87 protein-coding genes, 1 tRNA gene and 2 pseudogenes (1 of these 90 only partly in view) are annotated in these 115,343 nt (G+C 68.6%); 59 read left to right on the plus strand and 31 right to left on the minus strand.

Going from position 1 to position 115,343, the window contains the following annotated elements; all coding sequences use genetic code 11:
- Positions 1–271: 271 nt before the first annotated feature.
- The 12 genes from hpnC to ACWGI2_RS04425 all read left to right on the plus strand — a co-directional run bounded on the left by hpnC (position 272) and on the right by ACWGI2_RS04425 (position 13,948).
- Positions 272–1,168 (plus strand): squalene synthase HpnC, encoded by an 897-nt coding sequence (hpnC, locus tag ACWGI2_RS04370; RefSeq protein ID WP_453693763.1) that lies wholly within the window; start codon positions 272–274, stop codon positions 1,166–1,168.
- Entirely contained in the window at positions 1,165–2,115 is a 951-nt protein-coding gene (gene hpnD / locus ACWGI2_RS04375; protein WP_453394614.1) for a presqualene diphosphate synthase HpnD, read from the plus strand. The genes hpnC and hpnD overlap by 4 nt, the downstream gene beginning before the upstream one ends.
- Before the next feature lie 109 nt (positions 2,116–2,224).
- The gene (gene hpnE / locus ACWGI2_RS04380; protein ID WP_453693765.1) at positions 2,225–3,637 is read left to right on the plus strand and encodes a hydroxysqualene dehydroxylase HpnE; all 1,413 of its coding nucleotides are present in this window, start codon (positions 2,225–2,227) and stop codon (positions 3,635–3,637) included.
- Positions 3,634–4,779, plus strand: coding sequence for a polyprenyl synthetase family protein (locus tag ACWGI2_RS04385; protein WP_453394616.1), 1,146 nt, complete (start codon positions 3,634–3,636; stop codon positions 4,777–4,779). Before hpnE ends, ACWGI2_RS04385 begins: the two co-directional genes overlap by 4 nt.
- Before the next feature lie 103 nt (positions 4,780–4,882).
- Positions 4,883–6,880 carry a squalene--hopene cyclase gene (gene shc / locus ACWGI2_RS04390; protein WP_453693767.1) on the plus strand — a complete coding sequence of 666 codons (1,998 nt, stop codon included), beginning with the start codon at positions 4,883–4,885 and terminating at the stop codon, positions 6,878–6,880.
- On the plus strand, positions 6,880–7,530 hold the full coding sequence (locus tag ACWGI2_RS04395) for a phosphorylase family protein (protein WP_453693769.1): 651 nt from the start codon (positions 6,880–6,882) through the stop codon (positions 7,528–7,530). Before shc ends, ACWGI2_RS04395 begins: the two co-directional genes overlap by 1 nt.
- 5 nt (positions 7,531–7,535) lie before the next feature.
- Positions 7,536–8,561 carry an adenosyl-hopene transferase HpnH gene (gene hpnH / locus ACWGI2_RS04400; protein ID WP_453693771.1) on the plus strand — a complete coding sequence of 342 codons (1,026 nt, stop codon included), beginning with the start codon at positions 7,536–7,538 and terminating at the stop codon, positions 8,559–8,561.
- Positions 8,562–8,565: 4 nt separating this feature from the next.
- Positions 8,566–9,732 (plus strand): flavodoxin-dependent (E)-4-hydroxy-3-methylbut-2-enyl-diphosphate synthase, encoded by a 1,167-nt coding sequence (ispG, locus tag ACWGI2_RS04405; protein WP_453693773.1) that lies wholly within the window; start codon positions 8,566–8,568, stop codon positions 9,730–9,732.
- Between the two features lie 25 nt (positions 9,733–9,757).
- Positions 9,758–11,656, plus strand: coding sequence for a 1-deoxy-D-xylulose-5-phosphate synthase (dxs, locus tag ACWGI2_RS04410; protein ID WP_453693775.1), 1,899 nt, complete (start codon positions 9,758–9,760; stop codon positions 11,654–11,656).
- A complete protein-coding gene (locus tag ACWGI2_RS04415) occupies positions 11,653–13,038 on the plus strand; it encodes an aspartate aminotransferase family protein (protein WP_453693777.1) in 1,386 nt (461 codons plus the stop codon). The genes dxs and ACWGI2_RS04415 overlap by 4 nt, the downstream gene beginning before the upstream one ends.
- Before the next feature lie 86 nt (positions 13,039–13,124).
- Entirely contained in the window at positions 13,125–13,766 is a 642-nt protein-coding gene (locus ACWGI2_RS04420) for a helix-turn-helix domain-containing protein (RefSeq protein ID WP_453693779.1), read from the plus strand.
- A gap of 59 nt (positions 13,767–13,825) precedes the next feature.
- Entirely contained in the window at positions 13,826–13,948 is a 123-nt protein-coding gene (locus tag ACWGI2_RS04425; RefSeq protein WP_453394929.1) for a DUF6126 family protein, read from the plus strand.
- 37 nt (positions 13,949–13,985) lie between these two features.
- Here the strand turns inward: ACWGI2_RS04425 and ACWGI2_RS04430 are convergent, their stop codons facing one another.
- Positions 13,986–14,792, minus strand: a complete 807-nt coding sequence (locus ACWGI2_RS04430; RefSeq protein ID WP_453394624.1) for a tyrosine-protein phosphatase — start codon at positions 14,790–14,792, stop codon at positions 13,986–13,988.
- Positions 14,793–14,960: 168 nt separating this feature from the next.
- Between ACWGI2_RS04430 and ACWGI2_RS04435 the strand changes: the two genes are divergently transcribed.
- Both ACWGI2_RS04435 and ACWGI2_RS04440 read left to right on the plus strand, forming a co-directional pair.
- The gene (locus tag ACWGI2_RS04435) at positions 14,961–17,051 is read left to right on the plus strand and encodes an alpha-galactosidase (RefSeq protein WP_453693781.1); all 2,091 of its coding nucleotides are present in this window, start codon (positions 14,961–14,963) and stop codon (positions 17,049–17,051) included.
- A gap of 124 nt (positions 17,052–17,175) precedes the next feature.
- A complete protein-coding gene (locus ACWGI2_RS04440; protein WP_453394626.1) occupies positions 17,176–17,994 on the plus strand; it encodes an SGNH/GDSL hydrolase family protein in 819 nt (272 codons plus the stop codon).
- A 113-nt stretch (positions 17,995–18,107) separates the two neighbouring features.
- Here the strand turns inward: ACWGI2_RS04440 and ACWGI2_RS04445 are convergent, their stop codons facing one another.
- Positions 18,108–18,722: a TetR family transcriptional regulator C-terminal domain-containing protein gene (locus ACWGI2_RS04445; RefSeq protein WP_453693783.1), complete on the minus strand. Its 615-nt coding sequence runs from the start codon at positions 18,720–18,722 to the stop codon at positions 18,108–18,110.
- A gap of 24 nt (positions 18,723–18,746) precedes the next feature.
- A complete protein-coding gene (locus ACWGI2_RS04450; protein WP_453693785.1) occupies positions 18,747–19,925 on the minus strand; it encodes a Glu/Leu/Phe/Val dehydrogenase dimerization domain-containing protein in 1,179 nt (392 codons plus the stop codon).
- 143 nt (positions 19,926–20,068) lie between these two features.
- On the opposite strand from ACWGI2_RS04450, the gene ACWGI2_RS04455 reads away from it, so the two are divergent.
- Positions 20,069–21,280 carry an MBL fold metallo-hydrolase gene (locus ACWGI2_RS04455; protein ID WP_453693787.1) on the plus strand — a complete coding sequence of 404 codons (1,212 nt, stop codon included), beginning with the start codon at positions 20,069–20,071 and terminating at the stop codon, positions 21,278–21,280.
- Positions 21,281–21,359: 79 nt separating this feature from the next.
- On the opposite strand, the gene ACWGI2_RS04460 is transcribed toward ACWGI2_RS04455, so the two are convergent.
- Entirely contained in the window at positions 21,360–21,908 is a 549-nt protein-coding gene (locus ACWGI2_RS04460; protein WP_453693789.1) for a YciI family protein, read from the minus strand.
- 276 nt (positions 21,909–22,184) lie between these two features.
- On the opposite strand from ACWGI2_RS04460, the gene ACWGI2_RS04465 reads away from it, so the two are divergent.
- From ACWGI2_RS04465 to ACWGI2_RS04485, 5 genes are all read left to right on the plus strand, one after another.
- Positions 22,185–23,975, plus strand: coding sequence for an ATP-binding protein (locus ACWGI2_RS04465; protein WP_453693791.1), 1,791 nt, complete (start codon positions 22,185–22,187; stop codon positions 23,973–23,975).
- 67 nt (positions 23,976–24,042) lie between these two features.
- Positions 24,043–24,477, plus strand: a complete 435-nt coding sequence (locus ACWGI2_RS04470; protein ID WP_160508763.1) for a roadblock/LC7 domain-containing protein — start codon at positions 24,043–24,045, stop codon at positions 24,475–24,477.
- Positions 24,478–24,479: 2 nt separating this feature from the next.
- Positions 24,480–24,851, plus strand: coding sequence for a DUF742 domain-containing protein (locus ACWGI2_RS04475; protein WP_453394632.1), 372 nt, complete (start codon positions 24,480–24,482; stop codon positions 24,849–24,851).
- Positions 24,829–25,425 carry a GTP-binding protein gene (locus ACWGI2_RS04480; protein WP_160508767.1) on the plus strand — a complete coding sequence of 199 codons (597 nt, stop codon included), beginning with the start codon at positions 24,829–24,831 and terminating at the stop codon, positions 25,423–25,425. Before ACWGI2_RS04475 ends, ACWGI2_RS04480 begins: the two co-directional genes overlap by 23 nt.
- Positions 25,422–25,994 (plus strand): GAF domain-containing protein, encoded by a 573-nt coding sequence (locus ACWGI2_RS04485; protein WP_453694656.1) that lies wholly within the window; start codon positions 25,422–25,424, stop codon positions 25,992–25,994. Before ACWGI2_RS04480 ends, ACWGI2_RS04485 begins: the two co-directional genes overlap by 4 nt.
- A gap of 15 nt (positions 25,995–26,009) precedes the next feature.
- Here the strand turns inward: ACWGI2_RS04485 and ACWGI2_RS04490 are convergent, their stop codons facing one another.
- Together ACWGI2_RS04490 and ACWGI2_RS04495 are read right to left on the minus strand one after the other, a co-directional pair.
- Positions 26,010–27,902: a DUF2264 domain-containing protein gene (locus tag ACWGI2_RS04490; RefSeq protein ID WP_453693793.1), complete on the minus strand. Its 1,893-nt coding sequence runs from the start codon at positions 27,900–27,902 to the stop codon at positions 26,010–26,012.
- A 52-nt stretch (positions 27,903–27,954) separates the two neighbouring features.
- Positions 27,955–30,396 carry a polysaccharide lyase 8 family protein gene (locus ACWGI2_RS04495; protein WP_453693795.1) on the minus strand — a complete coding sequence of 814 codons (2,442 nt, stop codon included), beginning with the start codon at positions 30,394–30,396 and terminating at the stop codon, positions 27,955–27,957.
- A gap of 289 nt (positions 30,397–30,685) precedes the next feature.
- Between ACWGI2_RS04495 and ACWGI2_RS04500 the strand changes: the two genes are divergently transcribed.
- The 7 genes from ACWGI2_RS04500 (at position 30,686) to ACWGI2_RS04530 (ending at position 40,478) form a co-directional block, all read left to right on the plus strand.
- Positions 30,686–31,930 carry a serine hydrolase domain-containing protein gene (locus ACWGI2_RS04500; protein WP_453693797.1) on the plus strand — a complete coding sequence of 415 codons (1,245 nt, stop codon included), beginning with the start codon at positions 30,686–30,688 and terminating at the stop codon, positions 31,928–31,930.
- A gap of 193 nt (positions 31,931–32,123) precedes the next feature.
- Positions 32,124–33,608: a M1 family metallopeptidase gene (locus ACWGI2_RS04505; protein ID WP_453693799.1), complete on the plus strand. Its 1,485-nt coding sequence runs from the start codon at positions 32,124–32,126 to the stop codon at positions 33,606–33,608.
- A gap of 11 nt (positions 33,609–33,619) precedes the next feature.
- Complete coding sequence (locus ACWGI2_RS04510) at positions 33,620–35,848, plus strand: right-handed parallel beta-helix repeat-containing protein (RefSeq protein ID WP_453693801.1); 2,229 nt, start codon at positions 33,620–33,622, stop codon at positions 35,846–35,848.
- A gap of 65 nt (positions 35,849–35,913) precedes the next feature.
- Entirely contained in the window at positions 35,914–37,101 is a 1,188-nt protein-coding gene (locus ACWGI2_RS04515) for a Gfo/Idh/MocA family protein (RefSeq protein WP_453693803.1), read from the plus strand.
- Between the two features lie 135 nt (positions 37,102–37,236).
- Positions 37,237–38,265 carry an L-threonine 3-dehydrogenase gene (tdh, locus tag ACWGI2_RS04520; protein ID WP_453394638.1) on the plus strand — a complete coding sequence of 343 codons (1,029 nt, stop codon included), beginning with the start codon at positions 37,237–37,239 and terminating at the stop codon, positions 38,263–38,265.
- A 42-nt stretch (positions 38,266–38,307) separates the two neighbouring features.
- Positions 38,308–39,507 (plus strand): glycine C-acetyltransferase, encoded by a 1,200-nt coding sequence (locus ACWGI2_RS04525; protein ID WP_453394639.1) that lies wholly within the window; start codon positions 38,308–38,310, stop codon positions 39,505–39,507.
- A 71-nt stretch (positions 39,508–39,578) separates the two neighbouring features.
- Entirely contained in the window at positions 39,579–40,478 is a 900-nt protein-coding gene (locus tag ACWGI2_RS04530) for a LysR family transcriptional regulator (protein WP_453394640.1), read from the plus strand.
- A gap of 49 nt (positions 40,479–40,527) precedes the next feature.
- Here ACWGI2_RS04530 and ACWGI2_RS04535 read toward each other — a convergent pair whose 3' ends face one another.
- The 3 genes from ACWGI2_RS04535 to ACWGI2_RS04545 all read right to left on the minus strand — a co-directional run bounded on the left by ACWGI2_RS04535 (position 40,528) and on the right by ACWGI2_RS04545 (position 43,422).
- On the minus strand, positions 40,528–41,781 hold the full coding sequence (locus tag ACWGI2_RS04535; protein ID WP_453693805.1) for an RICIN domain-containing protein: 1,254 nt from the start codon (positions 41,779–41,781) through the stop codon (positions 40,528–40,530).
- 280 nt (positions 41,782–42,061) lie between these two features.
- Entirely contained in the window at positions 42,062–42,595 is a 534-nt protein-coding gene (locus ACWGI2_RS04540) for a hypothetical protein (RefSeq protein ID WP_453693807.1), read from the minus strand.
- A gap of 56 nt (positions 42,596–42,651) precedes the next feature.
- Positions 42,652–43,422 carry a sulfite exporter TauE/SafE family protein gene (locus ACWGI2_RS04545; RefSeq protein ID WP_453693809.1) on the minus strand — a complete coding sequence of 257 codons (771 nt, stop codon included), beginning with the start codon at positions 43,420–43,422 and terminating at the stop codon, positions 42,652–42,654.
- Positions 43,423–43,505: 83 nt separating this feature from the next.
- On the opposite strand from ACWGI2_RS04545, the gene ACWGI2_RS04550 reads away from it, so the two are divergent.
- Positions 43,506–44,456: a LysR family transcriptional regulator gene (locus ACWGI2_RS04550; RefSeq protein ID WP_453693811.1), complete on the plus strand. Its 951-nt coding sequence runs from the start codon at positions 43,506–43,508 to the stop codon at positions 44,454–44,456.
- Between the two features lie 490 nt (positions 44,457–44,946).
- Here ACWGI2_RS04550 and ACWGI2_RS04555 read toward each other — a convergent pair whose 3' ends face one another.
- The gene (locus ACWGI2_RS04555) at positions 44,947–45,942 is read right to left on the minus strand and encodes a LacI family DNA-binding transcriptional regulator (protein WP_453693813.1); all 996 of its coding nucleotides are present in this window, start codon (positions 45,940–45,942) and stop codon (positions 44,947–44,949) included.
- Between the two features lie 627 nt (positions 45,943–46,569).
- On the opposite strand from ACWGI2_RS04555, the gene ACWGI2_RS04560 reads away from it, so the two are divergent.
- From ACWGI2_RS04560 to ACWGI2_RS04580, 5 genes are all read left to right on the plus strand, one after another.
- A complete protein-coding gene (locus tag ACWGI2_RS04560) occupies positions 46,570–47,433 on the plus strand; it encodes an ABC transporter permease (RefSeq protein WP_453394646.1) in 864 nt (287 codons plus the stop codon).
- Positions 47,434–47,493: 60 nt separating this feature from the next.
- A complete protein-coding gene (locus ACWGI2_RS04565; protein ID WP_453694657.1) occupies positions 47,494–48,522 on the plus strand; it encodes an ABC transporter substrate-binding protein in 1,029 nt (342 codons plus the stop codon).
- Positions 48,523–48,578: 56 nt separating this feature from the next.
- The gene (locus ACWGI2_RS04570; protein WP_453693815.1) at positions 48,579–49,424 is read left to right on the plus strand and encodes an ABC transporter ATP-binding protein; all 846 of its coding nucleotides are present in this window, start codon (positions 48,579–48,581) and stop codon (positions 49,422–49,424) included.
- A 99-nt stretch (positions 49,425–49,523) separates the two neighbouring features.
- Complete coding sequence (locus ACWGI2_RS04575; protein ID WP_453693817.1) at positions 49,524–50,087, plus strand: helix-turn-helix domain-containing protein; 564 nt, start codon at positions 49,524–49,526, stop codon at positions 50,085–50,087.
- On the plus strand, positions 50,084–50,626 hold the full coding sequence (locus tag ACWGI2_RS04580) for an N-acetyltransferase family protein (RefSeq protein WP_453693819.1): 543 nt from the start codon (positions 50,084–50,086) through the stop codon (positions 50,624–50,626). The genes ACWGI2_RS04575 and ACWGI2_RS04580 overlap by 4 nt, the downstream gene beginning before the upstream one ends.
- Positions 50,627–50,668: 42 nt before the next feature.
- Here ACWGI2_RS04580 and ACWGI2_RS04585 read toward each other — a convergent pair whose 3' ends face one another.
- Both ACWGI2_RS04585 and ACWGI2_RS04590 read right to left on the minus strand, forming a co-directional pair.
- Positions 50,669–51,487 carry a sugar phosphate isomerase/epimerase family protein gene (locus ACWGI2_RS04585; RefSeq protein ID WP_453694658.1) on the minus strand — a complete coding sequence of 273 codons (819 nt, stop codon included), beginning with the start codon at positions 51,485–51,487 and terminating at the stop codon, positions 50,669–50,671.
- Positions 51,488–51,590: 103 nt separating this feature from the next.
- Entirely contained in the window at positions 51,591–55,109 is a 3,519-nt protein-coding gene (locus ACWGI2_RS04590) for a ThuA domain-containing protein (protein WP_453693821.1), read from the minus strand.
- Between the two features lie 371 nt (positions 55,110–55,480).
- Here ACWGI2_RS04590 and ACWGI2_RS04595 point away from each other — a divergent pair, with 371 nt between their 5' ends.
- From ACWGI2_RS04595 to ACWGI2_RS04605, 3 genes are all read left to right on the plus strand, one after another.
- A complete protein-coding gene (locus tag ACWGI2_RS04595; protein ID WP_453693823.1) occupies positions 55,481–56,512 on the plus strand; it encodes an alpha/beta fold hydrolase in 1,032 nt (343 codons plus the stop codon).
- 441 nt (positions 56,513–56,953) lie between these two features.
- Complete coding sequence (locus ACWGI2_RS04600; protein ID WP_453394653.1) at positions 56,954–57,334, plus strand: MmcQ/YjbR family DNA-binding protein; 381 nt, start codon at positions 56,954–56,956, stop codon at positions 57,332–57,334.
- 232 nt (positions 57,335–57,566) lie between these two features.
- Positions 57,567–58,886, plus strand: coding sequence for an MFS transporter (locus tag ACWGI2_RS04605; RefSeq protein WP_453693825.1), 1,320 nt, complete (start codon positions 57,567–57,569; stop codon positions 58,884–58,886).
- Here the strand turns inward: ACWGI2_RS04605 and ACWGI2_RS04610 are convergent.
- Together ACWGI2_RS04610 and ACWGI2_RS04615 are read right to left on the minus strand one after the other, a co-directional pair.
- Complete coding sequence (locus ACWGI2_RS04610) at positions 58,852–59,766, minus strand: transketolase family protein (protein WP_453693827.1); 915 nt, start codon at positions 59,764–59,766, stop codon at positions 58,852–58,854. The two genes, ACWGI2_RS04605 and ACWGI2_RS04610, sit on opposite strands and share 35 nt — an antisense overlap.
- Before the next feature lie 111 nt (positions 59,767–59,877).
- The gene (locus ACWGI2_RS04615; protein WP_453693829.1) at positions 59,878–60,606 is read right to left on the minus strand and encodes a transketolase; all 729 of its coding nucleotides are present in this window, start codon (positions 60,604–60,606) and stop codon (positions 59,878–59,880) included.
- Positions 60,607–60,736: 130 nt separating this feature from the next.
- On the opposite strand from ACWGI2_RS04615, the gene ACWGI2_RS04620 reads away from it, so the two are divergent.
- Positions 60,737–60,810: transfer RNA gene (locus ACWGI2_RS04620), tRNA-Pro, on the plus strand.
- A gap of 1,076 nt (positions 60,811–61,886) precedes the next feature.
- Here the strand turns inward: ACWGI2_RS04620 and ACWGI2_RS04625 are convergent.
- Positions 61,887–62,716 (minus strand): annotated as a pseudogene (locus tag ACWGI2_RS04625) (IS5 family transposase).
- Positions 62,717–62,946: 230 nt separating this feature from the next.
- Between ACWGI2_RS04625 and ACWGI2_RS04630 the strand changes: the two are divergent.
- Positions 62,947–63,090 carry a hypothetical protein gene (locus tag ACWGI2_RS04630; RefSeq protein WP_453693831.1) on the plus strand — a complete coding sequence of 48 codons (144 nt, stop codon included), beginning with the start codon at positions 62,947–62,949 and terminating at the stop codon, positions 63,088–63,090.
- A gap of 75 nt (positions 63,091–63,165) precedes the next feature.
- On the opposite strand, the gene ACWGI2_RS04635 is transcribed toward ACWGI2_RS04630, so the two are convergent.
- From ACWGI2_RS04635 to ACWGI2_RS04650, 4 genes and pseudogenes are all read right to left on the minus strand, one after another.
- Positions 63,166–64,401, minus strand: a complete 1,236-nt coding sequence (locus ACWGI2_RS04635; RefSeq protein ID WP_453694659.1) for a recombinase family protein — start codon at positions 64,399–64,401, stop codon at positions 63,166–63,168.
- A 1,489-nt stretch (positions 64,402–65,890) separates the two neighbouring features.
- A pseudogene (locus ACWGI2_RS04640) lies at positions 65,891–66,411 on the minus strand (IS5 family transposase); the annotation flags it as partial.
- 279 nt (positions 66,412–66,690) lie between these two features.
- The gene (locus ACWGI2_RS04645; protein ID WP_453693833.1) at positions 66,691–67,686 is read right to left on the minus strand and encodes a restriction endonuclease; all 996 of its coding nucleotides are present in this window, start codon (positions 67,684–67,686) and stop codon (positions 66,691–66,693) included.
- On the minus strand, positions 67,683–68,699 hold the full coding sequence (locus tag ACWGI2_RS04650; protein WP_453693835.1) for a hypothetical protein: 1,017 nt from the start codon (positions 68,697–68,699) through the stop codon (positions 67,683–67,685). The genes ACWGI2_RS04645 and ACWGI2_RS04650 overlap by 4 nt, the downstream gene beginning before the upstream one ends.
- Before the next feature lie 300 nt (positions 68,700–68,999).
- Here ACWGI2_RS04650 and ACWGI2_RS04655 point away from each other — a divergent pair, with 300 nt between their 5' ends.
- Positions 69,000–69,836 carry a hypothetical protein gene (locus ACWGI2_RS04655; RefSeq protein ID WP_453693837.1) on the plus strand — a complete coding sequence of 279 codons (837 nt, stop codon included), beginning with the start codon at positions 69,000–69,002 and terminating at the stop codon, positions 69,834–69,836.
- Positions 69,837–69,921: 85 nt separating this feature from the next.
- Here the strand turns inward: ACWGI2_RS04655 and ACWGI2_RS04660 are convergent, their stop codons facing one another.
- Positions 69,922–70,287, minus strand: coding sequence for a site-specific integrase (locus ACWGI2_RS04660; protein WP_453693839.1), 366 nt, complete (start codon positions 70,285–70,287; stop codon positions 69,922–69,924).
- Positions 70,288–70,713: 426 nt separating this feature from the next.
- Here ACWGI2_RS04660 and ACWGI2_RS04665 point away from each other — a divergent pair, with 426 nt between their 5' ends.
- The 3 genes from ACWGI2_RS04665 (at position 70,714) to ACWGI2_RS04675 (ending at position 75,429) form a co-directional block, all read left to right on the plus strand.
- Positions 70,714–72,684: an ATP-dependent nuclease gene (locus ACWGI2_RS04665; RefSeq protein ID WP_453693841.1), complete on the plus strand. Its 1,971-nt coding sequence runs from the start codon at positions 70,714–70,716 to the stop codon at positions 72,682–72,684.
- The gene (locus ACWGI2_RS04670; RefSeq protein ID WP_453693843.1) at positions 72,681–74,606 is read left to right on the plus strand and encodes a UvrD-helicase domain-containing protein; all 1,926 of its coding nucleotides are present in this window, start codon (positions 72,681–72,683) and stop codon (positions 74,604–74,606) included. The genes ACWGI2_RS04665 and ACWGI2_RS04670 overlap by 4 nt, the downstream gene beginning before the upstream one ends.
- 592 nt (positions 74,607–75,198) lie before the next feature.
- Positions 75,199–75,429 carry a hypothetical protein gene (locus tag ACWGI2_RS04675; RefSeq protein WP_453693845.1) on the plus strand — a complete coding sequence of 77 codons (231 nt, stop codon included), beginning with the start codon at positions 75,199–75,201 and terminating at the stop codon, positions 75,427–75,429.
- 40 nt (positions 75,430–75,469) lie between these two features.
- Here ACWGI2_RS04675 and ACWGI2_RS04680 read toward each other — a convergent pair whose 3' ends face one another.
- From ACWGI2_RS04680 to ACWGI2_RS04710, 7 genes are all read right to left on the minus strand, one after another.
- Complete coding sequence (locus ACWGI2_RS04680) at positions 75,470–80,401, minus strand: DEAD/DEAH box helicase (RefSeq protein WP_453693847.1); 4,932 nt, start codon at positions 80,399–80,401, stop codon at positions 75,470–75,472.
- 138 nt (positions 80,402–80,539) lie between these two features.
- Positions 80,540–84,391 (minus strand): Eco57I restriction-modification methylase domain-containing protein, encoded by a 3,852-nt coding sequence (locus tag ACWGI2_RS04685; protein ID WP_453693849.1) that lies wholly within the window; start codon positions 84,389–84,391, stop codon positions 80,540–80,542.
- Positions 84,385–87,342 (minus strand): helicase-related protein, encoded by a 2,958-nt coding sequence (locus ACWGI2_RS04690; RefSeq protein WP_453693851.1) that lies wholly within the window; start codon positions 87,340–87,342, stop codon positions 84,385–84,387. Before ACWGI2_RS04690 ends, ACWGI2_RS04685 begins: the two co-directional genes overlap by 7 nt.
- Before the next feature lie 150 nt (positions 87,343–87,492).
- On the minus strand, positions 87,493–88,590 hold the full coding sequence (locus tag ACWGI2_RS04695) for a tyrosine-type recombinase/integrase (RefSeq protein ID WP_453693853.1): 1,098 nt from the start codon (positions 88,588–88,590) through the stop codon (positions 87,493–87,495).
- Positions 88,591–88,870: 280 nt separating this feature from the next.
- Complete coding sequence (locus tag ACWGI2_RS04700; protein ID WP_453693855.1) at positions 88,871–90,709, minus strand: GmrSD restriction endonuclease domain-containing protein; 1,839 nt, start codon at positions 90,707–90,709, stop codon at positions 88,871–88,873.
- A gap of 1,132 nt (positions 90,710–91,841) precedes the next feature.
- On the minus strand, positions 91,842–92,354 hold the full coding sequence (locus tag ACWGI2_RS04705) for an NUDIX domain-containing protein (RefSeq protein ID WP_453693857.1): 513 nt from the start codon (positions 92,352–92,354) through the stop codon (positions 91,842–91,844).
- Positions 92,351–93,616 (minus strand): XRE family transcriptional regulator, encoded by a 1,266-nt coding sequence (locus ACWGI2_RS04710; RefSeq protein WP_453693858.1) that lies wholly within the window; start codon positions 93,614–93,616, stop codon positions 92,351–92,353. The genes ACWGI2_RS04705 and ACWGI2_RS04710 overlap by 4 nt, the downstream gene beginning before the upstream one ends.
- Before the next feature lie 232 nt (positions 93,617–93,848).
- On the opposite strand from ACWGI2_RS04710, the gene ACWGI2_RS04715 reads away from it, so the two are divergent.
- The gene (locus tag ACWGI2_RS04715) at positions 93,849–94,379 is read left to right on the plus strand and encodes an ATP-binding protein (protein WP_453693860.1); all 531 of its coding nucleotides are present in this window, start codon (positions 93,849–93,851) and stop codon (positions 94,377–94,379) included.
- A gap of 11 nt (positions 94,380–94,390) precedes the next feature.
- Here the strand turns inward: ACWGI2_RS04715 and haaN are convergent, their stop codons facing one another.
- The 4 genes from haaN to haaT form a co-directional block, all read right to left on the minus strand.
- A complete protein-coding gene (gene haaN, locus ACWGI2_RS04720) occupies positions 94,391–94,870 on the minus strand; it encodes a cyclophane-containing RiPP N-acetyltransferase HaaN (RefSeq protein WP_453693862.1) in 480 nt (159 codons plus the stop codon).
- Positions 94,871–94,936: 66 nt separating this feature from the next.
- Positions 94,937–96,100, minus strand: a complete 1,164-nt coding sequence (locus tag ACWGI2_RS04725; protein WP_453693864.1) for an FxsB family cyclophane-forming radical SAM/SPASM peptide maturase — start codon at positions 96,098–96,100, stop codon at positions 94,937–94,939.
- 13 nt (positions 96,101–96,113) lie between these two features.
- On the minus strand, positions 96,114–96,305 hold the full coding sequence (gene haaA / locus ACWGI2_RS04730; protein WP_453693866.1) for a HaaA family cyclophane-containing RiPP peptide: 192 nt from the start codon (positions 96,303–96,305) through the stop codon (positions 96,114–96,116).
- A 206-nt stretch (positions 96,306–96,511) separates the two neighbouring features.
- Positions 96,512–99,292: a cyclophane-containing RiPP biosynthesis TPR protein HaaT gene (gene haaT, locus ACWGI2_RS04735; RefSeq protein ID WP_453693868.1), complete on the minus strand. Its 2,781-nt coding sequence runs from the start codon at positions 99,290–99,292 to the stop codon at positions 96,512–96,514.
- 656 nt (positions 99,293–99,948) lie between these two features.
- Between haaT and ACWGI2_RS04740 the strand changes: the two genes are divergently transcribed.
- The 16 genes from ACWGI2_RS04740 to ACWGI2_RS04815 all read left to right on the plus strand — a co-directional run.
- Positions 99,949–100,428: an ATP-binding protein gene (locus ACWGI2_RS04740; protein ID WP_453693870.1), complete on the plus strand. Its 480-nt coding sequence runs from the start codon at positions 99,949–99,951 to the stop codon at positions 100,426–100,428.
- Between the two features lie 495 nt (positions 100,429–100,923).
- Positions 100,924–101,283: a hypothetical protein gene (locus ACWGI2_RS04745; protein ID WP_453693872.1), complete on the plus strand. Its 360-nt coding sequence runs from the start codon at positions 100,924–100,926 to the stop codon at positions 101,281–101,283.
- Between the two features lie 401 nt (positions 101,284–101,684).
- A complete protein-coding gene (locus ACWGI2_RS04750) occupies positions 101,685–102,152 on the plus strand; it encodes a hypothetical protein (RefSeq protein ID WP_453693874.1) in 468 nt (155 codons plus the stop codon).
- 297 nt (positions 102,153–102,449) lie between these two features.
- On the plus strand, positions 102,450–102,956 hold the full coding sequence (locus ACWGI2_RS04755) for an SAF domain-containing protein (RefSeq protein ID WP_453693876.1): 507 nt from the start codon (positions 102,450–102,452) through the stop codon (positions 102,954–102,956).
- Positions 102,956–103,804, plus strand: coding sequence for a hypothetical protein (locus ACWGI2_RS04760; RefSeq protein WP_453693878.1), 849 nt, complete (start codon positions 102,956–102,958; stop codon positions 103,802–103,804). Before ACWGI2_RS04755 ends, ACWGI2_RS04760 begins: the two co-directional genes overlap by 1 nt.
- Positions 103,804–105,132, plus strand: a complete 1,329-nt coding sequence (locus ACWGI2_RS04765; RefSeq protein ID WP_453694660.1) for a CpaF family protein — start codon at positions 103,804–103,806, stop codon at positions 105,130–105,132. The genes ACWGI2_RS04760 and ACWGI2_RS04765 overlap by 1 nt, the downstream gene beginning before the upstream one ends.
- Positions 105,129–105,998 carry a type II secretion system F family protein gene (locus ACWGI2_RS04770; RefSeq protein ID WP_453693880.1) on the plus strand — a complete coding sequence of 290 codons (870 nt, stop codon included), beginning with the start codon at positions 105,129–105,131 and terminating at the stop codon, positions 105,996–105,998. The genes ACWGI2_RS04765 and ACWGI2_RS04770 overlap by 4 nt, the downstream gene beginning before the upstream one ends.
- A complete protein-coding gene (locus ACWGI2_RS04775) occupies positions 105,995–106,894 on the plus strand; it encodes a type II secretion system F family protein (protein ID WP_453693882.1) in 900 nt (299 codons plus the stop codon). The genes ACWGI2_RS04770 and ACWGI2_RS04775 overlap by 4 nt, the downstream gene beginning before the upstream one ends.
- 46 nt (positions 106,895–106,940) lie before the next feature.
- Entirely contained in the window at positions 106,941–107,141 is a 201-nt protein-coding gene (locus ACWGI2_RS04780) for a hypothetical protein (protein ID WP_453693884.1), read from the plus strand.
- Positions 107,134–107,538, plus strand: coding sequence for a TadE/TadG family type IV pilus assembly protein (locus ACWGI2_RS04785; protein ID WP_453693886.1), 405 nt, complete (start codon positions 107,134–107,136; stop codon positions 107,536–107,538). Before ACWGI2_RS04780 ends, ACWGI2_RS04785 begins: the two co-directional genes overlap by 8 nt.
- A gap of 4 nt (positions 107,539–107,542) precedes the next feature.
- Entirely contained in the window at positions 107,543–107,989 is a 447-nt protein-coding gene (locus ACWGI2_RS04790) for a TadE/TadG family type IV pilus assembly protein (RefSeq protein ID WP_453693888.1), read from the plus strand.
- A complete protein-coding gene (locus ACWGI2_RS04795) occupies positions 107,986–108,456 on the plus strand; it encodes a pilus assembly protein TadG-related protein (RefSeq protein ID WP_453693890.1) in 471 nt (156 codons plus the stop codon). Before ACWGI2_RS04790 ends, ACWGI2_RS04795 begins: the two co-directional genes overlap by 4 nt.
- Positions 108,456–111,134 carry a BTAD domain-containing putative transcriptional regulator gene (locus ACWGI2_RS04800; protein WP_453693892.1) on the plus strand — a complete coding sequence of 893 codons (2,679 nt, stop codon included), beginning with the start codon at positions 108,456–108,458 and terminating at the stop codon, positions 111,132–111,134. The genes ACWGI2_RS04795 and ACWGI2_RS04800 overlap by 1 nt, the downstream gene beginning before the upstream one ends.
- Positions 111,135–112,132: 998 nt before the next feature.
- The gene (locus ACWGI2_RS04805; protein ID WP_453694661.1) at positions 112,133–113,212 is read left to right on the plus strand and encodes an AAA family ATPase; all 1,080 of its coding nucleotides are present in this window, start codon (positions 112,133–112,135) and stop codon (positions 113,210–113,212) included.
- A gap of 43 nt (positions 113,213–113,255) precedes the next feature.
- Positions 113,256–115,049 (plus strand): hypothetical protein, encoded by a 1,794-nt coding sequence (locus ACWGI2_RS04810; RefSeq protein ID WP_453693894.1) that lies wholly within the window; start codon positions 113,256–113,258, stop codon positions 115,047–115,049.
- Between the two features lie 33 nt (positions 115,050–115,082).
- Positions 115,083–115,343, plus strand: the 5' portion of a protein-coding gene (locus ACWGI2_RS04815) for a hypothetical protein (RefSeq protein WP_453693896.1). It continues 117 nt past the right edge of the window; 261 of the gene's 378 nt are visible here — the first part of the coding sequence; it begins with the start codon at positions 115,083–115,085; its stop codon lies off the right edge, out of view.

Consider the following 115,343-nt stretch of genomic DNA (forward strand, 5'->3'; position numbering starts at 1 on the left):
CCTGAATCCTCGCCTGCCCCTTTGGTTGCCTCAAGTCCCTTGGGCCCAGGGAAGTTTGACGCCAATCGGTGTGTTGTTGTGATGCGCGGAACACCCCGACGATGCATGCCGCGTTGTACAACGTAAGCTGTACCGGTGCTGATTCGCGGCAAGTGGGGCGATATCGCGCGGCGCCCCGGCTCATGGCACGGTCCGCCTCGCGGAGGGCCGGGCGGCGTGTCCGAAATAGGATGTATTGGGTCGGCAGTGTAGAACGGGAGATGTGACGGCAATGGCTACGGATGATCTCCAGCTGCGCGACGCATCCGCCGTCCTCGCGAAGGCCGCGGACGAGAACTTCCCCGTGGCGCCCTTCTTCCTGCCCCGCGCCTGGCGCGACGACCTCATGGCCGTGTACGGCTACGCCCGCCTCGTCGACGACATCGGCGACGGCGACCTGGCCCCCGGCGGCGCCGACGCCCGCTACCTCGGTGTGGACCCCGAGGCCGCGGATGACAGGCTCGCCCTCCTCGACGCCTTCGAGGCCGACCTGTACCGGGTCTTCGACTCCACTCCGCGGCACCCGCTGATGCGGGCCCTCCAGCCCACCGTGCGCCGCTGTCACCTCACCCCCGAACCCTTTCTCGGCCTGATCGAGGCCAACCGCCAGGACCAGCTCGTCGCGCGCTACGAGACCTACGACGACCTCCTCGCCTACTGCGAGCTGTCCGCGAACCCCGTGGGCCGCCTCGTCCTCGGCATCACCGGCACCGCGACGCCGGAGCGGATCCGCCGCTCGGACGCGGTGTGCACCGCCCTCCAGATCGTCGAGCACCTCCAGGACGTCGCCGAGGACCTTGGCCAGGGCCGCGTCTACCTGCCCGCCGAGGACATGAAGCGATTCCATGTCCAGGAGCGTGATCTGGCCGCACCCACAGCAGGCGCGTCGGTGCGCGCACTGGTTGCATATGAAGCAGAACGCGCCCGCTGCCTCCTGAATGAAGGCACCCCCCTGGTGGGTAGCGTCCACGGCAGGCTGAAGGTGCTGCTTGCAGGTTTCGTGGCTGGGGGGAGGGCGGCGGTCTCCGCGATCGCCGCCGCCGGATACGACGTACTTCCTGGACCGCCGAAGCCCACCAAACCGCGTTTGCTGCGCGAGGTGGGGGCGGTCCTGCGAGGAGAGGGGTGAGCCGGACCGTGGAGTCAGGCCCGAACGTGTCCGCGCCGGTACTCGCCGCATACAGCTACTGCGAGGCCGTCACAGGGCAGCAGGCACGCAATTTCGCGTACGGCATCAGGCTGCTTCCGCTGCCCAAGCGCCGCGCGATGTCGGCGCTCTACGCCCTCTCGCGGCGCGTGGACGACATCGGCGACGGCGCGCTCGCGCCGGACGTCAAGGCCGACCGCCTCGACGAGACCCGGGCCCTCCTTGCCCGGATCCGCGCGGGCAAGGTGGACGAGGACGACACCGACCCGGTGGCCGTGGCGCTCGCGCACGCCGCGACGCGCTTCCCCATCCCGCTCGGCGGGCTCGACGAGCTGATCGACGGGGTCCTGATGGACGTCCGCGGTGAGACGTACGAGACGTGGGAGGACCTGAAGGTCTACTGCCGGTGCGTGGCGGGAGCCATCGGGCGGCTCTCGCTCGGCGTGTTCGGTACGGAACAGGGGGCGCTCAATGCCGAGCGCGCGCCGGAGTATGCCGACACGCTCGGCCTCGCGCTCCAACTCACCAACATCCTCCGTGACGTCCGCGAGGACGCGGAGGGCGGTCGTACGTACCTGCCCGCCGACGATCTCGCCAAGTTCGGCTGCTCCGCCGGGTTCTCGGGCTCGCAGCCGCCCGCCGGTTCCGACTTCGCCGGGCTCGTGCACTTCGAGGTGCGCAGGGCGCGGGCGCTGTTCGCCGAGGGGTACCGACTGCTTCCCATGCTCGACCGGCGCAGCGGGGCCTGTGTCGCCGCCATGGCGGGCATCTACCGGCGGCTTCTCGACCGCATCGAGCGGGAGCCCGAGGCGGTCCTGCGCGGCCGTGTCTCGCTGCCGGGCCGCGAAAAGGCGTACGTCGCCGTGCGCGGTCTCTCCGGGCTCGATGCGCGCACCATCTCCCGACAGACCGTCAGGAGGCGTACTTGATGGGCATCCGCGGCGAATGCGGTGAACGCAGGGCAACCCCTCGCAACCGGCGGGCAACCCTCCGGTCCGCCCCGGCGTCCCAGACTGCAACCGCCGAGGGGGAAAGAGCATGAGCGACGACGGCAGGCGATCGGCCGCGGGCACCGACGACGACGCGGGCCGGGGGGCGGCCGTGGTGGTCGGCGGCGGCCTCGCCGGAATCACCGCGGCGCTGGCCCTCGCCGACGCGGGGCTGCGCGTGACGCTGCTCGAAGGGCGGCCGCGCCTCGGTGGGCTCGCGTTCTCCTTCAAGCGCGGCGACCTGACCGTCGACAACGGCCAGCACGTCTATCTGCGCTGCTGCACCGCCTACCGATGGTTCCTCGACCGCGTCGAGGGAACGGTCCTCGCGCCCTTGCAGGAACGTCTCGACGTGCCCGTCCTCGACGCCGACCGGAACCGGCTCGGCCGTCTTCGCCGCACCGCGCTGCCCGTCCCGCTGCACCTGGCGGCGAGCCTCGCCACGTACCCGCATCTGTCGCTCGCGGAGCGTGCCAACGTGGGGCGCGCCGCGCTCGCCCTCAAGGGGCTCGACCCGGCCGACCCCAAGCTGGACGGCCAGGACTTCGGCAGCTGGCTCGCCGCGCACGGTCAGTCGGCGCGCGCCGTCGAGGCTCTGTGGGACCTCGTCGGTGTGGCCACGCTCAACGCCGTCGCGGGGGACTCCTCGCTGGGGCTCGCCGCGATGGTCTTCAAGACCGGGCTGCTCTCCGAACCGGGCGCCGCCGACATCGGCTGGGCGCACGTGCCCCTCGGTGATCTGCATGACACCCTCGCCCGCAAGGCGCTCGACTCCGCGGGCGTGCGAACCGAACTGAGGACACGCGTCACCTCCATCTCCCGTACGGGGAACGGCGGTTGGAAGGTCGAAGTTCCCGGTGAGGAGATCGAGGCGGAGACCGTCGTGCTCGCCGTGCCGCAGCATGAGACGCACGATCTGCTCCCGGACGGTGCCCTGGACGAGCCCGACCGGCTGCTCGACATCGACACCGCGCCGATCCTCAACATCCACGTCGTCTACGACCGCAAGGTGCTCAAGCGGCCCTTCTTCGCGGCCATCGGCTCACCGGTGCAGTGGGTCTTCGACCGGACCGACGCCTCCGGGCTCAGCGAGGGCCAGTACATCGCGCTGTCCCAGTCCGCCGCCCAGGACGAGATCGACGCGCCCGTCGCCGCGCTGCGCGAGCGCTATCTGCCGGAGCTCGAGCGGCTGCTGCCGGCCGCGCACGGCGCCGAAGTACGGGACTTCTTCGTGACCCGGGAGCGCACCGCGACGTTCGCGCCGACTCCCGGTGTGGGCCGGCTGCGGCCCGGTGCTCGCACCAAGGCTCCCGGCCTGTACCTGGCCGGGGCGTGGACCGCCACCGGGTGGCCCGCGACCATGGAGAGCGCCGTCCGCAGTGGCATCAGCGCCGCCGGGGCCGCTCTCTCCGCACTCGACCGCCCACGTGATCACCTCTTCAGCGTCGAGGAGGCCGCGTGAAGCCAGCCCTTCTGGGGTCAGGTCCCCAGAGAACCAGCACCGGAACAACCAGTACCGGAACAAGAGGAGAGACTGTGCCGACTGTGCCCTCGGCCGAATCGGCTGCCGACACGGTGGACGTGACCTCACTGCTCGAGCGCGGAAGGACGCTGGCCACCCCGGTGCTGCGGTCCGCCGTGGACCGCCTCGCTCCGCCCATGAACACCGTCGCCGCCTACCACTTCGGCTGGATCGACGCCGAGGGCAACCCGTCGGACGGCGACGGCGGCAAGGCCGTGCGCCCTGCCCTCGCCCTGCTCTCCGCTGAGGCGGCCGGCGCCGCGCCGGAGGTCGGCGTACCCGGAGCTGTCGCCGTCGAACTGGTACACAACTTCTCGTTGCTGCACGACGATCTGATGGACGGTGACGAGCAGCGCCGCCACCGCGACACGGTGTGGAAGGTGCACGGCCCGGCCCAGGCCATCCTCGTCGGCGACGCCCTCTTCGCGCTCGCCAACGAGATCCTCCTGGAGATCGGCACCGTCGAGGCGGGCCGCGCCACGCGGCGCCTGACCACCGCGACCCGCGCCCTGATCGACGGCCAGGCGCAGGACATCTCCTACGAGCACCGCGAGCGGGTCACCGTCGAGGAGTGCCTGGAGATGGAGGGCAACAAGACCGGCGCCCTGCTCGCCTGCGCGGTCTCCATCGGCGCGGTCCTCGGCGGCGCCGACGACCGCACCGCCGACGTCCTGGAGAAGTACGGCTACCACCTCGGCCTCGCCTTCCAGGCCGTCGACGATCTGCTCGGCATCTGGGGAGACCCGGACTCCACCGGCAAGCGGCCCTGGAGCGATCTTCGCCAGCGCAAGAAGTCGCTGCCCGTCGTGGCCGCGCTCGCCGCCGGCGGGCCCGCGTCCGAGCAGCTCGGCGAGCTGCTCGCGGCCGACGCCAAGAGCAACGACTTCGACAGCTTCTCCGAGGAGGAGTTCGCCGCGCGCGCCGCCCTGATCGAGCAGGCCGGCGGCCGCGAGTGGACCGCCGAGGAGGCCCGGCGCCAGCACACCATCGCCATCGAAGCCCTCGACACCGTCGAGATGCCCGACCGGGTGCGGGCGCAGCTCGTCGCGCTCGCCGACTTCGTCGTCGTACGGAAGAGATGATCACTATCGAGCAGATATAGGACTCGCAGTCGCCGGCCGGCGCCCAGCGCGTCGGCCGACGGCGGACCCACAGCAGAGAAGACGACTGCACGAAGGGGAAGCCATGACAGCGACGACCGACGGAAGCACCGGAGCGGTGACGCCCCGCGCAACCTCGGCCAGCCAGCCACTCGTCCAGACCGTCGCGACGGCAGCAGGGCCACGCGACGCCGCCGCGCGCGCCATACAACGCTCCACCGATTTCCTGCTCGCACAGCAGGACGCCCAGGGCTGGTGGAAGGGCGACCTCGAAACGAACGTGACGATGGACGCCGAGGACCTGCTGCTCCGTCAGTTCCTGGGGATCCGGGACGAGAAGACCACCCGCGCCGCCGCGCTCTTCATCCGCGGCGAGCAGCGCGAGGACGGGACCTGGGCCACCTTCTTCGGCGGCCCCGGCGAACTCTCCACCACCGTCGAGGCGTACGTCGCGCTCCGGCTGGCGGGCGACGCCCCCGACGACCCGCACATGGCGAAGGCCTCCGCCTGGATCCGCGACCAGGGCGGCATCGCCGCGAGCCGCGTCTTCACCCGCATCTGGCTCGCCCTCTTCGGCTGGTGGAAGTGGGAGGACCTCCCCGAACTCCCGCCGGAACTCATCTACTTCCCCAAGTGGCTGCCCCTCAACATCTACGACTTCGGGTGCTGGGCACGGCAGACGATCGTGCCGCTCACGGTCGTCTCCGCCAAGCGCCCCGTCCGGCCCGCGCCCTTCCCGCTGGACGAGCTGCACAGCGACGCGCGCGTACCGAACCCCGCCAAACCCCTTGCTTCCATGGGGAGTTGGGACGGCGTCTTCCAGCGCCTCGACAAGGCGCTGCACCTCTATCACAAGGTCGCCCCGCGCAAGGTGCGCAAGGCCGCGATGAACAGTGCCGCTCGCTGGATCATCGAACGCCAGGAGAACGACGGCTGCTGGGGCGGCATCCAGCCGCCCGCCGTCTACTCCGTGATCGCGCTGCACCTGCTCGGCTACGACCTGGAGCATCCGGTCCTCAAGGCGGGCCTCGCGTCGCTCGACCGGTTCGCGGTCTGGCGCGAGGACGGCTCCCGGATGATCGAGGCGTGCCAGTCACCGGTCTGGGACACCTGCCTCGCGACCATCGCGCTCGCCGACGCGGGTGTGCCCGCCGACCATCCGCAGCTCGTCAAGGCGGCCGACTGGATGCTCGCCGAGGAGATCACGCGGCCCGGCGACTGGTCCGTACGCAGGCCCCAACTGGCCCCCGGCGGCTGGGCGTTCGAGTTCCACAACGACAACTACCCCGACATCGACGACACCGCCGAGGTCATCCTGGCCCTGCGCCGCGTGGAGCACCCCGACCGCCCGCGCATGGAGAACGCGATCGAGCGGGGCATGCGCTGGACGCTTGGCATGCAGTCCAGGAGCGGCGCCTGGGCCGCCTTCGACGCCGACAACACGAGCCCGTTCCCCAACCGGCTGCCGTTCTGCGACTTCGGCGAGGTCATCGACCCGCCGTCCGCCGACGTCACCGGACACGTCGTCGAGATGCTCGCCGTCGAGGGCAAGGCACACCACCCGCGCACCCGGCGCGGCATCGAGTGGCTGCTCGCCGAACAGGAGCCGGACGGCTCGTGGTTCGGCCGCTGGGGCGTCAACTACGTATACGGGACAGGGTCCGTGGTGCCCGCGCTCACCGCGGCGGGCCTGCCCGGCTCGCACCCCGCGCTGCGCCGCGCCGTCACCTGGCTGGAGTCGGTGCAGAACGACGACGGAGGCTGGGGCGAGGACCTGCGCTCCTACCGCTACGAGGAGTGGCGGGGCCACGGCGCCTCCACCGCCTCGCAGACCGCCTGGGCCCTGCTCGCGCTGCTCGCCGCCGGCGAGCGGGAGTCCAAGGCCGTGGAGCGAGGCGTCGCCTGGCTCGCCGAGACGCAGCGGGACGACGGCTCCTGGGACGAGCCGCACTTCACCGGCACCGGCTTCCCCTGGGACTTCTCCATCAACTACCACCTCTACCGACAGGTGTTCCCGCTCACCGCCCTTGGCCGGTACGTCAACGGGGAGCCGTTCGCGGGCCTCTCCACCAAGGGGGGCTGATGGACCGGACCCCGGCCGTGCCGGACCCCGCACCGCTGCTGATCGCCTGCGCGCTCGGCATCGAGCACCTCGCCCTGCGCACGGGCGACCGCGGGGGCGCGCACGGACGGGTCACCGTGCTCCGTACGGGCATGGGCCCCAAGAACGCCGAGCGCGCCGTCACCGGCGCGCTCGGCAAGGAACCGCTGCGCCACGCCGCCGTCGTGGCCACCGGCTTCTGCGCCGGGCTCGCCCCCGGCATGCACCCCGGCGACCTGGTCGTCGCCGACGAGACGCGCGACGCACACGGCCTCACGTCCTGCGTCGGCACCGATCTGCTGGTCAAGGAGCTGGGGCGGGCCGTGCCCGGCCGCACCGTGCACACCGGCCCGCTCATCGGATCCGACCATGTCGTCCGCGGACACGAACGCGCCGACCTGCTCGCCACGGGCGCGATCGCGGTGGACATGGAGTCCGCCACGACGCTGCGCAGCGCGATGCGGGCGGGAGACCGGCCGGTTGCCGCCGTCCGGGTGGTCGTGGACGCCCCACAGCACGAACTCGTCCGCATCGGCACGGTGCGCGGTGGAATATCAGCTTTCCGTGTTCTTCGTGCCGTGCTCCCTGCTTTTTTCGAATGGCACCGTTCTTCTTTGCTCCCTCGGAGGTGAGCCAGATGGCCATGCCGCTGCGCCAGACCATCAAGGTCGCGACGTATCTCTTTGAACAGAGGCTCCGCAAGCGTGAAAAGTTTCCGCTGATCGTCGAGTTGGAGCCGCTCTTCGCGTGCAATCTCGCCTGCGAGGGATGCGGAAAGATCCAGCACCCGGCCGGAGTGCTCAAGCAGCGCATGCCGGTGGCCCAGGCCGTGGGCGCCGTGCTCGAATCCGGTGCGCCGATGGTGTCCATCGCCGGTGGTGAGCCGCTGATGCACCCTCACATCGACGAGATCGTGCGGCAGTTGGTGGCGAAGAAGAAGTACGTCTTCCTCTGCACCAATGCCATGCTGCTGCGCAAGAAACTGGAGAAGTTCACGCCTTCCCCGTACTTCGCGTTCGCCGTGCACATCGACGGCATGCGGGAGCGGCACGACGAATCCGTCGCGAAGGAGGGCGTGTTCGACGAGGCGGTGGCGGCCATCAAGGAAGCCAAGAAGCGCGGTTTCCGGGTGACCACCAACTCGACCTTCTTCAGCAACGACACCCCGCAGAACATCATCGAGGTCCTCAACTACCTCAATGACGAGCTTCAGGTCGACGAGATGATGCTGTCGCCCGCCTACGCCTACGAGAAGGCGCCGGACCAGGAGCACTTCCTGGGCGTCGAGCAGACCCGCGAACTCTTCAAGAAGGCGTTCGCGGGCGGCAACAGGCGGCGCTGGCGCCTGAACCACTCGCCGCTGTTCCTCGACTTCCTGGAGGGCAAGGCGGACTTCCCGTGCACCGCCTGGGCGATCCCGAACTACTCGCTCTTCGGCTGGCAGCGCCCCTGCTACCTGATGAGCGACGGGTACGTCCCGACGTACAAGGAGCTCATCGAGGAGACCGACTGGAGCAAGTACGGCCGCGGCAAGGACCCGCGGTGCGCCAACTGCATGGCGCACTGCGGCTACGAGCCGACCGCCGTCCTCGCCACCATGGGCTCCCTGAAGGAGTCCATCCGCGCCGCCCGTGAAACGGTCTCCGCGAACCGCGCGGGGTGACGTCATGACCCCTGGAACGCCTGTCGCACTGGGCCTTCCTGAGCTGCCGGTCCGGCCGATCGCGGAGCGCCGCCTCTCGCGGCGCATCGAGGTCGGGCCGGTGGCCGTGGGGGGTGGGGCGCCGGTGTCGGTGCAGTCGATGACGACGACGCGTACGTCCGACATCGGGGCGACGCTTCAGCAGATCGCCGAACTCACCGCGTCCGGCTGCCAGATCGTGCGGGTGGCCTGCCCGACCCAGGACGACGCGGACGCGCTGGCCACGATCGCGCGCAAGTCGCAGATCCCGGTGATCGCCGACATCCACTTCCAGCCGAAGTACGTCTTCGCGGCGATCGACGCCGGGTGTGCCGCGGTGCGCGTGAATCCCGGCAACATCAAGCAGTTCGACGACAAGGTGAAGGAGATCGCGCGGGCCGCGAACGACGCCGGTACGCCGATCCGGATCGGTGTGAACGCGGGCTCGCTCGACAAGAGGCTGCTCGTCAAGTACGGGAAGGCCACCCCTGAGGCGCTGGTCGAGTCGGCGCTGTGGGAGGCGTCGCTGTTCGAGGAGCACGGCTTCCGGGACATCAAGATCTCGGTGAAGCACAACGACCCGGTGGTCATGGTCAACGCCTACCGGCAACTGGCCGCGGCCTGCGACTATCCGCTGCACCTCGGCGTGACCGAGGCCGGTCCTGCCTTCCAGGGCACGATCAAGTCGGCGGTGGCCTTCGGTGCGTTGCTGAGCGAAGGCATCGGCGACACCATCCGGGTCTCGCTGTCCGCGCCGCCCGCCGAGGAGGTCAAGGTCGGCATCCAGATCCTGGAGTCGCTGGGCCTCCGCCAGCGCCGCCTGGAGATCGTCTCCTGCCCGTCGTGCGGGCGGGCCCAGGTGGACGTCTACAAACTGGCCGACGAGGTGACCGCGGGCCTGGACGGCATGGAAGTGCCGCTGCGTGTCGCGGTCATGGGGTGTGTCGTGAACGGGCCGGGGGAGGCCCGTGAGGCGGACCTGGGCGTCGCGTCCGGCAACGGCAAGGGGCAGATCTTCGTCAAGGGCGAGGTCATCAAGACCGTCCCCGAGCAGAAGATCGTGGAGACCCTCATCGAAGAGGCGATGAAGATCGCCGCACAGATGCAGGACGACGGCGTCGCCTCAGGGGTGCCGGACGTCACCGTGAGCTGAGTCCAACCAGAGAGGGGGCCCGAGCATGACCATTCTGGAAACCATTCGGGGGCCGCGGGACCTGAAGGCGCTGACCGAGACCGAGCTCGACGAACTGGCCGAGGAGGTACGGGAGTTCCTGGTGCACGCGGTCGCCAGGACCGGAGGTCACCTCGGGCCCAACCTGGGGGTGGTGGAACTCTCCATCGCCCTCCACCGGGTCTTCGAGTCGCCGCTCGACCGCATCGTGTGGGACACCGGCCACCAGAGCTACGTACACAAACTCCTGACCGGCCGGCAGGACTTCTCCAAGCTGCGCGGCAAGGGCGGCCTCTCCGGCTATCCCTCGCGCGCCGAGTCCGAGCACGACATCGTCGAGAACAGCCACGCGTCGACCGCGCTCGGCTGGGCCGACGGCCTGGCCAAGGCGCGTACGGTCCTGGGGGAGCGGGGCCATGTCGTCGCCGTCATCGGGGACGGCGCGCTCACCGGCGGCATGGCGTGGGAGGCGCTCAACAACATCGCGGCCGCGAAGGACCGGCCGCTGATCATCGTCGTCAACGACAACGAGCGTTCGTACGCCCCCACCATCGGCGGCCTCGCCAACCACCTCGCCACGCTGCGCACCACCGACAGCTACGAACGGGTCCTGGCCTGGGGGAAGGACATACTCCAGCGCACACCCGTCGTCGGGCACACGCTGTACGAGTCGCTGCACGGCGCCAAGAAGGGGTTCAAGGACGCCTTCGCACCGCAGGGCATGTTCGAGGACCTGGGACTCAAGTACGTCGGGCCGATCGACGGGCACGACACCGGGGCCGTGGAGTCGGCGCTGCGACGTGCGAAACGCTTCCACGGTCCCGTCCTCATCCACTGCCTCACCGAGAAGGGGCGCGGCTACGAGCCCGCGCTCGCGGACGAAGCCGACCGGTTTCATACGGTCGGCGTGATGGACCCGCTGACCTGCGAGCCGCTCGCACCCTCCAACGGGCCTTCCTGGACCTCGGTGTTCGGCGACGAGATCGTACGCATCGGGGCCGAGCGCGAGGACGTGGTCGCGATCACCGCGGCCATGCTGGGCCCGGTCGGCCTGACGAAGTTCGCCCAGGCCTACCCCGACCGGGTGTGGGACGTCGGGATCGCGGAACAGCACGCCGCGGTGTCGGCCGCCGGGCTCGCGACCGGGGGCCTGCACCCCGTCGTCGCCGTCTACGCCACCTTCCTCAACCGGGCCTTCGACCAGCTCCTGATGGATGTCGCGCTGCACGAGTGCGGTGTCACCTTCGTCCTGGACCGGGCCGGGGTCACGGGCGTCGACGGGGCCTCGCACAACGGCATGTGGGACATGTCGATCCTCCAGGTCGTGCCGGGTCTGCGGATCGCGGCGCCGCGCGACGCCGACCAACTGCGCGCGCAGCTGCGGGAGGCGGTCGCCGTGGACGACGCGCCGACACTCCTGCGCTTCCCCAAGGAGTCGGTGGGGCCCGCGATTCCCGCGGTGGACCGGATCGGCGGCATGGACGTGCTGAGTCAAGACGGTCGAGACGGTCAAGGCACGGACCCCGACGTCCTGTTGGTGGCGGTCGGCGTGATGGCGCCCGTCTGTCTGCAGGCCGCCGAGCTGCTGCGGGAGCGGGGCCTCACCTGCACCGTGGTCGACCCGCGTTGGGTCAAGCCGGTCGACGCCGAGCTGCCCGCGCTGGCGGCGAGGCACCGGGTCGTGGGGGTCGTCGAGGACAACAGCCGGGCGGCAGGGGTCGGCGCCGCGATCGCGCTCGCGCTGGGCGATGCCGAAGTGGACGTCCCCGTAAGGCGTTTCGGCATCCCCGAGCAGTTCCTCGCGCACGCCAAGCGGGCCGAGGTGCTCGCGGACCTCGGGCTCACCCCGGTCGAGATCGCGGGGCGGATCAGCGCCACACTGGCAGCCAAGGAGCACGGAGCATGACCAAGGAGTTCGACCTCGGCAGACTCCTCGCCGAGCGGGGCGCCGAGCGCTACGAACTGCACGCGCGGCACCTGAACCACCAGCTGCCGCGCATGCTGCACACCATCGGCTTCGACAAGGTCTACGAACGGGCCGAGGGCGCGTACTTCTGGGACGCGGAAGGCAACGACTACCTCGACATGCTCGCGGGCTTCGGGGTGATGGGCCTAGGCCGCCACCACCCCGTCGTACGCAAGGCGCTGCACGACGTCCTGGACGCCTCGCTCGCCGATCTGACGCGCTTCGACTGCCAGCCGCTGCCCGGCCTCCTCGCCGAGAAGCTGCTGGCCCAAAGCCCGCACCTGGACCGGGTGTTCTTCGGCAACAGCGGCACGGAGGCCGTCGAGACCGCGCTGAAGTTCGCGCGGTACGCGACGGGCAGGCCGAGGGTGCTGTACTGCACGCACGCCTTCCACGGCCTGACGACCGGGTCCCTCTCGGTGAACGGCGAGTCGGGCTTCCGTGACGGGTTCGCACCGCTGCTCCCCGACACTGCCGTGCCGCTCGGTGATCTGGGAGCCCTGCGCCGGGAGTTGGCGAAGGGCGACGTGGCCGGGCTCATCCTGGAGCCCATCCAGGGCAAGGGCGTGCACGAGACGCCGCCCGGCTATCTGCTCGCTGCCCAGGAGCTGCTGCACCGGCACAAGGCGCTGCTCATCGCCGACGAGGTGCAGACGGGCCTCGGCAGGACCGGCGAGTTCTACGCCTACCAGCACGAGGCAGGCGTCGAGCCGGACCTGGTGTGTGTCGCGAAGGCGCTCTCCGGCGGCTATGTGCCGGTGGGCGCGACGCTCGGCAAGGACTGGATCTTCAAGAAGGTCTACTCGTCCATGGACCGGGTGCTCGTGCACTCGGCGAGCTTCGGGTCCAACGCGCAGGCCATGGCGGCCGGGCTCGCCGTCCTTTCCGTCATGGAGGACGAGAAGACCGTCGAGAACGCGCGCGTGACCGGGGAGCTCCTGAAGTCGCGGCTCGGCGCCCTCGTCGACCGCTATGAGCTGCTGAGCGAGGTGCGCGGCCGGGGACTGATGGTCGGTATCGAGTTCGGGAGGCCCAAGTCGCTGAAGCTGCGCGGACGTTGGACGATGCTGCAAGCGGCGCGCAAGGGGCTCTTCGCGCAGATGGTCGTCGTGCCGCTGCTGCAGAAGCACCGCATCCTCACCCAGGTCTCCGGTGACCACCTGGAGGTCATCAAGCTGATCCCGCCGCTGACCATCGGGGAACGGGAGGTTGACCGCTTCGTGGAGGCCTTCACCGCGGTGATGGACGAGGCACACAGCGGGGGCGGGCTGATGTGGGACTTCGGGAAGACGCTGGTCAAGCAGGCGGTCGCGAACCGCTGAGGGGTCATCGGCCGGAGGGTTTCGCCTGGTTTTGCCTCTGAGGCAAAAAGATTGCCTCAGGGGCAAAGCTCTGACTCAATCGAGGCATGAGCAACGCCGAGCCCGAACCGCTCGACCCGGAGGCCGCCGAGGACCTGCCTGCCGTGGCCCCGCAACTGCGTGACCTGCGGCGACGTGCCGCGCTGACGCTGGAGGCGGCGGCCCGCACCGCCGGGCTCTCGCCCGCCCATCTCTCCCGTCTGGAGACCGGGCAGCGCCAGCCCTCCCTGCCGATGCTGCTCGCGCTGGCCCGCACCTACGGTACGACGGTCTCCGAGCTGCTCGGCGAGACGCCCGCGGACCGGGACGCGGTCGTCCGCGCCGCGGACATGGAACCGACACGGGCGGGCGGCTGGACCTACTGGCAGGCGGGCGCGCAGGCCCGCGGCATGCAGGCGCTGCGGGTGCACGTGCCGCACGGGGCGCAGGGCGACATCGTGCGCGTCCATCCCGGTGAGGAGTGGCTGTACGTCCTCCAGGGGCGCCTGCGGCTGCGGCTCGGCGACACCACGCACACGCTCGAACCCGGGGACAGCGCCCACTTCGACTCGCTGACCCCGCACCGGATCGCAGCCGCCGACCACCTCGGCGCCGATCTTCTCTTCGTCCACACCCTGCTGCAGAGCCCCGCCACCGCGCTGTGCCTCGGCGGGACCTCGCACAGCCCCACCACGGGAGACCAGCGATGACGGAACCTGAAGCGCGGCAGCCCGACCCCGACCCCGCGCCCGCGCCCGCGAAGAAGAGCATGTCCATGGAGGAGAAGTTCCCCCGCGGACTCTGGATCCGGCTGATCGTCTACGTCGCCGTGGGCCATCTCTTCGCGGCCTTCATCTACCTGCTGTTCTCCCTGGGCGCGCAGAACCAGTGACGGGCTGGGCCAGCCACGGGGCGATCAGCGCAGGGGGTCAGTCCAGGAGGTGCTCGCGCAGCCGCTCGCGGGTCTCCGGGGCGAGTCCGAGGCCCTCGGCGAGGTAGGTGTCGGTGTCGCCCCAGGTCTGCTCGATCGTCTCGAAGGCGGCGGCCAGATACTCGGCGCGGGCCTCGAAGAGCGGGCTTAGCAGCTGCATGACCTCGGGGGACATGGCGCCGGGGGAGTTGTCGCCGCGGCGGACCTTGTAGCGGCGGTGGAGGGCGTTCGACTCCAGGTAGTCCGCCTCGATGGCGTCGCGCTCGACACCGACGGCAAGGAGCGTGACGGCGACCGAGAGGCCCGCGCGGTCCTTGCCCGCGGCGCAGTGCATCAGCGCGGGGACGCTGTCCGCGGCCATCTCGTGGAGTATCCGGCTGTGCTCGGCGGTGCGGTCCTTGATGATCTCGCGGTACGTGTCGGACATGCGCCCGGCGGCCTGCCCATCGGAGAGGGCCGCGCGCAACTGGTCCAGATCGCCGTCGCGGACCATCTTCCAGAACTCGGCGCCGTGGGCCGGGTCGGTCAGCGGCAGGTTCACGTTGCGTACGCCGGGCAGCTCGACGTCCGGGCCCTCGAGCCGCTGGTCGGCCGCGTTGCGGAAGTCGTAGATCGTGTGCAGGCCCAGGGTGGAGAGGAACGCGGCGTCGGCCGCCGTGGCGTGCGCGAGGTGACCGCTGCGGAAGAGGCGGCCCTGCCGGACCCTGCGGCCGTCCACGGTCGGAAGTCCGCCCACGTCACGGAAGTTGCGGACTCCGGCAAGATCGGGCTCCGACAGCTCTGTCGACGGGACTTGCTGCGTCACGGGGGCTCCTCCCCTCCGGCCGCCGGCGCGACTCGCCGGTGGGGGTGCGACTTCGACCATACGACATGGGTTCCTGAGGCAATCACTGCCGGTGCATGAGCGTTGCCTCACAGGTGAACCCCCTTGATGATGTGCGTACGCGCACCGAGTCGGAGCTGTGGGGGATCGATGATCGAGGTCGGCGAAGACGGCCGTACGTGGCTGCTCTCGGGTCCCACCAGCAGTTACGCGCTGCGGCTCACGGACGGCGACGAGCTGCTGCACCTGCACTGGGGCCCGCGCATCGCGCTCGCCGACGCCGAGGCGCTCGCGGCGGAGCCGCTGCCCGCGGAGTGGGCCTTCGAGTCACGGCTCGACGGGCGCGAGGAGTATCCCGTCGAGGGCGGGCGTCGCTTCGTGCGTCCCGCGCTGTCCGTACGGGGCGCCGGGGTGCGCGGCAGCGAGTGGCGGTTCTCCGAGGCCGTGACCGAGCGCGACGAACTGCGCCTCCAATTCGTCGACTCCGTCCACCAGTTGGGGATTACGCTCGTCTACCGGACACGTGGGGACGTCATCGAGCGGTACGCCGTTCTGCGCCACGACGGGCCCGCTGACGCGCCGGAACTGGAGCTGCTCCGCGCCGACTCCGCCACCTGGACGCTGCCCGTGCGCGAGGGATGGCGGCTCTCGCAGCTGCACGGGCGCTGGGCGGCCGAGTCGCGGCTCGTGCGCTCGGAGATCACGTACGGCGAGAAGGTCATCGGCAGCCGCCGCGGGCACACCGGGCACCAGCATCTGCCCTGGGTCGCGCTCGACGCGGAGGGGGCGACCGAGGAGCGCGGCGAGGTCTACAGCTGCGCCCTCGCCTGGTCGGGGTCCTGGCGGATCGGCGTGAGCCAACTCCCGGACGGCGCCGTGCAGATCACCGGCGGCCAGGGGCACGACGACTCCGGGCAGGAGCTGCTCGCCCCGGGCGCGCGGATCGTGACGCCGGTCTTCGCCGGGCTGTGGAGCGACGGCGGTTTCGGCGGGGCGAGCCGGGCCTGGCACGCCTATCAACGCGCGCACGTGATCCCGGACGCCGCCGCGCCGCGGCCCGTGCTCTACAACTCCTGGGAGGCCACCGGGTTCGACATCTCCGAGGACCAGCAGCGGGCGCTCGCCGAGCGTGCCGCGGCGATGGGGGTCGAACTGTTCGTGGTGGACGACGCGTGGTTCGGGCAGCGCGTCAGCGACCGGGCCGGGCTCGGCGACTGGACGCCCAATCCGGACCGCTTTCCCGGCGGCCTCAAGCCGCTCGCCGACGACGTGCACGCGCTGGGCATGCGGTTCGGGATCTGGGTCGAACCGGAGATGGTCAACCCGGACAGCGATCTCTACCGTGCGCACCCCGACTGGGTGCAGCACCAACCCGGCCGTTCGCGCACGGAGTTCCGCAACCAGCTCGTGCTCAACCTCGCCCGCGACGACGTCCAGGAGTATCTGTGGGAGCAGTTGGACGCGCTGCTCTCCAGTGCGCCCGTCGACTATGTGAAGTGGGACTTCAACCGCTGCTTCAGCGACGCGGGCTGGCCGGGCGAACGCTATCCGCAGGGGATCTGGAACGCCCATGTGCACGCGCTCTACGGGCTGTTGGACCGCTTGCGTGCCGCGCACCCCTCCGTCGCCTTCGAGTCCTGCTCGGGCGGCGGCGGCCGTATCGACCTCGGGATCCTCTCCCGCACCGATCAGGTGTGGACCTCCGACAACACCGACCCCCTCGACCGGCTCGCCATCCAGGACGGATTCAGCCAGCTGCACCCGGCACGGGTCATGGCCGCCTGGGTCACGGACAGTCCGAACACTCAGCTCAACGGCAGGGTCAGTACGTTGCGCTTCCGCTTCGTGAGCGCCATGGCGGGCGTGCTCGGCATCGGCGGCGACCTCATGGAGTGGAGCGCGGCGGAACTGGCCGAAGCGGGCGACTGGGTGAGTCTCTACAAGGAGATCAGGCCCGTGGTGCAGCTCGGCGACCTCTACCGGCTGCGGCCACCCTCGGAGTCGCTGAGCGCGGTGCAGTACGTCCACGGCGACGAGACCGTGGTCCTCGCCTGGCTGCGGGCGCAGGCCCATGGGGAGGAGCCGCCCCGGTTGCGGCTGCGAGGGATCGACCCCACGGCGTCGTACGTGTGCCAGGAGACGGGGAAGGCCCACCGGGGCGCGGTGCTGCTGCACCACGGACTGCGCACGGGACTTCGCGGCGACCTGGACGCCGCGGTGTTCCGCTTCCGCCGGATGTAAGCGGCGCCGGGACCCGCCACGTATTCCTGGCTTGGACGAAACTTGACCGGTGGCTTATCTCACCCCCCGTCAACCCCTCCCTACGGTGGCGTAGGTCACTTAGCGAGGTGAAAGATATGACGACGTGAGAGCAGAGTCGACATCCTTCATCCCTGACACATTCACCTCCTACGCAGCGGTCGGCGACAGCTTCACCGAAGGCGTGGGGGACCCCGGTCCTGACGGAACGTTCGTCGGCTGGGCCGATCGCCTTGCCGTGCTGCTCGACGACCGGATGCCCGAGCACACTTTCAAGTACGCCAATCTCGCCGTGCGCGGCAAGCTGCTCGACCAGATCGTCGCGGACCAGGTGCCGCTGGCCAAGGAGCTGGGCCCCGACTTCCTGACGTTCTGCGCGGGCGGCAACGACATCATCCGTCCCGGCACCGACCCGGACGAGGTCGCCGAGCGGTTCGAGCGAGCCGTCCGCGACCTCACGTCGTCGATCGGCACCGTCATGGTGACCACCGGGTTCGACACGCGCGGGGTGCCGGTTCTCAAGCATCTGCGCGGCAAGATCGCCACGTACAACGGCCATGTCCGCGCGATCGCCGACCGTTACGGCTGCCCGGTCCTCGACCTGTGGTCCCTCAAGACCATCCAGGACCGCCGCGCGTGGGACGGCGACCGCCTGCACCTCTCCGCCGAGGGCCACACGCGCGTGGCGCTCCGCGCGGCCCAGGTCCTCGGCCTGGAGGTCCCCGCGGACCCGGACCAGCCGTGGCCCCCGGAGCCGCCCCGCGGCACGCTGGAGGTGCGGCGCGACGACATCAACTGGGCGCGCGAGTACCTGGTGCCGTGGTTCGGGCGGCGGCTCAGGGGAGAGTCGTCGGGGGATCACGTGGAGGCGAAGGGGAGCGTGGACCCGTACACCGTCAGGATGCACATCGAGTCCGCTTCCTGAGCGGTGGCCCGCAGAGCACCTTGTCGCCTGCACCGGTTTCGATCTCTGGACACCTGACGCGAGCCGTCTGCCCTCGGGGGAGAACCGGGCAGGCGGCTTCGTCGCGTGCGGGGTCAGCCCGTCGGCGATCCGGCCGGGGCCAGGCCCAGTTCACGGCTCAGGGCCTCGTCCACCCACGTCTGCGTGCGGACGCCGGGCAGCGCGTCCTCGTAGGCCGTCATCTGCACCGCAAGGCCGTCAAGCAGGGCCGTGAGGCGCAGGGCCGTGGCCCGGGGGTCAGCGCAGGTGAACTCGCCTGCCGCGACGCCCTCCCCGATGACCTCCGCAAGGGCGGCCTTCCACTGCCGGTCCAGGTCGCGCGTCACCGTGCGCAGGGCTGGCTCGCGCAGTGCGGCGGACCAGCCCTCGATCCACAGGCGCCAGCCCTTGGACCGGCCGGTGGGGGCGTACCAGCGGACGGCGGCACGCAGGCGGCGCAGGGCCGTGGTGCGGCGGCTCAGGATGGCGCGCAGATGGGCGAGGTCGCCCTCCGCGGCGTGCGTGAAGGCCGCCGCGACCAGCTTCTCCTTGGTGGAGAAGTGGTACAGGACCAGCGCGTTGCTCACCCCGAGGGCCGCGGCCACGTCCGCGACGCGCACGGCCGCCACGCCGCGCACCTCGATCTGTTCGACGGTGGCGGCAAGCAGCTCCGCCCGCCGTTCCGCCACGCTCAACCGCACTCTCGCCACGCCGGGCAGCCTATCCACCTCCCGTTACGCGTTCGCGTACCAGCCGAAGCGCTCACCGATCACCGGCAGCCGGTCGGCCACCAGCGCGTGGGCGGCCGCACGCGGCGTCGTGCCGTCGGCCTCCGCGCGCCGCAGCATCACGTCGACCAGGGCCCGCATCGAGCGGCGCGTGTGCGCGAAGGCCTCGTCCGCGTCGGGCCCGATGTCGCCGAAGAGCGTCCACCACCACCAGGCGTTGGTACCGGAGTTGACGACGACGTCCGGCAGCACGGTGATGCCGCGCTCCGCGAGGAGGCGCTCCGCCTCCGGCAGCACCGGCATGTTGGCCGCCTCCGCTATCCAACGGGCCGTGATACGTGCCTGGTTGTCCTGGTCGATCGCGTACGACACCGCCGCGGGGACCAGGATCTCCGCCTCCGTGGACAGCCAGGCCTCACCCGGCAGCTCGCGGTCGCCGGGGCGCAGGGCCGAGCGGTCCACCGTGCCGTGGGCGTCGCGGGCGGCGAGCAGTGCCTCGACGTCGAGTCCCGCCGGGTTGGCGATCGTGCCCTTGATGTCGGCGACGGCAACCGTCGTCAGACCCGCGCGCGAGAGGAACCGGGCGGTCGCGCCGCCCATCGTGCCAAGGCCCTGCACGGCCACGCGCGCACCCGCGTGCGCGTGGCCCGCGCTGTCGAGGGCCGCGAGAATCGCTTCGGCGACTCCGTGGCCGCCGACCAGCTCGTCCAGGCCGATCCCGTCGACCTCCACGGCGAACGCGTCCGCCAGGCGCCCGCGGGCCGTCTTCTCGTCGTCCAGGAGCGGGTAGACGGCCTGGACGGAAGAGATCAGGCCTGCTTCCGCCGCCGCCTCGTCGACCAGGTCCTGGGTCAGTCCCAGGTCCTCGCCCGTCGTCCAGGAGCTCTCGATGTACGGGCGCATCGCCCTCAGGTAGCGGACCAGGACGTCGTACGCCTCCGGGGCGCGCGGATCGCAGTCGATGCCGCCCTTGGCGCCGCCGAGCGGGATGTAGCGGGCGCTGGGGTCGTAGTGCAGGGCCTCCTTCATCGTCATCCCCCGGGCAAGGCCCGCGACCTCGTCGAGGGTGCAGCCGGGGCGCATCCGGAGACCGCCGCTGCACACACCGCGTACGAGACGGTCGATGACCAGGAAACCCCGGTGGCCGGTGATGTGGTCGGTCCAGGTGACGGAGAGAAGGGGCATGGAGCGTACTCCTACTGAATGGGGGGTCAGTAGGAGTACATCACGCGCCGACGCGTGCGTGGCCGGTGCGGGCCCCTCCGGACGGCCGCTGTCGGAGGCGGCGCCCATAATGGAGATCTGACCTACCCCTTCCAGGAGGTGCTGTGTCCCGTTCGCTGAGCTCTGGGCTCCGCTCGCTCAGGACCGCGCCCTTCGGCGCGGATCCGGCCGGTGAGCGGCTCGCGAGGATCCACAGATCGCCGAACTTCGCCGACGGGTCCTTCCAGAACCCCGAGGGTGCGCGGACCCGGCCCACCGGTTCGACGCTCGAATTCGCGAAGATCTACTTCCGTAAGGAGGAGCGGATCCGGCGCGGCCCCACGGGCACCGTCCCGGTGCACGCCACGACCCTCGCCGACCTCGCGAGGCCCCCGGTCGGCGGATTGCGGATCACCTGGATGGGGCACTCCAGCGTGCTCGCCGAGATCGACGGGCAGCGGGTGCTCTTCGACCCGGTCTGGGGTGAGCGGTGCTCGCCCTTCTCCTGGGTCGGACCCAAGCGGCTGCACCCCGTGCCGGTGCCGCTCGCGGCGCTCGGCCCGGTGGACGTCGTGGTGATCTCGCACGATCACTACGACCACCTGGACATGCCCACCATCCGGGCCCTGGCAGGCACGGACACGGTCTTCGCCGTGCCGCTGGGCGTCGGCGCCCACCTGGAGCGCTGGGGCGTCCCCGCCGACCGGCTGCGCGAGCTCGACTGGAACGAGTCCGCGAAGGTGGGCGGCCTGACCCTGACGGCGACGCCCGCGCGCCACTTCTGCGGCCGCGGCCTGCGCAACCAGCAGCACACGCTCTGGGCGTCCTGGGCCGTCGAGGGGCCCGAGCACCGGATCTACCACAGCGGGGACACCGGCTATTTCACCGGCTTCCGGGAGATCGGCGCCGAGCACGGACCGTTCGACGTCACGATGATCCAGATCGGGGCGTACAGCGAGTTCTGGCCCGACATCCACATGACGCCCGAGGAAGGGATGCGCGCGCACCTGGACCTCCAGGGCGGGCGGCCCGACGGTGTGATGCTGCCGATCCACTGGGGCACGTTCAACCTCGCGCCGCACCCGTGGTCCGCGCCGGGCGAGGGCACCGTCGCCGCGGCGGGCCGCCTGGGGGCGAAGATCGCGCTGCCCGTCCCGGGTGAGCCGTTCGAGCCCGCTTCGGACTCCGTTCCGGCGGAGCCGTGGTGGCGCGGCGTCGCGATCGAGCCGGACGGCGGGTGGTCGCTTCCGGATGTCACCGCCGCGGCCGCCGAGCTCTCCGCCCCCACCGGGCACACGGAGGGCACCGGGGAGCCGGAGGCGGCGCGGGTGGGCTGACGGCCGTTCGGTCACCCAGGAGGCGTCGGCCGCGCAGGAGTCGTCGGCCACACAGAGGCGTATGGCCCCTGTCGGCTCGCTACCGCCGGCCGCCGAACTCCCAGTCGTGCACCTCGATGCCGGCGTACCGGTCCGGGGCCAGGACGGCGCGTGCCGTCGCCGGGTCCGGGGCCCGGACCAGCGCCGCCGTGCCCAGCCAGTCGGAGCCGTCGTCCGACAGCAGCGGCCCGTACGCGATCAGTTCATCGTCGCCGGGCGGCACGTCGAGGTCGGCGGCCCAGCCCGAGCCCAGGCCGATGACCAGGTAGCGGTTGCCCCCGGTAGCGCCACCGGGGAAGTCCCACATGGTGCGCCGCAGCGTGTTGCGCCACCGGCGCAGCAGCACGTCCCGGTACGCGCCCGCCTGGTAGTTGGGCTCTTCGAAGGCGAACGCGCGAGCGGCGGCGGGATCCGGCAGGTCGACGATGTGCACGCTGCCGGTCGGCGTCTCGCCGTCGGCGGCGAAGGTCGGCCCCCGCGCGATCAACTCCTCCGCGTACCGGTCCATGTAGGACCAGTGGTCCTCCAGCAGCTTCTCGCGCAACGTCGTCGAGCCGGGCCGGTCGCGGTGGTAGCAGAAGAACTCCATGGCACAGACTCTCGCCGACGCACGGCGGAGGCTCAACAGGATTCCGTCCCCGAAATCGGACGGCCGTGCGACGCGTCATACCAGAGCGGGACGCTGGGTGCCGGACTTTGTCAACTGCCTCCCGCACATGAAGCGTTGGTGACTACCGTGAGTGTCCGCCGGTCGACGCAGGGATCATGGCAGCGGTCCTGCCTGTGCCCTCCCGACCGGTACGGCGATGCCGCGAAGCCACGCGTCGCGCGCCCGTCGGAGCCCGCTCCCTGACCGAGGACGCTGATGTCTCACCTCCGTGCACCGGCAGCCCGCGCAGACCGCCGTGAGGGCGGGCGGCACGGCAGGCCCGGGAGCCGACCCGTCACGGCGCTGCCCGAGGCCCGGATACGACCCCAGCTCCTGCGCATCGCCGTCCTGCCCGCCGTCGCGGTGGTGCTCTGCGCCGGTGCCGCCGTGCTGTTCATCGTCCGGTCGGCCCCCCGCCCGCTCGAACCCGCGCTGCTCCTCATCCTCGCCGCCGCCGGGACCATCAGCCTGGCCAGCGTCGTCATCGCGGCCGTCGCCGCCGACCGCACCGCGGCCTCCGTACGCGAACGGGTCGGCACCCTGCGCCGCACCACCGCGCGCGGACAGGCCGAGCTGCGCGAAGTCGTCGAGAGGCTGCGCCGCGGCGACGGCCCGCCCGCACACAGGACGCCCGCCAGATCCGCCGCGGAAGGCGACGACTTCGGGCTGCTCGCCGTGGAGCTGTCCCGGGCCCAGGATGTCGCCGTCACCGCCGTCGTGCAGGCCTCGCAGCTCTCCAGCCACGCGGGCAGCGAACAGAAGGTCGAGGTCTTCGTCAATCTGGCCCGGCGGCTGCAGTCCCTCGTACACCGCGAGATCTCGATCCTCGACGAGCTGGAGAACGAGGTCGAGGACCCGGAGCTGCTCAAGGGCCTCTTCCACGTCGACCACCTGGCCACCCGCATCCGCAGGCACGCCGAGAACCTCGCCGTGCTCGGCGGCGCCATCTCGCGCCGCCAGTGGAGCAACCCCGTCTCGATGACGGAGGTGCTCCGCTCCGCCATCGCCGAGGTCGAGCAGTACTCACGGGTCAAGCTCGTGCCGCCGATCGCCGGCACCCTGCGTGGCCACGCCGTCGCCGACGTCATCCACCTCCTCGCCGAACTCGTCGAGAACGCCACGGTGTTCTCCGCCCCGCACACCCAAGTCCTGCTGCGCGCCAACCTGGTGACGGCAGGGCTCGCCGTCGAGGTCGAGGACCGCGGCCTCGGCATGCCGCTGACCGAGCAGAACAAGATGAACCACCTGCTCGCCGACCCGGACCAGGTCAACGTCGCGAGCCTCCTCCAGGACGGGCGGATCGGCCTCTACGTCGTCTCCGCGCTCGCCCGCAGGCACGGCATCGCGGTCCGCCTCCAGACCAACATCTACGGAGGCGTACAGGCCGTACTGATCCTGCCGCAGGGCCTGTTGGGCGCCGAACCCCAGAACGAGCCCGTCGCCGCGGGTCGCCCGCAGCAGGCCCCGGAAGCCGCACCGCCGCCCACTCACGGGGGTGCGCGCGAACCGGCCCGGGCGCCCACACCTGCTCCCCACCCGGAACCGGTGGCCGTGCCCCGGCAGCCGCAGCGGGACGTGCCGCCGAGCTCGCCACCCCCGGCGCCGCACGCGCCCGTGGCGCACGGCTCCCCGCCAGCCCCGCTGCCCGTACGGGGCAGGGAGGGCAGGCCGACGCCGGCCGAAGCCGTGCCGGGGATCCGGCCGGAGGACCGGCAGGCCGCCGCCGAGAACGCCGGCGCGCCGCCGACCCCGCTCAACGGCGGCGCCGTACGCGGCCGGGTGGGCAAGCCCCAACTGCCCAAGCGGCGCGCCCAGGAACACATCGCGCCCCAGCTGCGGGACGCGCCGCCGCCCCGCCCGGAGAGCGAACACCACGTCGGTCACGACCCGGGCCTGATGGCCGCCTTCCAGCGCGGCATCGGACTCGCCGCCGCGCAGGAGCCGCGCGACCCGGCACCCGGACCTGACCTCAACGCCCCCCGCGACGGGGGCGACCAGGGTGGCTGAACCGCACCACCCCGCCAGCACCACGTCTGCCCCGGCAGACCCTCGTATCCCAAGGAGTCGATCCACCATGGCGAGCGATGCGCCGACCGGGCAGGTATCCGACCTCGACTGGCTGATGAGCGGACTCGTGCAGCGCGTGCCGCACACCCACAGCGCGGTCCTGCTCTCCTCCGACGGACTCGTGAAGTCGGTCCATGGCCTCGACCCGGACAGCGCCGACCACATGGCGGCCCTCGCCTCCGGGCTCTACTCACTGGGGCGCAGCGCGGGCATCCGGTTCGGGGACGGCGGCGACGTACGCCAGGTCGTCGTGGAACTCGACTCCACCCTCCTGTTCGTCTCCACGGCGGGCTCCGGCACCTGTCTCGCGGTGCTCGCGGGGCGCGACGCGGACGCCGCCGTGCTGGGCTACGAGATGACGATGCTGGTCAAGAGCGTGCGCCCCTACCTGCTCACCGCACCCCGGCAACCCGCCGGTGAACCCGCCCCGATGAGGCATTGAGCGTGGCGGCCCCGCACGACGGGCCATGGCTCGACGAATCCGCCGGACGGCTCGTCCGGCCCTACACGGTCAGCGACGGGCGGACCAGACCGACCGCCCAACTGGACCTCCTGACCCTGGTGATGGCCACCGGAGGCCCGGTCACCGGCTACCTCGGGCCCGAGCACACGGAGGCGCTCGGGCTCTGCGCGGCACCCACATCGGTCGCGGAGATCGCGGCGCAACTGAAGCTGCCTGCGGTCGTGACCAAGGTGCTGCTCTCCGATCTCGTCGACTGCGGGGCGCTCACCCTGAGAGCCCCGGACTTCTACCACAACCCCACCGACCGGTCCCTGTTGGAGGCAGTGCTCGATGGACTACGACGACAGCTCTGACCCCTTCCCCACCGCACTGAAGATCCTGGTCGCGGGAGGTTTCGGGGTCGGCAAGACGACCTTCGTGGGCGCGGTGAGCGAAATCGCGCCGCTGAGCACGGAGGAGCTCCTCACCACGGTCAGCGAGGGCACCGACGACCTGTCGGGCGTCGAGAACAAGACCACGACGACCGTGGCCATGGACTTCGGGCGCATCACCCTCGACCCGGAGCACGTGCTCTACCTCTTCGGAACGCCCGGCCAGGAACGCTTCTGGTTCATGTGGGACGAACTCTCCGAAGGCGCGCTCGGCGCGGTGGTCCTCGCCGACACCCGCCGCCTGGAGGACTGCTTCGCGGCGGTGGACTTCTTCGAGCAGCGCGGCATGGGATTCATCGTCGCGATCAACGAATTCGACGGCGCCCACCGCTACGAGCCCGAAGAGGTGCGCTCCGCCATCGACCTGGATCCGCAGGTGCCCGTCGTGCGATGCGACGCGCGGATCTCCAGTTCGGGCATCGCCACCCTCCTCACCCTCGTCAAACACCTCCTCGCCCACGCCCCGGCCGCCCCGAGCTACGGAGCCCACACCTGATGTACGACTCGACCGCACCCCTGCTGCTCACTCCCGTCGACACGGAGGCGCCGAGCCGGGTGCGGCGGCTGCGCAGACTCGGCATAGGACTCCGTCCGGACCTCGCCTTCGACGCCTTCGCCGACCACCTCGCCGAGGTCATGGGCGCGCCGTACTCCATGGTCAACTTCATCGACGAGAACCGGCAGTTCTTCGCGGGCCTGCACACCCCGGACGACACGGGGACCGGCTCCGAACTGACCTCCGCGGCGGCCGCGGAGAACACGGCGTTCCGCTACATGGCGCGCGATCACGGGTACTGCCCGCACGTGATCGTGCGGCGCAAGGCCCTCGTCCTGGAGGACGTCTGCGACTACCCGCGGTTCGCGGGGAACCCGGTGGTCGACGAGATCGGCATCCGCTCCTACCTGGGCGCCCCGCTCATCGACCGCACGGGCATCGCGCTCGGCACGATCTGCGTGGTGGACGTCGAGCCCCGGCCCTGGGGAAGGGCGGGTCTGGAGACGATCAAGGCGATGGCGGCGGAGTTGATCGAGCAGATTCATCGCCGGGAGGACGGCGGGATCTAGCGCCCTTTTTGACGCTCACACATCCAGCAGGGTGCCGTCGGGGAAGCGCACGCGCACGGTGTCGTCGTCCACCGTGCAGGTGATGGACTCCCGCAACGCCGTTGGCTGAACGGTGTCTTGAGACAGCGCGACCAGCGTTACGTGGGTGCTCGCGCCGCCCGGGTGCCCGGCGAAGGTCAGATACGGCGTCGCCGAGTGCGGTCCGTAGGCGTTGGCCGCCACCTCCCGGGCGACGCCTGCCACCTCGTCCCAGCCGTGGAGCGCGACGACGGCACTGGTCAGCCCGGCTTCCGTACGGGTGAGGGCCCAGCCGGGCCCCTGCTCGGCGTACGGCTGTGCCTCGTGGGCGACCGCGTAGCCGCCCTCGCGTACCGTCACGCCTGCCGGGGCCTCGACGCGGTGGACGCGGATCTCCCAGGGGCCGTGCAGTGCGCTGGTCGTCTCGATGGGGAAGTCGCCGTCGATGTCCGGCAGTTGTGCGTCGTGACGGGAGGAGGCCACGCGTCCTTCGCACCGCAGCGGGTGGATGCGGAGGCGGCGTGAGGGAGTGCCGTCCGGCGCGAGGAGCGCGAGGTGGTTGTCCACCGTGCGTTCCCACGCGCTCGGGGCGGTCTCGGGGGCGGTCGCCGTGGAGTAGCCGAACTTGGCGTAGTGCGGGTCGTCGGCCGCGGGGCCTTCCAGGGGGTTGTGGTCGCTGCCGTGGTTGATCAGGCGGACGATGCCGTCGTGCCGCGTGCCGTGCAGGAGCCAGCCGGGCTGGGGGAGCGCCGTGTACTGGTCGGACTCCTCGACGGGCAGGGGGAGTTCGCGCTCCGTCCACACCGGGTGATCGGCGGGCAGGAGCAGGCCGAGGAAGCCCTTGCTCGCCCAGTACGGGGACGCGGGACCCGAGTAGGCCTGGGTCGACGGCAGGAACGTCCCGTACCAGCCGAGCGGAAGCAGCCCGCGTTCGTCGGGGACGCCGCGCTCCACGAAGTGCCGTGCGGTGCCGGACGCGAGGCGCCGGGTGAGGCCGGGGGCCAGGGGCGTGCAGTCAGCCAGGGCGCCCATCCAGACGGGGGCGGTCGCCGCGAAGCGGTACGTCAGGGAGCGGCCCTGGTGGACGGGGGCGCCGTCGGCGCCGAAGAAGTGCGGGTAGGCGGCGAGGAATTGGGTCAGGCGGTCGCGGTACACCTTGGCGCGCTCCTCGCCGTCCGGGCCCGCCATGCGGGCCCAGAGCAGCGGGTACAGATGCATCGCCCAGCCGATGTAGTAGTCGAAGTTGCGCCCGTCGCCGTCGCTGTACCAGCCGTCGCCGCGGTACCAGTCCTCGATGCGGTCGAGCCCGCCGTCGATGTCCGCCTTGCTGTACGGGGCGCCTACGGAGGCGAGGAACTGCTCGGACACCACCTGGAAGAGGCGCCAGTTGTTGTCCCACGTCTTGCCGCCGACGAAGCCGGAGAACCAGTCGACGACCCGCTCCTGGACCCGGACGTCGAGCTTGTCCCAGAGCCAGGGGCGCGTCTCGTGCAGGCCGATCGCGATCGACGCCGCCTCCACCATCTGCTGCGAGCAGTCGCTGAGTTCGGGCCAGGCCTCACCGGCACCGCCCGCGGCGTCGCGGTCCGTGCCCGTTGTCAGACCCTGCGCGTAGCGTTCAAGGAGGTGAGGATCCACCTCGCCGCCCGCTCCCGCGATCCGGAAGGAGGCGAGGAGGAATGACCGTGCGTATCCCTCAAGGCCGTCCGACACGACCCCTGACCAACTGCTGCGTCCCGGCAGTCGGTACTGCGCGAAGTTCGGCGTCGCGTACGGGACGAGCGCCTCCAACTGCCGGTCGGCGAGCGCCTCCCAGTGGGCTCGGGTCCAGCCGGTGAGCGGGGACAGGACCCGGTCGGTGGGCGGCAGGGCCAGGTGCGGTGCAGGCATGGCGGGTCCGTGCTTCCTGTGGGTGGGGTCTTCCGGGGCGAGGGCGCGCCGGTCACCTCAGGTGTGCGGTGTGCGTGTGGCCTCGCGAGCCCTCGACGCGGACGGTGACGACGGGGCGGCGGCCCGGGGTGACGGTGACCGTGTCGTCGGCGCGGACCACCTTCCGTACGGGGAAGGGCAGTTCCAGGGTGACCGTCGTGCCGGTGCGGCCCGGGTCGGCGACGGCCAGCGATATGCCGTCGCCGTCGCGTCGCGTGATCACGGTGCAGGGGCCCGAGGCCGTGATCCCGGCCGCGCTGTCAGGGCCCCAGAAGTGCGCGGCGAGGAGTCCGTGACGGCGAGCCTCGACGACCTGAGCGGTGGCGTTGTTGGCGACGATGCGGACCGGCCGTGAGCGGGCCCAGACCGCGGTCTCGGTGGCGCTCGCGCCGGGGAGGAGGACGTAGGCGTACGAGGACGCGGCGGGGGAGACACCGTGGTCGAGCCACAGGGTCAGATAGCGGCGGGTGACCGGAGCGGTGCTGCCTCCGGTGTCCGCGCCCGTGTTGATCGCCCGCCAGGTGCCGGTCCGTGCCTCGCGCAGGGCGTTGAGGCGGGGGCCGCCTTGGCCGGGGGACTGCTGTGCGGGGTCGTCGGGGAAGACGTAGCCGCCGGTGCCGTCCAGGTGGGCCCAGCGGGCGCCGGGCAGGGGCGCCGACCAGCCGGTGTGCGAGGGCTGGTGCCGTCCGTCGACCGTGAGCCGGGGTGTGCCGTCCTCGTACAGATTCCGGTTCTCGACGACCGTCTCGATGGCGCGGCCGTCGCTCGCGGTGATGTCCGCGCCGAGGGCGACGACCGCGTTGTCGAGGAAGAACCACGCCTTCCTGGCCCGCAGTGTGCTGCCGTCGGCGAGGAGTTCCATCGCGGCGGCGCCGAATCTCGCCTCGAGCACCGCGCCGCCCGCGACGGCGTTCTTCGGCCGGTGGGTCCCCGTACCGCCGCCCGTGCCGATGTCGGCGCGCTTGCGGGTGTCCACGGTGGTGCCCGGCAGGCGGTACGGATCGACCGTCGCCCAGAAGCCGTCCCCGAACTGTCCCAGATCGTCGCCGTCGTACAGATAGGCCATGCCGTCGCCGGTGTACCAGCCGTGCAGGTTCTCGCCGTTGCCCGCCTCGTACGCGGCGATGCGCTTCGAGGAGAGCGAGAGCGTGAGCGCCCAGCCGGGGCGGCGGTGCACGACGCGGTCCATGTCAGCGAACGCGAAGTGCCCGGTGAGCCGGTCGGTGGCCGGTACGGCGGGGTCGTCGAGGACGGCCTTGGCGCGGGCGAGAGCGGGGACGCCCACCAGGCTCAGATAGGGGTGGGTCTTGTTGCGGCTGATCCATCCCTTGGCAAGGGCGCGCCAGCGTTCGGCGTACGCGGCGGGGGCTCCGCCCGCCAGTTGGAGGATGTTGGTGATCGCCGCCGCGCCGTCCTTGTGGTCCGGCGCCTTCTCACGGGAGGTCGCACGGCCGCGCACCGCGTCCATCATCAGTCCGTCGAAGACCACCGGTGAGAAGGTCCGGTCCACCGCCTCGTACAGCACCGACGTCTTCGGGTCGGTGACGGCCCACTCGGAGTCCGCGAGCAGCGAGATCAGCTGTCCCGCGCTGCCGAGCAGGACACTGCCGTACGTACCTGTGTACGCGACGGAGCCGTGCTGCACGAACGACCCGTCCTCGTAGAAGCCATCGCCCGAAGTGACGTACGTGAACAGGCTGTTCCTGCCCTTGTCCCGGACGTCGGACAGACCGTCGCGCGCGAGGGCCAGCGTGGCGGCGTCCTTCGCGAGGAGGCCGCGCAGGGCCACGATGACGGCTTTGTCGGCGCGGTTGGCGCCCGTCTCGGACAGGGTCGGGGCGTTGGTGCGACGGTCCGGGTCGGGGCAGAACTTCGCCACGGTGGAGACGTACTTCGCCAGGTCGGCCGCGGGTACCTTCTCGCGCAGCAGCACGCATGTGTCCATCAGGGCGCGGGGTGCGCCGATCTCCCAGAACCACCAGTTGCCGGATTCGGGGCGACCTGGGTTGTAGGCGTCGGTGTGCAGGAAGCGCAGGGCTTCGAGCAGGGTGTCCGCCGCTTCGGCGCTGCCGGTGAGGGAGGTGCCGGGCGTGGCCCAGGCCGTCGCGATCGTACGCAGCCGGGTGTAGCTCTGGCCGAAGTTGCCCGGGTCCTTCGCGGGGGAGAGGTCGGCCCACAGGGCGCTGCGTCCCGCGGACCGGTCCAAGTCCCGCCACCATCCGGACGCCTGGGTGTCCAGGACCTTCAGCGCGGCAGCGAAGTCCGGGTCGGCGGCGTCGAAGTCGCCGCCGGTGAGTTGCGCTGCCGCGCGGGCGAGCAGGGTGTCGAACGGGTCCGCGTCCGGGGCGGCCCACGCCGTGCCGCCGACGGCCGGGGCCACCAGGGCGGATGCGGCGCTCGCGGTGAGGACCGTACGGCGGCTGGGACCGGTGGAACCGGAGCGGGGCGTGCGCATGGGGAACTCCCGTGAGGCGTGGCGGCATCGGAGTGTTCGTGCGGGCTGGTGTGATGTCGCGACAGCATGTAAGCGGTTGCTATGCCACGCAAGAGGGCCGGGAATCTTTCTACGTTCTTTCTGTCCCTGCGTGGCCTCGGCAAGGGGCCGTCGAGGATTAACCGGTTACTTCACCGCGCTCCTGCGGTACGTGCTCGGGGGTCACGTCCCGTCCCCTAGGTCGTGTCCCCGATGCCTTTCCGGGACATTCCCGATGGTGAGGGGATGGGGCAGTTGGTCAGCTGTTCTCATGAGACGTCAACAGTCCTCTCGTGGACGCCCCAAAGCCCTTGCCATCGGAGCCGTCGCAGCCGTCGCCCTGGGAACGCTCACCGCCGCCACCGCCGCACCGGCCGGGCCACCCCGCCATGCGCCGCCCCGATCGCATCCGAACGCCCAGGCCGCGCACGCGAAGACCCAGGCCGTACTGAACGAGATCGTCGCGCAGGGCACCCCCGGCGTCATCGCCCGGATACGAGACGCGCGCGGTGTCTGGGACGGCCGGGCCGGTGTCGGTGACCTGGTCACCGAGCGGCCGAGGAGCACCAGCGAGAAGTTCCGTATCGCCAGCGTGACCAAGACCTTCACCGCCACGGTGCTGCTCGGGCTCGAAGCCGAGGGGAGGATTTCGCTGGACGACAGCGTGGAGGAATGGCTGCCCGGGGTGGTGCGCGGCAAGGGCTACCGGCCCGGGAGCATCACCGTGCGGCACCTGCTCAACCACACGAGTGGCATCTTCGACTACAACATGGACGAGCGCTTCCGCGCCCTGTACGCGGGGGACGAGTTCGACCGGAACCGCCACACCAGGTGGTCCCCGGAAGAGCTGGTGGACATCGGGCTCGCGCACCCGCCCAACTTCCAGCCGGAGCAGGGCAGCAGGCCCGGCAGGCCAGGCAGGTGGGACTATTCCGACACCAACTACGTCCTCGCCGGCATGGTGGTCGAGAAGGCCACCGGCGGAACCTACGCGCAGGCGGTCGAGCGTCTTGTCATCCGGCCGCTCGGCCTGCGCGGCACGAGTGTGCCGGGTGCCTCCCCCCGGCTGCCCGCACCCCACGCGAGGCATTACTCCACGCTGTTCGAGGACGGGCCGGAGGCGAAAGTGCGCGACGTCACCGAGTTCAGCCCCACCGTCGCCTTCTCCGCCGGGCAGATGATCTCGACCGTCGGAGACGTGAACACCTTCATGACCAAGCTGCTGGCCGGTGAGCTGCTGCCGCCCGCCCAGCAGCGCCAGCTGCTCGACGCGGTCCATGTCGACGGGGACAAGGGACACGGTGGTCCACAGGACCGCTACGGCCTCGGTATACGGCAGTTCAAGCTGAAGGAGGACTGCTGGGCGTGGGGCCACGGCGGCATGATCCCCGGCTCCGCGACCCGGACGCTCGCCTCGGCGGACGGCCGGCGCGTCATGACCATGAACCGCAACGGCGACTGGGGCGAGCAACGACTGGAGGACGCGGCCGTCGAGACCGAGTTCTGCGAGCTCTGACGGCCCTGTCCGGGGGCGGGGTGGGACGGCGGCACGGGATCGCGTGCCGCCGCCTCGTTCCTTCGGGTCCCCGATCAGTAAGCGCGTACGGAAAAGTGCCAACGTGTCGAGGGAGTGGTCGGTGATCTCGCCAGGTAAGCGGTGTGTCACGGGTGTTGACGCTGACGGTAAGCGATTACTACGTTGCGACCCCATGGCTGAGAACAGGACCCGAACCGCACGTGCTCGCAGTGCTCGCGCCGTCCGTGCCGCGACAGCGACCGCGGCCGCTGCCGCCACCCTCGCGCTCGCCCTCCCCGCCCACGCGGCGCCCTTCGACCCGACCCCGGGCGCGGACGGCGTCGGCGACCCGCTCTTCCCGACGCTCGGCAACGGCGGCTACGACGTCCGTCACTACGACCTCTCCTTCGACTTCACGCCGGTCACGTACGACTTCACCGGCACCATGAGGATCAAGGCGAGAGCCACCCAGGATTTGTCGTCCTTCAACCTCGACGTCGACTCGCTGGCCATCGACGCCGTGAAGGTCAACGGCAAGAAGGCCGCATGGGCGATCACGCCCGGCCAGAGCGGTCAGGAGCTCACCGTCACCCCGGCGGGCGGCCTGCGCGACCGCCGGGCCTTCGACGTCGAACTGACCTACCACGGCAACGGCAAGACCAAGCCGATCGGCCAGCCGGGCTGGCGCTACATGTCCGACGGCGGCTTCGCCTCCGCCGCCCAGGCCTCCCGCGCCGACACCTTCGCGCCGGTCAACGACCACCCCTCCGACAAGGCCACCTGGTCCTTCCACCTCACCGCCCCCGACGGCTGGACGCCCGGGGCCAACGGCAACCTCACCGGCACCCGCGACGCCGGGACCGAGAAGACCACCAAGAAGACCTGGGACTTCTCCCTCAAGTCCCCGATGGCACCGGAGCTGTTGGGAATCTCCGTCAACAAGCAGACCTACGTGTACGGACGCGGCCCGCACGGAGTGAAACTGCGCCACCTCATCCCCGAGGACCAGCAGGCCAAGTACAAGCCCATCGCCGAGGAGACCGGCGGGCAGCTGGCGTGGCTGGAGAAGACCCTCGGTGTGCGCTACCCGTTCGACACGTACGGCGTGCAAATCGTGCGGGACGGCTACAGCGACGCGTTGGAGAATCAAACCCTGTCACTCTTCGGACCGTCGTGGTTCGACAAGCCCACCTACTCGACCACCATGATCCATGAGCTGACCCACCAGTGGTTCGGCGACTCCGTCACGCCCGCGACCTGGCAGGACGCCTGGCTGAACGAAGGGCCTGCCGTCTACTACGCGGCCGTGTGGGCGGATCAGAAGGGCTTCCAGCCCATCGAGGAGAAGATGAAGACCGCGTACGCCAAGCTCGACGCGGTCCGCAAGGCCGACGGACCGCCCGGAAAGCCCACCGGCCTCGGCGGCTTCAACATCTACGACGGCGCGGCGGTCTCCCTCTACGCCCTCAACCAGCAGATAGGGAAAGAGAAGTTCGATGCCGTCATGAAGTCGTGGCTGACCGAGCACCGGCACGGCAACGCCTCCACCCAGGACTTCATCGACAACGCCGTCGAGGTCACCGGCGACGAGTCGGTCGGCACCTTCCTCGACCGCTGGCTGTTCGACCTCGACAACCCGCCCATGCCGGGCCACCCGGACTGGGGTGTCGCGAAGTGAAACGGCCACACATGACCGTGGGGGTGCTCGCCGTCGCGGCCGTCGCGGCAGCGGTCATCGCACCGCAGAGCACCGCCCAGGCAGCCCCGGGCCCCAAGGTCATCCACGCGGCCCCGCACGGCTCGGGAAAGTCCTGCACCGCCAACCGCCCCTGCTCCCCGCAGGCCGCGCGTGACGTTGCCCGCACCGTCAGCGGACGGGACATACGCGTCGAACTCGCCGACGGCACCTACGAGATGAGCGAGCCGCTGAAGCTGGGCGCGGCCGACTCCGGGCGCGACGGGCACACCGTCACCTGGACCGCCGCGCGAGGGGCCGAGCCCGTGTTCTCCGGTGGGCGGGCGCTCAAGGGATGGTCCGAAGCCGCCGACGGCACCTGGACCGCCGATGTCCCCGAAGGGGTCACCCCGCGCCAGCTGTTCGTGGACGGTGAGCGGGCGGTACGCGCGCGTGGCGAGGCCTGCGCGGCGACCACCTGCGACGCGACGAAGACCGGCATGACGGGGGCCACCGCCACCGGGATCGCCACGTGGCGGCGCCCTACCGGCGCGGAAGCCGTCATCAAGATCCGCTGGCGCGACTACCACTGCCGGATCGCCTCCGTGGACGGCGACCGGATGACCTTCGCGCAGCCCTGCTGGACCAACTCCGCGAGCGGCACGAACCGTACGGGACCCGCCTGGGACTCCACCACCGTCGACTCGTCTCGCTACTCCGGAGTCGCCTTCTTCGAGAACGCCCGCGAACTCCTCGACAAACCGGGCGAGTTCGTCTGGGACGCCGATGACCGCACCGTCACCTACCTCCCGCGCAAGGGCGAGGACATGCGCCGCGCGCGCGTGCTCACCCCGGTGACCGAGCGCCTCATGGTCGTCGACGGCGCCCACGACCTGCGGGTGCAGGGCATCGGCTTCGCGTACGCGGCGTACGGTCAGCCCTCCACCGACGAGGGCTACGCGGGCACCCAGGCCGGTCTCACCCTCACGGGAGCGAGCGGCCCGGTTGATCACGCGGGTCGCCATTACACCAAGCCGAGCGCGGCGCTGACGATCCGCGGCGGTCGCCATGTGAGCGTCAGCGGGGCTGAGTTCACGCATCTGGGCGGCGCAGGAGTCGTCCTCGAAGCGGGCACCAAGGACACGTCGGTCACCCGCTCCCGCTTCACGGACCTGTCGTCCGGCGCCGTGTACGTCGGCGACACCGAGCCGAAGCCGGAGGCCGCACTCGCGGGCGAGCGGAACACCGTCGCGTACAACATGATCCGCAGCGCCGGGGTCGAATACACCGACGCTGTCGGCATCTGGGCCGGATACGAGGCCGAGCTGACCGTCGACCACAACACCCTCGACGATCTGCCCTACTCGGGGATCTCCGTCGGCTGGGGCTGGAACCAGCCCGAGGCACGGGAGTCCGTCCTGCGCGACAACCGCATCACGGACAACCGGATCACGAACGTGATGCGCGTCGAGCACGCCCAGCACGACGGCGGCGCCATCTACACCCAGGGCGCCCAGCCCGGCACGGTCGTCTCCGGCAACTACATCAACCGCTCCGCCTACGGGAACACCGAGCGCGACGGCAACGGCATCTACCTCGACGAGCAGTCCTCGTACATCCGCGTCGAAGGCAACGTCATCACCCGCGTCGGCTACAAGTGGGTCTCCAACTGGGCCGATTACGGCATCCAGAACCACGCCACCGGCAACTGGACCGACACCGACGCACCGGCCCTCACCGGCACCGGATCGACGATGGAGGGCAACCACACCAAGCTCGACCTGCTGCCTTCGCGTGCGCTCGCCGTGGCGGCCCGCGCGGGTGCGCACGGAGCGCCGGCCGAGCAGCTGCGCCCCGACCTCGCCCGCGCGGGCACGGCGTCCCAGTCGTCCACGGACGGCGCGGCCGAGGCGGCGTACGCGACCGATGGGGACACCTCCACCGACACGCGCACGCTGTCCGAACCGGGCGCCTGGTGGCAGGTCGACCTCGGCGACGTGCGGCGCGTGGGACAGGTCGAGGTCTGGAACAACACCTCCATGACCACCGCCGACTTTGACGTGCAGCTCGCGAAGAACGCGGGCTTCTCCGACGCCACGACCCTGCACGTCACCGGACGAGCGCTTCGGCCCACGCTCCTCGACACGGACACGTTCACGGAAGCCAGATACATAAGGATCAAGCTCACCGGCACGGGACGCGTGGCGCTCGCCCACGTACTCGTGCACCCTGCGCGTACATAGGCAACACCCGCACCCGCACAGGTATTTGCACAGGTATCGGTAGGGAAAGGCAGGAAGGGCACACCATGACCGACCTCCGTCTCGGCGTCCTCGGCTACGGCTTGCGCGGTTCGCTCGCCCGCACCGCACACCGGCCCGGCGCGGGCTCCCGCGTCACCGCGCTCGCCGACCATGACGTCACAGCGCGGACGGAGGCGGCCGTGGCCTTCCCCGGCGCCCTGATATCCACCGACCACCGCAAGGTCGTCGAGGACCCGGACGTCGACGCCGTCGTGATCCTCACCCCCGACCACACCCACGCGCGGCTCGCCTGCGAGGCGCTGCGCGCCCACAAGCCCGTCTTCGTCGAGAAGCCCCTCGAAATCGCCATCGAGGCCTGCGACGAGATCCTGCGGACGGCGTACGAGACGGGAACGCGCCTCTACGTAGGCCACAACATGCGCCACATGCCCGTGGTCAGGCTGATGCGCGACATCATCCGGCGCGGCGACATTGGCGAGGTCAAGACCGTCTGGGTCCGCCATTTCGTCGCCTACGGAGGCGACTGGTACTTCAAGGACTGGCACGCCGAACGGCGGCACACCACCGGCCTGTTGCTCCAGAAGGCCGCCCACGACATCGACGTACTGCACTGGCTCGCCGGCGGCTACACGCGCCATGTGCAGGCCCTGGGCGACCTCATGGTCTACGGCGACAATCCGCACCGCCGCGAGCCGGGCGAGCCGAAGACGGACGACTGGTACACCAAGGACGGTCACTGGCCGCCGCACACCCAGCGCGACCTCAACCCCGTCATCGACGTCGAGGACGTCTCCCTGGTCAACATGCGGCTCGACAACGGGGTGTTGGCCTCCTACCAGCAGTGCCACTTCACCCCGGACTACTGGCGCAACTACACCGTCATCGGGGACGCGGGCCGCCTGGAGAACTTCGGCGACGGCCCCGGCGGAGTGGTGAAGGTCTGGAACGCGCGCCGCTCGGCCTATCGCCCCGAAGCCGACGCCGAGTACGCGGTGCCCGACGCCCAGGACGAGGGCGGGCACGGCGGCTCCGACCCGCTCCTCATCGAGGAGTTCGTACGTTTCGTGCGCGAGGGAGGGCGCACCGACACGTCGCCGGTCGCGGCGCGGATGGCGGTGGCGGCGGGCGTGCGTGCCACGCAGTCGCTCCGGGACGGCGGTACGCCGCGGGAGGTGCCGGACCTGGATCCGGAGCTCGTCGCCTACTTCGAGCGGGGTCAGACCCGGGCCTGAAGGAGGGGCCGGTAGGAGGGGCCTGAAGGAAAGCTGCGGCGGCGCTTAAGAAATCCTCGATGGACCAGGGCGCCGCCGTAGGGAAGATTCCTGTGTCGTCGGTGGAAGAAGCGACGTACGACAGGAGCCGTTGCGTTGAAGGCGCTGGTCAAGGAGAAGGCGGAGCCGGGTCTCCGGCTGATGGACGTACCGGAGCCGGTCATCGGCCACGGGGACGTCCTGATCAAGGTGCTCCGCACCGGGATCTGCGGCACCGATCTGCACATCCGGGCCTGGGACGGCTGGGCGCAGCAGGCGATCGAGGCACCGCTGGTCGTCGGGCACGAGTTCGTCGGCGAGGTCGTCCAGACCGGGCGCGACGTGGCCGACATCAACGTCGGTGACCGGGTCAGCGGCGAGGGCCACCTCGTCTGCGGCAAGTGCCGCAACTGCCAGGCGGGCCGCCGCCACCTGTGCCGCGCGACGGTGGGGCTCGGCGTCGGCAGGGACGGTGCGTTCGCGGAGTACGTCGCGCTGCCCGCCGCCAATGTGTGGGTGCACCGCGTCCCCGTGGACCTCGACGTGGCCGCGATCTTCGACCCGTTCGGCAACGCGGTGCACACCGCGCTCTCCTTCCCGCTGGTCGGCGAGGACGTCCTGATCACCGGGGCGGGACCGATCGGCCTGATGGCCGCGGCCGTGGCCCGGCACGCGGGCGCCCGCAACGTCGTCATCACGGACGTCAGCGAGGAGCGCCTGGAGCTCGCCCGCAAGGTCGGCGCGAGCCTGGCACTGAACGTCGCCGAGACCTCGATCGCCGACGGACAGCGCGACCTTGGCCTGCGCGAGGGCTTCGACGTCGGCCTGGAGATGTCAGGCAACCCCGTCGCGATGCGCGACATGCTCGCCAACATGACGCACGGCGGCAAGATCGCCATGCTCGGTCTGCCGGCCGAGGAGTTCGCCGTCGACTGGTCCCGGATCGTCACCTCCATGATCACGATCAAGGGGATCTACGGCCGCGAGATGTTCGAGACCTGGTACTCGATGTCCGTGCTGCTCGAAGGCGGCCTCGACCTCGCCCCCGTCATCACCGGGCGCTACGGCCACCGTGACTTCGAGGCGGCCTTCGACGACGCGGCGAGCGGCCGCGGCGGCAAGGTCATCCTCGACTGGACCTCCTGAACCACCGGCTTCCCGACCTCCCGGACCCCGAAGGAATCAAGCATGTTCGACTCCGTACGCGACGACCTGCGCACCACCCTCGACGAGATCCGCGCCGCGGGCCTGCACAAGCCCGAGCGCGTCATCGGCACCCCGCAGTCCGCCACGGTCGCCGTCACCGCGGGCGGGCGCCCCGGTGACGTACTGAACTTCTGCGCGAACAACTACCTCGGCCTCGCCGACCACCCCGAGGTGATCGCCGCCGCGCACGAGGCCCTGGACCGCTGGGGCTACGGCATGGCGTCGGTGCGCTTCATCTGCGGTACGCAGGAGGTGCACAAGGAGCTTGAGGGGCGCCTGTCCGGGTTCCTCGGCCAGGAGGACACGATCCTCTACTCGTCCTGCTTCGACGCCAACGGCGGAGTCTTCGAGACGCTGCTCGGCGCCGAGGACGCGGTCATCTCGGACGCCCTCAACCACGCGTCGATCATCGACGGCATCCGGCTGTCCAAGGCCCGCCGCTTCCGGTACGCCAACCGCGACATGGCCGACCTGGAGCAGCAGCTGAAGGAGGCCTCCGAGGGCGGCGCACGCCGGAAGCTGATCGTCACCGACGGCGTCTTCTCCATGGACGGGTACGTCGCCCCGCTGCGGGAGATCTGTGACCTCGCCGAGCGCTACGACGCGATGGTGATGGTCGACGACTCGCACGCCGTCGGCTTCGTCGGCCCCGGCGGTCGCGGCACCCCCGAGCTGCACGGCGTCATGGACCGCGTCGACATCATCACGGGCACGCTGGGCAAGGCCCTCGGCGGCGCTTCCGGCGGCTACGTCGCCGCCCGTGCGGAGATCGTCGCACTGCTTCGCCAGCGCTCGCGCCCGTACCTCTTCTCGAACACGCTCGCCCCGGTGATCGCGGCGGCCTCGCTGAAGGTCATCGACCTCCTGGAGTCGGCGGGCGACCTGCGGGAGCGGCTCGCCGCGAACACGGCGCTGTTCCGCTCGCGGATGACCGAGGAGGGCTTCGACATCCTGCCGGGGGACCACGCGATCGCCCCGGTGATGATCGGCGACGCCTCGGTCGCGGGACGGATGGCTGAGCTGCTCCTGGAGCGCGGCGTGTACGTGATCGGCTTCTCGTACCCGGTGGTGCCGCAGGGCGCGGCCCGTATCCGCGTCCAGCTGTCGGCCGCGCACTCCACGGAGGACGTGAACCGCGCGGTGGACGCGTTCGTCGCTGCGCGGGCGGAGCTGGACGCCTGAGCGAGGGTGCCTGAGCCCCTTGGCTGGACCGCTGGTGTCGGTGGGGCCCGTGGTTTGGGACAATCGACCCCATGATCGAAGCGCGGCGGCTGCACATCCTCCGTGCGGTGGCCGACCACCGCACGGTCACGGCCGCTGCCGCCGCGCTCTATCTCACTCCGTCCGCGGTCTCCCAGCAGCTGACCGCCCTGGAGCAGGAGACGGGCCACCGCCTGGTCGAGCGAGGTGCCCGCGGGGTCCGGCTGACGCCGGCCGGCGAGATCCTGCTCTCCCACACGAACGCGGTCCTCGCCCAGCTGGAACGGGCCGAGGCGGAGCTCGCCGCGTACAGTTCGGGCGCGGCCGGGACGGTGACGGTGGCGTCCTTCGCCACGGGGATCGCCCTGGTCGTCGGTCCCGCCCTGGCCCGTCTCGCGAACGCCGCGCCAGGGATACGGGTGCGGGTCCAGGACGCGGAGGGCGACGCGAGCCTGCCGATGGTGCTCGACCGGCAGGTGGACGTCGCCGTGGCGGTGGAGTACCGGGGAGCGCCGGGCGCGGACGACCCGCGCCTCACGCGCGTCCCGCTGTACGCGGAACCGTTCGACGCCGTGCTTCCGGAGACCCATCGCCTCGCGGAGGCGGAGCGCGTGCCGCTCGCGGAGCTGGCCAAGGACGCGTGGATCGGGCCCTTCGCCGGGAACCCCTGCCATGACGTGGTGATACTCGCCTGCGAGGCGGCGGGCTTCCAGCCCCTCCTCGAACACTGGTCGGACGACTTCCGGGCGGTGGTCGCCCTGGCCTCGGCGGGCGCCGGCGTGGCCCTGGTGCCCCGGTCGGCGCTGCGGGGCATGGACGTCTCGGGGGTGGTGATCCGCCCGGTGGAGGGCGTTGCTCCCACCCGCCGCGTCTTCGCGGCGGTGCGGTGCGGTGCGGAGGAGCATCCGCTGATCCGCCCGGTGCTCGACGCACTGGGGGAAGCGGCGGGGTGACGGGCTGACGGGGTGACACCACCGGGCGGTCGTCACATCCAGGCGGTGGCTACATCCAGAGGCCGTCGAGGAACGGGTAGGCCTCGGTCAGCTTGACCGGGCCCTGGATGAGCCTGTCCTCGGAGACGACGACGAACTCGTCGCCCTTGGTGAGGAAGTAGTGCGCCGTGGAGCCGGAGACGGCCGTGGCCGCCGCGTCCGGCCCGAACCCGAAGGCATCGGGCGCGGCCGTCAGCAGGAACTGCTGGTGGGACGAGCCGCGTGCCAGGTCGACCTTCGTGGGGTCCATGGTGCAGCTGTCCTTGCGGCCGAAGACCACGAGCCTGTTGCGCTCGGTACCGAAGCCGGTGACGTCGCACAGCTCGCCGACCGCCTGTACGAGGCCGGGGTGCAGGATGCTCTCCGCGTCGTGGACGGGGCCATGGCGCTTGTCGGAGAACTCGACGGCCTGGTCGCGCGTGAAGCCCAGATAGGTGTGACCGCTTCGCTTGGCGGCAGGGCCGACGGCGTCGAAACCGTCCCTGAACGGCTTGGGCAGGTGCGGGAACTGATCGGCGATTTTCCTGGGTCCCGCCTCGATGCCCCGCCGCTTGGAGAAGCGGATGAACTCGTCCCCGCGGAAGCCCTCGAAGCGTACGTACGGCGTATCGCTGTCCGGGATCGCCTTGGCCGCGGCCTCGAAGACCCCGCCGCCCGCGTCGAGCGCCTGCTTGGCAGCGCCGCTCAGGGAGCCGAGGACCGAGCCGAGGATGCCGCCGCTGGAGGAGACCACGGTGGCCGTCAGCGCGTCGAACGCCGTGGTCTCACCGCGGCTCTCCACCCGTTCGAGGCACCACTGCTGGGCGGTGCGGGCCCCCGCGGCGGGCTTGGCCGCCTGTTCCAGGGGCGCGTCCGGCACGGTGCTGTCGTCGTGGACGGACAGCAGGTGGCCGCTGTTGACATTGAGCAGCGTGTACCGGTCGTCGCCCGACGCCACCGGCCGCCACAGCTGGGACACCAGCAGATCCTGCCGGGTCTCCGCCGGGCACTGCTGCACCGGCGAGCCCGCGCGGCCGCGGCCGGTCATGATGTCCATGCGCAGGGCGCTGTGCACGCTCTGGAGCGTCCAGGCGCCCTCCTTGGCGGCGTTGGGCCGCAGATGCCACAACTGGCTGTACCGGGCGGTTCCTTGCGGGTGCAGCTCCCGCTGCACGATCGGGACGCTCTGCGCGGTCTTGGCCCCTCGCACTCCCGCGTACAGCCCGCTCGCCTCGTTCTTGAGCAGGTAGATCCCCTCGGACAACGCATCGGACAACGCAGACATTGCCAACCTCCGTGGAAGACGGACAGTGATCCCCCGAATGCAGTGATCCCCCGCCTGTGCGCCTCACAGAGTAGGAGCTGAGCCCGATTACCGATACGGGTGGATTTCGGCTGCTATTTACCCCTCAATTACCGGGACTTGGGGCAGCCATCCGCGCGGGCGTACCTCCAGGTGGGCTCAACTCGATGTGGCGGCCCGCCAGTTCGTTGGGGGCACGGCGGGGCGGAACGTGCCTGTAGTGAGTGGGCCGGTTCTCACCCGTGAGCGATCGGATGCAGCGTCAACTGCCTTGCCGCGCAATCCATTTGCGCAACGGCGCCAGGCCGCCGGAGACCGGTGCGGGCCCCAGGTCGTCGTCCCCGTCCTCGTGGCGTAGGACCCAGTCGTCGAGGTCGCGTGCCGCTTCCAGCGGATTGCCCGCCGCGTACGCCCGCCACCAGCCCACACCGTCGAGGGCGCCGGTGGCGGAGACTTCATCGGGGGAGCGCGATTCCTCCCGGAAGCAGGACTCGGCGGCGGCGAAGCGCGCCCGCGCCGTGCGCGCGTCCACGCCCAAGACATCACCGATCAGCTGCCAGCTCGCGCCGCCGAGCCGCTCGCACACGGCGGCGGCCTCGAAGAAGCGCTGCGCGGCCCTGAGTACGTGGGCGGCGTCGGCAAGGACCGCTCCGGGGGAGCGAGCGGTGCCGTCGGGGTGCAGCTCGTGTTCGCCGATGGGTACGGCGGCACGCGCGAGCCCGGCCAGCTCGCAGGCTTCGTAAGCCATCGCGAGACGCGCGCGGGCCGCGTCCGTGAGGTCATCCTCGTCTGCCACGCCGATCGCCCTCAACCGTCTCAACCGCTTCAACCACCTCAACTGTCTCAACCGCCTCAACCGCGCACGTCGCGCACGAAGTAGAGGGCGGTCATCGTCACGGCGGTGGTCAGGATGATGCTCCGTAGCAGCCGGTCGGAGAGGCGGCGTGCGAAGTGGGCGCCGGTGAAGCCGCCCGCCAGCGCGCCGACCAGCATGGTGGCGAGGATGAGCGGAGCGTTCAGCGCGTCCGACGCGACGAGGAGCAGCGCGGTCGCGCTGAGATTGATGGCCGCGATCTGGGTGACCCGCATCGGATTGCTGACCGCGGTGTCCAGTCCGAGACCGATGCCCCACAGGGCGAACATCATGATGCCTACGGCGCCGCCGAAGTATCCCCCGTACAGAGCGAGGAAGAACTGGCCGATCAGGACGGCCCGGGAACTGATGCTGATCTCGCGGCCGAGCGCGCCGCTCACCGCGCGGGAGACGCGGCGGCCGAAGGCGAGCACCACCGTGGCGAACCCGAGCAGCCACGGCACCGCGGCGTCGAACGACGCGGCGGGGAGCGCGAGCAGCAGGGCGGCGCCGAGCCCGCCCCCGATCACACTGATGGCCGTCAGCGCTTTGGTGGACGCCGCCCCGACCGGGGTGAGTTCGCGTCGGTAGACCCATCCGCCGGCCACGGCTCCCGGTACGAGGGCGATGGTCGACGACGCGTTCGCCGTCACGGGGGACAGGCCGACCGCGACCAGGGCGGGCAGCGCCACGAACGTGCCTCCGCCGCCGACGGAGTTCAAGGCTCCGGCGGCAGTGCCTGCCACGAGTACGAGGAGTATGTCTGCCACCTGCCGAGCATCGCCCCGTGGCCGGTGGGCCCACAATGCGTTATCGGTGTACCCAGCCTAAGGCTGTGACATAGGCTCACGGGGTGCGCTATGACCTGGACGATCTGCGGCTCTTCCTCGACATCGTGACGGAGGGGTCGATCACGGCGGGCGCCCGCCGGATGCATCTGAGCCTGCCGTCGGCCAGCGCCAGGGTCCGCTCCCTCGAACAACAGGCCGGTGTGGCGCTGCTGATCCGCGGCCGCAGGGGAGTGCGCCCCACCCCGGCGGGGAGCACGCTGGCCCGGCATGCGCGCGAGGTCCTCGCCCAGACGGTGCGGCTCGAGAGCGCGGTCGCGGGCTACACCCGGTCCCCGGCCGCTCCGTTGACGCTTCTGTGCGGCGGTTCCGCGATGCATCGGCTGGTGCCGCGCGCCCTGATCTCGTTCCTCCGGGCGCACCCGGACGTCGACGTCACGGTGTCCGAGAGCCGTACGCCGAAGACCGTGCGGAGGCTCGCGGACGGCGAGGCCGACCTGGGTGTGGTCGTCGACGACGAGGCACGCGACTGCGGCCTGGCGTTGGAACCGCTGGGCGACGACTCCCTCGTCGTGATCGGCCAGGCGGGCGGGATCCTCTCGGGCCGGACCGAACTGACCTACCGCGAGGCCGCGGAACACCCGCTGGTCGGCCTCTCCGCCGACTCCTCGCTGGGCCGCTGGATCGAGAAGCACCTCGGCCCGCACGCACCGGTGGCACGCCACCGGACCAGCGTCGCCCACCTCAACGCGGTCGTCGCCCTCGCGGCGGCCGGCGTGGGCCTCGCGGTGGTACCACGCAACGCCATCGACCCGAGCCGCCCCCTCGACGTCTGCGAACTACAGGATCCGTGGGCCCGCCGGCAACACCTGCTGGCATGGGGCGCCAAGAACCCCGCACCGTCCCCGGCGACGGAAGAACTCGCCGAACACTTGCGGCGTGCAGCGCGGGCGGAGGAGAAGGGGGAGGACGAGGGGGAGGGCGAGGGGGCGTGGGGCCGTCGTGGTTCGGGGTGAGGGGATTGGGGCGGGGGCGCCGGGCTGGGGCGGGACGCGCTGGGCTGGGGCGGGAGGAACTTGCTGTGGGGTGAGGGTGGAGCCGCGCGATCGTAGGGCGGTAGGTAACTCGGGTGGGTGGGGTAACTGGGTTACGAATAAGGGGTGTTGGTGAAGGGGGAGGCGTGACTGGGGCCGGTCAGCCTCGGCGGCGGGGAGGCGCCCGGCAGGCGTATGGGTTGCTCGGAGACGGCGTCGGCGGGCAGTAGTACGGGTTGTTCGGCGAGGGCGCTGCCGGGCAGGCGTATGGGTTGTTCGGCGAGGGTGCCGCCGGGTGGCTGTACGGGTTGTTTGGTGATGGGGCCGCCGGGTGGCCGTACGGGTTGTTCGGTGACGGGGCCGCCCGGTAGTCGGACGGGTTGTTTGGTGACGGGGTCGTCGAGCAGCCGTATCGGTTCATCGACGGCGACGGCGACGGCGACGGCGACGGGGGCGACGACGGCGCCGCGCGTTACCCAGGGGAGACGGTGCTGGCCCGCAGTACGACCTCCCCCCGTACCCGCACCACCCGCGACCTCGCGCCCCGTTCACGAAGGGCCAGGGCGAGTACGTCCCGGCCCATCCGCGTCAGCGGCAGCGCCACGGTGGTCAGCGGCGGCGTGAGTTCCCCGACCAGGGGGATGTCGTCGAAGCCCGCGAGCGACACGTCGTCCGGTACGCGGAGCCCCCGCTCCCGCAGCGCGCCAAGCGCCCCCACGGCCATCACGTCCGTCACCGCGAAGACGCACGTAGGCCTCTGCCCCCGCCGCAGCAGTTCGACCGCCGCCGCATGGCCTCCGTCACGGGTGAAGGCACCTTCCACGATCCGCTCGGGGGGAAGGGCGACCCCCGCGTCGGTCAGCGCCGCGCGGAACCCGGCCAGGCGGTCCGCGACCGTGGTGAGCCGTTCGGGGCCGGTGAGGACGGCGAACTCCCGGTGGCCCAGGGTCAGTAGCGCCCGCGCCAGTGCGCCCGCCCCCGCGCGGTTCTCGGGCTGCACTGTGTCCACGCGGAGGCTGCGGTGCCGGCTGACCACGGCGACGCGGCCTCCGTCACGTATGTAGGGAGCGAGCTCGGACTCCAACGACCGTTCCCAGGCGGGGTCCTGGAAGCCTGAGCCGATGAGCAGGATCGCGCGGGCCCGCTGCGCCCGCAGCATCGAGACGTACGCGATCTCCCGTGCCGGGGCGCGGAAGGTGCTGGCCAGCATGACGAGCAGGTCCTGCTCGGCGGCCGCCGCCATGACCCCGCTGGCGATCGCCGCGAAGTAGGGGTCGCCGACGTCGTGACAGATGACGCCGACGGTGTTGTTCGATGAGCTGGCGAGCGCCTGCGCATGGGCGTTGGGGATGTAACCGAGCCGGTCCGCCGCTTCTAACACCCGGCGCCGCAGTTCCTCGCGGACGCGCGTGGTGCCGTTCAGGGCGCGCGACGCGGTGGCCGGCGAGACCCCGGCGGTACGGGCCACGGCATGCAGAGTGACATGCAACCCACCCTCCCGCCCCCGCCCCACGACTCGTCCCCGCCCGCGCCCGTCTCCGGGGGACTGCGGGGGCCTTCGTTTGAGTGGGGCCGACTCTCCGGGCGCTCGCGCGGGTGAGCTCTGTTCCTCGGACTTACACCCGGGTGCGGCCTGCTCCTCGGACCTGCGCCCGGTCCCGGGGTGTTCCTCACGTCCGCGCCCGAGTGCCGATTGCCGATCGCTGGCCCGCCCTGCTCCGGGCCCTTCCTCCCGCCCCTGCCCTGCTCCGGTCAGTTCCTCGCGGGGCCTCCCGGCTCCGGCATCCTCCTCGGTGCCCCGCCCGGCCAGGGGCCCTCCCTCGCGTCCACCCCCGGGCGCCGATTGCTGCTCACGGGGCCGCCCCGACCCAGGCTCCTGCTCGCGCCCTAGCGCCCGCACCGCGCCCCCCTCGTCTCGCGTCGCGAAACTTCGAGCCGACCTATTGACCCTGCGGTCAGCCAGTCATTAGCGTGGCGGACACCTTATCAGAAAGCGCTTTCTGAAAGCGGTTTCCGCGTCGTCTCGCATCACCCTCCGCATCATCGAAGCTCCGCAACTGCCTCCGAAGTTCGCTGACCGCCAGGGGAGTTCACCGTGAGTCAGAGCGCACTGCAGGCAACTCCCGTGAAAACGGCAGGCGTTGCCGACCGCAGCCGCCCGACCCTGCGACAACGTACCGCCGAGGCGGCCGAGAAGAGCTGGCGGCCGCTCCTCCTGCTGCTCGTCTGCTTCGGCGCCTGGTGGCTGATCGCCGCCACCGAGATGGTCGAGGCGTATCTCGTACCCTCACCCGGCGCGACCCTCGACGTGATCCTCGACAAGCCGGACTATCTCTGGCAGCACAGCTGGGTGACCACGTACGAGACCCTGCTCGGATTCGTCATCGCCGTGGGCGTCGGCATTCTCTCCGCGGTCCTCATGGTCTACTCGACGACCGTCGAGAAGACGCTCTACCCGATCCTCCTCTTCGCCCAGGTCGTGCCGAAGATCGCGATCGCCCCACTCTTCGTCGTCTGGCTCGGCTTCGGGATCGCCCCGAAGATCCTCATCGCCGTGCTCATCGCCTTCTTCCCCGTCGTCATCTCGATGGTGACGGGACTGAAAGCCGTCGACCCGGAGATGCTCCAGCTCTCCGCCACCATGGGCGCGCGGCCCTGGCAGACCTTCCTGAAGATCCGCTTCCCGGCATCGCTGCCGCACCTATTCTCCGGCCTGAAGGTGGCCGTCACGCTCGCCGTGACCGGCGCCGTCGTGGGCGAGTTCGTCGGCGCGAACGAAGGCCTCGGCTATGTGATCCTCCAGGCCAACGGAAACCTCGACACCCCGATGCTCTTCGCGGGACTCCTCGTCATGTCGCTGATCGGCGTCGTCCTCTTCGTGCTCGTAGAGATCGCCGAGAAGCTGCTCCTGCCGTGGCACGCCAGCCGCAGGGACGTGGCCGCCACCACGACGTACTGAACTGACCTCCGCCCCCCCAGTCCCCCAGCCATGTCCGTCGTACGCGAGAAGGGCCGTCCCATGCACCCGCGCAGACTGCTCACCGGCCTCGCCCCCCTGGCCCTCGTCGCGGTGACCGCGACGGCCTGCGGCGGCGATGACGACAAGACGACCACCAGCGACTCCGGCAAGAAGCTCGACAAGGTGACGCTGACGCTCAACTGGTATCCGTACGGCGAGCACGCGCCGTTCTACTACGGCGAGAAGCAGAAGATCTTCGAGAAGCACGGCATCGACCTGGACATCAGGGCGGGCCAGGGATCGCAGAAGACGGTTCAGGCCACCGGCGCCGGGCAGACCGACTTCGGCTGGGCGGACACCCCGGCGGTGCTCGCGGGCGTCGACCAGGGCGTGAAGGTGAAGAGCCTGGGCGTTTTCCTGCAGACGACGCCCGCCTCCGTGCAGTTCTTCGACGCCCAGGGAATCAAGTCGCCCGCCGACCTCAAGGGCAAGACGATCGCGGGCACGGCGGGCGACGCGCTCACCAAGACCTTCCCGATCTTCCTGGCGAAGAACGACATGGAACTCTCCGACGTCAAGGTCCAGAACACCGACCCGGCGGGCAAGATCGCCGCGGTGATCTCCGGAAAGACGGACGCGCTGCTCGGGTACGCGAGCGACCAGGGCCCCACCATGCAGAACAAGGCCAAGAAGGACGTCTCGTATCTGCGCTTCTCCGAGAACGGACTCAACTTCTACTCCAACGGCCTCATCGCCGGGCCCAAGACCCTTCAGGGCAGGGGTGATCTGGCCAAGCGCATGACCGCCGCCGTGAGCGAGTCATGGGCGGCCGCCGAGAAGAGCCCGGAGCCCGCGGTCGCCTCCATGGAGGGCGCCTCCGAGCAACTGCCCCCCAAGGACGTGCTGTCCGAGCAGTTCAAGACGACGCTGACGCTGCTGCACACCGACGCCACGAAGGGGAAGGCGCCGGGCGCCAACACCGAGGCGGACTGGCAGCAGACCATCGACGTCTTCGCGGAGGCGGGCATGGTCAAGAAGGCCAAGCCCGTCGCCGAGTACTGGGACGCGGCCAAGGGGATCAAGGGCTGACAGGGGATCAAGGGCTGAGGGGCGGCAGGGGAATGGCGAAGGATGCGACTCTCAAGATGAGTGACGAGCCACGCGCGACTGCGGGGGAGCCGGCAGGGGAGGCACCGGGGAAGGCACCGCGCGATGCGCGGCCGACCGCTGTACGCCTCGATGACGTCGCCGTCCGCTTCCGTACGAAGAAGAAGGACGTCACCGCGTTGCGCGACGTCTCGCTGAACGTCGGCGCGGGCGAGTTCGTGGCGATCGTCGGGCCTTCGGGCTGCGGCAAGTCCACCCTCCTGAAGCTGGTCGCGGGGCTCCTCGCGCCCTCGTCGGGCGGTGTACTCCTCAACGGCGAGCAGGTGCGCGGGCCACGCCGCGACATCGGCTACGTCTTCCAGCGGGCCGCGCTCCTCGACTGGCGCACGGCACGCCGCAACATCCTCCTCCAGGCGGAGATGCGGGGAATCCCCGGAGCCGAGGCACGCGCGCGTGCCGACGAGCTGATCCGCATGACCGGCCTCGACGGCTTCGAGGACGCCTATCCGCACGAGCTGTCCGGCGGCATGCAGCAGCGTGTCGCGCTCTGCCGGGCGCTGCTGCACGAGCCTCCGGTGCTGCTCATGGACGAGCCCTTCGGGGCACTCGACGCGCTCACGCGCGAGCAGATGAACGTCGAGCTGAACCGGATCTGGCGCGAGACCGGGACCACCGTGCTCCTGGTGACCCACTCGATCCCGGAGGCCGTCTACCTGGCGGACCGCGTCGTCGTGATGAGCCCCCGCCCGGGCACGGTGGAAGAGATCATCGACGTAGGCCTCCCCGCCGAGCGTTCGTACGCGACGACGCTGGCGACAGCCGAGTTCCGCGAGGGCACCGGGCGCATCCGCGAGCTGCTGGGGGCGGTATCTGTGCACGAGTGAGGCGCCGGCGCACGAGTGAGGCGTCCGCGCACGAGTGAGGTGTGAGCCACAGCGGCCGACGATTGCCGGGCGTTTCATATCTGGGATAGCGTGCCGAATATGGAACATGACGGAGTCGACGACCGGCTCGCCGTCCGCCTCGCCGAGCTGCGCGCTGAACGCGGCTGGTCCCTGGGCGAGTTGGCGGACCGCAGCGGCGTGAGCCGCTCCACCCTGTCGCGGGCCGAACGCGCGGAGATCAGCCCCACCGCATCCCTCCTGAACCGGCTCTGCGCCGTCTACGAAAGCACCATGTCGCAGCTCCTGAGCGAGGTGGAGGCCGAGCCCGCGCAACTGGTGCGCGCCGCCGAGCAGAGCGTGTGGACCGATGGCGCGTCCGGCTTCGTACGGCGTTCGGTGTCGCCGCCGCACGCCGGACTGCGCGGCGAACTCGTCGAGGGCCGCCTGGAACCAGGCGCGGATGTGGCGTACGACCGGCCGCCCGTGCCCGGCCTGGAGCAGCACATCTGGGTGCTCGACGGGATGCTGGAGGTCACGGTCCAGGGCGATACGCATGCCCTGGAGGCGGGGGACTGTCTGCGCTTCCGGCTGTGGGGGCCGACACGGTTCCGGTGCGTGGGGGAGCGGGCCGTGCGGTATGCCCTGGTGGTGGTCTCGCGATGAGGGCTGACGGAACGCCGACGCGCCTCTCCACGGAACAACTCATCGCAGCCGCAGACGACTTGGCCGCCCTGCTCGCCGACGTCGTGGACGGCGGATCGTCCCTCGGCTTCCTCGCGCCCCTCGACCGGGCGACCGCCGCCGACTGGTGGCGTGGCCTGGCCCCGGCGGTGGCGGACGGGCGGCTCGCCGTCTGGGCCGCGCGCGATGCCGAGCAGGTCATCGGGACCGTCAGCGTCGGCTTCGTGGACAAGCCCAACGGCAGGCACCGCGCCGAGATCCTCAAGCTCATGGTCCACAGCTCCGCGCGCGGCCGGGGCCTCGCCCGCACCCTCCTGACCGCGGCGGAACAGGCGGCGGCCGACGCGGGTGTGACCCTCCTGATCCTGGACACGGAGACCGGCAGCCCCGCCGAGTCCCTCTACCGGTCCGGGGGTTGGACGGCGGCCGGGGTCATTCCGGACTACGCGACCGATCCGGCCGGGGCGCTCCACCCGACGACCCTCTTCTTTAAGAAGGTAGGTAGGTCGGTCCTTCTTTAAGAAGCTCGTCGCTTCGGGCGCACCCCAGCCGGATCCGGCACATCAGTACCGCAGCGCCGCCAGATACGCGTAACTGTTGCGGGCCGTGGCGAACGGATCGGCAGGGCTGTCGTGCTCCACCAGCCACTGCTTGACGCCGCCCACGCGCGCGTGGGCGAACATCGCGGCGAAGTCCAGTGTCCCCGAGCCGACGTCGGCGAAGCCGCCGTCCGGAGCCATGTCCTTCACGTGGAGCGCGGGGAACCGCTTGCGATGCCGCACGAAGTACGTCGCCGGATCGGCGCCGCCCTTCGCCGCCCAGTAGACGTCCAGTTCGAAGCCGACCAGATGCGGGTCGGTCTCGGTGAGGAGGATGTCGTACAGGCTCGCGCCGTCCACCACCACATGGTCCGTGCCGTGGTTGTGGAAGAGCACCGGGCCGAGGCCCGCGTCGCGCGACGCCTGCCCGATGCGGTTGAACTGCTGCGCCGCTTCCCGGAATCCGTCCGGCGTGTGCAGCGCGCCGGGCAGACTCGGCACCACCGGCCACTTCGCGCCGAGGGTGTGCAGATCCTCCAGCGCCTGCGGGAGACCGCTGCCCTTGAGGATGTCGTACGACACGTGTTCGAGGACCGCCTGCAGCTCCACGGCGTCGAGCATCCGCCTGATGCCGGCCGCGCTGTTCCCGTGCCGGCCGCTCACGCCCACCGTCGCGTAGCCGATGTCGGCGAGCCTCTCCAGCGTGCCCGCGAAGTCCTGCGCGAGGGCATTGCGCATCGTGTAGAGGTGCATGCCGATGCCGCCGCGCGGGATCTGCCGGCACCGTGACGCGTCACCCGCGCGGGCGGGCAGTGCGGTACCGAGTGCTGCCGCCAGCCCCATCGACGTACCGAGAAAGGCGCGTCTGGTCCCACTGAGGCTGGTCCCGTTCAGACCGGCTCTCTTCTTGGGTGCCCTGGGTGTCATGGGTGTCATGGCCGCTCCCTCACTTCGCCGTGATCCGGACAGCGCCGGTCGTCGTGTCGCCCTTGTCGTCGGTGACGGTCAGATGCGCCGTGTACGAGCCCTTGCGCGCGTACGTGTGCTCGGCGCTGCCGGTCTCCGTGCCGGAGGGCTTGGCGTTGTCGCCGAAGTCCCAGTGGTACGAGGCCGCGGTGCGGCCCTCAGGGAGCTTCACCGTGCTGGTGAGCTTGACGGCGAGAGGCGCGGTGCCGTCGGCCGGGGCCGCCTTGACCGTCACTTTCGCGCCGGTCTTCTTCTCGACTCCGGGGCCGTTGAAGTGCAGCCAGTCGAGCGTGAGGAGGTCGGCCTTCTCGGGCGTCCATTCGGGGTTGGTGAAGACGGCGTACAGCTTCGTCGTGCCCTCGTGGTCGGCCAGTTCGGTGGTCGGCGAGACGAAGTTGCCCCAGCCGGCCGTGTTCGGCACGCTCACCTTGCCGAGCAGCTTGCCCGTGGGGGACCCGGCGCGGAACTCGATGTCACCGCCGAGCCCGCCCGAAGCCGCGCCCACGGTCACGGAGTCGACGCCCTTGAGGTGCACGGGGTCGAAGGAGACCCAGTCACCGTCCTCGATCTCGATGAGGCGCTTGCCGCCGGACGCGTCGGCGCGGTCACCGATGACCGCCCCTTCGTGCGCGCCGCCGGTCGCGGTGCGGTGCTCGCCCTCGCGGAAGGAGGTCCGCAGGGTCAGCGAGGAGGAACCCGTCAGGGCGGGCACGCCGGACGCGCCCTTGTCCTCGTACTGGGCCGTGATCCCGTAGTAGAGATTCTGGCCTGGGCCATGACTGTCCCCGGCATCCGTCATGATCTCGCCCGCACAGCCCGTGTAGTTGTCCAGCGGGTGCAGATGGGTGTCGTGTCCGAGCTGGGACTGGACGACGACCCGTTTGCAGTCGATCGACCCGTCCTCCTTGTCCGTCACCTTGATCTTGAACGGAATCGTGTCGCCGAAGCTGAACGTCCCGCCGCCCGGCGGTTGTTGGATGGTCACCACGGGGCGGGTGTTCCCGACGGTGACCTCCTGCACGGCCAGAGCGCTCAGCTCGTCCGGGCCCGTGACCTTCAGCCGCGCGCTGAACAGCCCCTTTTTGGTGTACGTGTGCGTCGGGTTGGCCTCGGTCGAATCGGTCGTGCCGTTGCCGTCGAAGTCCCACGCGTACGTGACGGGCTTGCCGCCGGGAAGCCCCGAACCCTCGCTGGAGAACTTGACCTTCAGAGGGGTGCCGCCGTTGTCCGGAGTGGCCTTGACGCGGGCGTCGGGCAGCCGTCCGTCCGCCACGTAGTCGATGCGGTAGATGCCCGCGCCTTCGTTGCTGCCGCCGCGGCCGGTGCCGCTGCCGAGCCCGAAGTCGATGACGTACATCGCCCCGTCAGGACCGAAGTCGGCGTCGAAGGGCTGGTTCCATTTCATGTCCGGGAAAATGGAGTTGATCGAGTTCAGATCGCCCGCCTTCGCGGGCTCGAAACGCGGATCGGTGAACGTCTGGTCCTTCTCCTGCATCGAGAAGACCTTGAACCACTTCCGCGTCAGCTCGTAGTTGAACCACTTCCCCTCGAAGTGCTCGGGGAACTTCGTCTTGTACGTGTTGGACGCGTCGTAGTCGTAGACGGGACCGCTCATCGGGCCGCCGCCACCCGTGCCGAGTTCGGGGAACTGCTCGGAGGCGGAGTAGGCGTACCAGACGTCCGCGGGCTGTGCCGGTGGCAGCTCGCGCAGGCCCGTGTTGTTCGGCGAATCGTTCACGATCTTCGCGCAGTCGAATGTCGCGCCCGACTTCTTCGTCGCGAAGTCGTAGTCGTTGAAGGGGGTGTTCTTGCCGATGCAGTAGGGCCAGCCGTAATTGCCCGCCTTGGTGATGCGGTTGTACTCGACGGTCCCCTCGGGGCCGCGGTCGGCGACGGCGCCCTTCGCGTCGGGCCCGTAGTCCGCCATCAGCAGGGCGCCGCTCAGCGGGTCCGTGGTGATGCGGAAGGGGTTGCGCATGCCCATCGCGTAGATCTCGGAGCGGGTCTTGTCCGTCCCAGGCGCGAAGAGGTTCCCCTCGGGCACGGAATACGTTCCGTCGTCCTTCGGCGTGACGCGCAGGACCTTGCCGCGCAGGTCGTTCGTATTGCCGGAGGTGCCCTGCGCGTCCCAGGCGCGGCGGCCCTCGCGCTCGTCGATCGGGCTGAATCCGTCCGACGCGAACGGATCGGTGTTGTCACCTGTCGCGATATACAGGTCGCCCTTCTTGTCGAAGGCGATCGAGCCCGCCATGTGCGAGTTCGCCCGGCCTTCGCCACGGAAGGTGGGAATGGTCAGGATCCGTTTCTCCGTGGCCGGATCGACCTTTCCGCCCGCTTCGGTGAATCGGGAGAGATTGATGCGTTTCTCGTTCTTGTCGGAGTTCAGGAGATAGACCCAGTGGTTGTCCTGGAACTTCGGGTCGAGCGCGAGACCGAGGAGCCCGTCCGACTGGCTCGTCATCTCGGGGGTGTAGTCGAAGTCGAGCGCCGTGGAGACCTTCAGCGTCTCCTGGTCGATGATCTTCAGCTTCCCGGTGCGCTGGATGAAGAACACCCGGCGGTCGGGCGCGACGGCCAGCTCGAAGGGGTCGGCCAGGTCGTTGGTGGCGAGCGGCGTCCGCTGGAAGGCCCCGGTCTTGGTGGCGGTGCAGTCGCCGGGCTTGTTGCCGGCGGCCCACTCGATGCCACCGAGCAGGTGCTTCAGGAAGCCCTCTTCCTGGAAGGCCGACTTGGCGTGCCCGCCCGCCGTGTACCAGGAGCGGCCGCCGTCGTAGTTCTGGCACCAGGACCACGGCTGGTCGACGCCCTCGTCGAGCCCGGTGACGCCGTCGCGCACCTTCACCTGCGCGAGCGTGTGCACCTTCCCCGTCGGATTGGCGCGCCAGTTGTACCACTCCTCCGTGCGCTCCCAGAGCTCCGGGAGCCCCTTGGTGGAGGGGTGCGCGTGGTCGAGCACCTTGATCCGCCCGGTCTGCACCTCGGGGTGCTTGTCGAAGATCGCGCCGACCAGACCCTCGTACCAGGACCAGTCCCGCTCGCTGGCCGAAGCCGCGTGCAGGCCGACCCAGCCGCCGCCCCCACGGACGTACTTCTGGAAGGCCGCGCGCTGGTCGGCGTCGAGCAGGTCGCCCTTCTCGGGCGTTGAGTTGGTGTTGTTGAAGACGATGGCCTGGAAGCGGGCGAGATTGGCGTCGGTGAAGGCGGCGGCGTCATCCGTGGCCTCCACCTCGAAACCGTTCTCGGCGCCGAGCTTCTTGATGGCCTCGACACCCGCGGGGATCGAGTCGTGGGGGAAGTTCGTGACCTTGGAGAAGACCAGGACGCGGAAGGGGGCCGCCGCGGGCTTGGGCTCCGCTTGCGCGGGGGGCGTCGCGGTGAGGCCGAGGCCGATGACCAGGGCCAGCAGGGCGATGATCGCGAGCCAGGGGCTCGGCGTGGTGGGGCCCGGTCTCGGCCGGACGGGGCCGCGTCTGGGCGCGGTGGGACTCGTGGAACTCATGGCGCTCCCTGGGCTGGGCGGGTGGACGGCTGCCGGTAGCCGGGTGTGCGGTGAGTGCGAGTTGCGCGGGGTGCGGTGCGCGGGGTCCTTGACCTGGGCCTGGAGAGGCGGAGGCTAGAAAGCGCTTTCTCCTGCGCGTTGTTCAGCGTAGGTTCCCCTCTGATGGGGGGTCAATGGGTCGGAAGGGCCTGGCGTGAGAAGGGGGTCACGGAGAGGCACTGGTATGAGGGCGCGTGTGCGGGGGAGGGTTTCAGGGGCAGGGAACCCAGCTCTGCAGCCCAGCTTCTGCAGAGGCCGACCCAGGGAACCCAGCTCTGCAGAAGTCGGCAGCCAGAACCCGTTCCAGATCTCGTACAGGGGAGCCTTCCGCAATGCCTGACCAAACCTCGACGCCCGCCCCCGCCGCGTACACCGCCGGACTCGTGAACGCGATGGACGGCGTCCCCGTCGCCACGTACACCTGGCTGCCCGACGGCGGCAGGCCGCGCGCCTTCGTGCAGATCGCGCACGGCGCGGGTGAACACGCCTTGCGCTACGACCGGTTCGCGCGCCATCTGATGGCGCACGGCTACGGGGTGATCGCCTCCGACCACCGGGGGCATGGCGCGACGGCGCAGGCGACGGGTGGGTACGGGGTGACGGATTCGTCCGCCGACGCGTCTGCTTCCGAGGCGTCTGCTTCCGACGCGCCGTCTTCCGCCGCACCGTCCGACGCGGAAGTCTCCGACAGCTGGCGCGCCATCGTCGACGACCTCAAGGCGATCGGTGACCAGGTGCGCACCTTGCATCCCGGGACCCCGCTCTTCCTGCTCGGCCACAGCATGGGCTCGCACCTGGCGAGGGACTACGCGCAGGAGTACCCGGACGGACTCGCGGGCCTGATCCTCTCCGGCACCTTCCGCTCCCTGCCCGGGGTCGGGATCGACGAGTCGATCGCCCGTCTGGAGCGCGAGATCGCCGAGGACGGCCGCGAGGCACTCTCGTCGTACCTCCCCGAACTCTTCGCGGCCTTCAACGACCCGTACCCGCACCGCACCGGTTTCGAATGGCTCTCCCGTGACGAGGCCGAGGTCGACGCGTACGTCGCCGACGAGCGCTGCGGCTTTCCCTTCTCGGCCGGCCTCTGCTTGGACTGGGTGCGTGCCGTGCGCAAGATGAACGACCCGCGGAACCTGGCCCGTGTCCCGGCCGACCTGCCCGTCCACATCGCCGTCGGCACCGAGGACCCCTGCAACCAGGGCATGACGCTGGTCCATGAACTCGTGGAGGACTACCGGTATCTGGGCATGGACGATCTCACCTTGAGGGGCTACGAGGGGGCGCGGCACGAGATCCTCAACGAGACCAACAGGGACGAGGTCCAGGAGGACCTGCGGAACTGGCTGGACAAGCGGGTGCTGTGAAACGCGCCGAGCTGATGGTGGCAAGCTGCTTACCGCCAACACCCCGCGCCCCTATGGTGATACGGACACGAGAGTGAGCCTGGATGAGACCGATGGCCTTCACCGAGATCGCCGTAGCTGTGATTACGGCCGGTCCTGCCTACATCGCGGTCTGGTTGACCGCACGCGGTGCTCAGGGCGGGCCCGCACAACCGCGGGCTTGTGCGCGGCACACCGTCTGTGAGCAGTGCGAGGATCGAAGCAAGGCGGACGGCATGCCGGGCTACCAGAAGGCTTGGGCCCTCGCGACCTGACTCCTCCTGACCCCTCCTGACCCCTCCTCTTCGCCGTGACGCGGCGGGCCCCTACCTCCAGTGTGGCGGGCCCGCCGTTTTGCCGTGTCGCCGTGTCGTGAACGGCGTCCGGGGGCCGCTGTCAGTGGCGTTGGCTACCGTTCGGGGCATGTCTCGAGCTCATGCCAAAGCCCAGGTCACGGGTGACGACGTCCGGCGTATCGCACTGGCCCTGCCGGATACGACGGAGAAGATCGCCTGGAGCATGCCCACCTTCCGGGTGGCAGGAAAGATGTTCGCCACGCTCCCCGAGGACGAGACGTCCATCGCCGTGCGGTGCCCGAAGGAGGAGCGCGACGAGTTGGTCCTCGCGGAGCCTGACAAGTTCTGGATCGCCGACCACGAGGCGATGTTCGCCTGGGTGCGCGCGCGTCTGTCGGCGCTCGACAAGGATGAACTGAGCGACATCCTCGCCGACTCCTGGCGCCAGGCCGCCCCCACCCGACTCCTCGACGCCTACCCGGAGTTGGGGCTCCCGCCGACGAGCTGAAACGGGGCGGCCGCTGTCAGTGCCCCGTGGCATGATCCAGGCAGGGGTGGAGGAAGGGGAGGAGACAGGGGTGCCGTCAGGGGGAGGGGTTTCAGGGGGCGGGGTTGACGAGGGTGGGGTTGATGAGGGCGGGCGTGCGCAGACGTCGGCGGAGAATCGGATCCCGGCGGCGACGCGGATCCCGGCGGCCGCGCGTGGCAAGCGGTGTGCGCCCGGTCGTGAAGTTCGGTCGATGACCGAAGCGACGACCGTGAACCGGAAGAGCATCTGGTCGCGCGACTTCGGGTTCTTCTTCGGGGCGCGGACCATCGCCAAGCTGGGCGACACGATGCTGCCCGTCGCGCTCGCCGCGGGGTTGCTCCAGCACGGGCACGGCGCGGGTGCCGTCGGTCTTGCCATGGCCGCCACGACGGTCTGCTTCGCGGGCCTCGTGATATTCGGCGGGGTCTTCGCCGACCGGTTCAGCACCCGCCTGCTGATGATCGGCGCGGACGTGGTCCGGCTCGGCACGCAGTCGGTCGCGGCGGTCCTCTTCTTCACCGGCCACGTCGTCCTCTGGCAGATCTGCGTGATCGGCGCGGTCAACGGCGCGGCGGGCGCCCTCTTCCAGCCCGGCGTCGCCAGCACGGTCCCGCGCCTGGCAGCCGACGTCCAGAAGGCCAACGGCGCGATACGCGTGGCCGAGTCGGCCGCTGCCCTGGCAGGCCCGGCCGTCGCGGGCGTCCTCGTCGCCTTCGCCTCGCCCGGCGCCGTCTTCGCCGCGCACGCGGGGACGTACGGCCTGAGCGCCCTGTGTCTGGTCCTGCTCCGGCTGCCGCCCGCGCTCCCCGGCTCGCTGCCGCACAGCGACGGCTTCCGGGCCGATCTGGTGCAGGGCTGGCGGGAGTTCAGGTCCCGCACCTGGCTCTGGGGCGTCATCGCCATCTTCTGCGTACTGATGATCACGACCACGGGCCCGCTGACACCCCTGGTCGCCACGCTCGTCGTCCAGGAGCACGGATCGGGGGCGTACGGCCTGGTGAACTCCGCCCTGGGCGCCGGCACCGTACTCGGCGGCCTGGTCGCCCTGCGGCTGCGCCCCCGCCGCATGCTCCGCGCCGGTTCCGTCGCCCTGATCGGCTACTGCGCGTTTCCGGCGGCCGTCGGCGCCCAGCTCGGCGTGCCGCTGATGGCTGCGGGCGCCGCGATCGCGGGCGCGGGGCTCTCCTTCTGGGGAGTCATGTGGGCGACGAGCGTCCAGACCCAGGTACCGCCCGACGTACTCAACCGCATCCACGCCTACGACGTCGCGGGATCGATCGCCCTGCTGCCGGTCGGCCAGGCCCTCGCGGGCCCCGCCGCGAGTGCCTTCGGCGCGGAGCAGGTGCTGATCACGGGCGCCGTGACGACGGTCGTCGTCTGCCTGGCCCTGCTCTCGGTGCCCGCGATACGCGGATTGGTGCGGGTCGACGGCAAGGCACCAGTCCAGGGCGGGGGAGTGGGAAAGGACCGGCCACATCATGGGCACGGAGGCGGGGCTATACGAGAGCCCGCGCCCCCACGAAGCCGGTGATCCGCTCCCGCAGCGAGCGGACGTCGAGACCGTGCGCGGCCATGTGCTCGTCGACCTGCCCGTAGCGGCGCAACTCGGCACGACCGACGCCGAGCCCGAGCACCCGGTGCGGTACGTCGGCGAGCGCGTCGTTCGCGGCGGCGGTGGAGGTCCCGGCCAGATAGGGCTCGACCACCACGACATCGGCCACCGTGCCCGCCCCCGTCGCGCGGCGCAGTGCCTCCCCGTCGAAGGGCCGCACCGTGGTCGCGTACAGGACGGTGAGATCGAGGCCCTCACTCGCGGCGAGTACGTTGTCCAGCATCGGCCCAACGGCGATCGCGACTCCGCCACGCCCTTCTCGTACGGTGCGGAAGCGAGCCCCGTCGACGGGCAGCGCCCGAGCGTTCGACTGCACCGAGAGCCGGACATACACCTTGTCGTCGCCCGCGGCGACCGCGTGCCGCAGCAGCGTCTCGGCCTCGTCCGGGTGCCCCGGCACATGAATGGTCCAGCCGTCCAGTGTGTCGAGCAGCGCCACGTCGCCCGGCGACATGTGCGTGAAGCCACCGGCTGGCCAGTCGAAGGACGCCGCGGCGCTGACCAGGACCCCGCCCACGCCCTGATGCCCGAAGTCCAGCTTCACCTGCTCGAACGGCCGCTCCACGAGAAAGCTCGCGAAGGTGTGCACGACGGGCCGCAGCCCGGCCAGGGCAAGCCCGGCACCGGCCCCGACGAGCAGCTGCTCCCGGATCCCGACATTGATCACCCGGCCCGGGTGCTTGCGCCGCGCCTCCGCGAACCCGTCCGCGCCGATCTCGGCGAGGACGACGGCGACGCGCGGATCCTCGTCGAGCAGCCGCGAGAGGACGGGGGCGAAGCGATCACGCATGGTGTCCATGACAGAAAAACCTCCGAAGAGAAGAGCGGAGAGAAAGGCGGAGTGGAGCCCCGTGAGGCCTGAAGAACCGCCAAGAAACGCGGCGCGCGGACGGGAAGGACGCTGACCCGCTCAAGCCACCTCGGGCTCGGTCACGGACCCCTTCGGTTCGACCCGGGCCACGACCACCCGTGGCCGCCCCGGGTGCGGCGCGGTGAACGCCGCATACAACGCGTCGTGGTCACGCCCGTCGACGGTCTCGGCCGACCACCCGGCGGCCTCGAAGCGCGCGGCGATGCCGCCGGGCCTGGCGTGCCGGGCGGAGGCGTTGTCGATCACGACAGTGTGCAGCTGGTCGAGCCCGGAGGGCCCGGCGAAGGCGATGGCCTCGTGGTTGCTGCCCTCGTCCAGCTCCGCGTCCCCGACGAGCACCCACACCCGGGCGTCCGTGAAGCCGCGCGCCCCGAGCCCCAGCGCCGTCCCCACCGCGAGCGGCAGCCCGTGCCCGAGCGACCCGCTGCCGATCTCGACCCCCGGTACGAGCACCCGGTCCGGATGGTGCCCCAGTGGCGAGTCGTAATCCCCGAACCCCTCCAGCCAATCGACGGGAAGGAAGCCCTTGGCGGCGAGGACGGCGTAGTACGCCATGGGCCCGTGCCCTTTGGAGAGCAGGAACCGGTCGCGCCCGGGGTCGTCCACCTGCTCGGGTGTGACCCTGAGCACCCGGTCGTAGAGGACCCAGAGCGCGTCGAGGGTGGACGTCGCGGCGGGCCCGTGCTTCTCGTCCCCCGTCATCCGCGCCATGAGGCGGGACAGGTCCGCGAATCCGTATCCGTGCGTGCGTTCCGTTGTCGTCGTCATGCCACAGAGCGTGCAACCTCAAGTTCGCTTGAGGTCAACAGCAGGGGAAAGGCGTGAGCGATCACGGCTCGGAGTGCGGTATTGTTTCGGTGCGCGTTCGGCCAGGGGAAACCCCAGGTCACACGGGCACCGGGACGTGGCGCAGCTTGGTAGCGCACTTGACTGGGGGTCAAGGGGTCGCAGGTTCAAATCCTGTCGTCCCGACGGAAACGTCGCAGGTAGGGGCCATCTTCGGGTGGCCCTTACTTCGTGTCTGGGAGTAATTCTGGGAGCGGGGAGCCGCTCCCTGTGCTCCCTGGGAGCGGGAGTCTGGGAGCGGTGTCAACCGGGGGTGGACGGATGGTCACCCGATCCGGTCGCTCCCAGGGAGCATGTCCGCTGCCCGGCCTGGTGGACGAGGCAAGGGGTCGCACTGTTCGCCCCCTTGTCCGAATACTCGTCATGGGGCCGTGCTCCCACCCGAGCCCTTGACGGTTTTCACCGACCCCATGACTGCGGGGCTCCCTGCCTCGGTGCACACGTCATCCAGAGGTTGAACGCGGTACCGGGATGGTCTGCAGGTCGGCGGGTGTACCGGCTAGCGCCGCCTGCTCCTATGAGTCCCCTTGGCGGGACGCAAGTGGAAGTAGGCGTCTGTACAGAGCGGCACGGGGATGTTCGGTGCGGGTGTGATGCCCTGCCCGGTCCGGTAGGGCTGGAGTGAGCTCCAGGAGTCCGAACCTGCCTGTGATGTCAGGTTGGTTCGGCCTGGCGTTGGCCGATCACGCTTGTCTTCGTGATTGCCTCGAACTTGAGGCCGTCAGGGACCGATCATCTGGGCTCCGATCGGCTTGTTCCCGATGACGTCGCACATTGAATGTGTGGCGATCCTTGAACCGGCCGAGAAGGGTGCCTGACCTGCAGTTTCGCCGAAATCTCGTAGATTTCGGCTGGAACGGTCGACCTGTTTTTTGAAGTGCACGACGTTGAGGGCCTCTTTGGCTTTCGGAGGCTGTCTGACTCGGCGTTCCTGGGGGCCGTTGTCTGATTGACAGGGTTGTATCTCCCTCTTTCCGCACGGCGGTACCAGCAGTCTCGACGCTCAGATGACGCTCGTCCTGATGAGGTGTCACCGCAGAGGTCGCGGTCGTGCGGGCGGCTCTGCCCGCTGCCCCCGCGACGGTGAGGGCTATCCGGCACGAGGCGGAGGCGGCTGCTTCGGCGCAGCCGGGAAAGTCTCACCGGACGTGCGAGCGCGTTGTCCGGGGACGCCGTTGCCCTCTAGGAGTTGTCTTCAAATGTCACGCCCACGTCAGGAGCGAGGCGAGGGTGACGGCTGCCTGGTAGGACTCGGCGGTCTTGTCGTAGCGGGTCGCGATGCCGCGCCACTGCTTGAGGCGGTTGAAGCACCGTTCCACGACGTTGCGCCGCTTGTAGAGCTGCTTGTCGAAGGCCGGCGGACGTCCGTCCCGGGAGCCGCGTCGGGTTCGGTTGCGGATCTGGTCGGCTCGCTCGGGAATGGTGTGCGTGATGCCCCGGCGTCGCAGCCAGGTTCGTATCGCGCGAGAGCTGTAGCCCTTGTCGCCCAGCACATGGGCGGGTCGCACGCGGGGCCGGCCCGGCCCGAGCCGGGGCACCCGGATCGCCTCCATGACGGTGGTGAACTGGGTGCAGTCATTGGTGTTCCCGCCCGTGACCGTGAAGGCGAGCGGGCGACCCAAGGCGTCGCAGGCCAGGTGGATCTTGCTGGTCAGTCCACCCCGGGAGCGTCCGAGTGCCGGTGGGCAGAGCCCCCTTTTCGGGCCCCGGCCGCATGCTGGTGGGCGCGTACGACGGTGGAGTCGACCGAGACCAGCCAGTCGATGTCGCCGACTGCGTCCGCCCTGGCCTGCGCTGCCCGCAGCATCCGCTCGAAGGTTCCGTCCAGCGCCCACCGGCGAAAGCGGGTGTGGAGTGTCTGCCACGGCCCATACCGCTCGGGTACATCCCGCCAGGCGGTGCCGGTGCGGAACTTCCACACGATCCCGTTGAGGCCCCTTCGGTCGTCCAACCGCTTGCGGCCCCGCAACGACTGAGGCAGCAGCGGTCGGACGAACTCCCACTCCACATCGGACAGTTCATGGCGACGTATCACCCGACCATGATCCACCACTCAAGATCAATTGAAGACACGACCTATAGGAGATCCGCACTCCTGCCCTGCGTGAGGCAGCCACGCCGGCCGTCGTCAAGGCCCTCTGCCAGCTGGGTGCCCGCGCGGCGGCCCGCGCCCTGGCCGACGCCCTCATCACGCCGGAACATCGCGGCAAAGCCCTGGCAGCGATCGCCCAGTCGCTCGGCCCCGGCCTTCAAGGGCGCCTCATGCTGATTGAGGCGCTGTGCTGGAGCCCGTGGGAGCAGGTGACCGAAGAGATTTCCGATGTTGTGCCGGAAACCTCGTTCGAGGATTTGGCAGATGGGGTCGCGGCTGTGACGCCGGATGTGGCCGAAGGGCGAGTTGAGTGACATCTGCGAGGCCGTCGCTGTTGCAGGCCAGGTGGCCGTATCCCACCATTACTGGAATACCTGCCATCGAACAGATCAGACAGAGCGCTGCGGGGGGATGTCAATCCTATAATTGGCCGGGAGGGAAAGTGACAGGGAGCAGGAATCGCCCGAGGCTGGCAGGCGGATAGCTAGTTTCGTTGCCTGGAACAGCCTGAGAAGGAGAGGCTTCGGCGCCGATTCCAGGTTGGCGATGAGGAAGGGCAAGTACGTCAGAAGATCGGTGTGCGAATCCTGTCGCAACGCTGAGAGAGCGTGGGAAGGGATGGGGTTTTCGGGTAGGGGCGCCAAGTCGTTGGGGGGCCGTGGGTCAGCAGTGGCTGCGACAGCCAAGTCCCCTGTGAGGCGATCGAGGTGACGTGGCCCGAGCAGGTGGTCGGAGTACAGCCGTGTCACGGCTTTGAACAGCTTGGACTCGTTGGCGTAGCCAGCCTTGGGATGCCCAGCGTATGAGTCCGGGCGGCCCCGGTTGTTCGCTTTCGGCCAGCACACGTAATAGGTAATTCCCTTGCGGTGATTCCCGTGGAGGCGTCGCCCACAGAAACAGAACACTCTGCCGCGCAGCACGTAGCATCGAGCTTCTTCAGGGACGGAAGATATTGGCGTATTAGAGGCGGAGCGTCGAGCCAGACGTCGGGCGGTAAGCTCGTCAAACATCCATTTCGGGATCAAGGGCTCGTGGACTGGAGAGGGAGACCATACCCACAGAGAGAAGTCATTCACCTTTCCGCTTCCCGACCGGGATGCCCGTCGATTGAATACCTGGTAGCCCGTATACTTCGGATTTCTGAGGATCTCGCAGACGGTGGATTTCCCCCAGGCGCCACGAGCGCGGACGCCGCCTGGCGGCTGCGGGGGAGGGTACTGCTGCAGGTCTGCATTGAGGAGGTCTGCGATAACCCCGTACCCCATTTTTTCGAAGTAACGCCAGTGGGCGATTTGCGTTACAGTCTCCGCTCGCTGACCGTCCGGGATAAGCCGACTCTTCATCGCTCCCTTGTCTGCCTTCACCGGATTCGGATTACGGTACCTCTTAGCGGTGTATCCGTACGGTGGTTTCCCGATATTCCATCCTTCGCGCACGTGCGCGCACAGGCCGCCCCAGGACGTCTCGAGGGCGTTGTAAACCTCATACTCGGCCACCGATTGGTTGATTCGGCGCTGCAAAATCTGCTGTGATCTCCCGCCGTCAAGTCTGATCGACTCGTTCCAGGCAAATAGCGGGATCCCTAGATCTTCTAGCGTGCGCTCGATGGAGAGACTTTCAAACATTCGGCGGGAAATGCGAGACGTGCTTTCCGAGATGACAGCATCGAATCGCCTTCCCTTGCCGGAGGCTTCTGTGAGTAGATCGGCGATACCGCCGTCGCGCGCGATGGGGATGTCGAACCTCTCGGCGCTTGAGCCGCGACTGCGTTCCCTGAGCGGCAGGCGACCGGACTCGACGTCAAAGAAGTGGCATGTGATGGTCCAGGCAGCCGGGAGCGCGGACCTGCACCGTTGGAGCTGCCGGATAAGTGACAGCCGGGGGTCCTGGCTTTCTTCGGTTGACGTCCGGCCGATCCACGCCACGCGAACATCCCCACCCGACGAAAAGGCCGGGAGTGCAAAGGGAGAGACGGCAAGGTCGGAGAACCGGATTGCGCCTGCCGTAAGAGGCGACCCACTGGGCTCGGGGACCCCCCGTTTGTTCACGAGCTGGAATCCCTCTTAGATGTGGTCACCTGTTGGCGTTTAGCCCAAATCAGGAGTTCGCACAGGGTGACAGCTAGGTCGTGACGTAGTCGCACTCCCTGCATGCCCCCGACGTAAGTGACGGTGTGACGCTTGCTCTTGGGGGCGACGTTGTTGCTCATGCCGATCAGTCCAAAGGGGAGGTTCTGTGTTGCGGATCGCATTCCTCCTCCCCACAGGGCTTTTCAGGTAACCGATTCCAGGCATGGCTCTTTCGGGTGATTGGTCGGTGTTGGGATTCTTCGATGGGTGAGCGGAAAATCTGGGTATCGGAGAAATTTGCGCAGCACCGACACCTGTGGCGTCGATGTCACGGTCACCGGATCGGCGGGCAGGAAGCTTCCGCAGGCGAGGACCTCGTCGACATCCGTGGTGACACAGACGACGGGCCAGGCGACTACCTGGACGGTCTGTTCATCGGGGTAGCCGAGCGGGACCGCGCCCCGGCTGGTAGGTGCACGCAGCAGCTCGGCGAGGCAAGGGCGTCGATCTGAACCTTGTTCGGCTGATCCAGTCGAGACAGTTCGCCCCAGCGGTCGTGACCGTGGAGTTGCGATGTTCCACGCACTCAAGTCTCGAGCGCTTCCCCCACTGCGCGGCGAGCCTGCTTGGATGATCACCGGTGACGGCGCGTGTGAATCGCGCGGAGCTGACGCAGGTCGAAGTCGCCAGCTGTGCACAGTTGTTGGTGTGTCAGTGACTCCCGGTATGAATCAGGGTGCACGTGGCTGCGCGTCGATGCCACAGCTCACGGAAAGGGGCAGAGGGTGACGGATCAGCCGGTGTTTGTGCTGGGGCAGGAGCTTCAGGCGTTGGAGGCCGCCGGGTTCGAAACGGAAGCAGAGTTGCAGGAGCTACTGGCACGGCATCCTCGGGTTCTGGACTTCGGCACGCTGACGGACGGACGTCCGCTGCGGCTGGTGCTGGTGGCGCGGGAGATGGGAGTGTCTACAAGCGCGGACAGTGGTCCCGCGTACTGGCTCGACCCGATGCGCTGCTCGCCGACCGTGCCTACGATCACGACAACCACCGCCGGAATCCGGTCCAGCAGGGGCAGCAACTGCGTGACGTCATGGCGGTTTCCGCCGGTCAGCGACACCGCGAGCGGGATGCCCTGGCCGTCGACGATGAGGTGGTGCTTGCTGCCCGGCCGTGCTCGGTCGACCGGGCTGGGCCCGCTTTTGGGCCCCGTCGGGCCGCCCGCACGTGCGAGGAGTCGATCACCGCCCGGTTCCAGTCGATCTGGTTCTTCGAGCGCAGCTTCTCCAGTGGAACGACGTGGAGTTGGTCCCAGACGCCGGCATCATTCCAGGCTGCCAGGCGTGGCCAGCAGGTTATTCCCGAGCCGAAGCCCAGCTCCTGAGGCAGGTACTCCCATTGGATGCCGGCGTGCAGCACGAACAAGATGCCGCACAGGGCCTGTCGATCGGGCACCCGCGGTCTGCCCTGCACCAGCTTCGGTGCCGGTTTGGGCAGCAACGGCTCGATGAGCGACCACAGTTCATCCGACACGATCCATGGCCGCGACTGACGCTTCGCCGCAACCAGACCAACGAGCCGACGCGCCAAGAGTCACATGATCAACCGCTTTTATTAGAAACAGTTACAGGCCCTGTACGAGCCGTAGTTCGCGTCCGCCCTCCGACATGGCACGGTCGGCCCGTGGTCGGTGCGCTGTCTGGCGTGGAGGACTCTGAGGCTTGCCGAGCCCCCCGAGCTGGATCAGACAGCAGTGTTATGGGTTGCCCCGGAGCGCGCCGTGAGACACTGGCGATGGATCACGTAGAAGCCGTAGACCGTCCTTCAACTCGTGGGGTGTCATCACGATCACGCCGCCAGCTCACCGGTTTCTCCGAGTTCGAGAATGTCGAGCAGAGATTCGCCCCAGGTGGCCCAGCGTACAAGCACCCACCAGCTGAGCAGGACGATGTCCTGATGCCGCGCGAACTGTTCGGCGTGCTTGCTGAAGGTGCCATTGGTGATCACGATCGCGATGTCAGCGTTGTGGACGGGGCCGGCGGTGCCGTTCAGTTCGCGAACGGTCGGTACTCCCACAGGCTTCGCTGTGGTGGTGTGCTTGCACTGGAAGACGACCCTTTGGCCGCCGGGTGTGGTGGCGATGACGTCGGCGCCCCCGTCGTGAGGTCCGCCGTGATGTCGCTCGACGTCAAGCCCGTCGCGCAGTGCCAGACTGGAAACCAGCCGCTCAAACTGGCGGTGGGACATCTCCAGGATCTGTTGCAGGCTCGTGCTCGCTGGCGAAGCCATGAAGACCAGCGTCCGTTGCTCCTCCAAGGCCAGGGAATGTAGCTGTTCACGGTCCTCTGCCAGGAGCACCTGCACTCGGTCGGCGGATTCGGCGCGGTGGCGGAGCAACTGTGCCGCCGCATCGAGTTCGGGCGTACTGCACGGGTGCTGATGGTAGCGATTCACCCGTCCAGCCGAGTTCGACCGTAGTTGCTGCTGGAGTTGCGTGGCTTCAGCGACGTCCCCTTGGGCCCATCTCAGTTCCTGGCCCACAAGTCGCTCCAGGCACTGGGCGGCCAGAGCGCAGCGGCTGGTTGTGGGGGTGCAGGAGGGATCATCAAAGTACGGCTCGTGCATCGTGCGGCGGTGCGCGTGGGTGTGCTCGCGTTCGAGGTCATGGCAGTGCGCCCGGAGTTCGAGCAGAACCTGCCCAAGCAGACGGTCCTCGGCCTCCCAGCGCAGGGCGGCGTGTAGGTCCTTTTCGCCGGCGGTGGCAATCCGGCGTTCGAGCATTTCGTTCAGAAGCTCGTCCTGATACAGAGGTGCCGCGGCGCGAAGGGCATTGGCATGGCTCACGACGTGGTCTCCGTATCTGCGTGCGCCTCGCATGACCCGAGGACGGAGTAGAGCGGAGCAGACCACGTTGCCCAGCGTTCTAGGCCCTCACGGCCGAGGAGTTGGACGTCGTTTGTGCGCGCATAGCGGTGTGCGGGGCGGGTGAAGCGGGCGTTGGTGACCACGATGATGGCGGCGCCCGGGAAGTGGTGGCGCCCGAGTTCGGACAGTTGATGTACGTCGGGGAGTTCGATGGCGGGCAGAGGTGGGGTCGTGTAGGTGGCGTGGCCGACGACAGGTAGGTGCTTGGTGAAGAGGACCGCGGGTCTGCCATCGGACAGCGTGGCGGTGACTGGCTGGTCCCGGCCGTCGTAGCCCGACACGGGGTGCGGGTCGCCGTCGGCGAGGTCGGCGACCACATCGTAAAAGTCGTCTCCGAAATTGAGGTCGATGTCCTTTAGCGCGAACCCCTCGCTTGCGTCGGCGGCCTGCCTGCGGAGCTCTTCCTCCAAAGCCAGCTCATGCAGGATCCGCCTGTCCTCAGCACGTAGGTCATCCACCCGAGAGTTGGACGCGTGGAGTTGATGTTGGAAGGCACCGAGGGTCTCAAGCGGAGACGGTCGATGAACATCCGGGAGCGGCACGGCCGGGGCGAACTTGCTCTCTCGGCCGCAGCGATCGATTAGCGATCGCACGCCGGCGGCCTCTTTTACCGCGGCGATGGCTTCTGCTGCTTCTCCTTGCAGGGCATGGGCGAGCGTGCGAGCGGCATCTACGGCGACCTCGTCGATGTGCCGTGTAGCAGGATGCAGAACCGAACCGGAGTGCGTGCGAACGCGCTGCTCTGCGTCGTGTTTGACGGCTGTGACGTCATCGCAGTGCGCCGCAAGGCGGTCGCAGATGCCCGTGGCGATGTCCCACTCACAGGCGTGGAGGAACGCTGCGTGCAGCTCGCTCTCACTCGCCGCGGCTACAGCGCGAGTTAGGACTGTAGCCCGACCCTCGTCGCTGAGCAGAGCCTGCACGTCATGCATCGATAATCCAGTAATCACGGCGGGACTCTACTGAGAGGCACTGACAACGCCGATGCCCCGTGACGGGGTCTGACCGAGATAGGGGCCAAAGGGGCAATGAGTTGATCTTGAAGGTCTGCGGCATCCGTTGCCGGTATGCTGCCGGGGCAGGCGGCCACGACCGCCGACCGCTGAAGGGGTCTTCCGCCACGCAGGAGCCCTCGTTGGTAGGCCAAGCCGTCCTTCGACGCATCGTGCACCTGAACCTGCCTGCCTTCAGAGCGGTGTCCGCGTGGGGTGCGCCGCTGTATGGAGTCAGACATGCCTGCAAGCCGGCCCCGGAAGTCGCGGAAGCGCACGCGGGAGATCCGTGAGCAGACCCGGGCCACCGGCACGCGGTACACCGTGGCGCTGCGGACGAACGACCGTATCCGAGCTGACGGCCAGCAGTCGCTGCCGCTCCTCACCCCCACCCGCACCTTGCTGTTGCCCCTAGTGAAGGACGCCCTGCCCGGCCTGTACGAATTGACCAGCCTGCTCCTGAGGCTCCGAATGGACATGGTCCTGGACCATGAGGGGGAGCTGATGGGCTACCGAGACAGCGGAGGGGTGTCGATCCCGGGCGCGCCGATCGAGGACGTCGAAGAGGCGTACTACCGGGTACGCGACGTGCTGCCCCAGGGGACGGAGCAGTTCGCGGACGGGATGGTAAATGAGATTCTCCCGCCCACGCCCAATGTCCTGCTGCTGATCGGACCCGACGGGGGGAACGTGGTGCACCTGACCACCATTGAGGTGGCCCAAGCGGACCTCGCGCTGCTCGCCGAGTTCGCCGACGCACTGGACCGCGCGGCCGGCCCGCATCCCGGCCCGGAGTTCGAAGCGCTCACGGAGGCGCTGGGCGAAATCGGGCGCTTGCCCTACTATCCGTGGATGCCCGAGGGGGACGAGGTCACCGTCGCCCACTGGGTGCGGCAGGCGCTGTCAACGCTCCTGCACTCGCCCTTCGAGGGCCCGGGTGGCGCCGCCGACCGCGAGACGCTGTCCAACGTGCTGCGGTACGCCGATGGCTGGGAGAGCGTGGAGGTGGACCAGGACGAGGAGGAGGCGGCCGAGCGCGCGTTGGTGAGCATGATGCGCGCGGCAGGGTGGACCTGACGGCTGCCCCGGACATCGCCCGCTCGGCGTGATCCGGAAGTTGGGTTGCGGGTAAAATGCTGTCACCAGCCGTAAGCGGCGAGGGTCACGTGCGCCGACGTGTGGCGGGGTCCCGTTCGGCGACGTGGCGGGCGACCGAGTCGTCGCCGGGCCGCGCGTATCGCTCCAGGGGGCGGACGGAGGCGTGGCGGGAGCGGGCGAGGAGCATCGGGGTCGAGGTGCCGCCTTCGGAGTCGTGAGTGAGGGCGCTGTGGCGGAGCCGGTGCAGCGTGAAACCGTCCAGGTCCTCGATGTCCTCGGATGAGGCCAGCGGGTTGGCCAGTAGCCGGGTGTTCTCCTCGACGGTCTCTTCGGCCCGGCGATAGGAGAGCCGGACCCGGCTCGTCGCCGGACAGACGTCGAGCGTTGGCGTTTCGGCTGGGGCGTCTTCGCGTACATCGCATGCCCGCATTCGACGCACGACAGCGGGGCTGGTGGGCGCACCCTCCAGATTGTGGTCCAGTCCCGCCCGCAACCGAGGTCGGCCAGGTGCGCGAAAACAGTTCCCCACTGTCCGTGCAGTGCTCTGAAGGCCAAAGGTCCTCCCGCTGCCCCGGGCGGTTCCAGTGTGCGCGGTGCCAATCAAGTGCCGATGGGAGTTGTGCAGGGTGCCGCGACGAGGTCAGCTCCGCCACCCCGTCGCATTGCTGGTTGCACGTCGCTGGACGCAGTTCCGTCTGCGATGCCGTGGCCGATGCGGATGTGAGGCCACGATGCGGTCAGGAGAGGGACAACTCCGGCGACGAGCTTCGCTCAGGCGCCCCCCGAGATCATCCGGGTTCGGTACGCTCATCGGATCGATTCCGCTATTGATCAGAGCGTGTGCTGGAAGTGAAAAGTGTTCATCGAGAAACTTGTGCTGGACAACTTCAAGTGCTTCGGGCCGGGGCGCACCTCCATTGACCTTGCTTCGGGTATGACCGCGTTCATCGGCGCAAACGGCTCCGGCAAGACCGCGGCGTGCGAGGCGTTGCTGCGCCTGTTCGGGGTGTCAGGGCAGGAACGGGCCGTACGTGTCGAGGACTTCGCTGTTCCGGCCGGCGAAACCGTGCCTCCCGCTAGCCGTGAGTTGACGATCGAAGTGGTGCTGGCATTCCCCGAACTGCAAGACGAAGTTGAGGACGAAAGCACTGCCTCGGGGACACCCTGCGATCGGGACAAGACTCCCCGAGCCGTCCCAGAGTTCTTCCGGCGCATGGCGGCGAATGACGAAGGTGACTTGAAGGTTCGCGTCGTGCTCCGCGCTGAGTGGGTAGACGACGGCACGGTGGAGGGGGCCATCACCGAAACCCGGGAAGTCGTCAACACGCTCGCACAGGAGTACAGCGAAGAAGACTGCGTGCCACTGACCCCTGCGGAGCGCAGCCGTATCCAGATGATCTACATCCCGGCGTCGCGAGACGGTGTTCGTCAGGTGACAACGTTCATGCGAAGTCGGCTCTGGCGAGCCGCACAGTGGTCACAGGGCCTCCGTGATCTCGTCAGTGAGCAGGCTGAGAAGGTAGCCAGCAGGTTCACCAGCGAACCCGTAGTGCAGGCGGTCGAAGGTGCGCTGAGCGCTCGCTGGCAGGAACTGCACGACACCGGCGTGCACTCCGACCCCAAACTGCGACTACTTGACGGCGACTTCAACCAGCTCGTCCGCAACTCTGAACTCGTCTTCGAACCAGATCACAATGCCCAGCCGCGCCCGGCGCGCATGCTGAGCGACGGGCAGCGCTCGCTGCTACACCTTGCCTTGGTTGCAGCAGCCCTCGACGTCGAGGCCGAGGTGTACGAGGGGCAGCACCACGACAGTTTCACACTCGATGCTGCTCATCTGCCGACCTTGACTCTCATCGTGGTGGAAGAGCCCGAGAACAGCCTTTCGCCCTTCTTCTTGTCGCGTATCGTCACGCAGCTACAGGAACTGAGCAGCAGCACAGCGACGCAGGCGATCCTGTCGAGCCACTCCGCCAGCGTCATGACCCGCATCAGCCCCGAGGACGTCCGGCACTTCCGCACGGAACCGAGCACTTCCACTTCGTCAGTCCGCGCGATCATCTTGCCTGCGGATACAACTGATGCCGGGAAGTATGTGCGCGAGGCGGTGCGTGCCCACCCCGAGCTCTACTTCGCCAAGTTCGTTGTACTTGGGGAAGGCGACACCGAGGAACTCGTCATCCCACGTATCGCGCAAGCTCAAGGCGTACATCTGGACCCGTCGTTCGTCGCCATGGTCCCCCTGGGCGGCCGGCATACCAATCACATGTGGAAGCTGCTCAACGATCTAGCCATCCCCCATGCCACCCTGCTGGACTTCGACTACGGCAAGGAAGGCGCCGGCCCGGCCCGGCTACGCGACGCTGTCAACCGCCTGAGGGACAACGGGCTGGATCCGTTGAAGGAACTCGACGGTTACGACGACGTCGACGACATCCATGACGGTCTCTCCCTTCAGGAGATGCGTCCGGTACTGAACCACTTGCGTACCTTCGGTGTCTTCTACGCCACGCCCTTGGACCTTGACTACAGCATGCTGGTCTCGTTCCCTACCGCCTACACGCATCGCGAACCGGGTGAGCGCGGCCCGGGTCAGAACGATCCCACCACCACGGTCCTGGGGGAATCCGGCACCAGGGAAGTCTTCTGGAGAAAATCCACGAGGCTCGAGCGCCTGCGCTGGTACCGCTACCTCTTCCTTTCACGCTCTAAGCCCAGCACCCACATGCGGGCACTCGGCCGCCTGACTGACGCCGATCTGAAGGCAGGGGCGCCTAGAGTCTTGACGGCGCTCGTGCGCTACATCCGAACGACGGCCGGACTGTGAGCAGACCTGCTGCCCACCCCGCCATCAGCCCGGCCGTCGCGGTCCCGGTGCCGGCCGATGCATGGCGGCCGATCGGGATCGAGGACTTGGAGCCCGCGGCCTGGAAGGCCCTTCGAGACAGTGGCAATGTGGCGGTGGTGGCCGGGCCAGGGGCAGGCAAAACCGAGTTCCTGGCCCAACGCGCTGCCTACTTCCTGCAGACCGGGATCTGTCCGTGGCCTCAGCGAATTCTGGCGATCTCGTTCAAGAAAGACGCAGCAGCCAATCTTGGCCGCCGCGTCGCTGCCCGTGTGCCCGAGCATGCCAGCCAGTTCGTCTCGATGACCTTCGATGCGTTCACCAAGAACCTGGTCGACCGATTCGCACCCGCATTGCCCTCTGACTGGTGCATGAGCGACGAGTACGAGATCCGTACGGCGACCGGCCCTGAAGTGAGGACTTTCCTCAACGGCATCGCCTTCACAGCGCCGGAGCCGCTGAAGCGAGAAGTCGCAAGGTTTCAGCCCTCGCGCTTCATGACCGATGTCGTCGGCCGGTGGCGACTGCCGGAGACTCTTCCGACCGGAGACGAGATCGACGCCACGTCTTACGCTGTGCGCGAGTGGTGGCGTGCCCGTTACCTGCAACCAGGACGTCCGCAGCTCGATTTCCTCATGATCAACCGACTTGCCGAGTTGCTTGTCCGCGCGGGGCCGCGACTCAGACGTGCACTGCGCATGACCTACCCGTTTGTGTTCGTCGACGAGTTTCAGGACACCACCAGTGCGCAATTTTCCTTCCTCGCGGCGGTGTTCGGTGACCGGACTGCAGTGACCGCGGTCGGCGACACCAAGCAGCGGATCATGGGCTGGGCCGGCGCATTACCCAAGGCGGTCCAACGCTTCGGCGACACCTTCGATGCCACCAGCTACTCACTGGCTTGGAACTTCCGCTCCAGTGACGCCCTCGTCGAGCTACAACACGTCATCGCCAGCAAGCTGGAACCCACCACCGTGCGGGCCATCTCCAAAGCCACGGCCGAGAGCGGTCACAACCCGGCCGTGCTCTGGACCTTCCCCGGTCCCGAGCGCGAGGCGACCTTCATCGCAAACTGGATCGCCCAGGACATCGCCAACTCGGACCGGACACCGGCAGACTTCGCACTCATCGCCCGACAGACAATCAAGGACTTCGAACCGCTCTTCCGAGCCCGCCTCGCCGCTCGCGGCATCAGGCTACGCAACGATGACGCACATGTCGGCAAGATGAAGTTGCAAGATCTACTCAAAAGCGGGACAGCGCGCCTTCTTCTGGGAGTCCTGCAACTGGCCCAACAACCCCAGGGCCTGGCCGCCGTCTGGCAGAACGTCTCGACCATGCTGGAACGCGTCCACGGAGCAACCGACGACGCCGTTGCTCAGCGCCGCATCGCCGAGGATCTGACACAGTTGATCCAAGAGTTGCGGACCTGGTTGGAGTCCCATCCTCCCGCGACAACTCCAGCAGTAGACGCGGTGCAGGAAGTGTTGAGCCTTGTCGATGGTGCTGCGCTACGCCGATACGTCAAGTCCGCGATGCCAGGGGAGGACTTCGACGTCGTCACCGACGCGTTCGCCGCACGATTGCAGGAAGTATCCGGCGGCACGGCCGACTGGATAGAAGTACTTGACGAATTCGAATGTGCTGAAGCCGTCGTCCTGCTCACCGCCCACCGTAGCAAGGGCCTCGAATACCACACCGTATTCTTCCTGGGCATCCACGAGAGGCAGTGGTGGGCCTACCAGAGGGACCCGGGCGAGGGGAATTCGACCTTCTTCGTTGGCCTGTCTCGGGCCGCTCAACGATTGGTCTTCACTACGGATCGAGTCGACTCCACTGGCTCCATCGCTGCCCTCTTCACGATGCTCAAGGAGGCCGGAGTGCCTGAAGTCCAGCAGCGCTAGAAACCCGTACCCCACCGGAGCTCAATAATAGTGCGGCAACGCAGCTCGTCGACTGGGACGCCGCAAGGCGCGCAGGACGGGAGTTGAAAGTCGCTGGCAGAGGCTTTCATGCTGAGCTGGCGGAACGATGCCGCATTGATTTGCGTCGCCAGAAGGGTGGCGTCTCCCTGTACGGGGACGGCCCCTGGCTCGCCACCGCCCTGCTTTTGGTCATCGCGTGCTTCAGTCGTGATGAGCAATCGAGTTCGCTTTAGGCAGACGAATTTGGGTCCTCCGAGCGTTGGATTCACGGGCGCACCCATGTCAAGGTACGACGTCATGGGGCGCAGTCCATCGCGGATTCGGCACCCTGTGAAATTCTCAACTTGGAGGCTACTTGCCCCAAATGATACCCGCTCCCTCTTGCCATCAGGTGGTTGTCGATGAGGGCGCCGATGCCAGATCGCTTCAGGTGACCGTGGTGCTCGTAGCTCGCCGAGAAGGACCCACCGTATTGGGGCACGTGGTGGGTCTCCACGCCAAGCTAGAGATACATGACGAAGGCGGGGCTGGCCCCGTTACCTACTTCCTTTCCCGCTTGGAAGGGGAGGTCATGTGGGCCATTGACGCGAAGTTCGGCCCGAACGGATACCCGCACTATGTGCATGCCTTCGGCGAGAGGCTCTCCGGTGTGCGCACAGTCATCAAGCCAATGACGCACATTCTCAACGACCTGGCCTGCGCCCATGGCCTGGTGGTTGAGCACATCGGAGAGCAGGTACCACTGGTCCTGGCAGCCCACCGTCCAAGCTCTGCCATCTCCGAACCTGACGCCTCCGGGTAGACCGCAGCACAGGCGGCCGACCCGGAGGCCGTCCGAACCGCTAGCCTTCGGTAGCCAGATGCGTCAAGACTTCCCGCGCGCACTGATCGGCGTCGCGAACGATCTGGCCGCCCCAGAAGGACAGGATGGTCCAGCCGGCGGCGCGCATGGCATCCCTCTTGACCTTATCGGACGCCTGCCGCTCGGCGGCGTGGTGGTGCTTCCAGCCGTCACAGAAGACGGCGACCATCTGCTCCGGCCAGGCGAAGTCGGCGATGGTGACCGGGCGGGGCGTGCCGTCGGTGGATCCGCGGTCGCCCCACGAGTGCTGTGCCACGCCGCGCGGAACTCCGATCGCCATCAGGGCGATGGCAAGGCGCCGTTCGATAGCGGATCGAGGGCGCCCGTGAAAGGCGTCGGCGTAGTTGGGCACCCGACGTCCTTCGACATCCGGTGCGTTGATGAAACGACGCAGGAAGTCGGCGGCGAGACGCCGGTCGAGCAAGTCCTCTTCGAGCTGGTTTCCGTAGGAGCGCAGGCAGGCGTAGCAGGAACGCTCGCAGGAGCAATCGTCCAGGACCGGGACGAGGGCGGCGGCGACTTCACCGAAGCGGGCGGCGAGCTGACGCAGGTACCCGGCGCCGCCGGGCACCTCTTCATACAGGACTGCGAGACGGAAGGTGGCGTCTTCGCTCTCCGGGTCGGGCCGGGGCCAGTCGAAGCCGGCCACTTCGTCGTCGCCGGCTTGCAGGATGACGCGGCAGCCAAGATCCAGTGCCGCACGAGTGCTGGCGAGGAATTCCTCGAGGTTGTCCGGGCGGACGTCCAGCGCTTCCAGGTCGGGGAGAACTTGCAGGCAGTCCACACGCCGTTCGACCTGCAGGATGCTGGGGACGAGCTGGTGGTTGGTGCAGATCGTGTCGTGAAACTTCTCACGGTCCCGCTGAGCGCGGGTGGGGGCAGGACCGGGGATGGCGTCAAACCACAATCCGCAGCTAGAACACACGATGAACCGCTCGCTGATGTTCTGGTTCCGGGCGACGCGGCCCCGGTTGAGGATGGTCAGCTCTGCGCCGCGCTCCCACTGCAGTACCAGACCGTTGCGCTCGAACAGGTAGGTCTCGGAGGTGTTGGGGGCGCCGAGGTGATGGGTGACCTCGAAGGGGGAACGGGAGCGGTGCTCTTCGTCGGCCGAGATCCTCTGGCGGCGTGAGGCGCGCATGGCCCGCATCGGGACACTGTGCTGGGGGGTCATGTCGTCGCTGTCGCAGGACAGGCAGTGCGCGCTGGTGGCGTCGTTGACGGTGTCGCAGCGGTTGCACAGGTTGATGGAGTCCAGCGCGCCGACGCCGTCGGAGTTGACGAGGTTGGCGCGGCGGAAGTCGACTTGGTCGACGAGCCACTTGTCGCCGCGGGCGTAGACGAGCTGGCCCGGGGCGTAGTCCTTGAGCGCCTGGACGGAGTCCTGGGCGAGCTCAGCCGTCTCACGCTGCAGAGAGAGCGTGGTGGTGTCGGTAGGGAAGGCGTAGGAGGGCAGGAAACCGACATTGCTGAGGTAGGAGAGCACGTAGGCGCGGACGCGGTCACCGCTGCGCATGGCTTCCAGGCTGGCGCTGATGCTGTTGACAGCGCGGGAAGCTTCCTTGTCGCCGGGTGTGCTCGTTGCCTGGGTCCATTCCTCAAGCAGGCTTTTTTGCCGGAGGCGGTAGGACTCGACGGCTGCGTCGAGGTCGGTGATCCAGTTGTCGACTACTGCGTGGGCCCAGTCTTCGGTGAGCCAGGGCAGGGCATCCGGAGCCAGGCCGAAGCGGAAGGCCGTGTGGATCTGCGCTGAGATGCGATCCTGCCCGTCGGTGAGGGCGGTCTTGACTTCGTCGATGCCCTGGAGCTGTCCGGCTGCGTCTTCGGTGACCAGGCCGCGCATCCACTGCGGAAGGTTTTGGCCACAGAGTTCGAGTGCCATGGCGCGAGCGTGGCGCTGGAGGACACGCTGGTTGTCCAACAGGAAGGCTGGTGGGCGGATTGCACCGCGGATCATCTCCACGGGCCGGGCGTAGTAGTAGCTGTCGTGTGGCATGCCACCCGCGAAGGTCACGATCAGCGCGACCCGTTCCTCGCGGCGGCCGGCACGGCCGGCGCGCTGGGCGTAGTTGCTCGGGCGCGGTGGCACGTTACGAAGGATGACGGCGAGGAGCTGGCCGAGGTCCACGCCCAGTTCCAGCGTCATCGTGCACACCAGCAGGTTGAGGTCGCCGCCCTTGAACCGTTCCTCTATGTCTTCCCGGTTCTCCAGCGGTACCTGGCCGGAGTGTTCCTCGGCCTTGACGACCAGGGGTGCGTCGCTGGCAGCCAGCAGGCGCTCGTGGTCGTCGGGATCACCCTGCCAGGAGGCCATGGTGCCCTTGCAGTTGAAGGTGGCGCACTTGTTCTGCGGTGAAGGGCCGGGTTGCACGGCGCGGCAGGCGCCGCACCGGTACATCGTCTCGGAGGCGGGCCGCACCTCCATGGCCTGGGGCGGTACCTGGCGCAGTTGAATGCGGGATCTGCCGGTGCCGACCTGAGTGCTGGCCAGAAGATCGTGCTCGGCCAGAACGTCCACGGCCTTGCGTACACCGCGCTCACGGGCATCAGAGTTGGTCACCAGCGGAAACGCGGTCTTCACCAGGCGGGCGGCAGCGCCCCGGTAGCTCAGGGCCAAGGGATTAGCTCCAGATACCGTGACGGTGGTCTCCCCATAGCCGGTGACGGAGTGACCCATGCCCATGGTGGCACCGGCGTCGACGAGTTCGGCTTCGGTCTTCGCGTCCAGACGCTTGTTGAGCAGGTCATGGCCGAGTCCACCGCGGGTGCGGACCAGGTCCAGCATGCGAGCCAACAGCCACCGGGCCGCCGCTGCGTCCCCGCCAAGGGTGTCGGTAATCGGCCTGAGCGCTTCGTCGCTGAGGTCCTCCAGGCCCGGATAGCCGACCGTGATCAGCCCCAGGCGTTCCAGGGTCGGAGGGCGCCGCTCATCGCTGGCGAGCTCGCCCAGCAGGTCCCATTCGCACACACGCAGGGCGCGTCGACGGGCATCCTTGCCCGCCGGGTCGTCGTAGAGACCGGATTCCTGACCGCGCCGGAAGACGTCCTCGACGAGGCTGTTGAAGCTCGCAGCGGGCTCCTGGGCACGTGCCCGGTCGGCGATGCTGTCCACGATGAGGTGGCGCACCTGCACGGCGCGGGCACGGTCGCGCAGGTACCCAGCCTGGAAGGCGGTGTCCTGCCGTGAATCGGCAAAGATCAGAAGCCGGCGCAGCATCTCGTCATCGCTCTGTGCCGCGAGCCCGGTGTGCAGGCTGAACGCAGCGGCGGTGACGGCCGCAGCAGTGCGGGCAGTGAACTCCTGCACGGCGCCGTGCGAACGCAGATAGCCGCAGACCGGACACCGCGTCAGCGGACGGTCAGGCTCGGGAACTGCGACGGAAACCTCGCGGGTGGCCGTGCCGCAGCCCAGGCAGGTCGCGCCGTTGGAGTCCTTGCCGCAACGCGTGCACCGACGCGCTGGGTACCAGTTCCTGTTGCCCGTCCGAGGCAGCTCCAGGGGGTCCTCGGACGTCAGACGGCGAGCGACATAGCGGGCGACCGGACCATGGGGAACGTCGCGTTCCAGGTCGTAGTCCTGGCCGCAGCCCAGACAGACACCCAGCGACATCGTGGCCTGCGCGCCGCAGCCCGTATGACTGCAGGTCGTTGCGCCATCCAGCAGCAGATGCTCGGCCTCGCCGACGCAGCGTACGGGGGTGGGCAGACTGCGCAGGAACAGGTGGACCTTGGCCTCAAGAACGGGCGGGCCAGCCGCGGTGTGGGTGTCTGCACCCAACAGCAGCCAACCGGCAACCTCGTCCTCCAACGCATCCCGGTCGGCACCGGCGCGTTGCGGAAGATCCGCCAGGGTGTCCACCAGCTCGTCGATGGTGCTCGGATGGGCCAGATGTGCGCGCAGCAGATCCAACACCGGGCTGGCCTGTGGGTCACCCAGTGCAGCCTGCAGACGCTGGGTGTCCCCGCCGTCGGCCAGGGCGCGGCTGAGCAGCTCACGGTCGGGGGCCTGCCCGATAGCGCTGTGGTTTGGTTCCGGCTGAGGGATAGCCGTCTCTTCAACGATAGAATCCACATCGAACGGAGCGGCGAACAGGCTGCTGGCGAACTCCGCTGTGCGCTGCAGGTCCACGTTGTGGTCGCCTCCAGCACTCACGGTCGCGGACAGCCCAACGCACACCAGCCCGTCGGCGTCGACGTGGCCGCGCAGGCGCCGCACAAGGCCAGCGATCTCGGTGCCCAACGCCCCCTGGTAGGTGTGAATCTCATCCAGAATCAGATGGCGCAGCACACCGTTGCGGAACAGCTCCCGGTCGTCCCGGCGGGTCAGGAGGAACTCCAGCATGGAGTAGTTCGTCAGCAGGATGTCCGGCGGAGTCTCCTGCATCCGAGTCCGCTCGTTCTGCGGAGTGGCCCCTGTGTACACGCCATAGGTCAGACCAAGCTTCTCGCAGGCGGCCTTGACGCGGTCCTCCTGGTCGTTGACCAAGGCGTTCATCGGGTACAGGGCGATTGCCTTGACGCCGGGCCGGTGCCGGTTGTCGAAGGCATGCGCGATGACCGGGATCAGGAAGGACTCGGTCTTACCCGAGCCGGTGCCCGTAGCCACCAGGGTGTTGAGGCCCTGGCGGATCCGAGCGATCGCTGCGACCTGGTGCGTGAACAGGCGCTCCACCCGAGGGAACGCCCCGGTGATCTCCGTCGGCAGGCCGACACTGGAGGCGAGCTTGGTCAGCGTTGCGTCCAGTTGGTAGCGCGGCTGCACGGACAGGTAGGGGCCGTTCCACAGCAGCGATTCCTCATCGACCATCCGCTCCAGACGGGAGCGCAGACCTAGATCGGCGATCGGGTAGGTCGTCCAGGTGAACCGCCGATAATCCTCACGCAACCGGTCAGCCAGCTCCAGCGGGTTCATCCCGTGCTCCTCCTACGCCCGTAATCAATCGCTAGGTGCCTGCGTGAGCCTCCCGATGTACAGGGCGGCTCACGCAGGCACGAGAGGGCCGAGCGTAGTGCGGGGCACCGACAACGCTGCCTGTGTTGACGGCGAAGATCAGCCAGCCAAGCGGGCGAAGTGCTCCCGAACCAGCTGCTTGTACTCCTCGCCAGGCCGAACAGGGCTGCCCTCGGTGTCGGCGCTTTGCCGGAAGTCGGCCAAGATCAGCTCCAGTTGAGCTGCCGACAACTTGTAGAGATGTGCGACTCGGGCGTCCAGTTCCGCACGAAGGCTGCTCTCTTCGTCTTTGGCCAGCGGGGCACATTCTACGCCGAGCACATCAGCTAGCTCGCGAAAGTCAGGGGTACGGCATGTGAGGCGTCCAGAAACCCGGACCACTTCAGCGCCTTCCCCTTGATCGAGGGGAACGTCAGGCACAGGAAGCGTTGACATGATCGATTTGCTTACGGTGCTTGACACCTTCCTTCTTACGATGAAATCCAGCGTCAGGCTGTTCAGTAGTGCGACGACGAATGCCATCGCTTCTGATCCTAGTGTGGTGCGATAGCCGTTTGTCGCGTGGTCGAAAGCGGAGCGGTAAAAGAAGTGCATCTCGGTCACTGCGGTACCGGGCGGGAGGATGGCCGAAATCAAGGTTCGCTCATCGCCCGCTCGTGCCTTCTTTCGCAAACATGGGCGATAGGAGTCTGCAGGGATTTCGAGTGTTCCTTGTCGGGGGCCCAGAGCATGCAAGAATCGCTCCCCCCGAGATCGAGTTCTGGAACGAACGTCCTTCTTCTTTGCGCGCTTACGAGCGCGGCCTACTAGTGCGTCTTCGCCAGAATCTTCCTTGAGTCGATTGATCGGCTCCGAGAAATCGTGGACATATTGGTGAATGTCCTTTCCGTCTCGCATCGGGATGCCGGTGGCATCTGGAGCGAAGTAGGCGCGATCGTCAGAGATGTTGAATTCGCGTCCCCATTCGATATTCCACCCGCCTACAGGCATCTTGTCCAGGAAGAGGGGGCGGTCCTTGTAAATGGCCTCCATGAGATGCAAGAGCTCAGGGTCTCTAGCATCCGGCACGGCGAGGGATTCAGGATCCAGCGCTTCGAGAGTCGTGCGTGAGATTGGGAGGCCACGGGACTCCAGGTCCAATAGATGGTCGACCTGGGAGACGTTGGCGGCGAAGGGTAGCGGATCGGTAGGGCCGCCACGTCCGGCGACGAGCAGTAGAAATTGCTCGCTTCGGTGAATCGGAAAGATTCCTTGCGTATTGTCGCATAGGACGAAACGGTCAATCGTGAACCGGTCGAGGAGTTCGCGGCGGTGTTCCGCTGTGGACACATCCGAAGAGACTCCCGAGTCGATGACGAGCCCGAGACGCCCTTGAGGGGAAAGTAGGGAGATTTCATGCTCGAGAAATGTGCGATAATAGTTGAATGCAATCCCATGCGAATACAGCATGGTGTATGCGCCCGAAGATTTGATGAACGACTTAACGCCGTCAAGCCTAGCGTTCTCTTCCTTTTTCGCTTCTGCGATGTCTTGTCGCTCGTCTAGCTCCCTTTGCCGAAGGCTTCGCTCTACCTGCTTTTTCAAGAGCGAGTATGAGGGATCGAATCGCCCATAGAACTCCGCCGCCTTGAAAGTGATTCCCTCCCAAGGGGGGTTTCCAATAATTGCGTCGAATCCGGCGTTAACTCGCCGAACTCCATTGAGGTCAAAAAATACTTCAGGGAATTCCACTTCCCAGTGGAAAGGGCGAATCTCGGTGCGTGTTCGGGTGGGGATGTCGGTGAGTCCCGCGCGCACACCCTCACCACGCTTGACGCTTTCATGGCCAGAGAGCCATTGTCCGGAATTGCCCTTGAGTTCCTCGGTGTAGAAGAAGGGGGCAACCCACCAGTCTCCCATCGCGCGTAGCCTAGTGAAGTCGTCGCCGTCGAGAAGCCGGGCAAAGCGTTGTTCCTTGGCGCGAACTTGCAGTCGGTCCTCTGACGGATCGTGCGCCAATTTCTCACGGACTCGTACAAGGGCGGAGAGGTCGGGTTCGTCCACGGCGAAAAGAGAGTCCTGCAGCTCGTCGACGGTGCTGGACTTGCGCTGAACGCGTCCCCCCTGGGCCGGTACGGGGACGCCCGCCCAACTGTCAATCCGGGCACCGACCACAGCGTTGCCGCATCGCAAGTGCGCGTCGAGGAAGGATAGTGGCTTCCCAGCCGCCGCCGTGGTCAGCCAGAGGGAAACTTTGGCGAGTTCCACGGCCATGGGGTTGAGGTCCACGCCGTAGATGCAGCGTTCGACGATCAAGCGGCGGTATCCGGCGCGTTCAGCATCGTCGAGTTTGTGATCGAAGATCTCACCGTCCCGTGCCAGCGCCTCACCGTATGCCTCGGTCAGTTGATGTACGGCGGGGACGAGGAAGGCTCCGGATCCCATGGCTGGGTCGCAGATGCGGAGGTTGAGGATGTCCTCGGGAGTGGCGTCCTGGACGAGAGGACGGAGGGTTTCGCCGACGACGAAGTGTGCAAGGGGGCGAGCGGTGTAGTAGGAGCCGGACCCCTTGCGCTGGCCGCTCGCCTCAAAGAGGTAGAAGGTGCCGGTGTCGTAGGGCTCGATGATCTCGGCCTTTTCCGGCAGCTGGTCGGCGTCGAGCACCTGAACCAGGGCAGATTGGCCGCGGCCGATGCGCGCAAGGACCTTCGGTGTGTCTGCGATTTGAGGTTCGAAGGAGAGCAGACCCTCGTAGATACTGCCGAGCTGCTCGACGCCGAGTTCGCGGTAATTGACCGGCCGACGTCCCACGGGAGCTTTGTTGTTGCTAGTGCTCCGCTCTGCTTCGGTCCAGGAGAGGGCGTCGATTGCGTCGCGGACAAAGGTGTCTCCGACGGCCAGGTCAGGTGTGTCGAGGAGTGGGCACTTGGCCGCGTCGAAGAGGCCGCCGTTGAAGCCAGTGATCTGCAGCTCGCCGGCGTCGATGCCGTCTCGTAGCAGGGCCCACTGGGCGCGCAGGGAGCTCCATAGGAAGCCGCTGTCGGGTTCCCAAGCTGCGTCCGCGGTGAGGATGTCTTTGCGGAGGGCCCGCAGCGAGTAGCCGCGGTCGTAGGAGGGGGTGCCGACGGGTAGGAGGCCACGGTCTTCCGCGTACGCGACAAACAACAGGCGGTAGGCGATCTTGAGTGCGTCTGCGAAGAGTGGGCGAGGTTCGGGAAGGGACTGGTCGTGTTGGCGCCAGTGGTGCAGAGCGCCGTTGGCGATGGCACTGATGGCGGTGCGTACACCCCCGGAGAGGTTTTCACTGACGCGAGTGGCGGCATCCGAGCTTGCATCCTCGACGCTCTTCCACAGGATCTCGCCCGCGCCATCAGAGGTGAACGCTTCGGGACGCAACAGGGCCCACAGGATGCGCCATTCATGTTCGTCGCCGAGTTCGGCCAAGCCAGCCAGATCGACCGAGAGATAGCTGGCCTCGCCGCCGAGTCCGGGATCGCGGCGGATCACACGCAGTTCGGTGCCGTTGCTGAGGAGGACAGCGGGGAGTCGGTGCTCGCGTGCGCACACTTCGGCTTGACGCTGGGGTCGCAGCTTGCCGGTCCGGCGGCCGGATGGGGACGCGTCAAGGTGCTGCCCGGGCGGGGTGATGAGTACGGAGACGAGGGAGCCGGTCGCAGGCTTGCTTTCGGCGCCGTGTGCGTGGCCGTAGACGGGTTCCTCTATGGCAGGAAGGCTACCGGGGAAGGTCCAGCCGAAGCAGGAGAGCCAGCTGAGCATGCGCTTACGGGTGTCACCGGTGGTGCTGGTTTCGTCGATGTCGGCGATTAGGCGGCGCAGTTCGCGCTTGGCATGGCGAATGCCCTCGGCCGAGTCTTCGGCTCCGATGCGTTCGCATTGTTCGCGGAGGAAAAGGTGAGGGTCGGAGAGGTAGTACGTCGACAAAGTGGTGCCGGCGACGGTGATGTTCAGCATGTGGGCACCTCCACGCAGACGATGCAGCCGACTGGTTCGCCGGGTGTGACCTCGGCGACCTGGAAGCCTCGGCTGAGAGCCTTGCGGCGACGGTCGAATTCGGTGTCGACAGCTGCACGGGCTTCGGCGACGGTATGGAAGGCGCCGTGCCCGGCGTCGGCGAAGAGGCCGAGCTGGATGGTCTCACCGGTCCCGGTGGCAAAGAGCCTTTCGGCTTCAGCGAGTTCGGCGGCGTGCCAGCGGTCCAGATCGGTGTGGAGACGTTGGGATTCGGCGGTCAATTGTTCTCGCAGGGCTTCGGCTCGTTCGGCGATGCGGCGGGAGGCTTCCTGCTGGCCGGCATGGACGGCTGCCTCGAAGCCGGCAGACAGTTCCTGGCGGGCTTTCTCGACCGGGTCGAGGCTGCCGGTGGGTGCGGGGCGCTGGCGCAGTCGGCGCATATCGGCGGAGGCATCCTGGCTCGGAGTGGCAGGGGTGCCGGCGCTCGCGCGTGGGACGAAGACGGGGACTAGGGGCTCTTCCAGGACACGGTTGTCGTCGGAGGTGATGCGGCCCACGTAGGTGAACAGCCACCCACTGCCGCCTTCGGCGACCGGACGGACCGCGACGCGGCCCCCATCGCGATCGTCATACAGGCGAGCGCGGACACGTTGGAGCACGGCGCGCACAAGCGGGTGGGCGGGAGTGAGGAAGGCGGTCCCGCGATGCTCAGGCTCCAGGGCAACGGAGCGGCTAAATGTGGCTTGAAATGCCTCTTGGGGTACGAGTGGGTACTGCTTTAGGAGTGCTCCTGGCTCGATGGTCACTATGTCGCCGCTGCCGGTGACCTGGCCGTGGCACTGGCGGACCACAGAAGCCACCAGTTGCCGGAATTCATCAAAATCTGGCAACAGCCACTGAGCCTGCTCGCGTGCGGCCATGGTTTCGTCCTCGACCTGCTTCTCGTTCCTCATGCTCTGCATGAGGACGAGGGCGCCACTGCGTTCGAGGTAGTCGCGGACCTGCTGGACCGCACGATCCAGGCGTTCTTCCAGGTCTTGTGTGGAGGCGTCTTCCAGAAGGCCGTCGATGACGTCGCTACGTCCCGCTACACCCAGGACATCGCTGCTGGAGCCCAGCTGTTTGGTGATGGTGAAGAGCTTGTCGCGCAGCCGCTGGAGGATCTCCTCATCGCGGGTCTCGGCGAGATAGAGGTAGCTGATCTCGACAACGTGCTCCTGGCCGTAGCGGTCAACGCGGCCGTTGCGCTGCTCCAGCCGGTTGGGGTTCCAGGGAAGTTCGTAGTGGACCACCACATGGCAGGCGTCCTGGAGATTCAGGCCCTCGCCAGCCGCGTCGGTGGCCAGCAGGATCGCCCCGGGGGTGCGGGAGAAGCGCTCCAGCACGTCGCGGCGCTTGGCCAATGGGATGGTCCCGTCGATACGCAACAGAGGGCCGTGGCCCAGGTTCTTCTCCAGGTAGTCCAGAGTGTCGCGGTACTCGGTAAACAAAATGACACGTTCGCCGCGCCGCCCGGCTCGGAAGCCTTCCAACCATCCTTGCAGGCGGGTGAGCTTGCTGTCATCGCCTGGACTCAGGGCTTCCACCTGCTCCAGGAGCTTGCTGACGAGACGCTGTTCCTCACGCAGGTCGTCCTCGGGGAGATGGGCCGCAACGCCTTCTAGCGCGAGTTCCTCGGCGGCCTGCAGATCTACCTCGGGCAGTGCGGTGTCTCCTCGGTACTGCTGCAGAACGTCCATGCGGTGCCGCCCGGTGTGCTCGACGGGCGGGATGCCGAGGTTCTCCGCCCGGCGGCGCAAGCTCTGCAGAAGCGCGTACGGGCTGGACAAGGCTCGCTTGCGTAGTACTTCCAGAGCGAATGCCTGGACGTAATAGGAGTCGGTGTCGCGTAGAGCGTGCAGGACGCGCTTGCTGTGCCCGCGCAGCCGCTGGTGGATCTCCTTTTCCCTGCTGGTCGGTCGCACTTCAATGGGCTTTGGTGGCAGACGGCGGCTGATCGGCTGGGGCGGCTCACCGCGGGTGACGTCGTCCTTGAGACGGCGCACGATGTACGGCTGGACCAGGTTGGGATCCAGCCGACCGTCGTCGGCAGCCAGGTGCGGAGAGAGAAGCTGTAGCAGGCTGGCGAACGACTCTTGGTAACCGTTGTGTGGCGTGGCGGACAGCAGCAGCAATTCCCGGCTGTGGTCGGCCAGCGCACGAGCTAGGCGGCTGCGGTCAGTGGCGCTGGAGCGCCCCTCCCCGGCGTATGCGCGGGCCACGTGGTGTGCCTCATCCATGATCACTACGTCGAATGGCGGCGCACTTTGGATCGCAGTGAGGTTGTTCTTCAGATAGTCGATGGACGACACCGCATAGGGCACAGCAGTCCACGGGCTAACCGTGGTGGGATTTTCGCGGCGGACCTCCAGCCACTTCTTGCTGTCGACCTTGGTGAAGTCGAGATTGAAGCGGAACCGCATCTCCTCGACCCACTGATCTTGCAGGCCGGCCGGGCAGGCGATCAGGACACGGTCAGCGCGCCCACGGCGAGCCAATTCCATCAGCACCAGGCCGGCCTCGATGGTCTTGCCCAGACCGACGTCGTCCGCGACGAGGAGACGCACGCGGGGCTGACGCATGGCGACCAGGACGGGCACGAGCTGATAGGGCTCGACGTCGATCCGGCCGTGCTCGACCGCGAGGAGGTCACCGCGGCCATGGGCCATGGTGAGCGCGAGAGCGTCGTGCAGCTCGTTAAGTTTGATCGGGTTGCCAGGCTCGAAGCGCAGTCGGGTCGCCGACTCGGGACGCAGTGTCAGCTCCTGACTCGCCAGGACCGTCAGCCGACGAGGGCCAGGCCGATCGTCAGAGCGTCGTAGATCGAGGAACGCCTCACTGCCCGCCCCGCGGACACCTTCGACCTCCCACAAACGGTCTCGGAGCCGGACCCGCATCCCGCGTTCGTACATAACTGTGGAGTCTCCCTACCTGCTGATCAGCAACAGGAAGGCTACCGGGGGCCGGGCGCAGCTGAGGCCGAATCCAGCTGCGTGAAGCTGCATCCCCACAAGTGGAGGGCTGGTGCTGGCCGGGCGCCGGAGGCAGACATCGGGGCGTACTCAGGTGGAGGCCGGCCGAAGAGCAGCTTCCATGATCGTTCGGCAGCGGTCCCAGGAAGCGGGGATGAGATGCCCATAGACATCCACTGTGGTCTTGATCGACCGGTGGCCGAGCCACCGGGAGACTTCGTGGATTGGGATGCCATGGCCCAGAGCGGTGGAGGCGAAGAAGTGGCGTAGGCAGTGCGGGGTGTACCTAAGGGTGCCGTCGGGCTGGACGAGTCCTGCTTTCCCGACCGCTTTACGGAAGTGGTAGGCGTATGTCGTGGCTGTGGGCATGGTGCCCTTGCCGCGGTCACGTGGACCAAAGAGCACTGTGTAGCCTGCGGTGGTTGATGTTCCCCACTCGCTTAGATGCGTGTCGATTTCTTGGGAGAGGAAGGGCGGCAGCGGAACGTCTCGGTACTCCCGGGCGGTGCGGTGTTTGAGCGGCACGAAGCGGGTAGTGCAGTCCTCACGGTGAGCTTTGGAACTGACCTGCCGGCGCACACGCAGAAAGATGGAGCGATGGCAGTCGGACGAGAAGGCGAGAGCCTCGCTGACGCGTAACCCGGCACCGGCCTGCAGGTATACGGTCAGCCGGTAGTGCGGTGAGATGTGCTGGGCGATGAGATCAACTTCATCTAACGTGGGAATTTTATCCTCGTCGACCGCGTGAGGGGCGATGCGGGGGAGCCTGACGCCTTCGGTGGGATCGTCGGGCCGTCTCTTTTCCTTGACAGAACTCCGGAAGAGGCTGGTGACCATCTTCATGCGGTCGTACACGGTGCTCGCAGCGAGTTCTCGCTCCACAGCTGCGACGAAGAGTTCGATGTCAGGTCGCGCAATTCCGGCGATCGTCTTGTCGCCGAGGTGCGGTAGCAGGTGGATCCGTAAAAAGCTCTCGTAGTTGCGATGGGTAGAGGCGCTAACGATCTGGCGCTCCAACCACGACGAGGCATATGCGCGTAGTGTGATTTGACCTCGGTGTGGGTCGAGGAAGAGACCCTCGTACTTGTCCCGCTGCAGTCGCGCGGCGTATGCGTCCGCCTGCCACTTCTTCTCGAAGCTCTTTTCGCGTTGGCGGCCTCCGGCCGGGCCAGGTTCGCGATATCGCACGGTCCAGGAGTGTCCGCAGCGGGATCTTACGCAGGGGTAGTGAATGTTCTGTTTGTCGCCTCTGCATCTTTGAAAGACGGTCATCGCATATCGCTCCAGCACCCTGGACATTCGAGCCTGCTCAGGCACTAGGTGTCTTGAGGCCCTGGTGCCGGTGCCTCTAAGACCCGCCTGCCATCACGGGGTTCCAGGTGCAGACTTGCTGGTCCATAGCGATTTGGCATCTCTGGCTGCTCCTGACGGCGTAGTCATCTGGCCCGCAGAGGACACTGCCTAGCGCTCACAGGTCGTCGGTGTCATCCGGCACGTCGAGACTGACGTCTGTATCCGTGTCACGGGATTCGTCGTTCCGGATCTCCTTGCCCATGGCGGATGAGATCTGGGTTAGAAGTTCGCTCTTGCGGGCTGCGAAGAAGGCTTCGAAGGCGTCGGCATGCATGAGATCGGGCTGGCTGAGGTGTGTGCGGATCCGGTCGGCAACGCCGTCAGGCGCGGACTCGGCGCTCTTGGCGAGCCGGGGCAGGTACTCCGAGGGAGCGATGCCGCCGATGATCCTGTTGGTGCGGGCGGTCAACGGGGTTTTGTTGACGATTGAGTTGTATAGACGGGGGTCGTAGCCAGCCTTCTCGCACCACGCCTTGGGGAAGATGTGGTGAATGTCGATGGACTCGTCGAAGTATCGGGTGACCTCCGCCTTCTCGCCGGTGCGCCAGTCCACAGCACCCGCCTTCAGTAGGAGTGCGTAAATGCCCTTATAGGCCGCGCTGTTGCGCGTCCGGAGAGTAAGCACGCGCCCAGGAGCAAACTGGGCGGCGGTGACAGTACGGGGCTCGGTCTCGGAGCCTTGGAGCCAGTCGACGACATCCGGCAGATCCTGACTGAATCGCGTCTCGGTGGAGCCGCCGTACAGTTCGCCGAACACTCCGCACCAGTACCAGCGAGCGAGCTTGTGCTGTGCTCCCGCGCTCTGAGCAGCCTCCCCGGCCAGGGCGAAGATAGCAGCGAGCGGAATCAGCTGGGTTCCATAGGGGAGGAATTTTGTGTCGAAGAGGAACTGCTGGTGCAGAAACTTCGCTGCGGCCTTGAATCCGGTGATGACGGAGGGCGCCAGCCGTGTGTAGTCGTCCAGAGCAAGCGCGAGTATGTCTTTGCGCTTACAACCGATACGTGGCAGTCGCTCCTCCTCCGTGCCTCGTTCCTCTTCCCGCTGGCGTCGCTCCGCCGTAGCAAGCAGGGTGACCGCCTGGAGGAAATCGGTGTTGGACACCTCGCGCAGCAGTCGGTACTCGGGAGCCTTCCAGGAGGCGCGGCAGTTCTGCTCCCAGTGCCGGCGCAGATCGAACTCGTCCGCGGCGTACGTAGCGGTCAGCAATTCGAACACAGTCAGTGTGACGCCACCGGTGTTGACCTTCTCGAAGACCTGGCATACAGCCGGGCGCGGGGTAGCCTGCCCCAATTCAATGACCGGAACGTGGTAGCGGTCGAAGGGGCGGACGAAGTTCTCGTTGAAGGCGCGCCACAACTTGCGCTTGACCCGATCGCCCTCCCAGTGGTCTGTGAACTCGTCACCCCATTCACCGCCGTCGAAAACCGCGTGGAGCGGGAAGAGATGCCCTTCGTACTCCCGCTCGGGCGTCGAGTAATCCTCGATGACCTCGCCTCGGAAGTTGAGCACCTTCCGAGACTCGGGGAGAAACCGGATGGCGTCCTCCCGGTCACCGTTCTCGTCCAGCGCGACGTCCATGTCGACGTAGAACCAGCCAATCGCCCGGTGCTTACGCGGATCCTGTGTGACCACGGGGCTCTGCAGCTTCAGGGCTTGGAACAGCGAGGTCAGCCGCTGCTGGCCGTCGAGGATGAGGGAGTCCGGCTCGGGGTTCCCCGGCGGAGCGGCCCCTTCGATCGGACGATACTTGAACCGGACGTCGCCGCCCGCTCTGAGCAGCATGACGGTACCGACGGGATAGCTCAGTGAGATCGATGCGAGGAGGCTCGCGATATTCGGGTAGGGCCACACCCACCCGCGCTGAAACTCGGGCAGCTGAGTCTGTCCCAGCTCGACCTGCCGCAGCAGATCCCGCAACGGCCGCTTATCGATGCTGAACGCTTCGTCGGGCACGCCTGCTCCTCTTGGCTCAAGGCCGCCTATCGCATGTCGCGCCTAAATTACTCGTGTTTGAGGCGGGCCGGGCACCGATCACTCCTTCCTGCCCGAGTGCCGCAATATTCGCAGTCGCTGTTGACGAAGCCCACCCCAGCCACTGGGGGCCAACCTCAACAACTACGGTTGCTGGCTTCGCGGGCGGACTCTTCGTCGATCGGCAGTCACTTCGCCTCGCATAGTGCGTAAGCTCCGAAAAGTGCGCGCTACCGTCCTCGGAGACGGTACGCACCGCCTGGTTGGTGGCCTTGACAACGCTGTGCGGCTTTCCTTCGCTCGCGAGACAGTGTCCGAGCCTCCACGCATGCGCGGACGTCGCCGGGGCCTCGGGCAGGCGGCGGCTCAGCAGAGCCTCGGCCTGGCCTTGTCGCTCAAGGTCGATGAGCCGACGTTGACAGTGCCACGCTGTGGGCGGCTGTGAGCCAAGGATCGGCCAAGGAACGATTGTCTTCGCTGCGCTCAGCAAGTCCTGCGTGCCGGTACCTACGGAGTCGGAAGGCCGCTCACGGACGCTGGCTCGCGCCCACGGGCAAGATCGGCGCCGGGCGGGCCATCGGTGGGTTTGACCAGCTTGCCCAAGTCGACCTTCCCGGCCGAGTATTTGCGTTGTTGGTGGTGCAGAATTGCTTCGCGGACCGGGGCACTGGTTGGCAGGACCAAGAGCATGCGGTCCAGGCGGCCGGGACGGTCCAGAGCGATGACGCCGTCTTCGCATCCCAGGTGTGGCTCACTGCGGTCCGCACCGAGCGCTGGATCGGCGGATGCCGCCGGGAACTCCTCGTCCGCACACTGATCATCGACGAACAACATCTGCGCAACGCATTGGTCACATACGAGACGCACTTCAAAATCCAACGCCCCGCACCGCGCCCTCTGCGGAGCGGCATCGTTGCGGCCGCTCCCCGATCCAGGAGTTTCAGACGACGGCAAGTTCATCCGTCGTGATCTACTCGGTGGCGTGATCCACGAACACACGCAGGTCGCATAGAGCGGCTGAGAGTTGGGCACCCACAGGCAGTGGCGGGCAGGAGGGCGGGCTAGGGTTGCCATGGCCGAATCCGCTTGCAGTGCGGCGTTCCGGAAGCAAGCGCTACGTGACTGAGGCCCCATCGTGCAGGTACCGGGGCGCGCCATCTGAGAGCGCTTTCAACGCGGCTTCGAGCCTTTTTCGCAGGCGCTCCCGCAGCGCCGCCGCAGCCTCTGCCGCCGGGGCGAATGTTAACTCGGACAGCTCTTGATCGTGTGGCCGCAGGCTGGTGATCTGGTCCTCATCGAGGGTTCCACCATCGAAGATGAGGGCGAGCTGGTCGTCCCACGGCCCGTGGGGAGCCACCCAGTCGAGGACGAGCAGGCGCAGTGACCGCAGTTCGAGGCCGAGTTCTTCTCTGAGCTCGCGCCGTGCGGCGTCGTCGGGGGATTCGTTGGCTTCGGCCATGCCTCCGGGCAGGTCCCAGCCTGGCTTGTAGGTGGGATTGACCAGGAGAATCCGACCGTCCTTGTCCCGCAACACGACGTCGGCCGCAACCCGCTTGCGGGCCTGGGCGGCGTTTCCTTCGGCGAGGTAGGCGTTCCAGGCGGCGGGGTCTGCGGGGGTGGGCCTCATGAAGCAGTACCTTTCCTGGGCGCCGGAGTGATGATGTCGGCGAGCAATAGCATTCTGGCCCGTTTCGCCTCCTCGAATCGTTCTAGGAGGTCTCGGACTGGGGGATAACGACGGCACGGGATCAGCGGTTCGCGTAGGTCCTCGAGTTGGTGGATGAGGCGAACCGACCCGAGGGTGGGATCTGCGGTGAGAAGTTTGAGGCCGGTGTCGACGGCAGCGTCGAGCTCGTCGCGGAGGAGGTGGATGCGTACCAAGGTGATGCGGCTCAGCGCCAGGGAACGGGTCCGCCCGGTCTGCCGCAGGGAGATGGCACGCTCGGCATGGAACAGTGCCTGCTCGTACTTCTCCATGTCACACAGGCTGAGCGCTGCTTCGCTGGCCAAGGCTGCGGTGTCGAACGGGCTGAGCCAGGGGTGTTCGGCTGCGGCTGTGGCTTCGAGGGCCTGATGTGCTCGGTCGAGGGCGTGGGCTGCGCGAGTCGGCTCGGATGCGGCGGCCAAGGCTCTGGCCGACATCGTATACAGCCGAGCAGTGAGCGCGGGGTTACCCGGGTGGTGGGCCGTGAGGTCGAGGCCGGTGCGGGCCCAGTGGGTGGCCGCTGCGGTGTCGCCGGTCTGGAGAGCGAGATGGCTGTTGCTGGCGGCAATGTTGGCGGCCAGTGGTGTAACGCCGGAGGTACGAGCGAGGGCGAGGGCTCGGGCGAAATGGCGGGCGGCGAGGTCGTCACGGCCGGAATCATGGGCCATCCAGCCAGCCATCTCGGTTAGGGCAGCCGCTGCGGCGAAGACCTGAGGGTTGCTGTTGGCGTCGACGAGGCGCTGGGCAACATTGTGGCTGAGGTGGCGGACGACCGCGCTGTACAAGCGCCCACCCCCGGCTTGCCGGTCGGCACTTCGAAATGCATCCACCGCCGTCAAGTCATCATCGTCCGGCGGTGTATCCAGTCCGCCTTGCGTGGGCTGGGTCGGGGCGGGCTCCCAGCGGCGCGTGGCGAGCCCGAGGAGCCGACCGGGGATGTGGAAGGCGTCCGCGATCTGCTCGAAGATGGCGAGCTTCTCCACGCGGCTCTTGCCGTTCATGTAGTCGTAGAGCCGGCCCTGGGTGATGTCGACAGCGGATGCGATGCGTCGAGTGCTGATTCCCCGGTGGTTGAGCAACCGGAACAGCGCTCCCATATCGCGCTGTGTACAGGCTGTGATAAGCCGCTCGTCACCGAGCAGCCCCGCGACCACCTCGCGCGGATCTCGCTGTGTACGGTCCATGCGCATCTCCCCGTACGGCGTGGGTCGGGACTATGACCAACGAGCTACATGTGACTCCGACTTGGGGTCACCTTGTGGAGTCTCATGGCCGTGGGTAAGGGAATTTACTGAGTTCCGCCGTTCGGATTCGCGCAATCAGCGCTTATTCACTCTGTATGGCGTGAACGGTGGCCGTTCTTATCCCAGCCTGCTGAGACGAACCACTCCACCCCCGGCCCGAGGAGCACTCCTCATGATCACCCGACGAGCCCGTATCGCTGTTGCTGGAGATCCTTCCGCTGTTGCCTACGCCCGTGATCGCATCCTGATACAGGTCACCCGGTGGGATGTGCTGATGGACGGAGACATGCGGGATGCGGTCGAGCTGGTCGCCTCGGAGCTGATCACCAACGCGGTCGTACACGGCGAAGGCATTGTCCTAGTCGGTCTGTACTACCACCAGGAGGAAGGGCGACTGCTTCTCGTTGTCCACGACGGGAAGCCCGAATCGCCCCGGCGTCAGCATGCGACGACCGACGACGAGAGCGGTCGCGGCCTGGCCCTGGTGGATTCCTTCGCCTCCCGCAATGGGTGGGAACCCACCGAGCGAGGCAAGAAGGTCTGGGCCGAGTTCGATCTTCCCGTTCCCGCGGCGACGGCTGGCCGAACAGCTCCACTAGAGCCGCGGCTGTTGGTCGAACCACCAGTAGGCACTCTGACGAACAACGAAGTCACGTCGAGACCGGCCACCCAGGCTTGGTCGTTAAGTGACCGCCCATTGTGAGGCAGTGCAGCTCACTCGGCCTCGGTTTTCACGCGATACACGACTTTCCCGTCGAACTCGGTGAACCCGAGGGCGCCATAGAAGGCGCGTGCATCCGGGTTGTCGCTGTCCGTCATCCATTCGACCCGGCTGCACCCGCGGCGCGCGGAGGCGATGGCGCGCAGCTCATCCATGAGGCGGACGCCGATGCCTTGCCGGCGGAGCGTGTCGCGGACGTACAGCTCCTTGAGGAACAGGGAGTGGGTTGATCCCGCAGAGGGCCACAGGAACGAGTAGGCGGCGAGCCCTACGACGTGGCCGTCCTCATCCTCGACCAGAAGAGCGGCGGCCAGGGGAGGTGATCCGAACAGGGCTTCCTCGACCTGCGTTTGGCGCTCTTCGTAGGGCTGGATGTCTGCGTCCGCCGTGCCGTAGAACCGCTCGATCTCCTCGATCAGTTCGGCCACCGCCTGTACGTCGCTCTTCTCGGCGGGCCGGATCTTCACGCTCATCGACGTACAACTCCTGTGGTTCGTGGTGGGTGCTGGCGGCGGGCAGCCGGCCTTCCGGCTGCCGGGCTACGGGACTGGCGAACTTGGGCTTCCCAGAGCCCAGCCGTGCCGCTGTAGAGAACCCTGCACGTGGCGGATGAGATGCGCCAGGTCGTCGCAGTAGACGGAGGGGTTCTGGTAGCTGCGCTCGGTACTGAAGCGATGCGGAAGGTACCCCCCGCCGCACACCGCCACCAATGGGCAGCGCTGGCATTCCTCCGCGAGTGTGGCTGTCCCGGCCTGCTGCCGGTGCAGGAGCTTAGGGTGATGGATGGCGGCGTCGAATGACTCGTGGAAGACATCGAGTCCGAGCCAGGAGGCGCCCTCTTCCACCGCGCGAAGGGTGTCCACCCCTTCGACGGAGCCGTCGGACTCGATGACGACGCTGGCGGGCGGGGCGAGCCCAAGGGTCTCGACCGCGCCGTGGGCACCTGAGCTGAGCGCCACGATGTCTTCGAGCATTCGAACGCTGTGTCGGTACTGGGGCTGGGCGAGCCAGGCGTCGTAGACGCGGCTCATCCACACCCCGTACTCCGGAATGGTTGGGTCGTTCCGTTCCGGCGGTGTGTCATGCGTCCGGTGGGGCAGCCCGAAGTCGATGACCGGGGGTTCGAACGAAGCGAGGTAGTCATGCACCTCCACGGGATCGTTCGCGAGATCCACCACCGCAAGCAGCCCAGCGAAGAGCTGTGGTCGGGATCGCAGCAGCTCAATGCCCCGGACTGCCGAGGCCACGCTCGATCGCGAAGCGTGCGTGAGCCGGTGTCGGTCGTTGGCGGCAGGAGGACCGTCGAGGCTGACGCCCACGGTCACCGCGTACTCCTCGAAAAGATCGAGCCACGCCTCCGACACCAGCGTCCCGTTGGTCTGCAGCTCGAAGCGGACCTCGACGTCCGAGGGGATGCCGTCCTTCAGTACGTGGAGGAGGGCGCCCAGATGCCGTGGCCCGGCGAGCAGAGGCTCGCCGCCATGAAGCACGACATGGACGGTCTGCAGCTCATATATGGCTACGTGCTCTGCGATGCGTCGGGCTGCAGCCTGGGCTACTTCCACACTCATACGGGCAGGCAGACTCCGCCACGCCTGGTCCTTTGAGTTGAATACGTAGCAGTAGTCACAGTCGATGTTGCAGCGGTTCGCGACCTTCAGAATGAAGGTGCGGAACGGCGTAGGGGAGTGCTTCGGCGTCATCGAGCAGGAGCGATTACAGCGGCCAGGGCCAGGTCACTGAAGCGGCATGCGCGCCGTCCCCGGTTCGGTACGACGCCGACTGCTCGGTTGCCAGGCGGTGATGCACGCGGGTGGCGACACGGTCCAAAACCTCAGGCAAGGACGCGACCTCTGGGGCCTCCGGGCTGGAGGACACAGGAGGGAGAACAGTGGTGCTGGGCGTCATACATCACTCCTCACGACAAGCGCGCCGAGCATCTGTACGAACCCTGAACTCGGCGCAAGTAGAGGGCAGTTAGCGCTGTGATCAACTGGCAACGTAGCACCAACGTCTTGCGCAGCGGGATATCGAAACTGGCCACGCGCTCTGGCTCGAAACTCGAGCTCGTCTCTCTCGTGACCACCCCGCACCAGCGCGCCGCTGAGCCTCGCTCAGCCAGTCTGCGTCGCCAGTAGCCGCTCCATCTCAGCGGCCGCGCCAGCTACTCCCAACTGCAGGTAGACCGCATGGGCTTCACGCAACGGACCCTCGGAACCGACACGATCACCCTCTGCTAGCGCGCACCGGCCGATTCCTTCCAAAGCGTGCGCCACCTCCAGTGGGCACTGGACTTCTCGCGCGAGCCGCAGCGCCTCACGGAAGCGTGCGAGTCCAGGACTCGGCTCGCCGGAGCTGCTTTGCAATACACCCCAGTGGTTCAGGACCTCCGCCTCCCCGCATCGATCGCCCAGCTCACGCAGAATCCCCAGGCTCTGCTCGAACGTTGCCGCAGCGCCTGATGCGTCCCCGGCAGCTGCCCGCGCGGCTCCCAACTCGCCCAGTGAGGCCGCTTCGCCGCCTCGGCTACCGAGCTCGCGGTAGATGGCCAGCGCCTCCTCCTGCGCACCAACGGCCTCCACCGCGCGCGCTGCCTGGCGCGCCAGCACGCCCAGGTGCCGGATGCTGTTGGCCCGGCCGAATCTGTCTCCCAGCTCGGTGTAGTACTCAAGCGCCTGTTCGTGAGCCTCTCGGGCGCCGTCGGCATCGCCAGTCAGACGGCGTACTACGCCCAGCTCGTTGAGTGCATAGGCTTGGTGATCGCGATCGTCGAGCTCGCAGTAGATGTCGTACGCCTCGCGGTGCCGTTGCCCGGCCAGCGTGTAGTCACCCATGAGGCAGTGCACCACGCCGAGGTCGCGCAGTGAGTTCGCCTCTCCGTAGGGGTCGTTGAGCTCCCGATAGAGACGTAGCGCCTCTGTTTGTGTCTCAAGCCCCTCTCTGAAGCGGCTTGTCTGGCGCAGCACCATCCCCAAGTCAGCGAGTGCGTTGGCCTGTCCTAGCTGGTCGTCCAGCTCACGGAAGATCGCCAGGGCTTCTGTCTGGGAGCGTGCAGCGGCTTCGTTGTCGGCCGTCATGTAGCCGACGATGCCGACCTGGTTCAGTGCCTTGGCCTTGCCGCGCAGATCGCCGATGGCCTCGTATTCCGCGACTGCCTCGTGCAGGGACCTCGCGGCCTCTGCGTAGCTGGCCATGAAGCGGCGTACGACTCCGAGCTCGGCCAGCGCGTCGGCAAGCCCCTGCCGGTCTCCGGTTCGCCGGGCAGCCTCTGCGGCGACCCGGTGGAGGCCGGCGGCCTGGTCCCAAGGCCCTGCGTGCCGCAGGAAGGGTGCCAGGGCCGCGGCAAGCCGGATGACCATAGGGTGCAGCGCCAGGGAGTCCGCCTGCTCGATGCAGGCCAGCATGTTGGCGCGCTCGACCTCCAGCCATCCAAGGGCATCGTTCCGTGTCCCCATGACGGGAACCTCGACGGTCGGAGTGCCGCCGCCTGACGGAGCGGGCGGGGGAGATACGCCGTCATCCGCACCGCTTCGGACGATGTGCGTGTTCGCGTCGGCGAGGGCGGCCAGGTAGTAGGTGCCCACGCGCTCGACTGCCTGTGCCTGGGTCATGCTGTCCTCCTCGTCGGCGAGGCCGCGGGCGTAGTCGCGTAAGAGGTCGTGCAGCCGGTAGCGGCTCTCCGGGTTCTCGTCGATCAGATGGTCGTCGTAGAGCGCATCGAGGTGCCGGCGGGCATTCGTAACGGATGTCGAGTCAAGCGCAGCACTGACATATGCGTCAATGTCCGCACCTGGGTGAAGGCTGAGTCTCCGGAAGAACCGCTTTCGTGCCTCCGGCAGATCCTGATAGGAGAGATCAAACGTCGCGCCCACTGCCCGTTCACCGGCTCGGAGCTCCCCCAGCCGGTCCCGTGTTGCCAGCAACCGCGTCCGCAGATCTTCCACACTCCAGGCTGGTCGGTGTCGCAAGCGCGCGGCAAGGAGTGACACCCCCAGTGGCAGATACCCGCACAGCTGGACCAGTTCCTCCAGCACCGTCGGGTCGAGGTCCTCCGGCGCTCGCCCACTGAGTTGCGTGAACAAGCTGATTGCATGATCCGGTGGTAGCGCCTCGACGGCCATCACCACTTCTTCGTGCGCCGCCAATCGTCGCCGACTGGTGACAAGCACCAGACACCCGCTTCCGCCGGGCAGCAGCGGTTCCAACTGCCGGTAGCTGGCTGCGTTGTCGAGGATGAGCAAAGCTTTCCGCCCGGCCAACCGACTCCGCCACATGGCGGCTCGTGCCTCGGTGACGGCACCGATGTCATCCCCAACCGGAATCTGCTGTGTGGGTACTCCGGTGGCCGCCAGCAGCGAAGCGAGCGCCTCCGTTGCCTGCACCGGGCTCCGCCCCGGCGTGTGCCCGTTCAGATTCACGAAGAGTTGCCCGTCCGGAAACTGGTCCGCGAGCGCGTGTCCGGCATGAACGGCGAATGTCGTCTTGCCGACGCCGGGCATTCCATCGATCACGTGAACCGGCAGGGATTGCCCACGCGCTTGAGAGGAATCCACGGACTGCCTCAACCGCTCGAGTTCAACGGAGCGGTTGGTAAACGCGGTGGTGTCCCGAGGCAGGGAGCGAAGTACCAAGGCTGCGCCCGGCGGCCCGGTTGCGTCGTCCGGTCGGACTACCGGCTCCGTTCGCCCGCTCTCCGCCCCTATGTCGGAGAGGGCGGCGAGCGCTGCGGTTAAGACGACCAACGCTATGCCCAGCAGGGCAAACGACAACCAGGCGTGCCGCTGCATCCAGCCGAGCCAGGCGGGCCAGTTCGACGTCTCTGACACGGCGTTCGTGACGAGCCCGACGAGCATGGTTGTCGCCGCGCCGCCGCCGGCCACGACGGCGATTGCCATGCCGCGTCTCATTCTCATGAGCTCACCGCATGGCCGCCGTCAGACGTTGAGGGCACAAGTAAAGCCAGCCCAGACAAGAAGAACCCCCGAAATTGACACCGCGACGTGCCAAGCGCACCAGTCGCCCCTCGGTTGGTCAAGAGCGTCCTCGGTCGATTGTCGCGGTCCAGGCGCATGAGAGGGACGAAATGCGGTCCGGAGACGAGGTAGCGAGGATGCCCAGCCCGCGAGCAGCGGGGGCCTCTGTGAGCTGTTTCCGGGTCGATCTGAGTTAGATCGAAGTGGGCTCCAAGTTTTAGGCCAGTGAAAAGGGGCGGTCAGTTGCTGTGGGGCCCATGGCCGGCTGAGGAATCAGAGCCGGCGAGCGCTGCGTGCTTCTTCGGAGCCGGTCGGCGAGGACTCCGGCAGTGTCGATCACTTCGGGTCAGGGTGTTCCGCTCTTGTCTAAGCGGCCGGTGTGGTGGTCGCGGTCCAATGCCGCGACCTCGGGAGGCCGCCATGATTCTGTCCCTGCCACTCTCCGGGGCGCTCTTGCTGAGCGCGCTGTCTGTCTCGGCTGCGTGTGCGCTGGAGGACGTACGAGTGTGCTTTCGCCGTGGGTCTGGTCGTCACCGCCGCGTGGGAAGTGGTCGTCATGCACAGCGCGGAGGTGCGCGATGAAGCCAGGAGTGGGGCGCGGCGCGCCCGAATCTCGGAAGCTCTACAGCTGGGGCACGGGTGTCGAGAATCCGGTCGGGCAGGCGCGTGCCGTTGTGTGTGCCGAGTTCGCCAGGCTGGGCGTGCCGGGGGATGTCGCCGAGAATGCTGTGCTTGCGGTCTCGGAGCTTGTGGCCAACGCCGTCGAGCATGCGTGTGGACCGTACGTGGTCAGCTTGAGGCAAACGGGGCGTGAACTGCTCTGCGAGGTACATGACGGGTGTTGCCGCATGCCCGTAGTGACCTCGGTCCTCTCGTCCGTGCCGTTCGAGCCCCGGGAGGTTGACCGGGGTGGCGGCCTGGACGCCCTGTGCGAGGCACTGTCTGAGCGCGGGCGGGGCTTGGGGATCGTGAACTACCTAAGCCGGGGGAGCTGGGGCGTTCGCCGGACCTCGGGAGGTAAGTGCATCTGGGTGGACGTGCGTTCGTGCAATAACTGAGCGAGAGCGGCGGACGTTGTGATGTTGACGTTCGCCGCTCTTGCTTGGTGCCAACTCTCTATGGCTTGTCGCGAGCCGCTTGAAACCGCGAACTCGCCTTCGCTTCAGCCTGGTTGGGGTGACAGCACCGGGCTCTCCTTGACGCGACCCACACCGTAAGAGTGAAAGGGAAGCGATCCCTCCGCAGTGCGTTTAACGCACCGTAAACCTGGGGCATGACGGGTCCACCACCTGGTGACCATGCGTGCACACCGTGTAATGCGTGGCTGGTGAGAGCGGGGGCGTATGACAACAAGGAAGAGAACGCGCGGGGCGGCAACAGCTCTTTGCGCCGTAGGGCTGGCGCTCGGTCTGAGCGCGTGCGCGGAGGACGCGCCTGGCCCGAAGGGCGCGAGCGCTTCGCAGGCTGTTAGCGCAACGACATCGCCTCCTCCATCCTCGTCGCCGTCCCCTGCGCGCGAAGGGGAGGGTAAGGCGATCGCGACGTACAGGGCGATGTGGGAGGACGCCGCGGCTGCTTCGCGTACGTCCGACCCCAAGCACCCTCGGCTCAATGACCATGCCAAGGGCGATGCCCTGAGCCTGCTGCGCTACATGATGGAGCAGACACGCAAGAAGGGGGTCACCAGTCGGGGCGCGGCCAGCATCGCGCCGACGGTGGCGAAGTCGAGCAAGGCTGAACTCGAATTGTTGGATTGTGTCGACGGGTCCAAGTGGGTGCAGGTGAAGCCGACCGGTTCCCCTGACGGCGTCGGGGGCGCGCACTACCGCACCGAGGCGATCGTCACCTTCAAATCCGGGAAGTGGATGGTCTCCGAGCTCTACTGGGGGGAGGCGGGATCATGCATGGACTGAGGCCCCGTCTCTTGGCGAAGACCGCGGCCGCCTTCGTTGTGGCGTCGTCAATGCTCGGGGCGCTGACTGGTCCAACTCGCGCTAGCGCCGATGGGGACCCCAGCATGGATGTTGCCACGGGCGTGAAGTGCCATGCAGGTAGGTGTGGTGTCGGTGCGGCGTCCAAGGCACGCCCTCCATATCCGGGGCGCCCGGGTGGTGGCTCTGCTTCCGGGGGCTCGGCGGCGACGGGCAGAGGTGCGAGTTCTGGAAGTGGCGCGGTGGAGTGGAAGCGTCGGCCGGGCCAGATGTACGGTCCGCGCGGGGTGCCCCTGCCCGGGCAGAACTTCGCTGAACCGGATGACAAGGAGCCGCCTGCCAGGAAGAAGGGCGGCGGCGGGGCTCGTCCGGAGCCTGCTGTCGTGGCGCAGCAGGCGGTGCGGGAGTTGGTGCTGCCTGATCCGGAGATTCGGACCAATCCTGATGAGACGTATGCCCAGTTGGTGCGTGTGCCGACGTGGATGTGGTTGGACCGGGTGATGTGGAAGCCGGTGTCGGAGACTGCGAAGGTGCCGGGTGTGTCGGTGACGGCCACGGCGATACCGCGGAGCGCGACGTGGCGCATGGGTGACCGCAAGACCGTGGTGTGCCAGGGCGCGGGGACGGCGTACTCGGCGAAGTACGCGGCAGATTCCGAGTCTCCGGACTGCGGGCACACCTACATGCGGTCGTCGGCGGGGCAGCCGAAGGAAGCGTTCACGATTTCGGTGACCGTCACCTGGGATGTGGAGTGGCACGGCGGGGGCGAGCAGGGGGTTATTCCGGGGCTTCAGACGCAGGCGCAGATGGCGTTGCGGGTGGCTGAGGCGCAGGCGTTGGTCGTGTCCTGACCTTCTGGCAGGGCGGGTGTATCGGGCGCCGGTGCCGGTGCCGCAGGGTCTCTCTTTGATCGAGTGGGGTGGAGTGTGGGTACCTCTATGTCTTCTTCCGGGTCCGCGGGCGTGAACGGTGGGTGGGCGGCGCTGCATCCGCCTCGCCGGCCGGTTGATGCGCCGCCTTCCGGTGACGGGCTGGTGGGGGCGCGACGGCGTTGGCGGCCCGGCCTTGTCGCCCTGGGTGTGGCGGGAGCGGTCGCGTGTGCGGGCGGGGCCGCGTGGATGGTGGGTAACGCGGGGGAGAGGAAGCCGGTGCTGTCCGTGGTGGGGCCGGTCGCTGCGGGCGAGGTGATCGAGGAGCGCGATGTCGGCGTCGTACGGCTTGGCGTGGATGATGCAAAGCAGGTGGTTCCGGCCGGGCGGCGTGCGGCGGTGGTCGGGCGGCGGGCCGTGGTGCCGTTGACGGCTGGGCAGTTGCTCGCGCCCGGGCAGGTAGGGGACAGGGCGGGATTTCCTCCTTCGGGTATGGCCTTGGCTGTGGTCGGTGTGGAGGCGGGAATGCTGCCTGCCGGTCTGGCGGCCGGGCAGCGGGTTGCTGTCGTGCCGGGCATCGAGCCGGGCGGCCGTGCGGTGGCGGAGGAGGACGCGAAGCTGCCCGATCCGGTCCTTGGCGTGGTCAGTGCGGTGGGGCGGCCGGAGTCGGCGTCCGGCAAGGGTGCGGTGACTGTGCTGGTGGAGGGGGCGGCGGTGCGGCGGGTGGCGCAGATGCTCGAGCCGCGGATCGCGGTGCTGAGCGAGTCGGTCAAGGAGGTGTCGTGATGCGGCAGATCGTGGCCCTGGGCTCGTTCAAGGGGGCGCCGGGGGTGACCACGCTGACCTTGGCGCTGGCCGCGGCATGGCCGCTTGATGGCGGGCGGCCGGTTGTGGTGGAGGCGGACGCGGACGGTGGCGATCTCGCCGTGCGGTTCGGCCTGCCGGATGTGGCGGGGCTGCTCGCGCTGGCGGCCGGCGCTCGACAGGGCGGAACGGAGCGGGTGCCCGCAGAGCTCGACGGCTGCGCGCAGGACGTCGCGGGCAGCCTGCGCGTCGTGGTGGCCCCGACGGGAGGACAGCAGGCTGCGCCCTGCGTGGCGGAGATCGCGGCGTGCCCGTCGGTGTTGCGTGGGGGGAGCGACAGCAAGGGGGTGGTGCTGCTTGATCTGGGACGCCTGGGCGGTGGCCGGTCGCAGGAGCTGGCGCGCACGGCGGACCGGGTGGTGTTGGTGGCCCGGGGTGAGGCGGACGCGCTGGCGCAGGTCGCGGCACGTCCGCAGTGGCTGGAGGCGCTACGGCCGGAACTGGTCGTGGTGGGAAAGTGCCGTTACTCCGAGCCTGACATGGCCCAGGCCCTGCGGATGGAGCGGGAGCGGATCCACGTGCTGCCGTGGGATGTAAGGGCGGCGGCTCTGCTGATCGGCGCCGCCCACATGCCCCCACGGCGCTGGGCTCGCGCCCCCCTGTCCAGGGCCGCGGCAGACTTGGCCCGCCAGCTGGCCGGGGCTGGCAGCGAGCCGGGACGCAGCGGCCTGTGCGGTGAGCTCGCCCAGCTCGGCTCCCCGGCCCTACCTCCTCAGCCGCCCGGCTGGCCCGCCGTGCTGCCTTCGGTGCAGAGGGGCGAGATGCCGTGATGGACAACATCCTGGAGGAGCAGCACACCGCCGAGAGGTTCCGGGAGAACATCGCCCAGACCCTGACGGGTTTTGCACACTCCCGAAGTGAGGCCGGGCTGCCCGTCCAGAGCGGCGGGGAACGACGCGTGCTGGCGCAAAAACTGCTCGCCGATGAGATCGCCTCCCACAACCAGGGACGGCTGCGGGTGGGCCGGCCCGCCCTGCAGGACGGCGAGCGGGAAGCCCTGGAACGCGCAGTGATGGAGGCGCTGTTCGGCCTCGGCCCGCTCCAGGAACTCCTGGAGGACGAGCGGATCGAGAACATCCAGATCAACGGCGCGGACCAGGTCTTCGTCCGCTACGCCGACGGCAGTGAGGAGCAGCGCGCCCCGGTGGCCGCCTCCGACACAGAACTCATCGACCTCGTACGGCAGATCGCGGCCCGATCGGGCCTGGAGGAACGGCGCTTCGACCGGGGCTCGCCGAGCCTGAACGTCTGCCTGCCGGACGGTTCGCGGCTGTTCGCGGTGATGGCCCTCTCGCACCGGGTGGGACTGACGATCCGCAGGCACCGCTTCAAGCGGGTGTCGATGGACGACCTGGTCGATCGTCTCGGCGTGTGCGACCGGCCGCTGGCGGCCTTCCTCACGGCACTGGTGCTGGCCCGCAAGAACATCATCATCGGGGGCGGAACCAACGTCGGGAAGACCACCGTGGCCAGAGGGCTGGCCTCGGTCATCGCACCGCACGAACGGCTGGTGACGATCGAGGACACCCTCGAACTGGGCCTGCACGAAGACCCCGTGGGCCACCGCAACGTGATGGCCCTGCAGGCGCGCGAGGCGAACCTGGAGGGCGAGGGAGCCGTCGACCAGGCGGAGCTGGTGCGCTGGGGACTGCGCATGTCCCCGGACCGGGTGATCGTCGGGGAGATCCGCGGGGCGGAGGTCGTACCCATGTGCAACGCCATGAGCCAGGGCAACGACGGCTCCCTGTCCACGATCCACGCCTCCACCTCGCGCGGGGTTTTCACCAAGCTCGCCGCCTACGCCGCCCAGTCCCCCGAACGGCTCTCGCTGGAGGCCACGAACCTGCTGGTTGCCTCGGCCGTGCACTTCGTGGTCCACCTGGGCTGGGACGTGCAGGGGCGCCGCGCCATCGACTCCATCCGCGAGGTCGTGGACGCGGATGGCACACAGATCGTCTCCAACGAGATCTACCGGCCCGGCCCCGACCGGCGAGCCGCGCCCGGGGCGCCGCTGCGCCTGGAGACCCTTGAGGACCTGGTGAACGCCGGACTGGACGTGGAGCTGATGCGCGGCGAGCGGCGGGGGAGCATTTCATGACCCACAGTGTCTTGATCGGCCTGCTGCTGGGCGCGGGATTCGCGCTCTTCGCAGGGACGATCGTGTACGGGGTGCGCCCGCACCCGCGCGACGAGAATCCGGCGCGACGGTGGCAGCTGCCCTGGAAAGAGAACGGGCGGCAGTGGATGCGGGCCGCGGCGGGCGGCATCCTGGCCGCCGCGGTCACCGGCTGGCCGGTGGCCGGGCTGCTCACCCTCGCGGGCGTGGTGGCCCTGCCCCGCCTGCTGGGCCGGGACAAGCAAGCCGCAGAGCGGACGGGCAGGCTCGAAGCGGTCGCGGTCTGGGCCGAGATGCTGCGCGACACCCTCTCGGCGGCGGCCGGACTGGAACAGGCGATCCTGGCCACGGCGCCCGTCGCCCCACCGGCCCTGCGCGAGGAGACGGCCCGCCTGGCCGCCGCCATCGACCACGGTCGCCCGCTGGGCGAGGCGCTGCGCACCTTCGCCGACGACGTGGACGACGCGACCTGCGACATGGTCACCGCCGCACTCGTCCTGGCCGCCGAACACCAGGCCCGCCAGCTTGCGCCGCTGCTGGGTCAGTTGGCGCTCTCCACGCGCGAGCAGGTGACCATGCGGCTGAAGACGGAAGCCGGGCGGGGCAGGGTGCGGACCTCGGTGCGCGTCATCACCTGCACCACCCTGGGCATGGCAGCCGGGCTGGTGCTCCTCAACCGCCCCTACCTCGACCCCTACACGACCGCCGAGGGGCAGCTTGTTCTTGCCGGGGTGGGCGGTCTGTTCTCGCTCGCCTTCTGGTGGCTGATGAAGATCGCCACCCTGGAAGAAGAGCCCCGGGTCCTCAAGGGCGCCCGCCCGGCACCCAGGGAGGTGGCGGCCCGGTGACGGCGATCCTCCTCGGCTTTGGGCTCGGCGGCTTCCTGGCCCTGACCGTGTACGGCATCAACCCGCCGCGCGCCTCACTGGCCCACACCCTGGCCCAACTCGGCAGGACTCCGGCTCCTCCTTCCGCGGTGCCCCGCACGGGGGAGGCGGACGGGTGGGCAGCGCGCCTCGGGCTGCGCGCGGCACCGGCATTGAAGGCCTGCGGGCTGCCCACCGACCGACTGCGCCGGGACCTGGAAATCGCGGAGGTGCCCGTCGAGCGGTTCCTGGCCGAGAAAGCCACCGCCTTCCTGGCCGGCGTCCTCGCACCGAGCCTCGCCTCCTTGCTGTGGTGGGCTCTGACCGGGAGCGGCTGGGGATGGCAGTTCTCCGCGATCGCCTCCCTCTCCACCGGTGCCGTGCTGTTCTTCACGCCGGACCTGGCCGTCCGGGCCACGGCCAAGCGGCGCCGCAAGGAACTGCGCCACACCCTGTCGGTCTTCCTCAACCTGGTCGTCATCGCCCTGGCCGGCGGCGCCGGGATCCACCAGGCCCTGGCCGATGCCGCAGCCGGTCCGCAGGGCTGGGGTGCGGCCCAGCTGCGGCGCGCGCTGATGGCCGCGGATGTGGGACGCCGGAACGTGTGGCACGAGCTGGGCGAACTCGGCTCCCGCACCGGGGTCCAGGAGCTGGCGGAGCTCGCGGCGACGGTTTCCCTCGCCGGCAGCGAGGGAGCCAAGATCCGTATTTCGCTGGAGGCCAAGGCCGCCGCGATGCGCACCCGCGGTCTGGCCGAAGCCGACGGCGCCGCACAGTCCGCGACGGAACGCATGTCGCTGCCCGTCGTCGTGCTCTTCGCGGGCTTTCTGGTCTTCATCGGCTACCCGGCTCTCGAAAACGTGCTGGTCGGACTCTGAGAACCGATTCGGAGCACCACATCCCTGCTACGGAATGGAGCTTGCTGTGATCACTCGCTCAACCACTCCCCGCACCCGCCGCATCCGCGCCTGGAAACGGAGCGTGCGCCGGGGCATGGCCCGCGATGCCGGGTACTCCACGGAGACGGTGCTCGTCACCGCGCTGCTCGCGGTCATGGGCATCGCCGTCATCGGGATCATCGTCGCGAAGGTGACCGCGAAAGCCAACGGGATTGATCTTGGCTAGGCGTCGTCGGCTGCGGCCCCGCAGACGGCCGAAGGACCGCGGGGCCGCGACTACCGAACTGGTGCTGGTGGTGCCGCTGTTGATGTTCCTGCTGCTGTGCATCGTGCAGTTCGCCCTCGCCCTGCATGCTCAGCACGTCGCGCAGACAGCAGCCTCCCGAGGACTGGCCGCCGCCCGCGCGCAGGACGCCACCTCGCAAGCCGGCAACGCGCGGGCGGCGGCCACACTGCGCCTGCTGGGCGACCGATTGCTGCAGCACCCGACGGTGAACGTCAGCCGGGGCGGGGAAAGCATCGAGGCGCGGGTGGAGGGAGAGGTCGCCGCGGTGGTGCCGGGGCTCCACCTGCGGGTGGCCGGGCACGCTGCGGGCCCGGTGGAGAGATGGACGGTGAGGTGAGCGCATGTACCCCTTCGTCCGCCCGCGCTCTCGCCTTTGCCCTCGCTTTCGTCCTTTACGGGATGCGGGGGCGGCCACGACCGAACTTGTTTTGGTGACCCCCCTGCTGATCCTGCTGGCGCTGATCGCCGTGGCCTTCGGCAAGCTCGCCGGTGCCCGCCTGGACGCCGACGAAGCCGCCCACCAGGCCGCCCGCGCCGCCTCGCTGGCCCGCTCATCCGGCGAGGCACGCACTGAAGCGGCCGGTGCAGCCACCCGCAGCCTGGCCGGTGCCGGCTCCTCTTGCACGAGCCCGCGGGTCCGTCCCGCTCTGGGCGGCTTCACCCCCGGAGGTGTGGTGCGGGTGACCGTGACCTGCCGGGCCGCGCTGGACGTACCGGGCATGCGCAGCGTGGACGTCACGGCGTCGGCCTCCTCCGTCGTGGACCTGTATCGAGGAGTTCAGACATGAGCCCGACGAGCGGCGCGCACACCCGGCGGCGCGGCCTGCACGGCGACTCGGGGCAGGTCACCGTGGTCGTCGTGGTGTCGGTGGCCGGCCTGTTCCTGTTCGCAGGACTGGTCATCGACGGCGGACTCGCCCTGGCGGGCAAGGTGCGGGCCGCCGACACCGCCCAGGAGGCCGCCCGCGCCGGCTGCCAGGAAGTCGACCTCGACCATCTGCGCGCCACCCACCGCCTACGCCTGGACGCACCTACAGCCCGCACGGCAGCCCGCGCGCGCATCACAGGAGTCGGCGACACCGGCCGTGTCCGCGTCCAGCAGGATCAGACGCAGGTCACCGTCACGCACACCCAAAAGACGCAAGTCCTCTCCCTCATCGGTCTGGACCGGCTCACCACCACCGCGTCCGCCACCGCACACATCCAACGCGGCGCCACCACACCCTGGGGCGAAGGCGGGGAGGGGCCCTCCTGATGCCTGTGCCCGCCCCGCCACGCCGCACAGCTCACCGGCTGGCCGCCGTCGCGCGCTTCCTCCTGTCCGGCAGTGCGCTTGCTGCTGCCGTGGCCGGCATCCCGTACGCCCTGACCGTGACCGTGGGAATGCCCTGGCCGGAGCAGGTCGCCTCGCTCGACGACCTCCTGCGGCGGCTGGAGCAGCCGGTCAGCGACCCCTTCATGCTCCAGGTCCTGGCGCTGGTGGGCTGGGTGTGCTGGACGTACTTCATTGCCCTCCTGCTGCGCGAGTCACTCTGGCTGCTGGGGCGCTTGCCCGTGCTTGCCGCGGACGCGGCGCTGCTGCGACGGCGTGCCGCATCGTTGCCCGCCCACCGAGCGGCTGCCGTACTTCTTGTAGGTACCCTGCTCCTTGCGTTGATCGGGATGTGGCGGTTGCCCGTCGCGCACGCCTCGAACACTGCCGCGGGCCCTGCCCTCTCGGTGGTCGCGGCTACGGCGCCTCAGCATGTTCCGCCCGCGAGAGCGGCCAGAGCCGAGTACACCGCGTACACCGTCCGGAGCGGCGACACGCTCTGGGACATCGCCGACAGGCACCTCGGTGACCCGATGCTGTGGCCAAAGATCTACCAACTGTCCTGTGCCATCCGGCAGTCCGACGGCCAGTTGCTCTCTGACCCCGACCTCATCGTGCCCGGCTGGCAGCTGCACCTGCCTCGGATCGAGTCTCCCGCCCCGGCACCCGCGCCCAATTCACCTCGGCCACCGGCTGACCCGCCTCCGCCCACCCCGCCCCAGGCTCCTGAGCCCACGGGAGAGCAGTCCAACGGCCATGGCAAAGGCGGCGACGAGCGCCGCGACGAAGAGCGGCCCACGGGTCGCGTGGAGCGCGCGCACAGCCGGGCCCAGGAGCAGCGGCCGGCCACCATCTCAGTCGGTGTCGCCTCGGCTATCGGTGTCACGACTGCGGCCGGTATCGCCGCGGCGATCGGCTTCGCCCGGTGGCACGCGGCCCGCCGCCGTGCACCACGCCTGGAGACGCTCGCCGCCCCCTTGGCAGACGACGACCTCCTGCTGAGCGATGCGCTGGAGCGCAGCAATCAGGCCCACCTGGCGACCCTCGCCGCCCGCCACCACAACCCCGAGACCGTCCCGCGTCGCACAGCCCCAGCCGAACCCCAGGTGCCGGGAACCGTTACCGTCGCCGCGCACAACGGAGTGGAAGTACGCGCCGACTCCCTGGCCGTCCCGGGCGGTGTGCATCTGACGGGTCCGGGCGCCGATGCCGCAGCCCGCCATCTGGCGATCGCCATCGCCAGCGCCGCCGAACGGCTGCGCCCAGCTCCACCCCGGGTAAGGCTGATCACCCCCGCGGCCACCCTGCGCCGACTGCTGCCCACGGCCGCGCACGATGCCCTCTGCGCCTGGACGGTCACCGACACCGCGACTGAGGCCTTCGAGACGGCGGAGCATGCCCTGCTGGGGTGCTCCCGTCACGAACAGCACTTCGACGCCCTGTCGTTGGAACGCAACGGCACCGCACTGCACATTCTCTTGGTGGACGGGGCAGTCGACGACCCGGCTCGCCTGCACGCACTGGCGTCCGCGAACGCATGCCACCTCACCGTCATCACTCTTGGCCCCCACCATGAGTACGGGAATCGGCTCACCGTTGCGGCCGACGGTACGGCGAACGGACCTCTCACCGCCCTGGACAACGCCGTCATGTTCCTCCTGGCACCTGACGTGGCGGCCGAGTTCCTGGACACGCTGCGCGCCGCTCACGGACGGTGGACCGCCCCGGCGGAGCCTGACGACGAACCAGAAGAAGAACGAGCACCGGAACAGGTACCTGCCCCGGTGCCGCAGCAACCACCTCCAACAAGCCGCCCCGCCGCACCGGCGCCGACGCACGAGCTGCACCTCCGTCTCCTGGGCGGCTTCAAGCTGTTCGTGCACGGCAAGGAATGCGCGCTCACCGACACGCGAAAAGAAGAGACCCGGGAATTCATCGCCTTGCTCGCTGCACACCCGGAGGGGCTGCGCGGCGAGGAAATCGCCGAGAAGATGCAGCTCTCCGACGACCCGGTGGCGGCAAGAGCGGAAGTCGAGAACCTGCGGCGCGCCGCCCGCCGCGTCTTCCGGGGAGCCACCGGGCAAAAGGAAGTGGCCTTCGTTCTGCTCAGCGGACAGGTGCACAAGCTCGACCCGCAATACATCACCACCGACACTGCTGCCTTCACTGACGCGCTCAAGCAGGCCGCCGCAGCCGACTCGACCTACGCGAGAGCCGACGCTCTCGGGCGCGCGACGGACATCTACCAGGGGCCGCTGTGTGACGGCTCCGACTACCTGTGGGCCCACGGCCTGCGCGCCGCGCTCCACCGGCGTGCCCTGGACGCGCTGATGCTGCTGGCCGAGCACATGGCCCAGCACTCCGCCGACGCTGAGCCCGCCCTCGCGCTTCTCAACCAGGCCGCTGACCTCGACCCGGAGAACGAACGCGTCTACCGCCGGATCATCCAGCTGCAACTCGTCCTGGGTCGCGACGATGCGGCACACCGCACCTTGGGCCTGCTAACCGAACGCCTCGCCGCCATCGACGCCGAACCCGAGGCCGCGACGCTGGCCCTGTTGCAGGAGAGCAACCCGCCCAACCCGAGGGCCTCAACCGCCAAAACCACCGTCAGACGCTGAGTCCTCCTGCACGTCCCGACCACCGTCCCACCACGGGGAACCACTCCGCCGTCCTGCTTGGACAAGAGCACCCCATGCCTGCATACGCCCAGGCCACGGCCCGATCCGCCACAGCGGACCGGGCCAGCCTGCATATCGGTACAAGCATCTGTCCCGATCTGCTCGCGCCGGCTGCCCCCCCTCTCCGCTCACCTGCGTTCAGCTATCTCCTCACCTGCTCTCACCCGCCTTTCCTCCTTCGCATGCTTCCTCTCTTCTCGTCCCTCCCTTCCTTCCTCCTCCTCTTAATCACTCCCTGAGTTCGGCCGCCGGCGTCCGGCCCGGCGGGGCAGGAGCCGGGACGCGGCAGGCAGCGCCAGCCGAGTGCCCTGACCGCAGATTCGTGCACGCATTCGAAGCAGATCGGCGCCGGCGGCGCAGACCGCCTCTGATCGCGTCGTGAACTCGGCCGCGCACGACGCAAGGCGTCGAGAGCGCCGGAATTCACCTGTAATTGCGTCGCCAATTCACGAGAATTCCAGCATTACCGAGCCGGGATAGGGCTTCAGGTCGGCCGCAGGTCGAGCTATATTTAAATTGTTCCCGAAAAGGCCGGGAATGGAAATCCGCAAAAGGCGTCCACTCGATATCGAACGACGGGTGGAGTGTGTCCAGAAAGCGAAAGGAAGGAATTCAAAGAGAGGTGCATGCAGCCGGGCGCACCCTGCGCGATGACAGACGCGCGACGACCTGATCGAGGCCTCCCGGACCTCCGCCGCCCCCGGCGCCTGACGGGCGGACGCCCCCCTGGCCCGATCACTGCCTGCAGGCTCCCAACCCCCGTGCCAGGCACCGGAGTCGACTCCCGGTCGCACCTGGCACGAACCCCCACCCGAATTCTCCTTAAGACGTGAGAGGAGTGCTTCGCCATGGCCGAATCCACCCCGCCCCCTGCCCCTGCCCCCATCCCGGCGCCCGCCGCGCTGGCCAAGGCCCGCCCCGGACAGCTGCGCGCCCGCATCGCCGGAATCCTGGCGGCCCACCAGAGCGCGCAGTTCACCGTCACCGAACTGGCCAAGATGGTGGGGCACTCGGGCGGAGCGGTCGGCAACGCCTGCGAAACCCTGGTCACCCGGGGCGAGGCCGACCGGATCGGCATGCAGCCCCGCACCTACCGGGCGACCGCCAACACCGCGATCGCCGCCCAGCGCACCCCGGCCAACCCGCCCCCGCCCAGGGCCAGCGCGCCTCCCCAACAGGCCCCCGCCGCACCGAAACCAGGCCCCCCGGCACCGGGCGCGAAACCCCTGCCGATTCTGCGGCCCAACGGGCAGCACTACCATCCCAGAGCGCTGGCGAACCTGCCCGATGTCGAGGCGCTGCGACGGCTGCGTACGGCCAGTGTCCCGGTCCTGCTCTACGGGCCGCCGGGCACGGGCAAGACCTCGCTGATCGAGGCGGCCTTCGAGGACCTGATCACGGTGGCCGGAGACGGCGACACCACGGTCGGCGACCTCATCGGCGAGTACACCCAGGACGAACAGGGCGGCTACGAGTTCATCTACGGCCCCCTGGTCACCGCCATGCAGGAGGGGCGCGCCCTCCTCCTGGACGACGCGACCCTCATCTCCCCGAAGGTCCTGGCCGCCCTCTACCCGGCGATGGACGGCCGCAGGCAGATCCAGGTCAAGGCCCACAAGGGCGAGACGATCACTGCCGCCCCAGGGTTCTACGTGATCGCGGGCCACAACCCGGGCGTGCACGGAGCAGTCCTGACCGAGGCACTGGCCTCGCGGTTCAGCGTGCAGATCCAGGTCGGCTCCGACTACGACCTGGCGGCCGCCCTGAAGATCAACCGGACGGCGGTGCGGATCGCCCGCAACATCGCCGCCCGCCAGCAGATCGGCGAGGTGGGCTGGGCGCCCCAACTGCGCGAACTCCTCGCCTTCTCGAAGATCTCCGAGGTTCTGGGAGCCGAGGCGGCCTTCGCCAACCTGGTCGGCATCGCCCCGCTCGAAGACCGGGACACCATCGCCGAGATCGTCGCCAAAGCCACCGGACGACCGGTCACCGCCCTGGCCCTGGGCCGCCAACTCTGAACCCCCACCAGCAGCCACGCCCTTGAGAGGGGACCGACCCGCCATGAGCAACCACCCCCACATCCAGTACGCGCCGCCCGCCCTGACCGAGGACGAATGGGCCACCGCCCGCTGGGAGGACGACGGCGGCCCACCCTGGGAACCACGACCGGCGCCGAGCGCGGGGGAGTGGCTGCGGATCTCGGCAGCTTTGACCGAGCGGCTGCCCGAACTTGCCGACCGGGACGACGTGATCGTCACCTGCCAGCCCGGTACGCGCTCGGGCGCCCCGGCCGCCTTCTACCCGGCACTGGCCGAGCTGGAAATGGACGGCGCCGTATTCACCCCGCACGCCCCGGCCACCATCCACCCGGAGCGCTACGGCGACGAGGAGCGCTACCCGGCCGCCTGGGGCGCCCTGATCCACGAGGCCGCCCACGCCGCCCACAGCAAGTGGGCCACCCCACCGCCCCTGCGCGGCACGGCCCTTGACGGCGCGGCCCAGATGCTGGAGGAATCCCGGGCCGAACATGCCCACCTCGCCCGCCGCCCCGGCGACCGCCGCTACCTGCGGGCCTGCGTGAGCAGCCTGGTCCTCGCCGAGATCACCGCCGACACCCCCGCCGACCCCTGGCAGGCCGCCTTCGCCGCCGGATTGATCCTGGCCCGCCGGGACGCCGGAATCCTCGACGCCGACGAAGCCGAACCCCTGGAACAGACGGTCACCCCCCTCCTCGGCGCCGACCTCCTGGACACCCTCGCCGAGATCTGGACGGCCGCCCACGCCACCGCCGATACCGACGAACAGGCCATGCTCGCCCACGCGCAGGCCTGGTGCCAGGCGCTCGGCGCCGACCAGAGGCAACCCCCGCCAACCTGCGGCACCCGGGGGCGCGGGGAACTCGCCGAGGCGATCGGCAAGGCCATGGGCAACGTCGCCGCGAACGAGGCCACCGAACAGGCGGTCACCGCCGCCAAAGAGGCCCGCACACAGGCGAAAGCCGAACAGGCCGAGCGCGCACGCCAGTCCGCCAAGACCGCCGAGAAAGTCTTCACACCCGGGGCCTGCCCCTACACCCCCAACAAAACCAAGGGCAGGCCGCCCAGGTCACCGATCACCGGTACCCGCACACCCACGGCAGCGGAGAAGGCCGCCGCCGGACAACTCTCCCGGGCCCTGCGGGCGGCCGCCTACCGCGAACGCGTCGCCACCGTCACCGCATCGGCCGCCCCGCCCGGACGCCTCAGCATGCGCGGAGCCCTGGCCCGCGACGCGCAGAAAGCCGCAGGCGCCACCCCCACCGCCCTGCCCTGGATCCACACCCAACGACGCCAGGCCCCGAGCCCGCCGCTGCGGGTCGCCATCGCCGTAGACATCTCCGGCTCCATGGATGCCGCCGCCGCCCCGATCGCCTCCGCCGCCTGGATCCTGGCGCGCGCCACCGCGCTCACGGACCCGGACTCCATGGCCGCCACGGTGGCCTACGACCACTACCTCACCGCGATCACCGCCCCGGGCCACACCCCCAGCCGGGTAACAGAGTTCGCCGCCGACGGCTTCGGCCACAGCCTCGCCGAGGCGACCGACGCCCTGACCGCCGGGCTCGGCCTGACCCAACCGGGCCGAGGACGACTCCTGGTGATCGCCTCCGACGGCTACTACTCCCGCGCCGAGAAGACCCGGGCCACCGAACGCATCAACACCCTCACCGACGCCGGATGCGCCGTGCTCTGGCTCGCCTTCGACCCCGACCCCACCCCACTGCCCCGCACCACCCTCCTCCAGCTGACCGACCCCGCCCGCGCCGCCGCAGCCATCGCCAAAGCCGCGACCACCGCCATCAGCACTACCCACTGACCAAGCCCCCACCAACCACACCGGAGGACACCCGTGACCACCACCGAGCAGCCCGCCTACGCCCCCGAGCACTGGCTGGGCACCCGCCTGGCCCGCGAAATCACCGGCCTCGCCGACCCCCTCATCCACCTGTACACCGCGCACGAGGACGGCGACCCGCTGGCCAAGTTCGCCCAGATCACCGCCGCCACCGTGCTCGAACTGGACGCCCTGGACGCCGAGGCCGAACGGCTGCGCACCCAGCTCGCCCACCGCGCCGCGCACGGCTCCCGCCACCTCGACGGCCCCTACAAC

The sequence above is a fragment of the Streptomyces sp. NPDC054866 genome (assembly GCF_053610745.1).

Coding starts and splice junctions, on each gene's coding strand:
- ACWGI2_RS04470 (WP_160508763.1), top strand. CDS start 24,043: ATGGCGAGCGATGCGCCGACCGGGCAGGTATCCGACCTCGACTGGCTG.
- ACWGI2_RS04690 (WP_453693851.1), bottom strand. CDS start 87,342: ATGTACGAACGCGGGATGCGGGTCCGGCTCCGAGACCGTTTGTGGGAG.
- ACWGI2_RS04605 (WP_453693825.1), top strand. CDS start 57,567: ATGACCGAAGCGACGACCGTGAACCGGAAGAGCATCTGGTCGCGCGAC.
- hpnC (WP_453693763.1), top strand. CDS start 272: ATGGCTACGGATGATCTCCAGCTGCGCGACGCATCCGCCGTCCTCGCG.
- haaA (WP_453693866.1), bottom strand. CDS start 96,305: ATGACGCCCAGCACCACTGTTCTCCCTCCTGTGTCCTCCAGCCCGGAG.
- ACWGI2_RS04420 (WP_453693779.1), top strand. CDS start 13,125: ATGAGCAACGCCGAGCCCGAACCGCTCGACCCGGAGGCCGCCGAGGAC.
- ACWGI2_RS04635 (WP_453694659.1), bottom strand. CDS start 64,401: ATGTTTGAAAGTCTCTCCATCGAGCGCACGCTAGAAGATCTAGGGATC.
- ACWGI2_RS04610 (WP_453693827.1), bottom strand. CDS start 59,766: ATGGACACCATGCGTGATCGCTTCGCCCCCGTCCTCTCGCGGCTGCTC.
- ACWGI2_RS04425 (WP_453394929.1), top strand. CDS start 13,826: ATGTCCATGGAGGAGAAGTTCCCCCGCGGACTCTGGATCCGGCTGATC.
- shc (WP_453693767.1), top strand. CDS start 4,883: ATGACAGCGACGACCGACGGAAGCACCGGAGCGGTGACGCCCCGCGCA.
- ACWGI2_RS04580 (WP_453693819.1), top strand. CDS start 50,084: ATGAGGGCTGACGGAACGCCGACGCGCCTCTCCACGGAACAACTCATC.
- hpnE (WP_453693765.1), top strand. CDS start 2,225: ATGAGCGACGACGGCAGGCGATCGGCCGCGGGCACCGACGACGACGCG.
- ACWGI2_RS04675 (WP_453693845.1), top strand. CDS start 75,199: ATGTGGGCCATTGACGCGAAGTTCGGCCCGAACGGATACCCGCACTAT.
- dxs (WP_453693775.1), top strand. CDS start 9,758: ATGACCATTCTGGAAACCATTCGGGGGCCGCGGGACCTGAAGGCGCTG.
- ACWGI2_RS04650 (WP_453693835.1), bottom strand. CDS start 68,699: ATGCATGACGTGCAGGCTCTGCTCAGCGACGAGGGTCGGGCTACAGTC.
- ACWGI2_RS04630 (WP_453693831.1), top strand. CDS start 62,947: ATGCTGATTGAGGCGCTGTGCTGGAGCCCGTGGGAGCAGGTGACCGAA.
- ACWGI2_RS04565 (WP_453694657.1), top strand. CDS start 47,494: ATGCACCCGCGCAGACTGCTCACCGGCCTCGCCCCCCTGGCCCTCGTC.
- ACWGI2_RS04590 (WP_453693821.1), bottom strand. CDS start 55,109: ATGAGTTCCACGAGTCCCACCGCGCCCAGACGCGGCCCCGTCCGGCCG.
- ACWGI2_RS04600 (WP_453394653.1), top strand. CDS start 56,954: ATGTCTCGAGCTCATGCCAAAGCCCAGGTCACGGGTGACGACGTCCGG.
- ACWGI2_RS04465 (WP_453693791.1), top strand. CDS start 22,185: ATGTCTCACCTCCGTGCACCGGCAGCCCGCGCAGACCGCCGTGAGGGC.
- ACWGI2_RS04725 (WP_453693864.1), bottom strand. CDS start 96,100: ATGACGCCGAAGCACTCCCCTACGCCGTTCCGCACCTTCATTCTGAAG.
- ACWGI2_RS04810 (WP_453693894.1), top strand. CDS start 113,256: ATGAGCAACCACCCCCACATCCAGTACGCGCCGCCCGCCCTGACCGAG.
- ACWGI2_RS04745 (WP_453693872.1), top strand. CDS start 100,924: ATGTGGGAGGACGCCGCGGCTGCTTCGCGTACGTCCGACCCCAAGCAC.
- ACWGI2_RS04480 (WP_160508767.1), top strand. CDS start 24,829: ATGGACTACGACGACAGCTCTGACCCCTTCCCCACCGCACTGAAGATC.
- ACWGI2_RS04505 (WP_453693799.1), top strand. CDS start 32,124: ATGGCTGAGAACAGGACCCGAACCGCACGTGCTCGCAGTGCTCGCGCC.
- ACWGI2_RS04525 (WP_453394639.1), top strand. CDS start 38,308: ATGTTCGACTCCGTACGCGACGACCTGCGCACCACCCTCGACGAGATC.
- ACWGI2_RS04490 (WP_453693793.1), bottom strand. CDS start 27,902: ATGCCTGCACCGCACCTGGCCCTGCCGCCCACCGACCGGGTCCTGTCC.
- ACWGI2_RS04680 (WP_453693847.1), bottom strand. CDS start 80,401: ATGAACCCGCTGGAGCTGGCTGACCGGTTGCGTGAGGATTATCGGCGG.
- ACWGI2_RS04790 (WP_453693888.1), top strand. CDS start 107,543: ATGTACCCCTTCGTCCGCCCGCGCTCTCGCCTTTGCCCTCGCTTTCGT.
- ACWGI2_RS04500 (WP_453693797.1), top strand. CDS start 30,686: ATGAGACGTCAACAGTCCTCTCGTGGACGCCCCAAAGCCCTTGCCATC.
- ACWGI2_RS04535 (WP_453693805.1), bottom strand. CDS start 41,781: ATGTCTGCGTTGTCCGATGCGTTGTCCGAGGGGATCTACCTGCTCAAG.
- ACWGI2_RS04570 (WP_453693815.1), top strand. CDS start 48,579: ATGAGTGACGAGCCACGCGCGACTGCGGGGGAGCCGGCAGGGGAGGCA.
- ACWGI2_RS04395 (WP_453693769.1), top strand. CDS start 6,880: ATGGACCGGACCCCGGCCGTGCCGGACCCCGCACCGCTGCTGATCGCC.
- haaT (WP_453693868.1), bottom strand. CDS start 99,292: ATGGCAATCGCCGTCGTGGCCGGCGGCGGCGCGGCGACAACCATGCTC.
- ACWGI2_RS04435 (WP_453693781.1), top strand. CDS start 14,961: ATGATCGAGGTCGGCGAAGACGGCCGTACGTGGCTGCTCTCGGGTCCC.
- ACWGI2_RS04585 (WP_453694658.1), bottom strand. CDS start 51,487: ATGGGGCTGGCGGCAGCACTCGGTACCGCACTGCCCGCCCGCGCGGGT.
- ACWGI2_RS04595 (WP_453693823.1), top strand. CDS start 55,481: ATGCCTGACCAAACCTCGACGCCCGCCCCCGCCGCGTACACCGCCGGA.
- ACWGI2_RS04615 (WP_453693829.1), bottom strand. CDS start 60,606: ATGACGACGACAACGGAACGCACGCACGGATACGGATTCGCGGACCTG.
- ACWGI2_RS04685 (WP_453693849.1), bottom strand. CDS start 84,391: ATGCTGAACATCACCGTCGCCGGCACCACTTTGTCGACGTACTACCTC.
- ACWGI2_RS04740 (WP_453693870.1), top strand. CDS start 99,949: ATGAAGCCAGGAGTGGGGCGCGGCGCGCCCGAATCTCGGAAGCTCTAC.
- ACWGI2_RS04760 (WP_453693878.1), top strand. CDS start 102,956: ATGCGGCAGATCGTGGCCCTGGGCTCGTTCAAGGGGGCGCCGGGGGTG.
- ACWGI2_RS04660 (WP_453693839.1), bottom strand. CDS start 70,287: ATGCGGGCATGCGATGTACGCGAAGACGCCCCAGCCGAAACGCCAACG.
- ACWGI2_RS04515 (WP_453693803.1), top strand. CDS start 35,914: ATGACCGACCTCCGTCTCGGCGTCCTCGGCTACGGCTTGCGCGGTTCG.
- ACWGI2_RS04765 (WP_453694660.1), top strand. CDS start 103,804: ATGGACAACATCCTGGAGGAGCAGCACACCGCCGAGAGGTTCCGGGAG.
- ACWGI2_RS04655 (WP_453693837.1), top strand. CDS start 69,000: ATGCCTGCAAGCCGGCCCCGGAAGTCGCGGAAGCGCACGCGGGAGATC.
- ACWGI2_RS04495 (WP_453693795.1), bottom strand. CDS start 30,396: ATGCGCACGCCCCGCTCCGGTTCCACCGGTCCCAGCCGCCGTACGGTC.
- hpnH (WP_453693771.1), top strand. CDS start 7,536: ATGGCCATGCCGCTGCGCCAGACCATCAAGGTCGCGACGTATCTCTTT.
- ACWGI2_RS04705 (WP_453693857.1), bottom strand. CDS start 92,354: ATGAGGCCCACCCCCGCAGACCCCGCCGCCTGGAACGCCTACCTCGCC.
- ACWGI2_RS04800 (WP_453693892.1), top strand. CDS start 108,456: ATGCCTGTGCCCGCCCCGCCACGCCGCACAGCTCACCGGCTGGCCGCC.
- ACWGI2_RS04795 (WP_453693890.1), top strand. CDS start 107,986: ATGAGCCCGACGAGCGGCGCGCACACCCGGCGGCGCGGCCTGCACGGC.
- ACWGI2_RS04415 (WP_453693777.1), top strand. CDS start 11,653: ATGACCAAGGAGTTCGACCTCGGCAGACTCCTCGCCGAGCGGGGCGCC.
- haaN (WP_453693862.1), bottom strand. CDS start 94,870: ATGAGCGTGAAGATCCGGCCCGCCGAGAAGAGCGACGTACAGGCGGTG.
- ACWGI2_RS04450 (WP_453693785.1), bottom strand. CDS start 19,925: ATGCCCCTTCTCTCCGTCACCTGGACCGACCACATCACCGGCCACCGG.
- ACWGI2_RS04715 (WP_453693860.1), top strand. CDS start 93,849: ATGATCACCCGACGAGCCCGTATCGCTGTTGCTGGAGATCCTTCCGCT.
- ACWGI2_RS04770 (WP_453693880.1), top strand. CDS start 105,129: ATGACCCACAGTGTCTTGATCGGCCTGCTGCTGGGCGCGGGATTCGCG.
- ACWGI2_RS04710 (WP_453693858.1), bottom strand. CDS start 93,616: ATGGACCGTACACAGCGAGATCCGCGCGAGGTGGTCGCGGGGCTGCTC.
- ACWGI2_RS04575 (WP_453693817.1), top strand. CDS start 49,524: ATGGAACATGACGGAGTCGACGACCGGCTCGCCGTCCGCCTCGCCGAG.
- ACWGI2_RS04530 (WP_453394640.1), top strand. CDS start 39,579: ATGATCGAAGCGCGGCGGCTGCACATCCTCCGTGCGGTGGCCGACCAC.
- ACWGI2_RS04510 (WP_453693801.1), top strand. CDS start 33,620: ATGACCGTGGGGGTGCTCGCCGTCGCGGCCGTCGCGGCAGCGGTCATC.
- ACWGI2_RS04460 (WP_453693789.1), bottom strand. CDS start 21,908: ATGGAGTTCTTCTGCTACCACCGCGACCGGCCCGGCTCGACGACGTTG.
- ispG (WP_453693773.1), top strand. CDS start 8,566: ATGACCCCTGGAACGCCTGTCGCACTGGGCCTTCCTGAGCTGCCGGTC.